The sequence below is a fragment of the Acidovorax sp. Leaf78 genome, from assembly GCF_001422735.1.
Lineage (GTDB): Bacteria > Pseudomonadota > Gammaproteobacteria > Burkholderiales > Burkholderiaceae_C > Acidovorax.
In genome coordinates, this window is record NZ_LMLZ01000006.1 from 1 (window position 1) to 115,343 (window position 115,343).

The window sequence follows — 115,343 nt, forward strand, 5'->3', positions numbered from 1 at the left end:
CCCCAGGAGATATCACTGGGGGCCGGCCAGTCTTTGCCATCGTATTGCTCCTGTGGAATCGGCACGATGGGATCATAATTTATTTCTTCTACACCCTCTCGGCGACGCGAAAGAAAGTTACTCGCACGCCGGGCGACTCCCGGCCTCCGCCCTTAACAAAGGCATGCTGCCCATCAGCGAGCCTGCGAGCGCACCCCGGATTCGACAAGCTCAACCCGAACGGCCATGGGTCGATGTGCCCAGGTTTCGACAAGCTCAACCCGAACGGGCGGGAAGTCAATTCGCGGCTCTGTAGCTTCAGCCGACGCGGCTGAGCACTGCGGCGCTCAACCATGGATCACATCCATCAAGCCCCATCCGGCACCACCGCCGTCGCCTCAATCTCCACCTTCGCCCGCTCCTCCATCAACCCCACTACCTGCACACACGCCATCGCCGGAAAATTCTTCCCCAGCACCTCGCGGTACACCGCCCCCAGTTCCTTCAACCGCGCGTTGTACTCCTGGCGGTCCACCACATACCAGGTCAGCCGCACCAGATGCTCCGGCCCCGCGCCACCGGCCTGCAGCACCTCCCGCACGTTCAGCAACGTCTGCCGCGTCTGCGCAATGAAGTCATCGCTCTCGAACTGCTGCTGCGCATTCCACCCGATCTGCCCGCCGGTAAAAACCATGGTGCCGCGCGCCGCCACGCCATTGGCATAGCCCTTGGGTGCCACCCAACCTTGCGGTTGCAAAAGTGTGTTGATCATGTTGTTTCTACTATCTTCTAAGAGGACGACGACGAGGACGACGATAAGGGAGACGGAGCAGGCGAAGGAGCGCCCGCAGCCCCCTGGCGCAGCTTGAACCGCTGCAGCTTGCCCGTCTCCGTGCGCGGCAATACCGTGACGAACTCCACCACGCGCGGGTACTTGAACGGGGCAATCGTGGCCTTCACGTGGTCCTGCAGGGTCTTGACCATCGCCGCATCGCCGGTGTGGCCAGGTTTGAGCACGCAAATGGCCTTGACCACCATCCCGCGCTCGTCGTCGGGCACGCCGATCACGCCGCACTCGGCCACCGCGGGGTGGCGCAGCAGGGCGTCTTCGACCTCGGGGCCGCCCACGTTGTAGCCGGCGGTGATGATCATGTCGTCGTCGCGCGCTTGGTAGAAGAAGTAGCCGTCGGCGTCCTGCGTGAACGCGTCGCCGGGGTAGTTCCAGCCGTCCTTCACATACTTGGCCTGGCGCGGGTCGTCGAGGTACTTGCAGCCCGTGGGGCCGACGACGGCGAGCTTGCCCACGGTGCCCAGTGGCACCTCGTTGCCGTCGTCGTCCACCACCTTGGCGGTGTAGCCGGGCACGACCTTGCCGATGGCGCCGGGGCGCGTGTGGCCGCCCGCCGACGAGACAAAGATGTGGAACATCTCGGTGGCGCCGATGCCGTCCGTCATGTCGATGCCGGTGGCGCCCTTCCACAGCTGGCGCGTAGCGTCGGGCAGGCCTTCGCCCGCGCTCACGCTGATGCGCAGCTGCGGCAGGCCGATCTGTTGGGCGAACGGCGCCATCTGCCGGTAGAAGGTGGGCGCGGTGTAGCAGATGGTGACGCCCGCGTCGCGCATGAGCGTGACCATGGTCTCGGGCGTGTAAGGCTGGTCCGGGAAGTACACGCTGGCTCCGGCCCACATCGGAAACACGAGCAAGCCGCCCAGCCCGAAGGTGAACGCCAGCGGCGGCGATCCGGCCACGATGTCGTCGGGCGTGGCCTTGAGCACATGGCGCGGCCAAGCCTCGCAGGCGGCCAGCACGTCGCGGTGGGTGTGTACCGCCGCTTTGGGCGCGCCCGTGGTGCCGGACGTGAAGGCCATCAGCGCGATGTCGTCGGCCGATGTGGGGCAGGGCGGCGTGGTGCCAGGCTTGGCCTGCGCGCGCTGGACCAGGTCGGCCGCGTCGGGCGCGGTGTGGAACGGCACGATGGCGGCCAGCACGGGTTGCTGCGCCTGCGCCGCCTGCAGTTCGGCCAGCAAGCGGCCGTCGCACAGCGCCAGCGTGGGCTGTGCGCGTTCGATGATGCTGGCCAGCTCGCCCGCGCGCAGCAGCGGCATGGTGGCCACCGCAACCAGGCCGGCGTACACCGTGCCCAGCCAGGCCAGCGCCATCTCCACCGTGTTGCCGCCGCGCAGCAGCACGCGGTTGCCGGGCACAAGGCCGTGGTCCTGCGTCAGTACCTCGGCGATGCGCGCGGCCTCGGTCCAGGCGTCGCGGTAGGTGTAGGTGCGGTGCGGGCCGCGCAGCAACGGGCGGTCGATGTGGCCGGCGCGCTCGGCCTGCTCGAACAGGGATTGCACCAGGTTGGCCTGCGCGGCGATCTGCTGCTCGGGCAGGTCGTAATGCAGCGTGGGCCAGGCCTCGGGTGGGGGCAGGCGGTCGTGCACGAAATGGTCGAGCTGGGCGGAGGGGGCGGTGCTGCTGGTAGTGCTCATGTCGTGTTACTCCTGCAGGGTGGCCTTGCCGATGATGAGTTGCTGCACTTCAGTGGCACCTTCGTAGATGCGCAGCGAGCGGATGTCGCGGTACAGCGACTCAACCTTGCTGCCCACCTCCACGCCGCGCCCGCCGTGCAGTTGCAGCGCCATGTCGATGACGCGCTGGGCGTTTTCGGTGGCGGTCATCTTCGCCATCGCGGCTTCGGCCGTGACCCGGGCCTGGCCGGTGTCGCGCAGCCAGGCCGCGCGGTAGGTGAGCAGCGCGGCGCTGTCCACCAGCGCGGCCATCTCGCCGATCTTGGCCTGCGTGAGCTGAAAGTCCGCCAGCGTCTGGCCGAACATGCGGCGCTGGCGCGCGTGGTGCACGGCCTCAGCCAGTGCGCGGCGCGCCATGCCCAGCGCGGCGGCGGCCACCGACGCGCGAAAGATGTCGAGCGTGCGCATGGCCAGCTTGAAGCCGCCGTTTTCTTCGCCCAGCAGCGCATCGCCAGGCACCTTGCAATCGGTGAACTGCAGCGTGGCCAGCGGGTGCGGTGCCATCACGTGGATGTGGTGCAAGGCATCGAGCCCCGGCGTGTCCGCATCGACGATGAAGGCGCTGATGCCGCGCGTGCCGCCCGCCGGGTCGGTCTTGGCGAAGACGCAGTAGAAGTCGGCGATGCCGCCGTTGCTGATCCAGGTCTTGGTGCCGGTCAGCGAATAGGAGCCGTTGTGGCCGCTACCGCTGGATGGATGAGAGCAAGTAGCTATCGTTTGCATAGCGCCCACGTCGGAGCCTGCCTCGGGCTCGCTCAGCGCGAACGCCGCGATCAGTTCGCCGCGCGCCACGCCCTGCAGGTAGTGGGCCTGCTGCGCCGGGCTGCCGGCCAGCGTGATGGCGCCGCTGCCCAGGCCCTGCATCGCAAAGGCAAAGTCCGCCAGCGGCGAGTGGTAGGCCAGTGTCTCGCGCAGCAGTACCAGCGCGCGCGAGTCGAGTGCGGGCAGCGCGCCGCCGTGTTCGGCAGGCACGCAGTAGCGCAGCCAGCCGCCCGCGCCCAGGCGCTGCACCCAGTCGCGGCAGGCGGCGCGGTCGTCGGTTTCATCGACCTGCTGCGCGGCGGCCCAGGGCACCAGGCCGTCGGCCAGCGCGCGGTGGGCGTCGTCGAAGAAGGGCAGGGCCAGGTGCGCCGTGGAGGGCGGGCGGGGGGCTGGGGGCGTTGCGACGTGCATCTTCTCAATCCCCTTGGAACACAGGCTTTTGCTTGGCCGCAAACGCCTCGTACGCGCGCCGGAAGTCTTCGGTCTGCATGCAGATGGCCTGCGCCTGCGCCTCGGCCTCGATGGCCTGCTCGATGGTCATGCTCCACTCCTGGCTGAGCATGGTCTTGGTCATGCCGTGGGCAAAGGTGGGGCCGTCGGCCAGCGTGCGCGCCGTGGCCTGCACGTTGGCCAGCAGGTCGGCGCTCTCGTACAGGTCGTTGAAGAAGCCCCAGGCGAGACCCTCGTGCGCCGTCATCGCACGGCCGGTGAACAGCAGCTCGCTGGCGCGGCCCTGGCCGATCATGCGGGGCAGCAGGGCGCAGGCGCCCATGTCGGCACCGGCCAGGCCCACGCGGGTGAAGAGGAAGGCGGTCTTGGTCGCCTGGGTGCCGTAGCGCATGTCGCAGGCCAGCGCCATCATCGCGCCCGCACCGGCGCAGATGCCATCGATGGCGCCCAGCACGGGCTGCGGGCAGGCGCGCATGGCCTTGACGAGGTCGCCCGTCATGCGCGTGAACTCCAGCAGCTCGGGCATGGTCATGGTGGTTAGCGGGCCGATGATCTCGTGCACGTCGCCGCCCGAGCAGAAGTTGCCGCCCGCACCGGTGACGACGATGGCCTTCACGTCGGTGGCAAACCGCAGCGCGTAGAAGAAGTCGCGCAGCTCCGAGTAGCTCTGGAAGGTGAGCGGGTTCTTGCGGTCCGGCCGGTTGAGCGTGACGGTGCCCACGCCGCCGTCGAAGCTCCACGCAAAATGCTCGGCCACGTAGCGGGCCTCAGGGTTGAACTGCTCGCGCATAGGGTTGCTGGCCCCGATGAAGTGTTTCATTCGGCTGTCTCCAAAGAGTTGTCTTGGGTGTGTTCTTTCACCTTGCCCAGCAGGCGGTGCAAGGTGGCGATGTCGCGTTCGCCCAGCGTGGCAAACGCCTCCACGATCCACTGCTCGTGCTGGCGCGCCATGTCGTTGAACTGCTGGCGGCCCTGCGGTGTCAGGCGCACCAGGTAGGCGCGGCGGTCGCCCTCCACGTCCAGGCGCTCCACCAGGCCTTCGGCCACCAGTTGGTCGGTGATGCCGGTGATGTTGCCGCTCGTCACCATCATGCGGCGCGAGAGCTCTTTCATCTTCATGCCTTCGGGCGCGCGCTCCAGCTGCGCCATCAGGTCAAAGCGCGGCAGCGTGGTATCGAACTGCGCTCGCAGGTTGCTGCGCACCTGCTTTTCGATGAGCTGCGTGCAGGTGAGCATGCGCAGCCACAGGCGCAGCGCCTCGGGGTGCTCGCTCGGAGCAGCGCCGTGCAGGCGGGCTTCGAGGTCCATGGCTAGCCTTCTTCCTCGGCCGATGCTCTGTTTTTGGTAGCTGATGGCGCCTGCGCAGCCAGAGCTGTGACCTGTTTTTGCTTGGCGATCTCGCGCAGCATCTGGTCGCGGCCGCTGGCGTACTGCAAGGGCCAGTCGGTGTGCGCGGCGGCCACGGGGCTCAGCTGCGCAGCGGCGTGCAGCGTCCATGCCGGGTCGGCCAGGTGGGGGCGGGCGATGGCGCACAGGTCGGCGCGGCCGGCGGCAACGATGCTGTTGGCGTGGTCGGCCTCGCTGATCGCGCCCACGGCCATGGTGGCAATGCCCACTTCGTTGCGGATGCGGTCTGCAAACGGTGTCTGGTACATGCGGCCGTACACCGGCTTGGCGGCGCGCGTGGTCTGGCCGGACGACACGTCGATCAGGTCGGCGCCTGCGGCCTGGAACAGGCGGGCGATCTGCACCGCGTCGTCGGGCGTGGTGCCGCCCGGCGCCCAGTCGTGGGCCGAGATGCGCACGCTCAATGGCTTGTCGGCCGGCCACACAGCGCGCACGGCGGCGAACACTTCGAGCGGGTAGCGGCAGCGGTTGTCGATGCTGCTGCCGCCGTATTCATCCGTGCGCTGGTTGGTGATGGGGCTGATGAAGCTGGCCAGCAGGTAGCCGTGCGCGCAGTGCAGCTCCAGCCAGTCGAAGCCGCAGGCCAGTGCGCGCCGTGTGCTGTCGGTGAACGCGGCGGTCATCTGGTCCATGTCGGTGCGGGTCATGGCGGCGGGCGACTGGTTCTGCTCGCCGTAGGCCAGGGCGCTGGCGGCCAGCAGGGGCCAGTTGCCATCGGGCAGCGGCTCATCCGTGCCTTCCCAGCCCACGCGCGTGGAGCCTTTGGGGCCGCTGTGGCCCAGCTGCAGGCCGATCTTGGCGGTGCTGCTGCCGTGCACAAAGTTCACGATGCGCGTGAACGCGGCCTGCTGCGCATCGTTCCACAGCCCGGTGCAGGCAGGGGTGATGCGGCCCTCGGGCGTGGGGCTGGTCATCTCCACCATCACCAGCGCCGCGCCGCCCAGCGCGCGCGCGCCCAGGTGCACCAGGTGGAAGTCCTGCGGCACGCCATCGACCGCGCTGTAGGTGGCCATGGGCGAGACGACGATGCGGTTCTTGAGGGTGACGCCCTTGAGTGTGAACGGTGTGAGCATCGGCGGCACAGCAGCCTTGCCGCCCGCCAGCCAAGCCTCATAGCCTTCGAGCCACGCCGCATCACGCAGCCGCAGGTTCTCGTGGCTGATGCGCTGGCTGCGGGTGAGCAGGGAGTACGCGAACTGCTCCACCTCCATACCGGTGTAGCGGTTCACGTTCTCGAACCACTCGGTGGAGTTGCGCGCGGCGTTCTGGATCTTGAGCACCTCGACGCTGCGACGCGCTTCGTAGTGGATGAGGACTTCATCCATGGGCATGCCGTTCGGCAGCCCGGTGGCGAATTCGTTGGCCAGGTCGATCGCGTCTTCGAGCGCGAGCTTGGTGCCGCTGCCGATCGAGAAATGTGCGGTGTGCGCCGCGTCGCCCATCAGCACGATGGGCACCTGCTTGCCGCCGATGGTCTCGCGGTGCACCCAGGTGTTGCAGATCACGCGCGGAAAGCGGATCCAGTTGGCCGAGCCGCGCAGGTGCGTGGCATTGCTGATGAGGGCGTTGCCATCGAGGTACTTGGCAAACAGCTTCTCGCAGAACGCAATCGCCTCGGGCTGCTCCATCTGGTCCAGGCCGTGGGCCTTCCACACCGCTTCGGGGGTCTCGATGATGAAGGTGGAGGTGTCGGCGTCGAACTGGTAGGCGTGCGCCTGAAACCAGCCGTGTTCGGTCTGCTCGAAAGCGAAGGTAAAAGCGTCCAGTTTCTTGTGCGTGCCCAGCCAGACAAAGCGGCACTCGCGCAGGTCGATGTCGGGCTGGTAGGTGGCGGCGTAGCGCGTGCGGATGCGGCTGTTGAGGCCGTCGCTGGCGATCACCAGGTCGGCGCCGTACTGCACGGCCAGGGCCTGGTCGTCGGCCACATCGGTCTCGAACACCAGCTCCACGCCCACGGCCAGGCACCGGTCCTGCAGGATGTTGAGCAGCCGCTTGCGCCCGATGCCGCAAAAGCCGTGGCCCGAAGAACGCACGCTGCGGCCCTTGAAGAACACCTCGATGTCGTCCCAGTGGTTGAACGCGTCGCCGATGAGCGCGGCCGTGGGCGCGTCGGCCGCCTGCAGGTTGGCCAGCGTCTGGTCGGACAGCACCACGCCCCAGCCGAAGGTGTCGAACGGCCGGTTGCGCTCGACCACCGTGACCCGGTGGGCAGGGTCTTGCTGCTTCATGAGCAGTGCGAAATAAAGGCCTGCGGGCCCGCCGCCAATGCAGAGGATGTTCATGGGAAAATAGTTTAGGCTTAAACAACATGCTGTCAATGGGGCCTTCCCGGCGACCCATGGCGCGGGCAAGGTCATGGCGCCAGATGTTGACGCAGTGCAGCAAGCTGCCAAAAATAAATTGCATGAAGCACCTTCTGAACACCCTGGAAGGGCGGCTGGCGGCGCTGCCGGTGCCGATGGCCGTGCAACTGCCCGCCGGGCAGCAACTGGGCGCGCGCGACCCCGCGGTCACGCTGCGCTTTCGCGACCGCCTGGCGCTGGTGGCGCTGGCCACGGGCGAGATCGGCAACGTGGGCGCCGCCATCGTCGAAGGCCGGGTGGCGCTGGAGGGCGGCATGCGCGACCTCATGGCCGCGGCCGCGGGCCTGCTGACGCGCGATCCGGCCCGCGACCAGCACCATGGCTGGTGGCAGCGCGTGCTGGCGCGGGCCCGCTCCATGGCCGTGCACACCCTGGGGCACGATGCACGGCATGTGCAGTTCCACTACGACCTGTCCGACGACTTCTATGCGCTGTGGCTGGACGAGCGGCGCGTGTACTCGTGCGCCTACTACCGGGACGCCGCCCTGGACCTGGCCTCCGCGCAGGAGGCCAAGCTCGACCACATCTGCCGCAAGCTGCGCCTGGCGCCCGGCGAGCGCTTTCTCGATATCGGCGCGGGCTGGGGCGGCCTGCTGCTGTGGGCGGCCGAGCATTACGGCGTGGACGCCACGGGCATCACGCTGTCGCACCACCAGCATGCGCACGTGCAGCGCCTCATCGCAGAGCGCGGCCTGCAGGGCCGGGTGCGCATGGAGCTGCGCGACTACCGCGAGCTGCCGCCCGGCCAGCCCTTCGACAAGATCGCCTCGGTCGGCATGTTCGAGCACGTGGGCCGCGCGCAGATGGGCCGCTACTTCGACACCGTGCACCGCCTGCTGCGCCCGGGCGGCCTGATGCTGAACCACGGCATCACCGCCGGCGCGGTGGACAACGCGCAACTGGGCGCGGGCATGGGGGATTTCATCGAGCAGTACATCTTTCCGGGCGGCGAGCTCATCCATGTGAGCGCGGTGCTGCACGACATGGCGCGCGCGGGCCTGGAGATGGTGGACACCGAAAACCTGCGCCCGCACTACGCGCGCACGCTGTGGGCATGGTCCGACAGGCTGGAGGCCCGCCTGCCTGCGGCGCGCGACGTGCTGGCCGCACACTGGGGCAGCGAGCAGGGCGATAAAGTCCTGCGTGCGTACCGCCTGTACCTTGCAGGCAGTGCGCTGGGGTTCGAGCGCGGCTGGATGGCCCTGCACCAGATGCTGGCCGTCCGGCCCGACGGCGACATGGCCACGGGGGCGATGCCCGGCGCACAATCGGACTATCCGTTCACCCGCGAGTACATCTACCGCAGCTAAGTCTGCTTCATCCAACCAAGAAAACGGTTCACCTCCATGCTCTACAAATTCAAATCCCGCGCTGCAGCCGACCTGATCATGCTCGAGCCGCAGGGCCGCCAGGTCGTGACCATCATGGGCAAGACGCCGGGTGCCAGCGGCATCGTGACGGTTGCCCAGATCCCTGCCGCCATCGCAGCGCTCGAGTCCGCCGTGGCCGCCGAAGAAGCCCTGCCGGCCTCTGCAGACGCGGACGGCGACGACGAAGCCACCACGCAGGAACGCGCCGAGACCGTGCGCCTGCGCCAGCGGGTGGCACCGCTGATCGACATGCTCAAGCGCAGCGCGGCCGAGGGCGCGGATGTGGTCTGGGGTGCGTGATCAGATGTGATCTGATCTGGACTCGCACTGGGGCGGACGGACGCCCTGGCCGCCTTTGAATCACTGCCGGAACATGCCCGCAGCGATCCGGCAGGCATTCAAATTTGAAAGAGGCGCGTAGTTGTGGCGACAGCGCGTGGCGCGATGGCCGCGCCGTCAGCGGCGATCAATCCACCTTCGCTCCCGACGTCTTCACCACCTGCGCCCACTTCTTGTGCTCATTGTCGATGTGCCTGGCAAAGTCGGCGGGCGTGTTGCCCCCAGGGATCGCGCCTTGCGCCACCAGCCGCTCCTTCATCGCCGGCGTGGCCAGCGACTTGGCGACTTCCTGCTGGATGCGGTTCACGATGTCGGCCGGTGTGCCAGCAGGCGCCAGCAGGCCGAACCACGAGCTGGCTTCGTAACCCTTGAGCGTGGGGCCGCCGGCCTGCTCCACCGTCGGCACATCGGGCAGGGCGCTGGAGCGCTGCGAGCTGGTCACCGCCAGCGCCGTGAGCTTGCCCGCCTTGATCTGCGCCATCGACGACGGCAGGTTGTCGAACATCACATCGGCGTTGCCCGCCACCATGTCCAGCAGCGCGGGGCCCGAGCCGCGGTAGGGCAGGTGCAGCATGAAGGTGCCCGTCATGCTCTTGAACAGCTCGCCCGCGAGGTGGATGGACGTGCCATTGCCGCTCGACGCCATGTTCATCTTGCCCGGGCTGGCCTTGGCTACGCGGATGAAGTCCTGCACGTTGGAGATGCCCTGGGCCTTGGCCTTGTCGGCATTCATCACCATCACGTTGGGCACCGCAGCGACCATGGTGATGGGCACGAAGTCCTTGATCGGGTCGTACGGCAGCTTGGCATACAGCGCGCGGTTGATGCCGTGCGTGCCCACCGTGCCCATCAGCAGCGTGTAGCCGTCGGCGGGCGACTTGGCCACGACCTCGGCCCCCACATTGCCGCCCGCGCCCGCACGGTTGTCAACGATGAACTGCTGTCCGAATGCACGGCTCAGTTCGGGCGCCATGGCGCGCGCCAGGATGTCTGTGGTGCCGCCCGGGGCGAACGGCACCACGATGCGCACGGGCTTGGTGGGCCAGCCGCCGCCGGTCGTGGGCGCTGCGGTCTGCGCATGGGCAGCGCCCGGTGCTACCAGCAGCGAGCCCGCCGCGGCGATGGCGAGGGCACCGAGCGCGCTCAGGGTGAAGGCGAGCGCGACGGCCTTGCGGCGGCTGCGCGCCTGGCTGCGGGCCTGGATCTGTGCGCTGGTGCGCGCGGGTTGGTAGGGGGCTGGTTGCGGCTGAGCCATGGGCGGGCTTTCGTAGTACGGATGGTCTTCCAGCTCGACGGCTGTGACTCTCTTTGTACGTGGGCTCGGACGCCCTGCGCAGATGGGATAACCCGTATCAAGTGCATACTTTGCTACATTGTTCTGCGGGGTTGTAGCCCGTTACACGCGAGCAAGTCTGTTACGCCGCAGGGCGGCTGAAAAGAATTTCCGACTCCTATGATTCGCGCCGCCAGCACCCGGTAGAGGTGCTGCGAATCAGGAGGGATTTGTCGATGGGTTTTCTGGCATGGCCTTTGGAGAGCAACCGCATCCGGCGTGATGTGACGAACAACACTTTCGGCACGGTGCGGACCAACGCCGATGGGACGAAGCGTGATCACCAAGGGTGGGACTTGGTGGCGACCAAGCTCACGGCTTGCTACGCAATTGCGGACGGTGTGATCAAAAGTGCGAAGGATGAAGGGCCCAAAGGTCACGGAAAGACCGTGGTGCTGGAGTTTTCATTTCAGGGACGCGCGCTGTTTGCGCTGTACTCGCACTTGAGCCTCTTCAACGTGGCGGCGGGCTGCAAGGTCGAGCAAGGGGAAATCATTGCCTATACCGGCACCTCCGGCAATGCCAGAGGTATGACCGGGGAAGATCAGCACTTGCATTTCGAAATTCGGACGGACCAGTACGCCCGTGGAGGGCTCACCGGCAGAATCAATCCCGAGGAGCTTTACGGACGCGCTCCGAAGGGGATGACCATCGTGGAGTCACATGCGCAAAAGCGGCTGTTGTCAGGCAGCACCGGTTTGAAGATTCACGCCACAGACATGAGGCGCTGGTGATGGGCCAACACATGGTTGTAACCCTGGCCCTGTGCTGCGCCTTGGCGGCATGCCAGCGCACCGAGGAGGTCCCAATCGCTGGAGTCTCCGACGCGCAAGCCTTGCTCGGGAAAACCTACCTGTCCTCCGCGGCCCAGGGGCGTTTGGTGGAGGGCTCTCCCTGCGATTTCATGGGTGCCAGTGTGGAATGGGAGAACGAGCCAGAGAAAATCGGCTGGTCCGACGCGGTGGCAGTGTGTCAGGGCGTGCCTGTTCTTCTGATCGCCAAAACGCGTAAAAGCAATGCCCCGCTCCTCAGTTTTCCCCTCTGGGAAATCGTCGCGGTCCAGGTGCTCCCCCAAGTCAGCAACTACGCCGAAGAAGGCTTGGGGGACGACCCTCTGGAGCTCATTTCCCCCACAGCCGGTCAATGCGATGTGGGCCAGTCTGGATCGCAACCTGTCTATGTGCTGCTTCGCTGGGGTGGGCGCGATACAGTGGCCGGGCCGCCGGGGGTGGAGGCTGTATGGATGATCGATGCGGCCAATGACCGGTTCGTGGCGCTGGACCCGCGCGATGTCCGCTGTGAACAGATGACTGAATGATCGCCCCCCTGCTCGTCTGCCTCATTCCTCTAGCGGGCGCGGCCAGCGGGGTCACGCAACCGCCCAATCATCACGACTGCCGCCAACAAAAAGCCGCCCTGCTTTTCGCCAGGGCGGCTGCTTTGCGGGCTCAGCGCAACCAGTTGCGCTAGACCGTCTGTGCGGTGATCAATCAGTCCGCGTAAGAACCCGCCGCCTTGATAGCCGCACCGAACTTCTCGGTTTCTGCCAGCACGAACTTCTTGTGTTCAGCCGGCTCGACGCGCTTGTCGGTCGCGACCACGGCGCCCAGGCCTTCCTGCTTCTTGATGAACTCGGGGTCCTTCAGGGCGACCTTGAGGGCGTCGTTGATCTTGGTCAGTATCGGTGCGGGCGTGCCCTTGGGGGCGTACAGGCCGTGCCAGATGGTCACGTTGAAGTCCTTCACACCCGACTCGGCCAGCGTGGGCAGGTCTTTCAGGGCGGGGGTGGTCAGGCGCTTGCTGGTGGTCACGGCATAGGCCTTGACCTTCTTGCTTTCGATCTGCGACGTGGTGTTGGTGGTCTGGTCGCACAGCAGGTCGATCTGGCCGCCGATCAGGTCGGTGATGGCAGGTGCCGTGCCCTTGTACGGTACGGCGGTCATGTCGACCTGCACGGCGCTCTGGAAGATCAGACCGCACAGGTGCGATGCCGAGCCCTGGCCTGCGTTGCCCAGGTTGATCTTGCCCTTGTTCTGCTGCAGCCAGCCAGCCAGTTCCTTGTAGTTGTTGGCGGGCATCGAGGGGCGGGCGATGAGCGTCATGGGCACGTCGTTGATCACGCCCAGGTATTCGAAGTCGTTGGCCACGTTGAAGGCCAGCTTGCGGTACATGGTGGGCATGGTGGCCATGCTCACGTGGTTGAGCAGCAGGGTGTAGCCGTCCGGTGCGGCGCGGGCCACCTTGGCGGAGCCGATGGTGCTGCCGGCGCCGGCCGAGTTGTCCACCACCACGCTGATGCCGCCCAGGGGCTTGCGGATGGCTTCGGCCAGGTCGCGCGCCACGCGGTCGGTGGGGCCGCCAGCGGCGTAGGGGACCACGATGGTGATCGTCTTGTCCTTGGACGGGAACTCCTGGGCGCTGGCGCCAAAGGCGGTGGCTGCAGCGGCAGCGATCAGTGCGAGTTTCAGCATTTTTTTCATGGTCTCTCCTGTAAATGACGGGCCATGATAGCGAGGGGGGTCTGGCGAGGTATTGCGGATATTACGTAGCACACCCCCTGCAGGGTCTTCAAGCCAAAAAGGCCTGCAGCGCTTGCCAATCAAGCGCCAAGCGCTATTGAATAGTGAGCATGCGTTAGGGTAAATACTGCAGTTCCCGGGGGGGCAGGATGGGAATGGCGGGCGGTGGCGGCCGCCTGAATGGGCGGTTTCTTGCGCTGGCGCAAACCTGCGGTGCCGTGCGGTGGACGCCTGGCACCAGGTTTGGCCGCAGCCGGCGCCCGGGCGCGCCGCGGCCAAGGTGACGGCCTACTTGTAGCTTCTGGCGTCCTCGATCACCTTGCCGTCGTTGGGCAGGGTGCCGGGGGCCACCATCTGCACGTCGCCGCGCAGCTTGGTCACTTCGCGGATGGCGTCGCCCAGTTGGCGCGCCAGGCCTTCGGCGGTCTCGGTGGTCTCGACCTGCAGCACCATCTGGTCGTTGGCCATCTCGCCGCTGACCACCAGGCGTGCGCGCAGCACCTGCGGAAACCGCCGTGCGATGGTCGCGATCTGGCCCGGGTGCACGAACATGCCGCGCACCTTGGTCGTCTGGTCCGCGCGGCCCATCCAGCCCTTGATGCGGGTGTTGGTGCGGCCGGTGGGGCAGGTGCCCGGCAGCACGGCCGAGAGGTCGCCGGTGCCGAAGCGGATCAGCGGGTAGTCGGGGTTGAGCGTGGTCACCACCAGTTCGCCCACCTCGCCCTCGGGCACCGGGTCGCCGGTGCCGGGGCGCACGATCTCGACGATGGCGCCTTCGTCCAGCACCAGGCCTTCGCGCGCCGAGGTCTCGTACGCGATCAGGCCCAGGTCGGCCGTGGCGTAGCACTGGTAGCCCGCGATGCCGCGCTCGGCAAACCAGTCGCGCAGCGACGGCGGGAACGCCTCGCCGGACACCAGCGCCTTGGTCACCGTGGGCAGCGGCACGCCCAGCTCGGCGGCTTTTTCCACGATGATTTTCAGAAAGCTCGGCGTGCCGATGTAGCCCGCGGGCCGCAACTCGGCCATGGCCTGCACCTGCTGCTCGGTCTGGCCCGTGCCGCCCGCAAACACGGTGCAGCCCAGCGCATGGGCACCGGTCTCCATCATCGAACCCGCGGGCACGAAGTGGTAGCTGAAGCTGTTGTGGATCAGCTCGCCCCGCCGGAACCCCGCCGCGTAGATCGCCCGCGCCATGCGCCAGTAGTCGGGCCGCGTGCCCTCGGGCTCGTAGATGGTGCCCGGGCTCGCGAACACCCGCGGCATGCCCGCCCCAAAGCCCAGCGCCGAAAACCCGCCGAACACATTGCTCGCGCGCTGCGCCTGCTGGCGCTCCAGCAGCTCGTACTTGCGCGTGACCGGCAGTCGCGCCAGCGCTGCACGGCTGGTCACACCCGCCGCATCCACGCCGGCCAGGATGTCCGCGAATGCCGCACTGTTCTGCTGCGCATGCCCCACCTGCCGCGGCAACGCCGCCAGCAGCGCCGCCTCGCGCTCGGCCGTGCTCCGGGTTTCCTGGGCGTCAAAAAACGTCGTCATGCCGGGATTCCTCTGCAGTGTTTTGAATGAAATAAGCCGCTACCGCACACCCATCAAGCGCCAGCAGCTATGAAATCAGGAGTAAACAAAAAAACGTTGATTGCGTCACACCGCCAAACCCCCCGCTGCCCCCACCCAGCGCACCCGTGGATCTGGCTCCGCCAGTCCACCGGGTGCGTCCCCCTGAGGGGGAAGGCGCGCAGCGCCTCAGGGGGCATGTCAAGCCAACCAGCGCTTGCGCCGCTTGTAGCTCTTGACATCCTTGAAGCTCTTGCGCTCCCCGCCGCCCACGCCCAGGTAGAACTCCTTGACGTCCTCGTTGTTGGCCAGGTCGCTCGCGGCGCCGTCCATCACCACGCGGCCGCTTTCCATGATGTAGCCGTAGTCCGAATATTTGAGGGCCATGTTGGTGTTCTGCTCGGCCAGCAGGAAGGTGACCTTCTCCTTGGTGTTCAGGTCCTTCACGATGTTGAACACCTCCTCCACGATCTGAGGCGCCAGGCCCATGGAGGGCTCGTCGAGCAGCACCATGCTGGGGTTGGCCATCAACGCGCGGCCGATGGCGCACATCTGCTGCTCGCCGCCCGACGTGTACGCCGCCTGCGAGGTGCGCCGCGTCTTCAGGCGCGGAAAGTAGTTGTAGACCTTCTCCAGGTTGGCCGCGATCTCGGCCTTGCTGGTGCGGGTGTAGCTGCCCGTCATCAGGTTCTCTTCGATGGTCAGGTGGGCAAAGCAGTGCCGCCCCTCCATCACCTGCACCACGCCGCGCTGCACCAGGTCGGCGGGCGACAAATTCTCGATGCGCTCGCCGCGCAGCTCGATGCTGCCCTTGGTGACCTCGCCGCGCTCCCCCTGCAGCAGGTTGGAGATCGCGCGCAGCGTGGTGGTCTTGCCCGCCCCATTGCCCCCCAGGATGGCCACGATGGAGCCCTGCGGCACCTGCAAGGAGACGCCCTTGAGCACCAGGATCACATGGTTGTAGATGACCTCGATGCCGTTGACGTTGAGAACGATATTGCTGTTGGAGTCCATGGTCTTCTCTTCCTTCGCTGTGCCAATCCAAAGAGCTGCGGTAGTTCGCAACGCTTTGGGTTGGCGGCTGCCCCAAAAGCAGCCGCTACGTCATCGGCCCTTGAAACAGTCGCTGCGCCATCGCCAGTGACACCGTGGAACTGGCTTTGCCAGGCCACCGGTGTCGTCCCCCTTCCCGAATCGCGCAGCGATTCGAGAGAAGGGGGAAGGCGCGTCAGCGCCTCAGGGGGATGTACTCAAGACTGGCAGTCCGCAGCATCCCGACGCGTCATCTTCTTGTCCGCCAAGTACTTCTCCGCACCGGCCTTCACCATGGGCTTCAGGATCTGCTCATCGGCCTGGTACCAGTCGGACGAGAAGTCCCACTTCTTGCCGTCCCAGGTGTGCACGCGTGCCCAGGTCGATCCCATGTGGTCGGCGCAGCTGGTGGACAGGGGGCGCATCACGCCGCCAAAGCCCATGGCGTCGAGCTTCTTCTGGTCCAGCGCCAGGTTCTCCATGCCCCAGCGCACCTGCTCGCCGGTCATGACCTTGCCCTTGCCGAAGCGCTCCTGCGCGCGGCGCACCGACTCGACCGCCAGCATCTGGATGATCACGCCGCGCGTGTACAGCACCGAGCCCACTTCGTCCTTGGGGCCCGTGCCCTGGCCCTTGTCGTGCACGTGCTTCATGATGTCCTGGATGACCTTGCTCTGCGTGCCGTAGCCGTTCAGCGCCAGGGCGTGATAGCCCTTGGCGCCTTCGCCCACATCGCGCACGTCCGGCTCGGCGCCGGCCCACCACACGCCATACAGCTTGTCGCGCGGGAAGCCGGTGGCCTGCGCTTCCTTCAGGGCGGTGGAGTTCATCACGCCCCAGCCCCACAGCAGCACGTAGTCGGGGCGGCTCTGGCGCACCTGCAGCCAGGTGGCTTTCTGCTCCACGCCCGGTGCGGTCACGGGCAACATCTGCAGCTCGAAGCCGTGCATCTTGGCGCGCTCCTGCAGCAGCGGGATGGGCTCCTTGCCGAAGGGGCTGTCGTGGTAGACCAGCGCGATCTTCTTGCCCTTGAGCTTGTCCAGCCCGCCGGCAGACTTGCCGATGTGCTGGATCAGGATGTCGGCGCCGGTCCAGTAGCTGCCCATGAAGGGGAAGTTCCACTTGAACGCCTGGCCGTCCTGCGCCACCGACAGGCCGTAGCCCAGCGTCATCAGCGGGATCTTGTCCACGGGCGCTTTTTCGGTCAGCGCAAAGGTGATGCCGGTGGCCTGCGGGTCGAACAGCGCCACGCCGGGCTTGCCCTTCAGCCGCTCATAGCATTCCACGCCGCGGTCGGTGGCGTAGCCCGTTTCACATTCTTCAAAGGTGAGCTTCACGCCGTTGATCCCGCCGTCGCGGGCGTTGATCATCTTGATGTAGTCCTGCTTGCCGTTGGCCCATGGCACGCCGTTGGGAGCGTAGGGGCCCGTGCGGTAAGACAGCAGCGGGAAGAACTGCTCCTTGGCTTGCGCGAAGGCACTCGTCGCGACGGACGAGGCGCCAGCGGCAACCACCGCAGCGGCGATCACGAGTTTCGAAAGCTTCATGGATGTCTCCTTTGAATGAATGTGTTGAAGCACGGGGAAGAAACTGACGGATTCAAGGGCTGCGAGCTTTGCACTGGCATGCACGAGGCCAGCGCCACCGTGGAACTGGCTCTGCCAGGCCACCGGTGGCGTCCCCCTCCCGAAGGAAAGGGGGAAGGCGCGAAGCGACTCAGGGGGTGCATATCAGTCAATGCGGGAAGGGCCACAGCCGGAGTTTTTGCTTGGCGGTAGACCACAGCTTGGCCAGGCCGTGGGGCTCGACGATCAGGAACCAGACGATGAGCGCGCCGAAGATCATCAGCTCGGCATGCGACACGCCCGCCGTGGAGATCGTGATGCCGAAGAGGCCCAGCAAGGCCGGCAGGAACTGGTTGAGCACGATGGGCAGCACCACGATGAAAGCCGCACCGAAGAAGCCGCCCATGATGGAGCCCAGGCCGCCGATGATCACCATGAACAGCAGGCGGAACGACACCTCCACCGAGAAGGCCGCCGGCTCCCAGGCGCCCAGGTGCACGAAGGCCCACAGCGCACCGGCCATGCCGATGATGAAGGAGCTCACGGCAAACGCGCTGAGCTTGGCGTACATCGGGCGGATGCCGATCACCGCGGCGGCCACGTCCATGTCGCGGATCGCCATCCACTCGCGACCGATGGCGCCGCGCACCAGGTTCTTGGCCAGCAGCGCCACCACCACCAGCACCGCCAGGCAGAAGATGTACTTGCTGGTCGCGCTCTCGATGGGCAGGCCGAAGACCTGCAGGCTGTTCACCGACACCGAGCCCGAATCGGAGTTGTTGGTGAACCACTTGATGCGCAGGAACATCCAGTCCGAGAAGAACTGTGCGGCCAGCGTGGCCACCGCCAGGTACAGGCCCTTGACGCGCAGGCTGGGCAGCCCGAACAGGATGCCGAAGAACGTGGCGCACAGGCCGCCCAGGATCAGCGCGGGCACCAGCGGCATGCCGGGGATGCGCACGAAGAAGTTGTATGCGCCGTAGGCCCCCACGGCCATGAAGGCGCCCGAGCCCAGCGAGATCTGCCCGCAGTAGCCCACCAGGATGTTCACCCCCAGGGCCGCCAGCGCCATGATGACGAAGGGGATCAGGATGGCGCGGAAGATGTAGTCGCTGGCCAGCATGGGCACGGCGATGAAGGCCACGGCCAGGATGAGGCCGATGGCGATGCGGTCCTGCGCGATCGGGAAGATCTGCTGGTCGGCGCGGTAGCTGGTCTTGAACTGGCCGTTTTCGCGGTAGAGCATGGTGTGTCTCCTGTTGGTCTTGTTATGTTTCAGACGCGATCGATGATCTTTTGCACGGGGGCGCACCTGCGGTGCCACGCGGCGCCTGCGGCCCCGCTGACAACGCGCGGTGCGCGTTGTGCCTCCTTCGAAAAATTATTGGTCGCGTACTTCATACGCGATCAATAATTTTTTCGCCGAACAAGCCCTGCGGTCTGAACAGCAGGAACACCAGCGCCAGCACATACGCAAACCAGATCTCGATGCCCCCGCCCACGAACGGGCCCAGGTACACCTCGGACAGCTTCTCGCCCACACCGATGATCAGCCCGCCGATGATGGCGCCGGGCACCGAGGTGAGGCCGCCCAGGATCACCACCGGCAGCGCACGCAGCGCCACCGTGGTCAGCGAGAACTGCACGCCGAGCTTGCTGCCCCAGATCATCCCGGCGACCAGCGCCACGACCCCGGCCACGCACCACACGATGACCCAGATGCGGTTCAAGGGAATGCCGATGGACTGGGCGGCCTGGTGGTCGTCGGCCACGGCGCGCAGGGCGCGGCCGGTGGAGGTCTTCTGGAAGAAGACGCTGAGCAGCACCACCAGCGCGGCCGCGATGCCGGCGGCGATCACGTCTTCCTTGTTGACGAGGATGCCGCCCTGGAACAGGGACTCGAGCATGAAGATCGGCTCCTTGGGCATGCCGATGTCGATCTTGTAGATGTCGCTGCCGAACATCGTCTGGCCCAGGCCTTCGAGGAAGTAGGTGATCCCGAGCGTGGCCATGAGCAGCGTGGCGCCTTCCTGGTTCACCAGGTGGCGCAGCACCAGCTTCTCGATCAGCCAGGCCACCACGAACATGATGGCGCCCGCGATGATGAAGGCGGCCACCGTGGCGACGATGGGGCTGGTGATGCCCGTCCACTTGGGGATCCATTCGGCAAAGCGCGCCATGGCCAGGGCCGCGAACAGCACCATCGCGCCCTGCGCGAAGTTGAAGACGCCCGAGGCCTTGTAGATCAGCACGAAGCCCAGCGCCACCAGCGAATACAGCATGCCGGCCATGAGGCCGCCGATCAGTGTTTCGAGAAAGAATGCCATTGTTTTTTCTCCCGCCCTTCAGTGGCTGGTGCCCAGGTAGGCGCTGATCACGTCTTCGTTGTTGCGCACCTCGTCGGGGGTGCCGTCGCCGATCTTCTTGCCGTAGTCGAGCACCACCACGCGGTCACTGATATCCATCACCACGCCCATGTCGTGCTCGATGAGCACGATGGTGGTGCCGAACTCGTCGTTCACGTCCAGGATGAAGCGGCACATGTCCTGCTTTTCTTCCACGTTCATGCCGGCCATGGGCTCGTCGAGCAGCAGCACCTGCGGCTCCATCGCGAGAGCCCGGCCCAGGTCCACGCGCTTTTGCAGGCCGTAGGGCAGCTGGCCCACGGGGGTCTTGCGGTACGCCTGGATCTCCAGGAAGTCGATGATGTGCTCGACCTTCTCGCGGTGCGCGATCTCCTCGCGCTCGGCAGGGCCCCAGCGCAGTGCCTGCAGGAGCAGGTTGCTTTTGATCTTGAGGTTGCGGCCGGTCATGATGTTGTCGATCACGCTCATGCCCCTGAACAGCGCCAGGTTCTGGAAGGTGCGGGCCACGCCCATCTCGGCCACCTGGCGCGAGTTCATGTGCGAAAACGTCTTGCCGCGGAAGGTGATGGAGCCGTCCTGCGGCGTGTACACGCCGTTGATGCAGTTGAGCATGGAGCTCTTGCCCGCGCCGTTGGGCCCGATGATGGCGCGGATCTCGTGCTCCTTGACGTTGAACGAGATGTCGGTGAGCGCCTTCACGCCGCCGAACCGCAGGCTGATGTTCTTGACGTCCAGGATGACGTCGCCGATCTTCTTGGTGGTCATGGCGTGGGGCTTCTCGGGCGGGTAGAGCGCGGGCTTCATGCGGCGGTCTTCACGGGGGTGAAGGTTTTGGTGTCGGACAGCTTGAGCGTGGCGCTCACGCTGCCGGTGCGGCCGTCCTCGAACTTGACCTGGGTCTCGATGAACTGCTCGGTGCGGCCTGCATACAGGGCCTCGACCAGCACGCCGTACTTGTCGGCGATGAAGCCGCGGCGGACCTTGTTGGTGCGCGTGAGCTCGCCGTCGTCGGCATCGAGCTCCTTGTGCAGCACCAGAAAGCGGCTGACCTGGCTGCCGGCCAGCATCGCGTCGGTGGCCAGGTCTGCGTTGACTTTTTCCACGCACTCGCGGATCAGCTCGTACACCTCGGGCTTTTGCGCCAGGTCGGTGTAGCCGGCGTAGGGCAGGTTGCGGCGCTCGGCCCAGTTGCCCACGGCGTCGAAGTCGATGTTGACCATCACGCACACCTTCTCGCGGCCGTCGCCCAGGGCGACCACTTCCTTGATGTGCGGGAAGAACTTGAGCTTGTTCTCCACGTACTTGGGCGCGAACATGGCGCCGTCGTTGGCGCCGCCCCTGATGCGGCCCACGTCCTTGACGCGGTCGATGATCTTCAAATGCCCGTGTGCGTCGAGGAAGCCCGCATCGCTGGTGTGGTACCAGCCGTCGGCCGTCAGCACCTCGGCCGTGGCCGTGGGGTTCTTGTAGTACTCCTTGAGCAGGCCGGCGGACTTGACGAGGATCTCGCCGTTGTCGGCCACCTTGATCTCCACGCCGCGGATCGGCACGCCCACCGTGTCGGCGCGGGCCTGGTTGTCGGGCTGCAGGCAGACGAACACGGCGGTCTCGGTGGAGCCGTACAACTGCTTCAAGTTGATGCCGATGGAGCGGTAGAAGGTAAACAGGTCCGGCCCAATGGCCTCGCCTGCGGTGTAGGCCACCCGCACGCGGGAAAAGCCCAGGTTGTTGCGCAGCGGGCCGTACACCAGCAGGTTGCCCAGCGCGTACTTGATGCGGTCCAGGGCGCCCACGGGCTCGCCGTCCATCAGGGCCGGGCCCACGCGCTTTGCCACGGCCATGCAGGCCTCGAACATCTTGCGCTTGATGGTGCCGGCGTCTTCCATGCGGATCATCACGCTAGTCAGCAGGCCTTCAAAAATACGCGGCGGCGCGAAGTAATAAGTGGGCCCCACTTCCTTCAGGTCGATGGTCACGGTGCTGGCCGACTCGGGGCAGTTGACCACGTAGCCGCAGGCCAGCCACTGCGAGTAGCTGAAGATGTTCTGTCCGATCCAGGCCGGGGGCAGGTAGGCCAGCACTTCCTCGCTGCTGGTGAGCTTGTCGAACTCTGCACCGGCGGAGGCGCGGTCGAGCAGCGTGCTGTGCGTGTGGACCACGCCCTTGGGGTTGCCCGTGGTGCCCGAGGTGAAGAACATCGCGGCCACGTCGTCGGGGCTGGCCTTGGCCACCTCGGCGCGGAACCACTGGGGGTGCTGGGCCACATAGGCCTGGCCGGTGGCGATCAGCGCGTCAAGCGCATCGAGGCCCTGCTCGGCATAGTTGCGCAGGCCGCGCGGGTCGTCGAAGTAGATGCGCTCGATCAGCGGGCACTGCTCGCGGATTTCCAGCATCTTGTCGACCTGCTCCTGGTCTTCCACCAGGCAAAAGCGCACCTCGGCGTTGTTGAGCGGGAAGATGCACTCCGCACCCACGGCGTCCTGGTACAGCGGCACGGGGATGGCGCCCAGCGACTGCGCGGCCAGCATGGTGGCGTACAGGCGCGGGCGGTTGGCGCCGATCACCACCATGTGCTCGTGGCGCGCAAGGCCCGCCTGGTGCAGGCCGGCGGCGATCTGCTCCACCAGCTGCGCCAGGTCGGCCCAGGTGTGGGTCTGCCAGATGCCGTACTCCTTTTCACGCAGGGCCGGCGCGGTGGGGCGTTCGGCGGCATGCCGGAGCAGTTGTTGCGGGAACGTGGTCTTCATTCCGGTCCTCGGTGTGACAAGGGGCGCCCAGGCTGGCCTGCGGCGGGGTCGATCCGGCGACAGCCGGGATCGCTCGCCGCCAGGAGGCAGCAGGCAGGCAGCGCGTTGGAATGAATGCTAGAACCCACTTTGACGTCATCTTGTCTTGCCGACGACAATTTACGGGAAACTCCTCGGTGGGTGAAACCCTCCCCAGGTGCGAAGCGCCCACCGCGCCGTGTACCGCGGAGTGCTGCCGCAGTTCGAAGGGGCACCACCCGTGTTGCCGGGGGGCGCGTCACGGGCCAGGGGTATCCTCAGGGGTATGTACGCCCCGTTTTTCGGTCTTCAGCATTCGCCGTTTTCCATCGCCCCTGACCCGCGCTATTTGTTCATGAGCGAGCGCCACCGCGAGGCGCTGGCCCACCTGCTGTACGGGCTGGATGCGGGCGGGGGCTTTGTGCTGCTGACCGGCGAGGTCGGCGCGGGCAAGACCACGGTGTGCCGCTGCTTTCTGGAGCAGATACCGCAGCACTGCAACGTGGCCTACATCTTCAACCCCAAGCTCACGGTGCAGGAGCTGCTGCACTCCATTTGCGACGAGTTCGGTGTGCCGCACAAGCCCACCGTGCCTGGCGGCGTGGAGACGGTCAAGGACTACATCGACCCACTGAACGCATCGCTGCTGGCCGCGCACGGCGCCGGGCGCAACACGGTGCTCATCATCGACGAGGCGCAGAACCTGTCGGCCGATGTGCTGGAGCAACTGCGCCTGCTCACCAACCTCGAGACCAGCGAGCGCAAGCTGCTGCAGATCATTCTGATCGGGCAGCCCGAGCTGCGCGCCATGGTGGCGCAACCGGCGATGGAGCAGCTCGCGCAGCGCGTGATCGCGCGCTTTCACCTGGGGGCGCTCACGCCGCAGGAGACGCACCAGTACATCGCCCACCGCCTGGCGGTGGCGGGGCTCAACGGCCCGCTGCCGTTCGACCGGCGCGCCATCCAGCGCGTGCACAAGCTCTCGCACGGCATCCCGCGGCGCATCAACCTGCTGTGCGACCGGGCGCTGCTGGGCGCCTACGCGGCGGGTGCGCGCCAGGTCACCAAGACCATCGTGAACCGGGCCGCGCGCGAGGTGTTCGATGCGCCCGCGTCAGGCCGGGCCTGGCAAGGAGCGCGCGCCCTGCCGCGCTGGGCGTCTGCAGGCATTGGCGCCGTGGCGGGCGCGGCGGCCGTGGCGGCCGCGGGCTGGGCGCTGGGCGTGTGGCCGGTGCCGCCTGCGGGCACGGCGGGCACTGGGGGGGCCGGCGCCGCCGCCGCACCCACGGCGCGCGGCCCCGCATCGACCGCATCGGCATCGCCCACCACGCGGCCTGCGGCAGCGTCTGCATCGGCAGCCACCACGGCCACCGACGCAGCGGCACCATCGCCTGCGCGTTCCGCGTCGGGCACCGGCACGGCGGCCATGCCTGCGTCGGCCCTGGAGCAGTTCGTGCAGGCCCAGCCCGCCAGCGATGCGGGCGCCTGGCAGGCGCTGGCGTCGGCGTGGGGCGTGAGCCTGCCCGCCGGCGCAGACGCCTGCGCCATCCTGCCGCGGGACGGCCTGCGCTGCTACCGCAACCGCCGCGCGGGCCTGAACCTGGTGCGCCAGATCGACCGGCCCGTGCTGCTGGCGCTGTATGCGTCCGAAGACGCGGAGGCGCCGGTCTCGGTGGTGCTGCGCGGCCTCGACAACGACACCGCCACGCTGGAGGGGGCGGGCCGCACGCTCAAGGTGCCTGTGGCCGAACTCGCCCAGGCCTGGCGCGGCGACATCGCCACGCTGTGGCGCATCCCCGAGGGGATGCCCGAGCGGGGCGACATCGCGGAGTCGGCTCCGGGCGCCGCCTGGCTCGACCAGCGGCTGGCCAGCAAGGCCGCGGGCGGCACGGGTGCCGCGCCCGCCAAGCCGATGACGCCCGCGCTGCGCCAGTCGCGCATCCACCGCTTCCAGCTGGCCCAGGGCGTGACGCCCGACGGACGCGCTGGCCCCCTGACCCTCATGCTGCTCAACCGCGCCACCGGCGTGAACGAACCGCGCCTGCGCAACGGAAACTGATATGTCGTACATCCTTGATGCGCTGCGGCGCGCGGACGCCGAACGGGGCCGGGGCGCTGTGCCCGGCCTGCACACGCATGCAGCGCCCACGGCCGGACTGTCGCCTTCGGCAGGGCGCAGCGGCGCCTCCGCCCTGTGGATCGGCGTGGCCTCTGCCGCCGCCGTGGCGGTGCTGGCCGTGGCCGGAACCTGGTGGGTGATGCAGCCGCGGCCAACGGCTCCGGCCGCTGACACCGTGGCGGTCGCCACGCCGCCCATGCCCGCAGCCACCTCCACCACCGCTCCCGCTGCGCAGGCACCGGTGGTGGCCGCAGCGCCGCCCGCAGCGCCAGCGCCCATCGCCCCCCCCACAGCCGCCCCCGCGCCACCGCCCGTGGTGGCAGCAGCACCTGCTTCGCCCGAGCCGCGTGCCGTGGACAAGCGCCCCGCTGCGCCCCCACGCGAGCGGCCCGTCGTCGCAACGCCGCCATCGCAGCCGCCCGCCGCCCGCCTGCCCGCACCCCTGCCGGAGCCCACCCGCGCGCGCGCTGAACCCGCCCCGCGCGAGCCCGCGGCCGCACAGCGCCCGGCGGCCGACCAGCCCGTCGCCGCCCCCTCCGGAGGCCCCGTGTTCGCACAGGCCGACCTGCCCGAGTCGGTGCGCACACAGCTGCCCACGCTCAAGATCAGCGGCGCCACGCACTCCAACAACCCGGCCTACCGCATGGCCATCGTCAACGGCCAGGTCCTGCACGAGGGTGACGTGGCCGCCCCCGGCCTGGTGCTCGAACGCGTCGAGCCCGGCCGCACCGTCTGGACCTTCCGCGGCTACCGCTACGGGGTCGCGTCGCAATAGGGTTTTGATTAAAAAAAGCCGCTACCGCTTGTCTGGCAAGCGCTAGCAGCTATCAAAAATATAGTGAGTAGCAAAGTAGCCCGCCAAGCGACCCCCTCTCCGCCCTGCCGCGGCGCCCCAGCCCCACTACCGCGCACACCGCTACCGTAGTGCCACCGCCGAGGCGTGGTGAGTGAGGACCGGTCCCCGGAGCAGCAGATGCGAGATAAAACCGGCCGCTACCGCGCATCAAGAAAGCGCTAGCAGCTATCAAATAAATAGCGCCGCAAAAAACGCCCACTACAGCCCACCACCCTCAAAGCCCGCACGCCGCCATCGCGAGTGCACCCGTGGAACCGGCTTCGCCGGGCCACCGGGTGCGTCCCCCTTGGGGGAAGACGCGCAGCGGCTCAGGGGGTCATTTAATAAATCTGCCATCCCTCCCCACCAGCGTCAGCTCCACAAACCGCGAGGCATTGCGGTCCGGCGTGCTGGCGCTCACCTCGAAGCCGCCCAGGTCCCACTTCTTCAGGTTCCAGCTCGCGTCGATGAACGCCGCGCGCGTGGGGTTGCGGCCGGCGCGCTGCAGGGCCTCTGCGAACACGCGGGCGTTGATGTAGCCCTCCAGCGCCAGATGCGACGGCTCGGCCGTGGCGCCCGAGGCCTTCCACGCGGCCTGAAAATCGCGCACCACCGGCATCACCACGTTGGATGGCAGGGGCACGACCTGCGAGATCGCCATGCCGGTGGCATCGGCGCCCAGGGCCTTGACGGTGGCGGGCGTGCCCATGACCGACAGCGCGTACAGCGTCACCCCGCGCTTCAAGGCCCGGAAGGCTTTGACGAACTCCAGCGTGGGCTTGCCGGCCAGGCCGATCACGATGGCCTCCAGATTGCCGGCGGCCAGCTTGGCGGCGGCGCTGCCCGCGTCGGAGGCGTTGTTCTCCACGGTCACCGCCATGGCCTCGGGCAGCTTGAGCCGGTCCATCGACTGCTTGGCGGCCGTGAATACCTCTTTGCCGAACGAGTTGTTCTGGTAGACGATGCCGATGCGCTGGATTCCGATGGTGGACAGGTGCTGCACCAGTTTCTCGGCCTCGTCGGCGTAGCTGGCGCGGATGTTGAACACATTGCGCGCGTTTTTGGTGCGGCTGAGCTGCGCGCCCGTGAATGGTGCAAAAAACGGAATCCCGCTGTCCACCACCTTGGGCAGCATGGCGTCGATCATCGGCGTGCCCATGCAGTTGAACAGCGCAAAGACGTCGCGGTCGGCCAGGAATTGTTCGACGTTGGCCAGGGCCTTGGGCACCTCGTAGGCGTCGTCCTGGGTCACCAGGTCGATGGTGCGGCCGTTCACGCCGCCGCGCGCGTTGATGCCTGCAAACGCCGCCTTCGCGCCCTGGTGCATGGCCGAGCCCAGGTCGCCCAGCGGGCCGGTGAGGGCGGTGGACTGGGCGATGCGGATCGTGGCGCCGTCTTGCGCGCGGGCGCGGCCGGGCCAACCCGCCAGCCCCAGCAATGGCAGTGCGGCGGCGCCCGCCAGCAGCTGCCGCCGGCCCAGGCCGCTGCGGCGGGCGGGCGCGGCAGGGCCAGGCCCGGTGCCCGTGGCTGTGCCGCACCCGGTGGATCGTTGGTTTTTCATGTTGTTGTCTCCTCGGTGGACCCGGGCCTGCGGCCTGGGGAGGCGCCATCATCCGGTGGAGATTGGCATTTTTTTGTCTTTCTGACGACAATTGCGCTCAGGATTTCCCGTACCTGACGGCCGCGCTTGGCCGTACCGGCCCAACGTCCCCACCGGCCCGACCCCATCCCCATGGACCCACGCACGCACCAGGACCTGTCGCTGCACCAGCGGCGCAGGCCGCCCACCGCCGAAGAGCTCGATGGCATTCCGTGGCTGGGCCAGCTGCAGGCGCCCGAGCGCGAGCGCGCCGTGGCGGCGCTGCTGGTGGGCGATGCCAAGGCGGGCGACTACGTGTGCCGCGTGGGCCGGCCGGTGACGTACTGGTTCGGCGTGGTGGAGGGCCTGCTCAAGATGAGCAGCGACAACGCGCAGGGCCAGACGATGACCTTCACCGGCGTGCCGCCGGGCGGCTGGTTTGGCGAGGGCACGGCGCTCAAGCGCGAGCCCTACCGCTACAACATCCAGGCGCTGCGCCGCAGCGTGGTGGCGGGCCTGCCGATCGACACGTTTCACTGGCTGCTGGACCACTCCATCGGCTTCAACCGCTTCGTGATGAACCAGCTCAACGAGCGGCTGGGGCAGTTCATCGCCGCGCGCGAGATCGACCGCTTCGGCAACCCCGACGTGCGCGTGGCGCGCAGCCTGGCGTCGCTGTTCAATCCGGTGCTGTACCCGGGCGTGGGCGAGGTGTTGCGCATCACGCAGCAGGAGCTGGCCTACCTGGTGGGACTGTCGCGCCAGCGCGTGAACGAGGCGCTCAAGGCGCTGGAGGCGCAGGGCGCCATTCGTGTGGAGTACGGCGGGCTGCGCGTGCTGGAACTGGCGGCGCTGCGCTCCAGCATCTTCCAGTTGCAGGAGGGGGCCTCGGCTGCTCGGGATTGATGCGTGCGGCGCGCATGGTGCGCCCGTTCGCCACTGGGTCGTTGCACAGCTTGCTGCCGTGTTGAGCGCTTGATGGACAGGACAGGACAGGACAGGGCGCGTGCCGAGCAGCTTTGGCTTTGCCGCACCGACGGTGCCCTCAGGTGCCTGACGGTGCAGGAAAAAGCAGGCTGAACGAGTGAGGAAGATAGAAGAAGGGGCCTCACGGCCCCTTCTTCATTCCGTCCAACTCCAGCCGCTCAGCGGCGCGGCAGCGACGGCACGCTGCGGCGCGGTGCCTGCAGGTGGGCTGCGGCAGGGGCCTTGCGCGCAGCAGGCGCCGGCACGGGGGCGGGTGCGCGCTGGGCGCTGATGGCAGAGGGCTCCCAGCTGTCGGCGTCGCCGCCGTTGCGCGACAGGCGGAACGCGCCCACCATCTGCGTGAGCCGCCCGGCCTGGTCCTTCAGGCTGTCGGCCGCGGCCGCGCCTTCTTCGACCAGGGCGGCGTTCTGCTGCGTCATCTCTTCGAGCTCGCCCACCGACTGGCTCACGTGGCCGATGCGCTGGCTTTGTTCCTGCGTGGCGGCGGTGATCTCGCCCATGATGTCCGAGACGCGGCGCACCGACAGCACCAGCTCTTCGATGGTCTTGCCCGCATGGTTCACCAGCGTGCTGCCTTCCTGCACCTGGTCGACGCTGGCGCCGATCAGCGCCTTGATCTCGCGGGCGGCGTTGGCCGAGCGGCCGGCCAGGTTGCGCACCTCGCCCGCCACCACCGCGAAGCCGCGGCCTTGTTCACCGGCGCGGGCGGCTTCCACCGCAGCGTTCAGCGCCAGGATGTTGGTTTGGAAGGCGATGCCGTCGATCACGCTGATGATGTCGGCGATCTTGCGCGAGCTGGCGCTGATGGTGTCCATGGTGCGCACCACCTGCGACACCACCTCGCCGCCGCGCGTGGCGGCGTCCGATGCGGTGGACGCGAGCTGGTTGGCCTGGCTGGCAGAGTCGGCGCTCTGGGATACGGTGCCGGTCAGGTCGACCAGCGACGTGGCGGCGCTTTGCAGGTTGTGCGAGGTTTGCTCGGTGCGCTGGCTCAGATCGAGGTTGCCCGAGGCGACTTCGGAGCTGGCCACCAGGATGGAGTCGGCCGTCTGGCCGATCTCGCCCACCAGCGCGCGCAGGCGCTCCTGCATCGCGGCGATGGCTTCGAGCAGGCGGCCGGTTTCGTCGTGGATGCGCACTTCCACTGTGGAGGTGAGGTCGCCGCGCGCGATGCGTTCGGCCAGCACCACGGCGCGCCCGATGGGGGCGGTGATGCTGGAGGTGATGCGCCAGGCGATCAGTGCGCCCAGGCCGATGGCCAGCAGCACCAGCAGGCCGCCGATGGCGCGGGCCTGGCTCTGGGTGGATTCGGCCGACGCGGTGGCCTCGGCGTTCAGCGTGTTCTGCAGGTCGATGAGTTCGCGCAGCTTGGCGCGCCAGGCGGTTTCTGCCGGGGCGACGCGGGTCATCAGCGCGAGCGAAGCACTCACGGTGTCGCCGTCGTCGGCGGCCTTGATCGCCGTGTCCAGTTCGGGGCGCGCCTTTCGGCCCAGCTCCTGCACTTCACCCAGCAGCTTGACCTCGGCGGGCGTGGCGCTGTCGGGCTTGAGCAGGTCGGCCAGCGCGGCCTCCTGGCGTGCGTATTCGGTCAGCGTCTTGCCCACGCTCGTGATCTGCTCGCGGGCCTGCTTGGGGTCGATGTCGTTGAGCATCGCGGCCGAGCGGCCTTGGATGCCGATGGCGCTCACGCTCTCGAGCATGCCGTTGACCAGCTTGGCCTTGCTGGCCCCCGTGCCGGTGATCTGGAGCATCTGGTCATGCACCTTGCCCAGCGACCATTGGCCCACCCCGGCCACGGCCAGCAGCAGAATCAGCAGGCAGCCAAAGCCCAGGCCCAGGCGGGTGGAGATCGACAAGGATTTGAGTGACGAAGCGGCCGGCATGGTTTTCCTTGGGTCTCAGTGGACAAGCGAATGAACGAACAGCAAACAAACAACGAGCAACGAACTACAAGAACAGACGGGTCAACCTGTCGATCCGGGTGCGGTGCTGAAGGGGCTACCGCACGGTAACAACGCTGGAAGCAATAACGGTGCCCGTATCCGCCGGGCAGTGTAGGCAGAAAGTGCTGTTTGCGGCATGACGCTTATGGATAGCCGTATGCCCAAAGCGCATGGCCCTCTTGTTACAAATAGCCGCGACACGAATGGACGGATAGTGAGACGATAGCTGGGCCTGTGCAAGCCCCGAATTATGATTCAAAATAGGCTCTTCCGCTTGTCGTTAAATCATTTGTAGCTATTGAATTAATAGCAATAAAGGGTGGCCGGCAATGCCCGGTGCCCGGCTGTGGGTGGGGTGTTGGGGTATAAGCATGTTACAGATTCCGAGGCCTTCCATGACACTGAAAACCCTCTCTTTGGCGCGCCGTCCCGTCCTGGGTGTGGTGCTGGCAGTGGCTGCGGTGATGGCCGGTTGCGCCGCACCGCCGGCTGCGGACCCGGCCCGGCGTGAACTTGTCGTGGCGGTGACGGCCTCGCACGAGCTCATCACCTTCAACGCCGGCGAGCCTGGGCGCATCCTGGAGCGCCGCCCCGTCACGGGCCTGGCCGCCGGCGACCGGCTCGTGGGCATCGACTTTCGCGTGGCGCGCGGCGTGCTGTATGCGCTGGCGCAGTCGGGCCGGCTCTACACGCTCGACATTCCCTCCGGCGCGCTGCGGCCCGTGGGTGCCGCGCCTGCGGTGGTGCCGCTCAAGGGCCAGGTGTTCGGCTTTGACTTCAACCCCGCGGCCGACCGCATCCGCGTGGTCTCCGACACCGGCCTGAACCTGCGGCTGCATCCGGACACCGGCGCCGTGGTGGACGGCGATCCGGCGGTCGACGGCGTGCAGGCCGACCCCTGGCTGCGCTACGCTGCCAGCGACGTGAACGCCGGCCGCACGCCGCACATCGCGGGCGCCGCCTATACCTACAACACCCAGGACAGCAAACTCACCACCAACTACGCCATCGACCGCTCGCTCGGCGTGCTGGTGATGCAGGGCTCGCTCGAAGGCACCACGCCCGTGGTCTCGCCCAACTCCGGCCTGCTGCGCACCGTGGGGCCGCTGGGCCTGGGGCGGCTGACCGATGTGTCGTTTGACATTGCCGACGTGGGCAACGCCGCGCTGGCGGCGGTGCGCACTGCGGCCGACAACCCAACGCGCCTGGTGCTGGTGAACCTCAAGACCGGCGCAGCCCAGCCCCTGGGCCAGGTGGGTGACGGCGCGCCGCTGGTCGGCATGGCCATAGAGCCCTGAGTCCGCCCATGCGCGTGCCTTCCATTGCCACCCAGGCCCGCGGCTGCACCGGCCACGCGGTGCGCGCGGCGCTGGCCTGCCTGGGCCTGGCCGGTGCGGTGGCCGGCGCCCACGCCGCCACCGTGCAGGTCGATGTGCTGGACGCCGCGGGCAAGCCCGTGGCCGATGCCGTGGTGCTTCTGGATTCGGCCGATGCGAAGAAGCTGGCCAAGCCCCTGGCCAACGCCGAGATGGCGCAGGAAAAGCGCCAGTTCGTGCCCGGGGTGCTGGTGGTGCCGGTGGGCTCGGAGGTGCGCTTTCCGAACAACGACTCGGTGCGGCACCACGTGTATTCGTTCTCGCAAACCAAGAAGTTCGAGCTCAAGCTTTATGCCGGCACGCCTGCCAACCCCGTGCTGTTCGACCGCCCGGGCGTGGCGGTGCTCGGCTGCAACATCCATGACCAGATGGTGGGCTGGATGCTGGTGGTGGAGACGCCGTTCTACACCCGCAGCCTGGCCGCCACCGGCCGGGCGCAGATCGACAACGTGCCGCCCGGCAGCTACACGCTGCGCACCTGGCACAGCCGCCTGCCGGTGGGCGCGCCCGCGCTGGAGCAGCCCATCACCGTGCCTGCCACGGGCACAGGCACCGCATCGGTGCGCATGACGGGGTTGCAGCCTTGAATTGGCGTTGGCCCCGGCGCAGCCTCATTCTTCGGCTGGTGGGGCTGTCGGTGTTGCTGCTGCTCATCGTGCAGGCGGCGGGCTTTGCCGTGGTGCGCCAAAGCATCGAGCGCAACGCCCGCACCCAGATCGCGCAGGCGCTGGACCTGGACGAGAACGTCTGGCTGCGCCTGCTCGACCAGAACGCCGACAAGCTGCGCCAGGGCTCGGCCCTGCTCGCGGCCGACTACGGCTTTCGGTCGGCGGTCAATTCGGGCGACGAGCAGACCATCCAGTCGGTGCTGGAGAACCACGGCAGCCGCATCGGCGCCGCCGTGACGGCGCTACTGGGCACCGACCTGGAACTGCGCGCCGCCAGCTTGTCGGACAGCATGGAAGAGTTTCCGGCCACGCTGCGCCAGATCGTGCCGCCGCTGGCTGCCAAGCCGCAGGGCAGCCAGATCGCGGTGATGGGCGGCGTGCCCTACCAGTTCGTGATGGTGCCGCTGCGCGCGCCCGTGGTCATTGGGTGGGTGCTGATGGGTTTCCCGATCGACCAGCCGCTGGCCGACGAAATGCGCCGCCTGCTGTCGGTGCATGTGGTGCTGGCGCTTCAGGACAAGGCCGGTGCGGTGACCATGCCGGTCTCCACCCTGCCGCCCGAGGCGCTAGCCCAACTGCGCAGCCAGGGCGCCGGGGCCGGCGAGCTGACCACCGCGGACGGCACGCTGCTGGCGCGCGCCATCCGCATGGACAGCGTCGGCGGCGAGGTGCAGGCGCTGCTGCTGCGCTCGGTGGACGACGTGCTGGCGCCGTACCGCCAGCTGCAGGTGCTGCTGGCCATCATCACCGTGGCGGGCGTGCTGCTGTTTGCGGTGGGCACGGGCCTGATGGCCCAGCGCCTGGCGACGCCGCTGCGCTCGCTGCTGGGGGCCACGAAGCGGCTGTCGCGCGGCGAGTACGACGTGCCGCTGGCGCACACCCAGCGCACCGACGAGATCGGCAACCTGGCGCGCTCGTTCGACCGCATGCGCGTGGACATCGGCACGCAGCAAACCGAGATTCGCCGCCTGGCCTACTGGGACCGCCTGACCGGCCTGCCCAACCGCGAGCGGTTTCGCGAAGCCGTGGTGCAGGCCATCGCGCACAGCACGGGCCAGGGCACGCCCGTGCAGCCGCTGGCCGTGCTCACGCTCGACCTGGACCGCTTCAAACACGTGAACGACGTGCTGGGCTATGCATTCGGCGACCGCCTGCTGCAGGCCGTGGCCGAGCGGCTGCGCCAGCAGGTGCGCTCCCCTGATGACATGGTGGCGCGGCTGGGGGGCAACGGGTTTGGGGTGCTGCTGCCCGATGCCGATGCCGCGGCGGCCCACGAGATGGCGCAGCGCATCACGCGCTCGTTCGAGGAGCCGCTGGCGTTTGCGGACCAGACGGTGGACCTGAGCGCGGGCATCGGCATCGCGTGCTGGCCGGGCGATGCCGACGATGCCGACACGCTGCTTAGCCGCTCCGAGATCGCGATGTACGCCGCCAAGCGCAAGCTCAGCGGGGCGCTGCAGTACGACGCCTCGTTCGACTCGGCCAGCACGCTCACCCTGTCGCTGCTGAGCGAGCTGCGCCGCGCGGTGGAGCGGGGCGAGCTGCGGCTGTACCTGCAGCCCAAGGTGGCGCTGCACGGCCAGGGCGGCCTGGCGGCCGAGGCGCTGGTGCGCTGGGCGCACCCCCAGCGAGGCCTGGTGCCACCGATGGATTTCATCCCGTTTGCCGAGCAGACGGGCTTTGTGCGGCAGCTCACGCTGTGGATGTTCGAGGCGGTGGCGCGGCTGCTGGCGGACCCGCGCACACAGGGCCTGTCGCTCAGGGTGTCGGTGAACCTGTCCACGCGCGACCTGCTGGACCCGGAGCTGAGCCAGCGCCTGGGCGCCATCCTGGTGCGCCACGACGTGCAGGCCGCGTCGTTTTGCCTGGAGATCACCGAGAGCGCGATCATGGACGACCCGCTGCGCGCCGAGGCCATGCTCAACAAGCTGTCGGAGCAGGGCTTCAAGCTGTCCATCGACGACTTCGGCACGGGCTACTCGTCGCTGGCGTACCTGAAGCGCCTGCCGGTGGACGAGCTCAAGATCGACAAGTCCTTTGTGATGGGCATGGAGGTGGGCGAGGACGACGCCACCATCGTGCGCTCCACCATCGACTTGGCCCACAACCTGGGCCTCACGGTGGTGGCCGAAGGGGTGGAGACGGCCGGCATCCTGGAGCGGCTGCGCGTGCTGGACTGCGACGAGGCGCAGGGCTACCACATCACCCGCCCGCTGCCGGTGGAGGATTTTCTGGCCTGGCAGGCGCGCCAGGGGTAAGCTTTTTGGGTTTTTCACAGGTGGTGGGTGCCGCAGCGGCACCGCTGGCCGGTCTTTCTGCACCGGGCCCGCAAGGCCCGCCCGGCCCACACCTGGCCGACACACTGGCCGACAGGCGAAAATACGCGAATGTCTTCTTCCAGTTCCCGTCCGCCCGCCGGCCCTGCGGCGGCCCCCGCCCCCGATGCCGGCGGCCCGTCCGCACCGGCGCCCGCAACGCGCCCCGTGCTTCGCCGCCCCACCGTGGCCGCCAAGGCTGCGCCCGCGCGGCCCGCGCCACCGCCCCGGCCGTCCCGTGCGCCTGCACCGTCCGGCTACCGCACTGCGTCGGGCACCGGGTTCGTCGCCCCGGTGCGCCAGGCGCCCGCGCCTGCCGTGCGCACGGTGGCACCCAACGGCCTGGTCAGCTCGCGCCTGAACAAGCGCATGGCAGAGCTGGGCATGTGCTCGCGCCGCGAGGCCGACGAATGGGTCGCGCTGGGCTGGGTCAAGGTCAATGGCCTGGTGGCAGAGATGGGCCAGCAGGTGCTGCCCACCGACCGCATCGAGGTCGACAAGGTCGCGCAGAGCTTTCAGGAGCAGCGCGTCACCATCTTGCTGCACAAGCCCATGGGCTACGTGAGCGGCCAGGCCGAAGACGGCCACACCCCCGCCGTGGCGCTGATCAACCCCCGCACCCACTGGCGCGACGACCCCAGCCGCAACCGCTTTTCGCCCCCGCAGCTGCGCGGCCTGGCGCCCTGCGGGCGGCTCGATATCGACTCGGTGGGCCTACTGGTGCTGACGCAGGACGGCCGCGTGGCGCGCCACCTGATCGGCGAAGACTCCACGGTCGACAAGGAATACCTGGTGCGCGTGCAGTACGGCGACGTCACCACCGATGTGCAGGCGGCGTTTCCGCGCGAAGAGCTGGCGCGGCTGTGCCACGGGCTGTCGCTCGACGGCCAGGCCTTGAAACCCGCCAAGGTGGACTGGCAGAACCCCGAGCAGCTGCGCTTCGTGCTCAACGAGGGCAAGAAGCGCCAGATCCGCCGCATGTGCGAGCAGGTGGGCCTGAAGGTGGTGGGGCTCAAGCGCATCCGCATCGGCCGGGTGACCCTGGGCAACCTGCCGGTGGGGCAGTGGCGCTACCTGTCGCCCCATGAACAGTTCTGATACTGCATACGCGGCATGAGCGCCCAGGCCCGCCACCCATCGTCGCAGCGGCTCGCCTGGCGTGGGCTGCAGGGCCCGTATTCGGGCTGTTTTGAGCGGGATTGACCTCACGGCCATGGCTTCCAACACTCGCCCCCGTTCGCGCCCGGCCGCGCCAGCCGCAACACCGGCACCAACGGCTGCAGCGCCGCGGCCCTTGCGGCAACTGCGGGCGTCGGACCTGCGCGGCGTGGCACGGCTGGCCACCCAGGCCACCACGGGCATCACCCGCGTGGTCGAGGGCGTACACCAGTCGGTGCTGGGCACCCTGGGCTTGCCGGGCGGCGCGCAGCCGGGCCAGGCGCGCGGGTTCACCGGGCTGGTCTACCAGAGCATCCGCGGAGTGACCCGCCTGGTGGATGCCGGACTGCAGGCGGGCCTGCAGCGGCTCGAACCCCTGGTGCCCCTGGTGCAGGGCCCTGCGGAGGCCGGCGTGCAGTGGGAGCGCCAAGCCGTGATGGCGGCGCTGAACGGCGTGATGGGCGACCGGCTGCAGGCCGACCACAACCCGCTGTGTACGCCCATGGGCTTTTACCAGCAGGGCTTACCGCTGGACCCCGCGGCGCTGGGCACTGCGGGCCGCGCCACTGGCAAGCTGCTGGTCCTGGTGCACGGCCTGTGCATGAACGACCTGCAGTGGCAGCGCGGCGGCCACGACCACGGCGCCTACCTGGCGCTGGCGCTGGGCTACACGCCGGTCTACCTGCGCTACAACACGGGGCTGCACACCTCCACCAACGGCGCCGAGCTGTCCCGCATGCTCGACGCACTGGTGGCGGCCTGGCCCGTGCCGGTCACGGACGTCGCAATCCTGGCCCACAGCATGGGCGGGCTGGTGGCCCGCAGCGCCTGCCAGCACGCGGCTGCCGGCGACCAGGCGCCGGCCGTACGCTGGCAGGGCCTGTTGCGCCACCTGGTCTGCCTGGGCACGCCGCACCACGGCGCGCCGCTGGAGCGGGCCGGCAGCTGGGTGGACGTGCTGCTGGGCAGCTCGGCCTATTCGCGCCCCTTTGCGCGGCTGGCGCAGCTGCGCAGCGCCGGCATCACCGACCTGCGCTACGGCCACGTGTGCGATGCCGACTGGGCCGGGCGCGACCGCTTTCGCCAAAGCCCCGACCAGCGCACCCCCGTGCCCCTGCCGCCCGGCGTGGCGTGTTGCACCGTGGCGGCCACACTGGCAGTGCGCCGTAGCCCGGTGGCCGAGCGCCTGCTGGGCGACGGCCTGGTGCCATTGCGCAGCGCCCTGGGGATCCACGATGATGCGCGGCGTTGCCTGCAGTTCGCGCAGGACCGGCAGGCGGTGTTCCACGGCATGGGTCATCTGGCGATGTTGGACGACGTGCGGGTGGCCCGCCAGGTCGAACAATGGCTGACAACCGCTTGAAAACGACCGGAGGGTGCCTTTTTGGTGCCGATGGGGCTGACAGACGGAGAGACGCCGCTACCATGCGGCTGTGCGATACACAACAAGGAGAAGCTAGTGAGCGACGTGAAATACCGCCTGGTAACCCGCAGCGACTTTGACGGCCTGGTCTGTGCCGTGCTGCTCAATGAGCTCAACCTCATCGACGAGATCACCTTCGTCCATCCCAAGGACATGCAGGACGGCAAGATTGCCATCACCAGCCGCGACATCACCACCAACCTGCCCTATGTGCCCGGCGCCCACCTGGTGTTCGACCACCACGAGTCCGAAACCGTGCGCAATTCGGGCCGCCGCGACGAGAACCACATCATCGAGGCGCACGCCCCGTCGGCCGCGCGCGTGGTCTACAACTACTACGGCGGCAAGGCCGCATTCCCGCGCGTCACCGAAGAAATGATGGCCGCCGTGGACCAGGCCGACTCGGCCCAGTACTCGCGCGAGGACATCCTGGACCCGCAGGGCTGGGTGCTGCTGAACTACATGATGGATTCGCGCACGGGCCTGGGGCGCTTTCGCGACTTCCGCATCAGCAACTACGCGCTGATGATGGACCTGATCCAGTACTGCCGCGACCACACCATCGAAGAGATCCTGGCCCTGCCCGACGTACAGGAGCGCGTGCAGCTGTACCGCGAGCAGGCCGCCAAGGCCAAGGAGCAGCTGCTGCGCTGCGGCATCGACATCGGCAAGCTGGTGGTGCTGGACCTGCGCGACGAAGAGACGATCTGGGCGACCAACCGCTTCATGATCTACGCGCTGTTCCCCGGCTCCAACATCTCCATCCACGTGATGTGGGGCCTGCAAAAGCAGAACACCGTGTTCGCCACCGGCAAGTCCATTCTGGACCGCAGCAGCCAGGTGCACGTGGGCAACCTGATGCTGGAGTTCGGTGGCGGCGGCCATGCAGCGGCCGGCACCTGCCAGGTGGCCAACGACCGGGCCGACAAGATCCTGCAGTCGCTGGTGCAACGCATCACCCTCGAAGGCTGAAGCGCCGCGCTCCGGTGGTCTTGCCACCAGGAGCGCGCGCCGGGCAGTGCGCGGGGAAGCCCCCGCCGGGGCTGAAAATCGCTGGCTGCCACGCCAGTACCCGCGGGGCCTGCCCCCCGTCCTCTTGAAAATGGGGCAGCTTGCCCCCAGGTCATCGCCTGCCAGGCCGGGCGGCTCCCGCGGGGCTGCGCCGGCTGACGTTTTTTTTACCCTGATCCAGAGCATTCATCCCATGAGCAAGCAAACCCTGTCCTTCCAGGCCGAAGTGGCCCAGCTGCTGCACCTGGTCACGCATTCGCTGTATTCCAACCAGGAAATCTTCCTGCGCGAGCTGATCTCCAACGCGTCGGACGCGTGCGACAAGCTGCGTTTTGAAGCGCTGAACAACAACGCCCTGTACGAAGACGCGCCCGACCTGCAAGTGCGCGTGACCTTCGATCAGGCCGCCAAGACGCTCACCATCACCGACACCGGCATCGGCATGAGCCAGCAGGAGGCCATCGACCACCTGGGCACCATCGCCAAGAGCGGCACCAAGGACTTCATGGGCAAGCTCTCGGGCGACCAGAAGCAGGATGCGCAACTTATCGGCCAGTTCGGCGTGGGCTTCTACTCGGGCTTCATCGTGGCCGACAAGATCACCGTCGAATCGCGCCGCGCGGGCCTGCCGGCCAGTGAAGGCGTGCGCTGGGTGAGCGGCGGCACGGGCGACTTCGAGGTCGAAGCCATCACCCGTGCAGAGCGCGGCACCAGCATCATCCTGCACCTGCGCGACGATGCGGAGGAATACCTCAACGCCTGGAAGCTCAAGTCCGTCATCGCCAAGTATTCGGACCACATCAGCCTGCCCATCCTGATGGAAAAGGAAGAGTGGAAAGACGGCGAGCTGATCACCCCCGGCGACGAAGCCGGTGGCCGCCAGCCCGGCGGCATGGTCAAGACCGGCGAGTGGGAAACCATCAACAAGGCCAGCGCCCTGTGGACCCGCCCCAAGAAGGACGTGACCGAAGAGCAGTACACCGAGTTCTACAAGGCCATCAGCCACGACCACGAGGCCCCGCTGACCTGGGCACACAACCGCGTCGAGGGCAACACCGAATACACGCAGCTGCTGTACATCCCTGCCAAGGCGCCGTTCGATTTGTGGAACCGCGACAAGAAGGCGGGCGTGAAGCTCTACGTCAAGCGCGTGTTCATCATGGACGACGCCGAGGCGCTGATGCCCACCTACCTGCGCTTCGTCAAGGGCGTGATCGACTCGGCCGACCTGCCGCTGAACGTGAGCCGCGAACTGCTGCAGGAAAGCCGCGATGTGCGCGCCATCCGCGAAGGCTCGACCAAGCGCGTGCTGAGCATGCTGGAAGACCTGGCCAAGCACGACAAGCATGACGTTGCGGCTGCCGGCAGCGACGGCGCAGCCGACGCCGTCACCGACGTGGTCGATGCCGACGACAAGGCGAAGGAAGGCAAGTACACCGCGTTCTACGCCGAATTCGGCTCGGTGCTCAAGGAAGGCCTGGGCGAAGACTTCGGCAACCGCGAGCGCCTAGCCAAGCTGCTGCGCTTTGCCAGCACCACGAGCGATGCCGTGACGGTGGGCTTTGCCGACTACAAGGCGCGCATGAAAGAGGGCCAGGAGGCCATCTACTACATCACCGCCGACACCCTGGCCGCCGCCAAGAACAGCCCGCAGCTCGAGGTCTTCAAGAAGAAGGGCATCGAAGTGCTGCTGATGACCGACCGCGTGGACGAGTGGGCGCTGAACTACCTGCAGGACTTTGACGGCACGCCGCTGCAAAGCGTGGCCAAGGGCGCGGTGGACCTGGGCAAGCTGCAGGACGAGGCCGAGAAGAAGGCCGCCGAAGAGGCCGCCGAGACGTTTGCGCCCGTGCTCGCCAAGCTCAAGGAGGCCCTGAAGGACAAGGCCGACGACGTGCGCGTGACCACCCGTCTGGTGGACTCACCGGCCTGCCTGGTGGTGCAGGACGACGGCATGAGCAACCAGCTCGCGCGCCTGCTCAAGCAAGCCGGCCAGCAGGCCCCGCAGTCCAAGCCCGTGCTGGAGGTGAACGCCGAACACGCGCTGGTCAAGAAGCTCGATGGCAGCGTGCACTTCCACGACCTGGCGCACATCCTGTTCGACCAGGCTTTGCTGGCCGAAGGCGGCCTGCCCGAAGACCCGGCGGCCTATGTGCGCCGTGTGAATGCGCTGCTGGTGTGATGTGGCAGTGAAATCGGCCTCTACCGCGCGATGGTAGGGCGCTAATCGCTATTTAAAACATAGCAAACCCGGGTTCCGCCAGGACCCCGGGTTTTTTTACGCCCTCACGCTGCGCAGGCAGGGTGTGGCTGGGAGGAACGGCGGGGAGGAGGGTGGGCAGACCGCTGGGCGTGCAGGAAGGGGCGCGGTCAGGACCGGCTTGCGCCATGGCGCGGCTGTGGTGCGGCTGCGGGGCTCGGCGGAGCAGCCGAGCGGGTGGGCGTTGTTGTGCACCGCGCGCCGGTGGAGCTCACTCCTCGGTCTGCGCCTTTTCCAGGATGCGGGTGTGCGCCCGGTTGCGCTCCTGCGGGTCGGCGTCCATCAGTTCCTTGAGCGCGCTCTGGGGCGCCACCAGGCCCTTGCGCCGGTCGTTCTTCACCGGCATGTTGCGCCAGCCCGAAAGCACCAGCCAGTCCCACAGGTCGGGCGGCAGCTCGTGCGTAACGGTCATCTTGATCGGCCCGCGGATGATGGTGGAGCCCACCGGCGGGAGGGAGCCGACGGGCGCGCTGCGGCGCTTTTGCCGGATCGAGAGAGCGTTGCGAATCCAGTCCTTCATGGGGTCGGTGGTCAGTCCAAAGGTTGGTGATAGACGCAGCATAGCTCAGTGGCCAAGACCACATCCAGCGGCATATTGCACGGCCGAAGTGGACGACCACGCGTAGCCGAGTGGCACAAAGCCAACGCTACCAGCCGGTAGAATGTCAACGATTGTTGCAACGCGGCGAACCGCCCGTAGTATCGATAAATTCGGTCCCAGCCTTCAGCCGCTGTGCTCAAGGCAGATTTCACGCACTCCCTTTGCACCGACTTTTTTTCCAACCCGAAAGGGGCTTGGTGAGGTTGCGGCGTGACCCAAAAGGCTTGAGCCATTCCACACCCAGGAGCATTTATGTTGTTCAGTTCATTGGCGCGTCTGTTCGCGCGAGAACATCCCCCCAGTCGGCATGTGCTGGCGGCGGGCGATACCTTGCTTCCCACCCCGGTCGCGGCAGTGAAGCCGCGTGCCGTGCGGCGCCTGCGCTGGCTGCTGCTGGCGGGTGGCCTGTGTGCGGGGGCTGCGATGGCGCAGTCGGCCGACCTGGTGGTGAACCATTCGGACTCGCCAGACCCCGGCCCGGCCGGCGGCATCTTCACGTACACGCTGCGCATCGACAACAACGGCCCCAACGGTGCGACTGGTGTCACGTTGTCCGACACGCTCCCCGTGGGCTCGACCTTCATTGATGTCAACACCACCGCCGGCACCTGCAACCAGGCGGGCGGAACCGTCAATTGCGCCCTGGGCAGCATTCCGTTCAATTCCAACCAGACCGTGACCATCCGCGTGCGCCTGCCGTCTGCAGGCGTGTGGACGAACACGGCCACGGCGGGCGCCACCACGTCCGACCCCAACACCAGCAACAACGTCAACAGCATCCAGGACACGACGGCCACGCAGGCGGCCGACCTGGCGCTCACGGCCACGCCGTCGCTGGCCAACGTGACAGCCGGCCAGAACTACAGCTACGCGCTGCAGGTTGCCAACCAGGGCCCCAACGACGCCACGGGCAGCCAGCGCATCAGCTTCACCGTGCCCGCAGGCGCGTCCGTCACGGCCGCCCCTTCGGGTGGCGGTTGGACATGTACGCCATCGGCAGGCTACCCGCTGGCCAGCGGCGCATCTGTGGCTTGCACGCGCTCGGCCACACTGGCCAACGGTGCGACCACGACCGTGCTCACCGTGCCCGCGGTGTCCCATGTCAACGGCACCGTCACCGCCGCATTCGCGGTGGCGGGCTTCAAGCCCGACACCTCGGCCATGCCCGACGGCGATTCTTCCAACAACACCGTGTCGGTCGATGTGACCTCGGCATCCGGTGCCGATGTGCAGATCACGAAGACGGTGCCCGCGGGCTCCAACGTGGGCCTGGGCAGTGACGTCAGCTACACGCTCACCCCGCGCCTGAACGGCGGCGTGTCCTTGGCAGGCCAACCCATCACGGTGACCGACACCCTGGGGGCCGGCCTCACCTTCGTCTCCGCCAATGGAGCCGGATGGACGTGTGACGCCACCATCACCTGCACACGCACGGAATACACCGGTGCCAACTTCACCAACATGCCGGTCATCACGGTGGTGGCCACGGCCACCAACACGGGTGCACTGACCAATACCGCGGGCATCAGCACGGCATTGGCGGACCCGGTGCCGGGCAACAACAGTTCGTCGATCAACGTGACGTCGAGCAACGACGCGGACATGCAGCTGACCAAGACGGCCAGCATCAACCCCGTGGTGCCCAACCAGGCGTTCAACTACACCATGACCGCGCGCAACGCGGGCCCGCTCGCCGTGCCTGCCGGCCAGGTCATCACCGTCACCGACCAGGTGCCGGCGGGCGTCACGCTCAGCACGCCGCTCAATGCCTCCGGCTGGACTTGCGATGCACTGCCGTTCACCGGCCCCGGCGCCTGGACCTGCACGCGCAGCACAGGCCTTGCGGCCAACACCAATGCACCCGTCATCACGGTGTCTGCCGTGTTGACCGGCACGGGCACGGCCACCAACAACGCCTGCGTCGCCCTGGGCGGCGGTGGGCGTGTGGACAGCAACGCCGGCAACAACTGCACGGGCGTTTCCGTGTCTTCCACCGTCACGCAGGCCGACCTGCGCGTGGTGTCCAAGACGGCAGCGCCCGACCCCGTGGTCGCCGGTGCCAACCTGACCTACGTCATCACCGTGGAAAACCTGGGCCCTGCCAGCGCCACCAACGTGGTGGTGTCCGACACGCTGGCCAGCCTGGTCAACACCGGGGGCTTCCAGTCGGCCACGCCATCGCAAGGTACCTGCACACCCAACAGCGTGACCAATGGCGCGCAGCAGAACCTGAGCTGCAACCTGGGCACCCTCACCATGGGCGCGCAGGCCACCGTCACGGTGGTGGTGCGCCCCAGCATCGGCGCGACCGGCCCGCGCACCAACACCGCGACCGTACGCTCCAACGACGTGGGTGACCCCGTGCAGGGCAACAACAGCGGCAGCGTGACCAGCCAGGTCACCGCCATCGTGGATGTGACCGCAGCCAAGACCGCCACCCCGGCCTCGGTGCCAGCGGGCGCGCCCATCACGTTCGTCGCCACCATCGGCAACACCGGCCCCTCGAACGCCCAGACGGTGCAGATGGTGGACACCCTGCCATCGAACGCCGCGTACATCGACACCGTGTCGGTGAGCGGTGGCGGCACCTGCACGCCCATCGTGGCGGGCACCGTGGGCGGCACGCTGACCTGCAACTGGACCACCATCAACTCCGGCGTGCAGCAGACGGTGACCTACCGCATGCGCCCCCTGGGCACGGCGGCGGGCGGTACCGTGGTCAACAGCCTGGCGGTGACCACGGCCACGGCCGAGTCGAACGGCGCCAACAACAGCGCCACCACCACCACGGCCGTGACGGCCGCGCAGCTGGACATCCTGGTCAACAAGGTGGACAGCGCCGACCCGGTGGACCTGGGGCAGCCCACGACGTACACCATCACCATCAACAACAGCGGTCCGTCGTTCGGTACCAATGTGGTGATGACGGACATCTTCCCGGCACCCGGCTCGGCACCCACGGCCACGTTCAGCTACCAGGGTGCGCTGACGGTCAATGCCGGCGGCGTATGTACCGAGCCTTCGGTGGGCTCCTCCAGCGGCACGCTGCGCTGTGTGTTCCCGGGGCTGAACAGCGGCCAGAGCGCCACGGTGACCTATGTGATGCGCGCCGAGACGCTCACGGTGGGCGGCGCCACCAGCGGCACCGCATTCAACCGTGCGAGCGTGACGGTGGACGAAACCGAAACCACGCTGGCCAACAACGTGGTGACGCATGACACCACTGCACGCCGCTTTACCGTGGCCACCGACCTGGCGCTGGTCAAGACAGCCCCCGCGGGCCCCGTGGCCCCGGGTGCGACCCTGGACTACACCCTGGTGGTCACCAACAACGGCCCCCTCGTGAGTTACGGTGCCCAGGTGGTGGATGCGTTGCCCGCCGGTGTGAGCTTCGTGTCGGCCGCAGGCTGCGTGGATACCGCGGGCACGGTGCGCTGCTCCATTGGCTCGCTGGCAGTCGGTGCATCGCGCACTTTCACGATCCGCACGACGCTGAGCTCGCCCTACACAGGCGCCCGGCCACTGGTGAACAACGCCAGCCTGGACGCGCCCGGCGACACCAACCCGGCCAACAACACCTCCAGCGCCACCACCACGGTGTCCACACCACCCGGCGGCGCGGCCGGCATTCCCACCCTGTCCGAGTGGGGCCTCATCATCCTGTCGGGGCTGCTGGCACTGATGGCCTTCGGCCACGCTGGCGCCATCCGCCGCAGGTAACAAGGCGCGCTGCGGCCCGCGCAAGCCGGGCCGCAGTCAACCCCCTACGCCCTCTTCACAGGCCAGCACGACGACACCGGCGTGCTGGCCTGTGGCGTTTGTCGATAATGCGCGCTTCGCCTTGCATCGCTTGCTTGTCTTGCCTGCGCCGCTCGCCTGCACCCTCTACCAGCGCAGCCGGCGCTGCCTTGTTGTCCCGGAGTTCCCATGCTGCGTTTCTTCCTTACCTTTGTGGTCCTGCAACTGACGCTGTTCGGCATCAACATGCTGGGCGTGGTGCAGCAGCACGTGGTGCTGCCGTGGACGGCGCTGCTGGCCCGCGCCTGTGTGGCGCTGGTCACGCTGTTCGACTCCACCGCAGCCGCGGCGGGCAAGGTGCTGTGGAACACGGTGACGGGCTTTGGCGTCTCCATCGAGCCGGGCTGCAACGGCATCGAGGCCTGCATCGTGTTGTTCGCTGCCGTGATGGCGTTTCCGGCGTCCTGGCGCCACAAGCTGGTCGGCCTGGCCGTGGGCTTCGTTGCGGTGCAGGGCCTGAACATCGTGCGCGTGATCAGCCTTTTCTACCTGGGCCAGTGGAGCACACCGGTGTTCAACTTCGCCCACGAATACCTGTGGCAGGCGCTCATCATGCTGGACGTGCTCATCGTCTGGCTGCTGTGGGTGCGGGCCGACGCGAGAGCCCAGGCCCGTGCCAACCCGGCCCCCAAGCCCGGTACTTCCGACACCCCGGCCGCCGCTGCCTGACCCCACGGAGACCCACTGCATGCGCCGCCTCACACCGCTCACGGTCTTCGTGCTCTCGGCCTTTGGCTGGATCGTGGTGCTCACCGCACTGTGGTCGCAGGTGTCCGCCTGGACGTCCTACCCCGTGGGTGTGCTGTCGCATATGGCGCTGGAGCAGGGGGCGCCGATGTGGATCCGCCAGGCGACGGTGACGCCAGGCAATATCGAGGTGGATACCGCTGTGTCGGTGCCCGCGCCGGAGCAGGGCGGACGCAGGGGAGAACTCACCGTGGAGGCCAACCCTGCGCGTTATGCCTATGGACTGCCGATCTTCCTGGCCCTGCTGTTTGCGGCGCGGGGCAAAGGGCTTGGCTGGCGCGCGGTGGCGGGCTGGGCCCTGCTGCTGCCGGGGCAAGCTTTCAGCCTCACGATGTCCCTGCTCATGCAGATCGTGATGGCCGCACAGACCAATATCCGGCTGCTGCGCGTCTCTCAATGGCAGATGGAGGCCATCATCTACGGTTACCAACTGGGCTCGCTGGTCCTGCCCACCCTGGTGCCCATCTTGCTGTGGCTGTGGCTGGATCGCCGGTTCGTCCAGGATGTCCTGGTGCGCGGCTGGCGCGATTCGCTGGCGCCATCGGCCCCCCCGCAGTCCTGAGGGCTTGCGGACTCGCGGGGGCGCTGGCAGAGCGTTCAAGTGGTGGTGGGGAGGGGGAGCGTTCGACCTCCCTATCGAAAGGGTGGGCGCCGTGGCGTGTAGCCGACCCTGAGTCTTGGCCGGCAGGCGCGGGCGGTGAGGCAAACACCGGCATTCCCGCACGCCGACAGCGCCGCAGGCGTTGCCACTGCGAGCTTCGAACGGGTATGGCCTGCGAGCTACAGCGGGCCCCCATGCCGAAGGCGCGGTGGCGCGGCGGACCAGTTCGTGTACGAAGCCCGGCACGCGGGCCGCAAAGGCTTCATGTCCCTGCTGACGTGGGTGCACGCCTGCGGCTGTGCTGGGCTCCGGCGAATCGGCGATAGTGCCAATGCCGCAAGCGCAATGCTCGCGGCTCAGGCGCCCTGCCGTGCGTTCTTGGGTCTGCTGAAGGATTCACTCTGGATCCGGTCCTACGCCCACTTGCGCGGTCCAGAGACGCCATTTCAATAACTTGCTTTAGATTTTGCCGAGCGGCAGTTAATCGCCATTTGTCGCTCTTGCCGACGGCTTTTTTGAATAAACATACTCTTTGCAAAAGCTACATTCAATATGTGCATTGGATATCGGTGCACGCTTTGTTGCAACGCAATACTTGGCATTTTGATACATGGAGTGTTTGATATGAATGAAGCAATTCGACTGGTGCCTGTTTTCGCCTTCTGATACCGATAGTTCAAAAAGTTTTCAACTTTGGAGAAAAAAATGAAGAAGAGCAAAATCGACAAACTGAAAATTCTGGTGTTTTTTGCTGGAACGACTGTATCGACAATGTCGTTCGCCGTGCATGAGCGACGACAGGAAATACCTGCCATGGCTGGCACTGAGATTCACTTGGAGAATGGGGAGAGCTGCACGGTAGGCGGTGTCTTCAGAAGAAGAGGCTTTTGGCAGAACATTACAGCGTACCGGAAGAATACGCGGTACGCTGTGACTGCAAGGCACTGTGTGGTGGCAAACGAAGAGGTGAGGGTTGGCCTTGGCTTTTACAGCGGGCAGTGGCTCGGGAAGGTCGTCTGGCTGGATCAGATTCTGGACGTAGCCATGGTGCGTGTCCCGCCTGATGTGAACTGGAATCACGTGTGTGTAGTCGACCCCAAATGGAACAATCCTTGCCATTTGACGTACACGACCACACCGCGTGCAGTAGGGAGGGTGATCACTGTACCCTTCGGATTACCTACATTTTCATCATTGCCTCTTGCAGGCGTCGGCTCGCCTGCACCGGGTTTGCCGTTTTGTACCAGCGGCGCTATCACCAATATCACTTGCGATTGGGTCAGTGCTCCTATTCCGCATGGTCCGGAGTCCCCACCGGAAGGCGTTGCCAAAGGGGCCACCAATACACTTCGGCCGGTACAGCCTGGTGATTCTGGAGGGGCCGTCGTGAGTACGCATAGGCTTCTCTATGGATTCATTTCTTTCAGGCAGAACCCATTGGACCCCAATCTTCCGCATTTTATGGGATACACCCCGGTTGAATATTTTCATCAGCTGCAGCCTGATTATAGTTTGGCCCCGCCTTGATGCGGGCGCACCCTTCGGCAGTTCATGCGCCTTGGATCCGTGCGAGCGTTTCACGTTTGAAAATTCGAATCCTTGGACTGATGGATTGCTGATTTCTTGATTTTAAAACACCAACGAACATGAGATGAAATCATGATGTATAAATCTCCAAAATTATTCCTGCGCGGTGGTCTGGCAATGGCTGTGCTCGCTTGTGGAACGGCGGCTGGAAATGTCTGGGCACAACAAAACTACTTCTCAGGTTTGGATCCGCGTATATTTGTACAAAATATGCCTCCTCCGAAAGGGCATCCCTCGTACGTCAGGGCCCAGCAGATGCTGGATTGCCAGGATCTGCTGGATGAAATCTCCGACCTGGAATCAGCTGGTCAAGCGCGTTCCGTGCAAGACCTTGAGTTGCCGGAGGTTCAGCAAAGGATATTTTTTTTAGAGGTGCGCAAAATCCTTTGCCAGGACGTGCCGCCGGAAGACCGCCCCCTCATTCAAAAGCTGATGACGGAAGCTGCGTTGGCAGGCGATCCTGGCGCCAGAACGTTCAAGGCCGTCGAAAAACTTGTCCATGAAGAGTCGGCCAAGAAGTGGAACGATCCTGCGAGTGAAAATGCCAAAATCGCAGCCAAGGAACTTCTCGGTTTGGCCATGACGGGCGATCCAGTCGCTATGTCCTATGCCTATGAAATTACGGTCACCGACCGGTATCATCTCTATGATCCAGTAGAGTCTGCTGCCTGGAAATTGGTTTTGTCGCCAGATCCGTCTGCTGAAATGATCGATAACTACATCACGGGCGAATTATTATCAAATAATGTCTCGCCTGGTAATGTGGATCGTGAAAAGGTATTTGCCAGAGCGCAGATCATCTTTGATGCGTGTTGCGCCGTGAGGCCATAGGACGCCCATCACAATAGGGTCGGCGAACGCGAGTTGCGTTCCATGCCAGTCAGTCAAGCCCTGGCTGGCATTTTCTTTGGCGGGTACTTCACTGCGGGTTGATCGCTGGACCTCTTGCGCAAAGCTTCGGCCGGGTCGGCGTGGCGGCAGGACAAAGCGACGGGCTTTACCGAGCACCCAGTGCAGATGCGCAGTCTTCGTGCCTGCCCGGGCCAACTGCGCGCTGTGAAGCGCCCTTCACTAAAAATTCATTTGGCGATGTTTAATCGGTATTTAAATTCTTTTTGGATACTATTTTAATGTGATGTTATTTTATCGGGGTGCTAAATTGGTGTTGTGCATTGCTCATGCACGATGTGATCGCGAACAATGTCTTAAATTCTCACAAAAGGAGTATTTACCATGAAAAAAGCAATCCATATAGTGCCCGTGCTGGCTGCTGCATTGGCTGCCCTCATGACTGCAACAAGCGCTCAGGCTTATATCTCGACCGGTGATGAAACGAGCGTGATCCACAACAATACCAATGGCTGTGTGCGTGCCTATGTGGGCGATCACATGATCGACGTACCGCCCCATTCGTCAAGCCAATTCTTTGGCGTCGGTATTGATGTCTATTATCTGGTTTCCGTCTTCCCCACCCATTTTTGTGGCAACCATGCTCAGCGAAGCATATGGTTTGGCGGGGGCTCAGTGCACTGGGTTGTGAATCCCTGAGTTTTTGATTCGGTAACACGGGCGGTGAGGTCCGAGCGTGCAACTAGCCGCCTGTCCGGTCGCCGGGCTGTGATCCAGGCAAGTCCAGCCGGAAGTCCACACCGCGCACCGATGCGGTCGTGCCGCAGTTTTCCGGCGTCAGAGCCCAGCGCAGCGCGCGCAGCCGCCTACACCGCCAGCGGCTCTTCCTGCATCGCTTCGCACTGCTCGATGAGCATGTCCACCTGCCCGCGCCAGTAGTCGCTGCTGCCGAACCACGGAAAGTTGGCCGGGAAGATCGGGTCCTGCCAGCGGCGGGCCAGCCAGGCGCTGTAGTGGATGAGGCGCAGGGTGCGCAGCGGCTCGATCAGCGCCAGCTCGCGGCGGTCGAAGCTGCGGAACTGTTCGTAGCCGTCCAGCAGGGCGCTGAGCTGGTGGGTGCGCTGGCGGCGGTCGCCGGACAGCAGCATCCACAGGTCTTGCACGGCGGGGCCCATGCGGGCGTCGTCCAGGTCGACGAAGTGCGGGCCGCCGCGGCCGTATTCGTCCAGCGGCGTCCACAGGATGTTGCCGGGGTGGCAGTCGCCGTGCAGCCGGATGGGCGTGGCGTCTTTCAAGCCAAAAGGGCTGCTACCGCCGGATCGTAAAGCGCTGGTAGCTATCAATTCAATAGCTTTGTCGCACTGGGCCTTCCACGTGGCCTGCATGTCGAGCGGGATGATTTCGTGGCCCAGGAGCCAGTCGCGCGATGCGGTGGCGAAGGTCTCCACGTCGAGCAGCGGCCGGTGCACGAACGACTGCGCCGCGCCCACGGTGTGGATGCGCGCCAGAAAGCGGCCGATCCATTCCAGCACCTCGAAGTCGTCCAGTTCTGGCTGGCGCCCGCCGCGCCAGGGGCTGACCGAAAACGCGAAGCCTTCGTGCTGGTGCAGCGTCTGGCCGTTCAGCACCATCGGGCCCACGGCGGGCACCTCGGCGGCCATCAGGTCGGCGGCGAAGGCGTGCTCTTCCAGGATCTGCGCCTCGCTCCAGCGGCCGGGGCGGTAGAACTTGGCCACGACGCGCTGGCCGTCTTCCAGCGTGACCTGGTACACGCGGTTTTCGTACGACGACAGGGCCATGAGGCGGCCGTCACCGTACAGGCCCACGCTGGCCAGCGCGTCGAGCACGTGGTCGGGCGTGAGCTGGGCGTAGGGGTGCAGCGGGTGGGGAGAAGCGGTCGTATCAGCGGCGTCGGGCGTGCTGTCGGGGGGCGGTCGGGTCATGCCCCATTGTCGCCGTGCGCCGGCGCCGTTCGGGCGCAGGGGGCACACGGCGAGGGCAGGGCGGCCACAAGCGCCTTGGCAACCGCCGGCAGCGGGCGGCAACTGTCGCCCCAGGCCCCGTTCGCGCCCCCGCAGGTCAGCCGGCCTGCAAGGTCGCGATGTGCCCGGTGCGCGCGTCGCCGCTGCCTGCCAGCATGCTGGTGAACAGCGCCTGCGCTGCCTCGGGGCCGGCGTGGTGCTGCACGGTCAGCCAGGGCGCGCCGGGTGCCTCCACGGCGCCGCTGAACTGGTTCCACGCGCCCACCAGCCGCTGGCCCAGGCCCTGCGCGCCCCAGTCGGCGTTGCGTTTCTTGACCTGTGCGGGCGCAAAGAACATCACCGGGCGCGGGCCGGGCAGCTGGCCTGCGCCGCCCAGGTCCTGCACGTGGCTCGCGCCCACGGCGCAGCTGTAGGCCAGCCCGCTGAAGTGCGCGTGGATGCGCTGGCGCAGGCCCACGCTGCCTGCAAAGTCGATGTACACGCTGGGTGTGGCACCGTCGATCTCGGCCTCCAGCGCGTCGTACGTCACCACGCGGTCGTAGCAGCCCAGGCTTTCGCAAAACGCCACGTTGCCCGGAGAGGTGAGGCCGATGACCTCGATGCCGTCCCGCTGCGCCAGCTGAAAGGCCGTGCCGTACGCCGTCTTGCTCGATGCGCTGGACAGCAGCATGCGGCGCGCGCCGAAGAACTGCTGGTCGTCCAGGAAGTCGTCGATGAGCCACGAGGTGATGAACAGCGGCCGCAGCAGCGCCTGCACGTCTTCGTTGTCGGTGCGGTAGAACGGGTCGGCCGCAGCGCGCAGGTACTGGTTGTAGACCGCGTGCAGGCTGGCGCGGTGGGGCGCGCCGTCGGCAAAGCCCGCGGGCGTGATGCGGTGCGGCGACAGCATGGCCTGGTCGGCCATGGGCCAGTAGCCGTACAGGCGCTCGCCCACCGCCACGTCCGCGCACTGCGACTGCACCACGGTGCCGAAGCCCCACACCGGCACGATGCCCCAGCCCGCCTCGCCGCTGGGGTAGAACTGCCAGTACTGCAGCATCTCGCCCATGGCGGCGTAGGTGATGTTGTTGGCGGTCAGCGCGAACTGGTCGACGCGCACGCGGATCTGGCCGTCGGCCAGCGGTGCGTCGTCATTCACGGTGTGCAGGCGGGTGGTGGCTAGCTGATCCTGGCGCACGAGGAGGGTGGTGGTGGTCGTCATCCCCACACGCTAGCGCAAACGGGTGGGCTGCTCAATCTTGGCGGGGCGCGTGGGCGACACGGTGGGGGTGTCGTTTGCGGCTGCAGTCGCCGCCGTGGATAGCCTGTGCCATGAAAAATAGCCGCCACCGCTTGTTGTGCAAGCGCTGGCAGCTATTGTTTTAATAGCGCAGCTGAAGCGCCGTAGTTACACGCTGCGGCGAGCGTCGGGGTTGTCGAGCGCCAGCACCAGGGCCAGGGCGATGATGGCTGGCAGCGCCTGGGTGAAGAAGATCTTGGGCACGGCGGTCACGCCGCCGAACACGCCGGCCACGATCACGCAGGCCAGAAAGAAGATCTTGAACAGCCGGTTGTTGGTGAACAAGCCCCAGAACAGGCCGGCGGCCAGGAAGCCGTTGTACAGCCCCTGGTTGGCCGCCAGCGTCACGGTGGCGTCGGCCAGCTCCTGGGTCAGGTTGAAGGTCTTGAGGCCCAGAGGCTTGTTCCAGAAGAACATCTCCAGCACCAGGATGTACGCATGCTCGATGGCCACGAGGGCCACCGCGATGCGGGGAATCAGCAAGCGGTTCATGGCAAGACTGGCGAGCGCACGCCAACCACCCCGCCGCGGCCGGCGTGCGGCCACCGCGGGGTCGTCGGCATGGTCTTTACACCAGCGTGATGGTCACGTCGATGTTGCCGCGCGTGGCGTTGGAGTAAGGGCAGACCTGATGGGCTGCGTCCACCAGCTTCTGGGCGGTTTCCTTGTCCAGGCCGGGCAGGCTGATGGCCAGGCGGGCGGCGATGCCGTAGGCGTTCGGGATGGGGCCCAGGTCGACTTCGGCGTCGATGGACACGTCTTGCGGCACCGGGATGCCGATCTTGCCGCCCACGGCCTTCATCGCGCCGATGAAGCAGGCTGCGTAGCCCGATGCGAACAGCTGCTCGGGGTTGGTGCCCGTGCCGGAGGTGCCGGGCGAGGACAGCTTGACGTCCAGGCGGCCGTCGTCGGTCTTGGCGGCGCCATCACGGCCACCGGTCACGTAGGCCTTGGCGGTGTACAGGACTTTTTCGAGTTGCGTCATGGTGTCTTCCTTTGAGGTTGTTGCCCACAGGCGGGCGGGGGGGGAATCGATGAGATGTGGCGCCGGTGCCGTCAGCGCTGGCCCAGCCGGTCGCGCAGTTGCTTGAGTTCAGTGGTCAGCGCCGTCAGTTCGGGGATGCTGCACTGGCTGCTTTCCAGCACGCAGGGCGGGATGGCCTCGGCGCCCTGGCGCAGCGCACGGCCAGCGGGGGTGAGGGTGATGCGCACCCGGCGCTCGTCCTGCACATCGCGCAGGCGGGCGATGAGGCCCGAGGACTCCAGCCGCTTGAGCAGCGGCGTGAGCGTGCCGGAGTCGAGGAACAGGCGCTCGCCCAGCTCGGACACGGTGACGCCGTCGCGCTCCCAGAGCACCAGCATCACCAGGTATTGGGGGTAGGTCAGGCCGATGGCTTCAAGCAGCGGCTTGTACAGCTTGGTCATCGCCAAGGACGCGGAATACAGCGCAAAGCAGACCTGGTTGTCCAGCCGCAACGACTGCGGGCTGGGTGTGTAGGGAGTGCTGGGGCTGGGCATGGGGTGAATTGTGACGGCAAATTAAATTGCGTGCAATTGAATTGTGTAAAACGTTGTTAACCGCGGGGAGATGTACGGGGAGTGCGGCGGGGTTGGGCTGCAGGTGCTATCGCGCGCGCAGGCCTGTCGCTGCTGTCGCTGGGCTATCGGGGCGCGATGGGTTTGGGCAGAGCTACATCCACGGCGCTGGGCGCACGGTGCTGCAGGGCAGGGCGCGCGTCAAGCGGTGAATGACCAGTGTGCGCCGTGCTGCTATCAAATAAGGAGCTGCTAGCGCTTTCCCAGTGCGCGGTAGAGGCTGATTTTGATCAAAAAATGGCCTCACGCCACAGCGCAGGGCATCGGCTGGCGCCAGTTACCGCCCGCTGAACCGCGCTGGCCGCCGCTCGACAAACGCCCGCACGCCTTCCGCCGCGTCCTCGCTGTTGGCCAGCTGCTTCTGCACGGGGATGAACTCGGCCACGGCCGCGGCCTGCCCCTGCTCGATGGCCTTGAGCACATTGAGCCGTGTGGCCACCACGGCGCGCGGCGCCTGGGCCTCGATGCGGCGGGCGATGGCGATGGCCTCGTCCAGCACCTGCGCGGCGGGCACCACTTTTTGCACGAAGTTCAGGCGGTACGCCTCGCTGCTGCCGAACTCGTCGGCGGTCAGCAAATACAGCAGCGCATTGCCCGTGCCCGCGCGCTCAGCCATGCGCAGCGTGGCGCCGCCCGTGGCCATGATGCCGCGCTGCACCTCCATCTGCGAGAAGCGGCAGTCGTCACCTGCGACCACGATGTCCGCGCCCAGCATCAGCTCGATGCCCACCGTGAAGCAGATGCCCTTGACGGCCACCACCATCGGCTTGGTGCGGCGCCGGTAGCCGGGCAGGCCGTAGTCGTGGGGCTCCACCAGGCCCTCGGGAATGGCCTTCTCGCCGCGCTGCATGTAGGCGCTGACGGCGGGCAGGTCCAGGCCCGCGGTGAAGTGGTCGCCGAACGCATGCAGCACGCCCACACGCAGTTCGGGGTCGTCGTCCAGGCGGGTGTAGGCCTCGGCCAGTTGGCGGAACATCGGCGGCGTCCAGCCATTGCGCTTGGCCGGGCGGTTGATGCCGATGAGCAGCACGTGGCCGATCACCTGGGTGTCGATGCAGCCCTCGGGCGGGGGCGTATTGGGTGTGATGGGGGTGACGGTGTGGGCGCTGGCGGGCATGGACATGGGCTTTGTGTCTCCTTGCCCGCCATTGAAAACGCTATGAAACCCGAGCGCCGTCCCGCGTGGGACAGCGCTCCGTGAGGCGCAGGATCATCGACTTGCGCCACTGCGTTCGTCACCGACGCGTACCAAGCCAGTGCCACCGTGGAACTGGCTTTGCCAGGCCACCGGTGGCGTCCCCTCTGGGGGATGGCGCGAAGCGCCTCAGGGGGATCAATAGGTATAAACGCCGCGCCCGGTCTTGCGCCCAAGGCGGCCGGCCGCGACCATCTCCTTGAGCAGCGGGCAGGGGCGGTACTTGCTGTCGCCGAACTCGGTCAGGTACACGTCCATCACGGCCAGGCACACGTCCAGGCCGATCATGTCGGCCAGCGCCAGCGGGCCGATGGGCTGGTTGCAGCCGAGCTTCATGCCCGCGTCGATGTCCTCGGGCGTGGCCAGGCCTTCGGCCAGCACGAAGAAGGCCTCGTTGATCATGGGCACCAGGATGCGGTTGACCACGAAGCCGGGCGCGTTCTTCACGGTGATGGGGCTCTTGCCCAGGGCCTCGGCCAGGGCCTTCACGGCGTCGTGCGTGGCGTTGCTGGTCTGCAGGCCGCGGATGATCTCCACCAGCGCCATCATCGGCACGGGGTTGAAGAAGTGCATGCCGATGAACCGGTCTGCGCGGCTGGTGGCAGCCGCCAGCTTGGTGATGGAGATCGAAGACGTGTTCGATGCGATCAGCACCTCGGGCGCCACGATGGCGTCCACCTGCTTCAGGATCTTGAGCTTGAGCTCGTAGTTCTCGGTGGCGGCCTCGATCACGAGCTGCGCGGCTTTGAGGTCGTCGTAGCTGGTGGAGGCCTTGATGCGCGCCAGCGCCGCATCCTTGTCGGCCGCGCTGATCTTTTCCTTCTTGATCAGGCGGTCCAGGCTGCCGGCCACGGTCGCCAGGCCCTTTTGCACTGCCGCATCGGAGATGTCGACCATCACCACGTTGATGCCCGACACCGCGCAGGCCTGCGCAATGCCGTTGCCCATGGTGCCCGCGCCGATGATGCCAACGGTCTGAATCGTCATATAGAGAGCTCTCTTCAAAGTGAAACGGATGGACGGGATGGTAAAGCGAATCGCACGACCGTTCGGTTATCGTGGCCTGGCGTGGATTCGCCCTGCCCGTGTGCAGGGGTGTGCGAACCGCATTTCACTCTACACAAACCGCCCGCGGCACCGCAGGGCGGAGGAGACAGACACCATGTTGTTCGACTACATCGTCATCGGCGGCGGCTCGGCGGGCTCGGTGCTGGCCGGCCGGCTGACCGAAGACCCCGCCGTGCGCGTGTGCCTGCTCGAAGCCGGCCCGGCCGACAGCAGCGTGCTCATCCACTGCCCGGCGGGCCTGGCGGTCATGGCCAAGTTCGAACTCAACGGCTGGGGCTTCAACACCACGCCGCAGCCCGCGCTCAACAACCGCCAGGGCTACCAGCCGCGCGGCAAGGTGCTGGGCGGCTCGAGCTCCATCAACGCCATGGTCTACGTTCGCGGCCAGCATGCCGACTACGACCACTGGGCACGCGAAGGCAACCCGGGCTGGGGCTGGGACGACGTGAAGCCGTACTTCCTGAAGGCCGAGCACAACGAGCGCGGCGCCGATGCCTGGCACGGCCAGGGTGGCCCGCTTAACGTGGCAGACCTGCGCAGCCCGCACCGCTTCAGCCACCTGTTCACCCAGGCGGGCGTGCAGGCCGGCCACCCGCACAACACCGACTTCAACGGCGCCACGCAAGAAGGCGTGGGCCTGTACCAGGTCACCCACAAGAACGGCGAGCGCCACAGCGCATCCAAGGGCTACCTCACGCCGCACCGGGCGCGGCCCAACCTGCAGGTCATCACCAGCGCCCACGCCACGCGCATCCTGTTCGAAGGCCAGCGCGCCGTGGGCGTGGAATACCGCCAGGGCGGCGCGCTGCACCAGGTCAAGGCCGCACGCGAAGTGCTGCTGAGCGCAGGTGCGCTGCTGTCGCCCCAGCTGCTGATGCTCTCGGGCGTGGGCCCGGGCGCGCAGCTGCAGCGGCACGGCATCCCGGTGCTGCACCACCTGCCCGGCGTGGGCGCGCATCTGCACGACCACCCGGACGTGGTGCAGGTGCTCGACGCACCCAACCACCGCGACCTGTTCGGCCTGTCGCCCACCGGCATGCTCAACGCGCTGCGCGGCATTGCCGAATGGCGCCGGCACCGCACCGGCATGCTGACCACCAACTTCGCCGAGGCGGGCGGCTTCATCAAGAGCGACCCCACCGAGCCGGTGCCCGACCTGCAGCTGCACTTCGTGGTCGGCAAGCTGGTGGATCATGGCCGCAAGACGGTGCTGGGCCACGGCTACTCGGCCCACGTGTGCCTGCTGCAGCCCAAGAGCCGCGGGTCCGTCACGCTGGCCAGCCAGGACCCGATGGCGCTGCCGCTGGTGGACCCGCGCTTCCTGTCCGACCCCGACGACATGCAGCGCATGGTGCGGGGCTTTCAGCGCCTGCGCGAGATCCTCACCCAGCCCGCCCTGGCGCAGTACGGCGCCCGGGAGCTGCCTGCGTCCGCTGGTGCACAGACCGACGCGCAGATCGAGCAGTTCATCCGCCAGTACGCCGACACCATCTACCACCCCGTGGGCACCTGCCGCATGGGGCCGGGCGTGATGGACGTGGTGGACAGCGCACTGCGCGTGCACGGCGTGGCGGGCCTGCGCGTGGTGGACGCGTCCATCATGCCGCGCATCGTGAGCGGCAACACCAATGCACCCACGGTGATGATTGCCGAGAAGGCCGTGGACCTGCTGCGCGCCGCCGCGTGAAGGGCTGACGGCACACCGCGCGGGTGCCTGCGCCCGCGTCGTGGTGGACTGCCGGGCTCTGCGTCAGGCCTTGAAGCGCTTGCGGGTGAGCGCCAGCGCCACCCAGAACGCCACCACCGTGGTCACCACCAGCACCAGCCCGTGGCGCCAGGGGTGGGCGGGCCACTGGTCCATGAACAGCGGGCGCACCAGCTCGACCGCGTTGGTCAGCGGCAGCCAGTCGGAGATGGCGCGCACCACGGGCGGCAGCTGCTCGCGCGGGAAGAACACGCCCGACAGGAACATCATCGGCGTGAGCACCAGCGTGAAGTAGTACGTGAAGAAGTCGTAGCCCTTGGCCAGCGCATTGAAGATGAGCGCGATGCTGGAGAACATCACGCCCACGAACAGCAGCACCGGCCACGCCACCAGCAGCTTGGGGCTGTGGCTTATGCCCAGCGCCAGCATCACGCACAGGATCGCCGACACGGTGAACACGGCCTTGAACGCGGCCCACAGCATCTCTGCCAGCACCACGTCGTCCAGGCTCACGGGGGCGTTCATGATGCCGTCCCAGGTCTTTTGCACATGCATGCGCGAGAAGGCCGAGTACAGCGCCTCGAAGCTCGCCGCATTCATCGCGCTCATGCAGATCGAGCCGCTGGCCAGGAACAGGATGTATGGCACCTGCGTGGTGGTGCCCCCCGCACCGGCCACGTTCAGCTGCCCCACCAGGGCGCCCATGCCGTAGCCAAACGCCACCAGCCACATCAGCGGCTCGGCGATGTTGCCCACCAGGCTGGGGATGGCCAGCTTGCGCCACACCAGCAGGTTGCGCAGGAACACGGGCCACCAGCGGGTCGACAGGTGCGGCGGGCGCCAGGGAGAGGGCTGGGGCGGCGCGTCGGCGATGCCGTGGGTGGGGGACGGAGGTGTGGTCTGCATGCGCCTATTGTGCTGTGTCGATCCCGCCGCCGCCAGCACCTGCGCAGCAGTGCCGCGGGCGGTGCAGGCATGGGCATTGCTTGTGGCTGGGGTTCCTGTTCCAGCCCTTTCACACCCCCTGAGGAGACCGCATGAACCGCACCGACGTCACCGAAAAGATCATCAGCACCAAGGTCGCCAAAGGCCTGCAGTGGCACGCCATCGCCAAGAAGGTGGGCCAGTCCAAGGAATGGACCACCGCGCTGTGCCTGGGCCAGATGACCGCCACGCCCGAGCAGGCCAAGGTGCTGGGCAAGATCTTCGGCCTCACGTCCGAGGAGCAGAAGTGGCTGCAGGTAGTGCCGTACAAGGGATCACTGCCCACGCCCGTGCCCACCGACCCGCTGATCTACCGCTGGTACGAGGTGGTGAGCGTGTACGGCACCACGATCAAGGAGCTGATCCACGAGGAGTTCGGCGACGGCATCATGAGCGCCATCGACTTCAGCATGGACATACAGCGCGAGGCCGACCCCAAGGGCGACCGCGTGAATGTGGTGTTGTCGGGCAAGTTCCTCCCGTATAAACAGTACTAACCCCCTGAGTCGCTTCGCGCCTTCCCCCTTTCTCTCGAATTGCTGCGCAATTCGGGAAGGGGGACACCGCCAGCGCGGCGGGGCGGCCCTTGCGCGGCGGTCGCTGGTTGAGAGCGTGCTTTTTTTAGGTGCGGGGGCGACTGGTTACGTCAATGACCCAAGCCGTCAAAGCACCTTGACTGCGCGGCCGATGAACTGGATCGGGCCGGTGGGTTTGCCGATGGGGGAGCCTGTGGGTGGCTCCAGGGTCAGCTCGAAGAGCTGGTTGGGCTGCAGCGGCGGGAGCTTGTCGAGCTGCAACTGCAGCGGCTGGCCGGGCTGCACCAGGCCCAGGGAGACGGGGCCGTTCCAGTCGTCGGCCTTGGTCCAGAATTCCAGCGCCTTGCCGGCGGGCACCTCGGCCACGCCCAGCGGGATGAGGCTGATGGTGCGTGGCGAACTGGCCTGCACCACCCAGCCCGGCGCCTTGTCCTGCGGTGCCACCAGCACCACCATGAACTGCGTGGGCGCGACCTGTGGGGCGGTGCGCGTGACCAGCACTGCCGCCAGCACGGCGGCCATCGCAAAGCCCGATCCGGCCAGCGCGCGCCACAGGCCCAGGTGGTTCCACCAGGCCGATGCGGACTTGGCGGGGTTGGTGCGGGCACTACGTGGGGCGGTGGCCTGGGGCGCGGCCACGGTGTCCGGGCGGGCGGCCTGCAGGGACGCATCGATGCGCCTCCACAGCGCGGGCGATGGCGTCACGGGCTCGGCCAGCTGGGTCAGGGGGTGCAGCCGGGCCTCCCAGGCGAGCACGGCGTGCTGCAGCGCGGGGTCGGTGGGCAGGCGCTGCTCCAGCGCGCGGCGCGCGGCGGCGGGCAGGGTGCCCAGCACGTACTCGCCGGCCAGGACGTCGTCGTCCTGCGGTGGCAGGGGTGCCGCGTTGTCAGTGTGGGTGTGCGTGGGCCCGGTCATGCCATGCACTCCCGCAGCGAGGTCAGGCTGCGCCGTATCCAGGCCTTGACGGTGCCCAGCGGTGCGCCCAGGCGCTCGGCGATCTCGCCGTGGGAGCAGCCGTCCACATAGGCGTGCAGCACGCAGTGGCGCCGCGCGGGGTCCAGCGCTTCCAGGCAGTGCTGCAGACGGCCCAGGCTGGCGTTCAGCTCGAAGGCCTCGGCCACCTCGCGGTGGGCGAGTGCGGCCTGCGCGTCCTGCAGCGCTTGGGTGGTGTCGTCGTCCACATCGGCATGGCGGCCCGCGTCGCGCACGGCGTTGAGCGCCAGGTTGCGCACCACGCTGTAGATCCAGCCGCGCGCGCTGCCGCGCTGGGCGTCGAAGCTGGCAGCGCGGGTCCAGATGTTCAGGCAGGCGTCGTGCACGATGTCCTCCGCCAGGGCGCGCTGCCGCACGATGCGCAGCGCCACGCCCAGGAGCCGGGCGCCTTCGTGTTCATAGAGCCTGCGCATGGCCTGGCGGTCGCCGGCCGCGCAGGCGGCCAGCGTGGCTTCGTAGTCGAGGTCAACAGGCGGCTCGTGGGGCACGGTGGGCAGGTGTGGGGGCGCGTCGGCGGGATGGGCGGGGCTGCCGGGGAAGCCCCGGCGGCACACATCGTACCGGGCAATGCGCCCCACACCCGCGCAGTCCTGGGCAGCCCAAGGGAATTAATGGGCGGCCCCGCAGGGCTGCAGTGGGGCGCAGGCTTACGCGGCCTTCCAGAAGATGTAGTCGGCCTGGTACTTCACGATCTGGCGCTCGCCCTTGTTGGTGGCGGTGCAGGCGGCGGCAGGTGCCACGCCGCCCTTGAGGGCCACGCGCTGGATGTAGGTCACGCCCGTCATCGCGCCCGAGCCCATGGCCGGGTTGGCCTTGACCAGCTGGTAGGGCAGGTTGCCGGTGCCCGATGGCGCCACGGCCAGCTGGGTGGCCGTCAGCTTGGAGCCGTCTTGCGACTCCCACGTGGCGGGCGGGCCGTAGTAGGTGCCCACTTGCTTGCCGCTGCGGTCGTTCAGCACAGCCTTGGGGCCCACGAAGAACCATTCGGTCTGGCCGGGGGCGTTGGCCTTGTCGCGGCATTCGTAGGTGATCTCGCCCACGCCCACGGTTTCCATGGCGACCTTGTTGCCCGCGGGCACCTTGATGGTGTCGGGCAGGCTGTCCTGCGAGTACATCGGGGCGCGCGAGGACGAGGAAGACGAAGACATCGATCCGCAGGCCGTCAGCAGGGCGGCGGCCGTCACGGCGCCAGCGATGGCCAGGGTGCGCGAGGACAAGGTCAGGGTGGTGTTCATGGCGTTCTCTTTCTTCAGTTGGGTGGAAAGGACAGCGGCCGATAAAGCTCGGCTGCTGCAGGTACTACCCGCGAGAACGCCATTTGGATGCAGGCTGCGCGAAATATTTTTTTATTGGCCCGCCACCGGGGTGGGCGGCGTGCACGCAGGCCGGCGCATTGCCGGCCTCAGCCCGTGCGCAGTGGCGCCTGCTTGGGCGAGTAAGCCCACACATTGCGCCCGCGGTGCTTGGCCTCGTACAGGCCCGCGTCGGCAAAGGCGATGAGCTCGTCCACGGTCTGCCCATGCTCCGGAAAGTGCGAGATGCCGATGCTGGTGCCGATGTCGGCCTGCCCCGCCGCCAGCGGAAACGGCTGGTTCAGCGCGGCCACCATCTGGCTGGCAATCGCCTGGGCCGATGCCGCATCGGCACAGCGGGGCAGCACGCACAGAAACTCGTCGCCGCCCAGCCGGGCCAGCGTGTCGCCCTCCTGCAGGCAGGTGGACAGGCGCTGGGTGACCTGCACCAGCAACTCATCCCCCGCGGCGTGGCCCAGCGTGTCGTTGACCTTCTTGAACCGGTCCAGGTCCAGGAAGAACACCGCGAACTGCACCTGCCGCGTGCGGGCGTCGGCCACGGCCTGGCGCAGCCGATCGCGCGCGATCATGCGGTTGGGCAGGTTGGTGAGCGGGTCCAGGTTGGCCTGCTCCAGCTCGCGCCGGGTCTGGTCCAGGTCCTCGATGCGGCATTCGAGCTCGAACTCGCGCGCCTCGAGCTTGACCACCATGTGGGCGAACGATTCGGCCAACTGGGCCAGGGTGCTGTGCGCAGGCAGTTGGCCGGTCATGGCCATTAGCGGTTCGACCGCATGCAGGTCGCCCTGGTGGGCGATGCGCTGCATCACGTCGTTCAGGCGCTGAAGAAAAAGCTGGTCGTGGTCGCCGGAGGTCAAGGGGGCTCCATGGGTGGGTGCGCGTGGCGGGGGCTGTCCGGCGGGCCGGGGCAGGCCGCTATCGTAGGAAAAGGGCGGCAGGGGCGCAAGCACTTGCGCGACCGGGGCGCGGTCGGCGGGGCGGGCGGGTGCATTACAGTCGCCTGCACCGACCCGCCAGCCCATCGACCGAGTCCGCGCGCGTGGGTGCAGCCCCCAACCCTTCGATTTTCTGAAAGCCTGACATGACCACCCTCGGAACCCCCCTGTCGCCCCATGCCACCAAAGTCATGCTGCTGGGATCGGGCGAGCTGGGCAAGGAAGTGCTCATCGCGCTGCAGCGCCTGGGCGTTGAGACCATCGCGGTAGACCGCTACGACAACGCACCCGGCCAGCAGGTGGCGCACCATGCGCGCACCATCACCATGAGCGACCCCGCACAGCTCAAGGCGCTGATCGAAGCCGAGCGCCCGCACCTCGTGGTGCCGGAGATCGAGGCCATCGCCACCCCCATGCTCGAAGAGCTGGAAGCCGCCGGCACCGTGCGCGTGATCCCCACCGCCCGCGCCGCACGCCTCACCATGGACCGCGAAGGCATCCGCGTGCTGGCGGCTGAAACGCTGGGCCTGCCCACCAGCCCGTACAAGTTCTGCAACTCGCTCGAAGAGCTGCAGGCCGCCATCGACGCAGGCATCGGCTACCCCTGCATCGTCAAGCCCGTGATGAGCAGCTCCGGCAAGGGACAGAGCAAGATCGACGGCCCCGCCGACGTGCAAAAGGCCTGGGATTACGCCATGGCCGGTGGCCGCGTGAGCCACGGGCGTGTGATCGTCGAGGGCTTCATCGACTTCGACTACGAGATCACCCAGCTCACGGTGCGCTCGGTCGGCGCGGACGGCCAGATCGAAACCCACTTCTGCGACCCCATCGGCCACGTGCAGGTGAGCGGCGACTATGTGGAAAGCTGGCAACCCCACCCCATGCACCCGGCCGCGCTGGAAAAGTCGCGCCAGATCGCCAAGGCCGTGACGGACAACCTCGGCGGCCAGGGCTTGTTCGGCGTGGAGCTGTTCGTGAAAGGCCAGGACGTGTGGTTCAGCGAGGTGAGCCCCCGCCCGCACGATACGGGCTTGGTCACGCTGTGCACCCAGCACCAGAGCGAGTTCGAGCTGCACGCCCGCGCCATCCTGGGCCTGCCGGTGGACACCCGCCTGCGCAACCCCGGCGCCAGCGCCGTGATCTACGGCGGCGTGGAGGCCCAGGGCATCGTGTTCGACGGTGTGGAAGAGGCCCTGCGCGTGCCCGACACCGACCTGCGCCTGTTCGGCAAGCCCGAGAGCTTTGCCAAGCGCCGCATGGGCGTGGCCCTGGCGCGTGCGGCGGATGTGGAGACGGCCCGCACCAACGCCAAGCTGGCGGCCAGCAAGGTCAAGCCACGGATGGCGTAAGCGGGCGGTTGTGGTGAAAAAGGCCGCTACCGATCGTTGGTCGGCCTTTGTTTGCTGCAAAATTAGTAGCAATCTCTGTCAACCGTCCTCGCGGATCTGGCGGCCCGTGAGTTTCAGGAACAGGTCCTCCAGGTTCGCCGGCCGGTGCAGCGTGCGCAGGTGCGGGTGCGCGCCCAGCGCCTGCAGCAGCGGCTGGGCGTTCTGGGTGTAGAAGAACACCGTCTCGCCGCTGATCTCCACGCGCGCCGCCAGGGCGCGCAGCGCGGCGTCCTCGGCCAGCGCCACCGCGCCCAGGCCGAAGACCTCCACCACATCAGGCTCCAGGTGCTGCGCGATCAGTTCGCGCGGGCGGCCTTCGGCGATCTTCTTGCCGTGGTCCAGCACCAGGAGGCGCGAGCACAGGCGCTCGGCCTCGTCCATGAAGTGGGTGGTCAGCAAAATCGACTTGCCCTGCTGCAGCAGCAACTGCAGGCGCTCCCACATCAGGTGGCGGGCCTGGGGGTCGAGGCCGGTGGTCGGCTCGTCCAGCAGCAGCAGGCGCGGGTCGTTGACGAGGGCGCGGGCCAGGCTCAGGCGCCGCTTCATGCCGCCCGACAGCTCCCCGGGCTTGGCGTTGGCCTTGTGCGTGAGTGCGGCGAATTCCAGCAGGCGCGGCACCCGCTCGTCCATCACCGCGCCCTTGAGGCCGAAGTAGCGGCCGAACACGCGCAGGTTCTCGGCGCAGGTGAAGTCCGGGTCCAGCGTGTCGAACTGCGTGACCACGCCCAGCTGCGCCTTGATGGCCAGTGCGTCGCGTGGCATGTGCAGGGCCTGCGCGCCGGGCTCGGCAAAAAAGCGCACCGCCCCGCCGTCCGGCGCCGTGAGGCCCAGGCACATGCGGATGGTGGTGGTCTTGCCCGCGCCGTTGGGGCCGATGACGCCCAGGCATTCGCCCGGGGCGATGGCAAAGGAGACATCGTTCACCACGGTCGCGTCGCCGTAGCTTTTGCGCAGTTGCTCAACTTCAAAGAGTGCGGAGGTCATGCACCGATTGTGTGCGATGCGGGCGCCCCGGGCATGGCACCCCTGCGTCGCGCCCGCGACGGCCGCCGGCGCTGGCCTGCGGCATGGTGCGTGGCATGGGCCCTTGCCAAGCCATCGCGTGCCCCATTGTGACGCATACCATGAGGCCCGCGTTGGAGAGGTCTGCGGCACCGCGCTGTCATTCCCCGCATGCAGGCAGTGGGGGCTATGCCCCGCTGGGCGCGGGCCGGCACGGTGCCAGATTGAGCCCAGTCGACGCCGCCTGTTTCAGGCCGCCATGCAAACCTGAATCGGAATCCACACTTATGCACAGCCAGCCACTCTTCCAAGTCGATGACCTGAACGAATTGCACGGCCTGATGCGCGCCCACCCGCTGGCCACCGTGGTCACGCTGTCCACGGTGCCTGCGCTATCGGATGCAACCGGTCTGCAGGCGGACCTGCTGCCGCTGGAGGTGGTGGCAGCACCGGGCGGCGCGGTGTGCCTGCGCGGCCATGTGGCGCGGTCGCACGCCATGGCGCAGTCGGTGCTGAGTGGTGCCGAGGTGCTGGCGGTGTTCCAGAGCCCCAATGCCTACATCTCGCCGCGCTGGTACGTGAACGGCCAGCGCAGCGGGCGGCTGGCGCCCAGCTGGAACTACGCCGCGGCCGAAGCGCGTGGCCGGCTGCGCTGGGTGGACGATGCCGGCTGGATGCGCTCCCACCTGGGAGCGCTGGCCGCAGCGCAGGAAAGCGGCCGCGCGCAGCCCTGGTCCCTCGGCGACGCGCAGCCGGCCTTCATCGATGAGGCGGCTGCACGGCTGGTGGGGTTCGAGGTCACGGTGGACCGGTTGGTGGGCAAGCGCTTCCTGTCGCAGCAGCGCACCGAGGCCGACCGGCGCAGCGTGATCGCGCACCTGCTGCAAGAGCCTGGCGGTGCGGCGAGCGACGTGGCCCGGTTGATCGTGCCCTGACGCGTGCCCTTCGGCCCGCCGCACGTCTCAGCGAAGCGGTCAGTCCGCCAATTGAATGGAAAAAATGCCCCTACCGCTGGATGGGAGCGCGCTAGCAGCTATCAAAAAAATAGCATTCACACCCAGGCGCTAGGACGCTGCCATCAGCCGCCCCCGGCCCGCCGTCTTGGCCTCGTACAGCGCGATGTCGGCGCGGGCCATCAGCGCTGCCAGGTTGGCCTCGCCGGGCACCAGGGCCGCCATGCCCACGCTGTAGTTCAGCACAAAGCCCAACTCGGCTGCACTCGCATCCTGCAGGCGGTGGCGCAGGCGCCGGTCAAACGCCACGCCTGCAGCGGCCGTGTTGTGCAGCATCAGCACGGCAAACTCCTCACCGCCCAGCCGGGCGATCAAATCGCCGCTGCGGCAGGTGTCGCCCAGCAGGCGCGCAAACAGCTGCAGCGCGCGGTCGCCCGCGTCGTGGCCGTGGGTGTCGTTGATCTGCTTGAAGTGGTCCAGGTCCAGCATCAGCGCGGTCAGCGGCAGCCGGTGGCGCCAGGCGTGGGCCAGCAGGTTGTCGCCCTGGTTGCTGAAGCCGCGCCGGTTGAGCAGCCCGGTCAGGCCGTCGGTCATGGCCAGCGTGCGCAGCTTCTGCTCGGCCTCGTAGCGCCACGCCACCAGCACGGCCACTGTGCCCAGCACCAGGCTCACGTTGGTGGCAAGGGCCGCCGCCAGGTTGATCGGATGCGGCGATCGAAAGCTCGGGTACTCGTCGGTAAAGGCGCCCAGCAGGCCGCGCGCCAGGGTGAACACGGCGGACGTGAGCAGGCAGCCCAGCAGCACGCTGCGCCAGCGCACGTCGGCCAATATCAGCGGGTACAGCGTGGCGCGCGCCACGATGCACAAAATGGCGGCCATGAGTCCGTTGGCCCAGCCCACGCGCCAGGCGTAGTGGTCGAAGCCGAGCGCATAGCCCAGTGGCGCGGCGACCACCAGCGCCAGCAGCAGCCGGCGCAGCGGGCGCGGGCCCAGCCATTCTTCCAGCGCCCGGTACAGCATCCACTGCGCAGCGGCGTTGCAGGCGATGGACACGGTGGACAGCGTGCGGTCCCACAGCGAGCTCGACGCGATGATCGCCGCCCAGGCCAGCGCCTGCAGCAGCAGGCTGGCCTGCACATGGCGCGCCGCCCGGCTCACGTCCCGGCCCATGATCAGCGGCAGCGCGGCCGAGATCATGAACAGGTTGGCCGCCATCGCGGTCATGAGCGTGAGGAAGTCCAGGGGCATGGACGGGCGGCAGGCCTGCGGGGGCGGGTCCGCTTATTGGAAGGCCACTTCGGCGAAGCTGCGCAGCTTGCGGCTGTGCAGGCGGTCCACCCCGCCGTTGCGCAGGATCTCGATGGCCCGCATGCCGATGCGCAAGTGCTGGTCCACCCGCTCGCGGTAGAAGTGGTTGGCCATGCCGGGCAGCTTGATCTCGCCGTGCAGGGGCTTGTCGCTCACGCACAGCAGCGTGCCGTAGGGCACCCGAAAGCGGAAGCCGTTGGCCGCGATGGTGGCGCTTTCCATGTCCAGCGCCACGGCGCGGCTCTGGCTGAAGCGGCGCTGGGGCATGTTGTCGGGCAGCAGCTCCCAGTTGCGGTTGTCGGTGCTGGCCACGGTGCCCGTGCGCATGATGCGCTTGAGCTGGTCTTCGGGCACCTGGGCCACGTCGGCCACGGCCTGCTGCAGCGCCATCTGGATCTCGGCCAGCGCCGGGATGGGCACCCACAGCGGCAGTTCCTCGTCCAGCACGTGGTCCTCGCGCACATAGGCGTGGGCCAGCACGTAGTCCCCCAGCTGCTGGCTGTTGCGCAGGCCGGCGCAGTGGCCCAGCATCATCCAGGCGTGCGGGCGCAGCACGGCGATGTGGTCGGTGATGGTCTTGGCATTGGCCGGGCCCACGCCGATGTTGACCATGCTGATGCCGCTCGCGTCCTTGCGCACCAGGTGGTAGCCGGGCATCTGCGGCAGGCGCGGCGGGGCGTTGCCCAGCTCGTCGCCGGGCTGCGCGGGCAGGCCGGTGCGGCGGGTGACCACGTTGCCGGGCTCGATGAAGGCCACGTACTCGCTGTCGGGCTTGGCCATCTCCGAGTGGCCCAGCCGCACGAACTCGTCGATGTAGAACTGGTAGTTGGTGAACAGCACGAAGTTCTGGAACCACTCGGGCGCCGTGCCGGTGTAGTGGCGCAGGCGGTGCAGCGAATAGTCCACGCGCGGCGCGGTGAACAGCGACAGCGGCTGCGCCTCGCCCGGGCGCGCCTGCCAGGTGCCGTTGGCGATGCCGTCGTCCATGGCGGCCAGGTCGGGCAGGTCGAACACGTCGCGCATCAGCATGCGGCGCTCGGCCGTGAGCGTGCCTTCGATGTGGTCGTGCTCGGCGAACGAGAAGTGGATGGGGATGGGGTGGGCGCTGGTGCCCACCTCCAGCTCGACGTTGTGGCTGGCCCGCAGCAGGCGGAACTGCTCGGCGTAGTACCGGGCGAACAGGTCGGGCCGGGTCAGCGTGGTCTCATACCGCCCCGGGCCCTCGACGAAACCGTAGGCGAGCTTGGAATCCGCCCGCGCCACGGTGGTGGTGTGCACCCGCACGAAGGGGTAGAAGGCGCGCACGGGGCTGGTGGGCGTCTCGCCCGCCACGAAGCGCTGCATGGCCTCGCGCAGGTGGCCGATCTGTTGCTGGTAAATGCGCTGCACCTGGGCCAGCGCTTCGGCCGGGTCGGTGTGGCGGGTGGGGGCGTGGAAGTCGGGGATGAGGGGCATGCTGTATTTTCGCTTGCCCGCAGTCCCGCAGAAGCGCGGGCGGTCTTTTTTAGGAGGAAGAAGCCGCGGCTGCGGCCCCCATCAGCGCGCCTGGGGCCTGCCGTCCAGCCACTGCACGGCGGCATCCAGCACTGGATCGCCGCCGGTCATGGCCCGCTGCACCAATGCGGCATCGACAGGCACCCGCAGGTCGGGCTCGACACCCTTGCCGAACACGTAGTGCTCGCCGTTGGCTCCAAGCTCAGCCACAGTGGGCGCATGCACGACGACGTCTCCCGGCAGCAGGATGCGCGTGGTCATGCCGACCGCACCGGGCGTGGGCTCGGTGGCCACGACGTGGGCCCGGCCGGCCTTTTGCAGCCATGCAGAGAACATTTCGCAAGGGCCCGTGCATTCCGGGCCGGTCAGCAGCACCAGCGGCGCGCTGTAGTAGCCCGTGCCCTGGGTGAACAGCGGCAGTTGCGGCGGCAGGCCCAGGCTGCCCCGGGTGCGCCACACCTTGGCGGTGGCATCCACCTGCCGCTGCGCGTAGCCCTGCAGCTTGAGCGGGCGGTCGTACGAGAAGAACGACGCCGCATAGTGCGGCACCAGCTGGTAGGCACCATGGTTGGCGCCGCGCAGGTCCAGCACCAAGCCGCGCAGGCGGGCCTGGTTGGCGGCGGCCAGGCTGCGTTCCCACACGTCCAGGTTGCCGCCGCCGTCGGCAAAAGAGCTGAGCACGATGTACCCGTACTGCCGGCCCGACGGACCGCGCAGCTGGAATGCCGACAGCGACTCGTTGTTGGGCGCAGCGCTGGCCGGCGCAGGCTGCTCGGCCAGGCGCTGGCGCAGGTCGACGGTCAGGTCCTTGCCGTCCTGGCGCACCTTGAGCACCATGGCATCGCGTTCGTAGGCCATGAGCTTGAGCGCGTCGTAGCGCCGCCCGGCCTCGGTGGGCCGGTTGGAATAGCGCGATGCACGGCCGATGTAGCGGGACATGCTCTCGCCGTTGACCTCGACGATCTCGGCCCCAGGCCGCAGCCCGGCCAGGTCGGCGGCCGAGCGCGGCGCCACGCTGCCGACCAGGGCCCGGCCGTCCGGCAGCCACCAGACGCCTGGCAGCGGCAGCGGCGTGATGCCGCGCGGCTGCGATTGTCCAGACAGGCCGGTGTCCAGCCCCGCGGTCAGCCCCTGCGAGCCGCCCGCGCCCCGCAGTTCGACCCGGAACAGCCCGTCCTGCAGGCGTGCGCCGATGTCGGCATAGATGCGGCCCGTGGCCTGGCGGTCTTTTTGGTCGCCAGCCTGGCGGACCCGGTCGGCCAGCTCGCCCTGCAGCCGCCCCCAGTCCATGGGCTGGGCGCTGCGAAACGGGTAGCGCTCTTGCATGACGCTGGTGAATGCCTTGAAGGCGTCGGCAGGCGCCAGGCGGGACAGGTCGATGTCGGTCGTCGATTGCACGCTGTATTGCGACAGCGCGATTTCGCGGCTGCGGTCAAAGCTGAAACCGCGGCTGTCCAGCGTCACTACCGTATAGCCGCGCGGCAGCCGCACCATGGGGTCGTCGGCCGTGAAAAGCCGGCCATCGGGGCCGAAGCCCGAAGGGAAAGGCGCGCCCGCTTCGCTCGCCCACACCAGCAGCTTGCCGCCCACCGGCTCCATGGCCAGCTCGGGCTGCAGCGGCCACTCCATCTGCACCGAGCTGGTGGTGAGCATGGCGTGCTGCTCGATCGGGTCGAGCGCGCGGCGGCCGGCGCGGCGGGGCAGATTGGCATGGACCGACAGCGCGAAGATCTTCACGCCGGGGCCCGAGGCGCGCGCACGGCCCGAGCCCAGGTCGAACAGGGTGCCCGGGGGCGACGACGGCAGGTCGATGGACACGGCCGAGCTGTCCGCGCGGGGCGTGGCCAGCAGCTGGTCTTGCGGCGGCGTCACGTGCGCGGCTTGCCGCTGGATGAAGTAGGCGCCCTGGTCCAGCAGTGCCACGAGGGTGCTGCTGGCGGCCATCGGGTCGCCCGCGCCGCGCTCCAGCGCTGCGATGAGCCGCAGGGGGCCGCCTTCGTCGCGGGCCATCACCGCAGGCCCGGTGGGGGCCTGGAACGGCGTGCCGTTGCGGTTGTTCCAGGCCTGGCGACCGGCGTCCATGACCTGGCCGCCGGTGGACATCACCTGCTGGCCCGTGGACACCGCGCTTTCACCCCGGCTCATCACCTCGCCCGCGCGGCCGATGTTGCCGAGCATCCCGCCTTGTGCCAGCGCCCACAGGGGCGTCAGCGCCAAGGCCACCAGCACCGCCGCGGCCTGCGCGCGGCGGGTTCGCGCACGGCCACCGCGCGCTGTGCGGTGCTGCGGCGCAGCGCCCGGCAGAGGTCCCGCAGCGCGGTGGGTGAACGGGTCGCAGAGCAGGCGGACGATGGACATGGTGGCGTGGGCGTTGAGTGGGGTCGGACTCAGGTGTAGCGGATGACGAAGTCGTTGTCGGCAGCGCTCACGTCGATGGAGCCGATGGTCTTGGCATCCACCGAGGCCTGCAGGAACTCCATGGCCAGGCGGGGCAGCAGGTTCTGCGTCAGGATCGCGTCGATCATGCGGGCGCCGGATTCGACCTCGCTGCAGCGCTCGCGGATCAGCTGCACCGCGCTGTCGTCGAAGTTGAACTGCGTGCCGTGGTTGGCCTCGATGCGTTTCTGGATGCGGCGCAGCTGCAGGCGGATGATCTGCTCGAGCATTGCGTCGGAGATCGGGTAGTACGGCACCACCGTCAGGCGGCCCAGCAAGGCGGCCGGGAACTTGTCGAGCAGCGGCTGGCGCACGGCCTTGGTCAGTGCCTCCGGCCCGGGGATCAGGTCCGGGTCATTGCACATGCCGGCGATCAACTCCGAGCCCACGTTGGAGGTCAGGATGATCACGGTGTTCTTGAAGTCGATGTAGCGGCCTTCGCCGTCTTCCATCCAGCCCTTGTCGAACACCTGGAAGAACATTTCGTGCACGTCGGAGTGGGCCTTCTCGATCTCGTCGAGCAGCACCACGCTGTAGGGCCTGCGGCGAACCGCCTCGGTCAGCACGCCGCCTTCGCCGTAGCCCACGTAGCCGGGCGGCGCGCCCTTGAGCGTCGACACGGTGTGTGCCTCCTGGAACTCGCTCATGTTGATGGTGATGAGGTTCTGCTCACCGCCATACAGCGCCTCGGCCAGGGACAGCGCGGTTTCCGTTTTGCCCACGCCCGAGGGGCCTGCGAGCAGGAACACGCCGATGGGCTTGCCCGGGTTGTCGAGCTGCGCGCGCGCGGTCTGGATGCGGCGGGTGATGGCCTCCAGGCCGTGGCGCTGGCCGATCACGCGCTTTTCCAAAGTTTGCGTCAGCGTGAGGACGGACTGCACTTCGTCGCGCACCATCCGGCCCACGGGGATGCCGGTCCACTCGGCCACGACGGCTGCGACCACGCCCGCGTCGACCACGGGGTGCAGCAGAGGGTCGTCGCCCTGCAGGGCCAGCAGCTCTTTGCGCAGTGCGTCCAGTTCTGCCGGGGTGACCGTGGGCTGGGCGGGGGACGCAGCGGTGGGGGCAGCGGCGGGCGTGGCCGGTGCAGCCGCGCTGCTTTCGGTGCTGGTGGAGGAGGTAGCTGTGGTGGCTGCCGCATCGGCGGACGTTGCTGCCTTGGTGCCGGGTTCGTTGGGCACGCGCGCGGGGCGTGCGGCCATCAGTGCAGCTTCTGCATCGACGATGCGCTGGGCCAGGCCGCTTTCGCGGGTCAGCCGCTCGGACAGCGCATCGTGTTCCTGCTGCAGGCGCTCGAGCGAGGCCGCCAGGTCATCCAGGCGGCCGGCATCGGCGACGCCCAGGGCGGCTTCGCGCTCCACCACGTCCAGCTCCACCCGGATCGCCTCTTGCTGGCGGATCACGGACTCCAGGCGTGCTGGGGTCGCGGTCAGTGCCATCGCCACGCGCGAGCAGGCCGTGTCCATCAGGCTCACGGCCTTGTCGGGCAGCTGGCGCGACGGGATGTAGCGGTGCGACAGGCTCACCGCCGCCACCACGGCCTCGTCCGCGATCCGCACCTTGTGGTGGGCTTCGAGCTTGGCGGCCACGCCGCGCAGCATGTTCACGGCCTTGGGTTCGTCGGGCTCGAGGATGTGCACCAGCTGGAACCGGCGTGTGAGCGCCGGGTCTTTTTCGATGTACTTCTTGTACTCGGCCCAGGTGGTGGCGCCGATGGTGCGCAGCACGCCGCGCGCCAGCGCGGGCTTGAGCAGGTTGGCCGCGTCGCCGGTGCCTGCCTGGCCGCCAGCGCCGATCAGCGTGTGGACTTCGTCGATGAACAACACGATGGGTGTCGTGCTGGCCTGCACTTCATCCAGCAGCGAGCGCAGGCGGTTCTCGAACTCGCCCTTCATGCTGGCGCCGGCCTGCAGCAGCCCGACGTCCATCACGCGCAGTTGCACGCCCCGCAGCGGCGGCGGCACGTCGTCCGCGGCGATGCGCAGTGCCAGGCCTTCGACCACCGCCGTTTTGCCCACGCCGGCTTCGCCCACGAGGATGGGGTTGTTCTGCCGCCTGCGCATGAGGATGTCGACCATCTGGCGCACTTCCTCGTCGCGCCCGGTCACCGGGTCCAGCTCTCCATTGCGGGCGCGCTCGGTCAGATCGACGGTGTAGCGCTGCAGGGCTTCCTGCTTGCCACCGCCCAGTGGTGACGTGGCGCCGCTTGCCTCGCCGGGCGTGCCTTGCAGGCCGGAGCCGTCCGCTGCCTGCAGCTTGGCCTCTGGCGACTGGGGCAAGACCTTGGGGAACGCATCGCTCAGGCCCGGTTCGCTGAGCTTTTCGAACTCTTTGGAAATGGAGCGCAGCTCATTGGCCAGGGTGCGGGTGCGCAGCATGCCGGACAGCCAGTAGGCGCTGCGGATCTGCGACTCGTTGAACATCAGCGTGGCATACACCCAGCCGCGCTCGATGGACATTTCGATCTGGTCCGAGAAGTCGGAGATCGATGTGGCACCGCGCGGCAGCCGGTCCAGGCTGCGCAGCACGTCGGCCGCCAGTTGCTCTGCGTCGATCTCGAAGTGGCGAAAGAGGCGCAGCAGGTCGGAGTCGCTTTCCTGCAGCAACTGGTGCAGCCAGTGCACCAGCTCCACATAGGGGTTGCCCCGCAGCTTGCAGAACACCGTGGCGCCCTCCAGCGACTTGAAGAGCAAGGGGTTGAGTTTTCCGAACAGGGCAAGGCGGCTGATCTCTGACATGGGCGTGAGGGCGGTGCGTTGAAGAGAAATAACGGTGGATGGTTGTGGCTGGAAACGGGGGCGTCGCTCACAGGGCTGACGGCTGCTCGGCCCGGGCCCTGACCCGGTGGCCGCGCGACTGCAGCCAGCTCTCCGGGTCGAGGCGGAAATCGTCCGCGTCGCGGGGGGCGGGGCCGTCGAGCATCCAGCTCGTCCAGCCCAGGCGGGTTCCGCCGCCCAGGCGCGTGCCGGGGACTTCCTCGCGCTGCAGCACCAGCTCGAAATCCCAGGCGTACTCGATGCCCAGGTAGTTGCGTACCCAGTCCACGAGCGCCTTGAAATCTGGCTGGCCCGGCAGGAAGCGTTCGTACTGTGCGAGCGTCATGGGGCCGATGCGCAGCCGGAACTTGCTCTGGGCGTCCGGCACGCGCGACCCGACCACGGTGTCGACGCCCAGCTGCGAATTGCACGGGTGCCGCGACAGGCGGGTCTGCTGAGATGGCTCGAGCTCCAGGAAGTGCAGGCAGTACTCCTGCAGCACCACCCGCACGCCGAAGTAGCTGCCGATGGCGCGCTGCAGCCCCTCGGGGTTGCGGGTAGTGCGCGTGAGGTGGCCGGCCATGTGCAGCTTGGCGTGGTCTTCGACCGCGTCGCGCTGCCGCGCCGACGCCTCGCCAATGCCGACGATGCTGGCCAGGTGCCGCCCGAACATGCCGTCGCCGGGGCGGTCCAGCGACACGGTGGGCTGGGCATCGGCCCACGCCCGAAAGAACAGCAGCAGCAGCCGGTGGTGAAAGATGTCGGAGAACCGCGCCAGCGTCGGGTCATCGAACTGGCGCTGCCGCTCGCGCACATATTCCGTCAGGTGGGTGGGCATGGGCCCGTTGGGGCCGTACAGGCCAAAGCTCCAGACGGTCAGCCGCTCGGGCTGGCCCGCCACGGGCGGCAGCAGCTCTGCGATGGTGGCCGGCGCAAAGGCGAGCGACGGGTCCTGCCCCAGGCGGATGGGCTCGGCCTGCGGGCGTGCGGCGCGGCCCAGGGGCGGCAGGTCAGCATTGCGGGCCTGCAGCCAGCGCAGGGTGAAGAACAGATCGAACGCGTGCGGGTTGCGGCGCAACCTCTGCCACAGCTCCGCCGTGTCGCTGGGCCGCTGCGCCGACTGCGGCTGGGAGGAAGGCTTGGAGGAAGGCGCGGGGCCGCTCATGTGTTGGGCCTTTCGCCCGGGCGGACTTCCCACTTCGCGACCGGCCCGCGTTGCCGCGAGTGCAGGGACAGCTCGGTAAAACTGTTGACGCCCACGTGCCGCGCAAAGAAGCGTTCGAGAACGCAAGCCAGCGGCCATGCACTGACGCCCGCGAACGACGACTCGTCCACCGTGAGCGCGACGCCCACACCGCGGCCGTACACGAGCTGCCGGTGCTGTGCCAGGCGCCGCGTAATGGGCCGGATGCTGACTTCCTTGAGCCCCGCGACCTGGCCTGCGAGCGCGTGGTTGCCCAGCGCGAGGTAGAGGTTCATCAGCTCGCGCAGGGTCGCTGCGCCTTCCTGGTCCGACAGATCGGTCATGGCCAGGTAGTTGAGCGACAGGTGCGAGATCAGTCGCCAGGTGATCTCGTTTTCTGCCACGCTGCCCATCGGGCGCGACGGCCCGGCGATGGTGCGGATGGCACCGATGGGGGCCGAGTCGAGGGTGATGAAGTCCCCCTCGGGCTGGTTGGTGGGCATCAGCAGGGGCAGGTCGCGGTTGGTGCACAGCGTGCGCACGGACAGCTGCTTGAGGTCGTCCGAGAAGGGCGCGGCGCGCTGGTCCACCAGCGACAGGAACACTTCGCTGCCCAGGTACTGGGTGCGCGGGCCGAAGCGCACGGCGTGTTCCGAAAACAGCCGGGGCTCGCGCCGTACGGCAAAGTACGCCTGGTCGTCCGAGCGGATGCCGTGCACCGATGCGTACAGCGGCACGAAATCCCGGTCGTTCACCTGGCCTTCCTGGTGGCCGGTCACGCTGAGAACGCTGTACACCTCGAAGTCGCGCGGGCGGGTGCGCTCCATCACCACGTGGTATTCGTTCATGTCGGCCGACACGTGGATGCGGTCTGCCATGCGCTCGAACAGGTTGATGGCGGGCGTGCAATGGAGCAGGAAGTTCTGCTTGTCCACCACGGGCTCCAGGTCGGGGCTGGCCTTGCGCAGCAGCAGCGTCATGGCCAGTCGCCGCGCCGGAATCTGCCGCAGCGACGCCGACAAGCCCTGGATCGAAAAGAACCGGAAGCGCGGCGGAAACGCGAAGTACTCGTGCAGCAGCCGGTGACCTTGGAACGCCCTGTGCGAGTAGGGCAGCAATGCCTGCCGCTGCTCGTAGCCTTCGGCCTGCAGCGCCTGTGCAGGCAGGTAGCCGTACACCCGGGTGGGGTCCTGCACGTCGTGCACCACGATGCCCAGAAGCGACTCGTGGAGCACCTCCTGCAGGTGCGATGCGACGGCATCCGTCGCATGGATGTAGAAGTCCAGCCGGTCCATCGGCAGGTGCGCGAAGTCGGTGGCCCCCTGGGTCTCGAGTTCGAGGCGCAAATGCCCTGCGGGCTCGTGCGGCAGACCGAAGCGTGCCAGCGGAAGGTCCAGCGGCGGCCCGCCGAGCGCCGCGCGCGACAGCGCCACAGGCCACAGCGTGACGTCGTGCCCGGTGCGAAAGTCGCAGGGCGTCTGGTCGTCGGTGGTCTTGCGCGACCGCAGCATGCTGCCCGCTGGCAGGCAGTAGCCATCGGCCACGTTGCCTTCGGTGTCGCTGGGCGACATCTGGACGACCACCATCGCAGGCGTAGGCGCCAGGTAGTGCGGGCACACCATCTCGAGGATGCGTTGCGACAGCCGCGGAAATTCCGCGTCCATCTTCATTTGCACCCGCGCCGTCAAAAAGCTGAAGCCCTCCAGCAGCCGCTCGACATACGGGTCGGCCACGTCCAGGTCGCGCAGCGCGAGGCGGCTGGCCACTTTGGGAAACGCAGCGGCGAACTCGGCCCCCAGCTCGCGCAGGTAGGCCAGTTCGCGGTTGTAGTACTCGACCAGGCGCGGGTTCATCGGTGCTCTCTCACGGTCAGCTTCTCAGGTCCGAAACCATGACCTGGCCTGTTTCCAGGTCCAGGCTGGTCTTGAGCAACAGCTCCAGCGGGTAGGGCATCGACCAGAACTGGCAGCGGATCTCGAACTGCAATGTGTTGTGATGGTTCAGCGAGTCGAACGACGGCAGCAGGGTCACGGTCAGCGATTGCGGCAGGACACGCGGCTCGAAGGCCAGGATCGCGCGGCTCACGTTGGCCTCGACATTCTTCCAGTCCAGATCGGACAGGAGCTTGCCTGCCAGCGGGGTCATGCCGTAGTTGAGCGTGGACCGCTCTGCGTGGGGCAGGCCATCGAAATCGATGTGGCCCGACGCATTGCTGGCATTCAGCAGCCACCCCAGGTCGCGCAGCAGTGCGGCGCGCAGGCGCGATTCGGTGACATACACCGCATCCGCTTGCTCGGTTCTTCGGGAGGGGTCGTGGTCGGTCAGCCGGTCCAGCAGGGCCGGCTGCAGGCGGTCCTTTTCGGTCCCTGACCCGCTCAGTCGCCTGGACACCATGGCAGGCCGCGTCAGGCGTTGAAGGCGATGGCGCGCACATCCAGCAGCGCGTGGTCGCCCTGGTCGGAGATCAGCACGCGCTGACCCCGGCCCGCCACATGCTCGCCACCGATGTCCGTCCATTCGGTACGCCGCGCCAGGCGCAGGGTGTCGTCGTCGCCCGCCTGCGTGGGGTAGCGCGCGGGCACCAGGCCCTGCACGGTGCTTTCGTTGACGAGGGTCAGCTCGGCAGGCTGCCACACCAGGTCGCGCAGGTCCTGGGGCTTTTCGAACGCGATGCTGCGGATGGACGAGTACGGAACCCAGTAGTAGCAGCCGTTGGTGTGGAGTTCCAGGATCGGCCCGAGCCGCGAGTCGGAGTCGCACAGCCATTCGAACGGATCGCCGTTGATGGTGCCTGCACAGGCCGGTGCCAGGTCCAGGGCCTGGGTGCGCAGGTTCAGCGCGGCATCGTGCGACCCCTCGGACTGAGCCTTCAACGCGTCCACCATGTAACTCAGCCACTGCGGTGGTTCGCCCAGGATGTACGGGGTGCGGCGCCCCTCGAACACTTCGGTGCGCAGCAGCTCGCACCGCATGGCTTCGCGGTAGGCCTGTGCCATGGGCACCGCTTTGGGATCGAGCTGCGCGCATACCTGCAGTTGCGCCAGCGCCTTGGTCCAGTCGCCCAGCACGGCCAGCAGCTGGAAGTAGAAGGTGCGCAGAGACGCCTTGGAGGGCTCTTCGCGGATGGCGTCCTTGACGCGGCTCAGCTGCACGTCCAGGGGGCTTTGGGAATCAAAAAGAACAGCAGTCACGGTGAAAACTCATGGAAGGCTGTGGCGCGAATGCGTCCACGGCGGTTGTAGCGGACTGTCACGTAAAACCGGATCAAGCAAAACCGGCTCAGGCAGGGCAGAAGGGTTGGCGAACCTGTCCATGCCCGTTCCCATGCCTGCCCGGTTGCATTCGCCGTCTCATCTGAACTGAACTGAACTGGCGACGCGGTGCCTTGTCATGCAGCCGCGTTCAGGAAGATGGCCGGGGTGGGCGACGGTGTCTTGCCTGCAATGCGTGGATGGGCTGACCCCGGTGCACATCATCAGGACATCCGCACGCCTGCTCGCCAACTAGCCAGTCGGGCATCGTGCGCCTATCCCGGCGCAACGACGCCACCGCTGCCATCGCCGCCACTGCCCGGGCGGACAGGTGCGACGCTGGCCGACACGGTATCTTTCAGCGGCTGAGCAACGGCAAGCCCAGGGGACTCAGTTGCCTGCTTCCTTGACGGAGGGCAGCTTGGACACCAGGCGCAAGGACACCGTCAGGCCTTCCAGCTGATAGTGCGGACGCAGAAAGAACTTGGAGGTGTAGTACCCCGGGTTGCCTTCCACTTCGTTCACTTCGACTTCGGCAGCGGCCAGGGGCTTGCGGGCCTTGGTTTCTTGCGACGAGTTCGATGGGTCTCCATCGACGTAGTTCATGATCCAGTCGTTCAGCCAGCGCTCCATGTCGCTGCGCTCCTTGAACGAGCCGATCTTGTCGCGCACGATGCACTTGAGATAGTGTGCGAAGCGGCAGCAGGCGAACATGTACGGCAGGCGTGCCGACAGGTTGGCATTGGCCGTGGCGTCTGCGTCGTAGTACTCGGCAGGCTTGTTGAGCGACTGGGCGCCGATGAAAGCGGCCACATCCGAGTTCTTGCGGTGCACCAGCGGCATGAAGCCGTTCTTGGCCAGCTCTGCCTCGCGGCGGTCGCTGATGGCGATTTCGGTGGGGCACTTCATGTCCACGCCGCCGTCGTCGGTGGGGAACGTGTGCGCGGGCAGGTTTTCCACCGCGCCGCCGGATTCGACACCGCGGATGGACGTGCACCAGCCGTAGTACTTGAAGGACCGGTTGATGTTGACCGCCATGGCGTAGGCCGAGTTGGCCCAGCAATACTTGCTGTGGTTGCCGCTTGCGGTTTCTTCTTCGAAGTCGAACTCGTCCACGGGGTTGGTCTTGGCACCGTACGGCAGACGCGCCAGGAAACGTGGCATGGCCAGGCCGATGTACTTGGAGTCGTCCGACTCGCGCAGGCTGCGCCATGCAGCGTACTCGGTGTTGGTGAAGATCTTGGTCAGGTCGCGGGGGTTGGCCAGCTCTTGCCACGAATCCATCTGCATCAGCGCGGGGGAAGCGCCGGAAATGAACGGGCAGTGGGCAGCGGCAGACACCTTGGCCATTTCACCCAGCAGTTCCACGTCAGGGGGGCTGTGGTCGAAGTGGTAGTCGCCCACCAGGCAGCCGAAGGGCTCGCCACCGAACTGGCCGTACTCTTCTTCGTAGACCTTCTTGAAGATGGGGCTCTGGTCCCAGCCGACGCCCTTGTAGCGGCGCATGTTGCGGTGCAGCTCCTTCTTGGAGATGTTCATGACGCGAATCTTGAGCATCTCGTCCACCTCGGTGTTGGTCACCAAGTGCTGCAGGCCGCGCCAGGCGCCCTCGAGCTTCTGGAACTCCGTGTGGTGGATGACCAGATTGACCTGCTCGGACAGCTTGCGGTCGATCTCGGCAATGATGGCCTGAACGGTCTGGTATGCATCGTTCGAGATGGTGGTGACCGAGGCCAGTGCCTGCTGCGCCAGGGTCTGGACCGCGGCTTCCACCGCGTCGCGTGCCTGGTCGGTCTTGGGCTTGAACTCCTTGTTCAGCAATGCCGCGAAGTCGTGGCCTTCCAACGACTGGGCGGTGGATGATTCATTGATGGCTACTGCGCTCATGGGTAATCTCCGTTCGCTGGGGCGGCTCAGGCGGCGTCGTTTTGAACTGGGCCTTCGGCAGGCGCAGGGGCGGGTTTGGAACTGGCAGCCAGTGACTTGAGCAGTGCGGGGTCCTGCAGCACCTTGCGGATCAGCTCTTCGGCGCCTTGCTTGCCGTCCATGTAGGACAGCAGGTTGTGCAACTGGGTGCGGGCTTCGAGCAGCGTGTTCAACGGCCCGATGTTGCGCGCCACCGCTGCGGGCGAGAAGTCATCCATGCTTTCAAAGGTCAGGTCCACGCTGAGGTAACCCTCGCCGGTCAGCGTGTTGGGCACCAGGAAAGAGGCCCGGGGCTTGATGGACTTCATGCGGGCATCGAAGTTGTCGATGTCGATGTCCAGGAACTTGCGGTCAGCGATTTCCGGCAGGTTTTCCAGCGGCTTGCCAGAGAGGTCGGCCATCACGCCCATCACGAACGGGATGTGCACTTTCTTTTCCGAGCCATAGATTTCCACGTCGTACTCGATCTGCACACGCGGAGCGCGGTTTCGGGCAATGAACTTCTGTCCGCTTTTTCCCACTTTGGTGATTGACATGGTTACCTCTCTCAAGTTGGCTGGCCGATAAACCCGTGGCCCGCGCTAGGGTGGCCATTTGGTTCAAATGCTTACAAAGTTGTGTGAATTCGCTACGGTTTGTGGTCGCCGAAACGAATCGTTCCTGGGTGTCATTCCCGGGCAAAGCTGCTCAGGACATGACCGCGTGACACCTGATACACAGAATCTCTCTTCGGCGCCCGAGCAATGCAAGATTTCATGCCTGTTCTTCGCCTCCAAAAGCTATGCCACTTCGGTGCTTCAGTATCCAATCTGCCTATGAAGTGACTGTTACAGTTCGTAGTTCAGGACGACTGGTCCGGCTGGATTCCAGTGATCACCTCAATTTGCTGCAGGCTTTGCGGAGCGAGTTCACGCAGGATGTCGATGAAACTCATGCCCATGAGCTTGGCGGACCGGCGAATGAGCAGGGACGCAGGGTTGGTGGGCTCGGTGGATTCGAGAAATTCGGCGATCTTGACCAGTTGCTTGATGGCATCGTCCCGGGTCCTGATTTCCCCATTGGAGTCCGGTGGCCGGATCGTCACGGTGCTGCCCGAGGTGTCTGCAGCGTCCGCCGCGTCGGCAGGCGCCTGCATGTCTTGCTTGCCTTTGGGCAGCATGGCGTTGAGCAGCGATACCAGGGACTGGATGTTGCCCAGGTCGGGCTGCTGGTGGTGGGGCAGCTTGTCCGTGCAGATGCGGACGAGCTTTTCGAGCCCTTCTTTCGCCGTGGGGACGGCCAGCAGCAGCGGGTAGCCCTGTTCGAGCGCGCTGCCCATGCCCAGCCGCAATTGCTCCACGGTGAGTTGCGCATTGGACTCGGCACGTTGGCCGCGTGCCAGCGCTTCCGCATCGCGGACGGTGAAACTGCCGAAGTTGGACGCGAGAAACTCCGTTTGCCGCAGCTCCCGCAGCAGTCCGGTCACATCGTTCAGCATGGCGACCGCGTTCATCCGCATGAAATAGTCGTCGTCTTCCGGCAGCGGATGAATGGCGTCCCAGTAGTTCTCCAGCAGGGCGCTCATCAGCGTCAGCCCGCGTGCCAGCCCGACGAAACCTTCCGTGTTGGTCCACGACCGGCACAGCAAGCCGGCGATGCGCATGTCCTTGCTTTGCCGCAGCAGCTGCAACGCACTGCTTTCGACCGACTGCCAGTCAGGATCTTCTGCCGGGATGATGGTGTCGCCGTACTGCTGCTCGATCTTTCCGCGCGCCAGTTGCTCCAATGCCAGAAACTCCGCCGCGTAGGTCATCTCGGGACCGCAGGGCGGGTTGGACGGAGCTTCGCTCAGGAGGTCGTCGATATCGGTCATGGTGGATTTCTGTGGGAGTGCGAGCAGCGGGGTGGCAGACCTGATCAGATTCTGGAGAAAAGTTGCGTGAAGAGCCAGCGGTCGCAAAGGCCTTCGTGCAGCAGTTCTTGATAGCCCACGCGGACGGTGGGAGACACCCACCAAAGACTTTGCTCGCGCAGACCGGCGGCGCGCAGCCTCCAGTCGCCGGGGGGCAGCACGATGTTTTCAGCAGGCTGTTCGCCCACCGCGGATTGATGGGCGCGCGAGGCTTCGGTCAGGTCCGTCAGGATGTCGTGAATGAGCGAGGGTTCGCGTTCGATCGGGGGGGCGGACTCGAAGGGGCTGGTCAGCTGGGTGACCCGCCTGTCCAGTTCGTCGACCGACAGCGTGCGGCGCCGCGCCTCCACGATGGCCGCGCGGGCGCCTGCCAGGAAGGACTTGACCTCCGCGTCATCGGCGAAAGGACAACCCGTCCGGGGTGCGGTCGCCATCACCGTCAGCGGGTAGTAGCGGCCGACGCGGTCCATGCTGGGCGCCAAGGCACCCATCACCGGTGAGCCCGACGAAGCGACATGGGCGATGAAAAACCACAGGGGGGCACTTACAAAAGTGTCTGGCCAGCCTGCGTCGTCCGCCCTGCGCAGCTCGTCCATGCCGGCGCGCAGCCAGCCATCCCACTCTGTCGTCAGCGCGTGCGACATGCGTCGGCCCGCGAAGTCGCCGAGGCTGGGCAGCTTTCCGTACCAGGCGATGGACGCCTGCGCGTAGGCTTGCGTTTGGGTGCCGCGGGTTTCCATGCCTAGAGGTTGCTCGGACATTCGAACTCTTCCATCGCCTTGAGCCGGAATGGGTTGAAGACACTGCTGGTGGTGACTTCAAACCGGACCCTGCGACCGTCCACATTGAACACCGCCGAGAACTTCTCAGGCGCGTTGCCCGGCAGGATCTGAGCGCGGTCGAAAAGCCTGTGCAGCGCCCAGGGCCCTTCGGTGACCAGGCCCGAGTTTTCGCCGGTGGCGGTGGTGATCTGAAGCCGGACCTGGCCTGTACCACGGGTGCCGGGCCAGTTCATCGACTTCGGAATTTGCGGGCCGTGCTGGTAGCGCAGCACATCGCCATCGACATCCAGCACCATCTGTGAAATGGTCGCATCCATTTCGATAGGCTTGATGTCCAGGCGAATGCCGGGCGCCTTGCCGCCCGCGCGGAAGTACACGTCGCGGATGGTGGCGGCTTTCTGGAACGATGCCAGCGACGCCGACCCACCGACCGGTGTCCCGTCCACGCCTTGCTTGAAGGACCAGGTGGCCGCCGAGATGTCGACCATGGGTTGCAGGGTGCTGCGGAAGAACTCGTCCATCACGCCGCCCACCGCGAACAGCTTGGCAAAGTCGTCTGCAGTGACGTCGCGCCCGGCGCTGCGTGTGAAGGGATAGCGGCCCAGGATGGCACGGCGGCAGAAATCGCCGATGGTGGCGTTCAGGTTGCCGCCGATGGTGCTGCGCACATCACGCCCCACCATGGTGGATGTCGCTTCGGCCAAGTCGGTGTACATCAGATTCAGCGGAGGAGGCAGGCGTTTGGCCTCGGCACGCACCCGTTCCAGCGTCGACGACAGGGTGGGCGGCACCGTGCCGCCGGACTTGACCTGCTGCCGGGCCGATGCAATCACGGCCGAGGCTTCGTTGAGCACCTGCAGGCTCTGCGTCAAAGGCGAAGGGCCCGAACCGTTGCTGGTGGCCAGGCGCCGGTACTCCCGGAAGCGGAAGTCCACGATGTCCGCTTCGAGCGTGCCGCTGGCCGCCAGGCCGCCCACGTTGACCTGCTTGCCGGTCAGCCTGCTGAGTTGCCGCTGTTCTTCGCGGATGCGGTTGAGCTTTTCGCCCAGCCAGCTGCTGGTGCTGGCACCGCTGTCGGTATCCGCATCGGGGCGGCGCGCCAGCGTGGTTTCCTTGGACACGGCGCGAATGAACTGCTCCAGGCTGGAGTTGGCCGAGGAGTACAGGCGCGCCTGCTCGCCCGCCTGGTCCAGCGATCCGATGCGGGTGGGGCGCACGTCGGCCAGGTAGTCCTCCCACAGCTTGGCGTACTCCATGAGGTACAGGCGCTTCACTTCGTTGGCGACCTGCCCGGTCAGGACTTCCTGGGCCGTGCTGCGCTTGCCGTCCGCCTGGCCCAGCACCCAGCCTTCTTCCTTGGACAGCAAGGTGGTGACCTTGGGAAGCTCGTGCAGGAACACGCCGTGGTATCCGTCGTACGTGAAGAGGCCGGAGATGCCTTGCGTGAGGGGCCGTCCGCTGCGGCGGCTGAATACCTGCGGTGCTTCGGGGCCGCTGGCGCGCACCACGCTGAAGTCAGCGGGCAGGTTGTTGCCTGTGGTCAGCAACTGCTTGAGCCGGCTGTAGGCGCGCTGGGCCGGCGACATTTGCGCCAGCCGCTGCCGCACCTCGTTCACCAGCGCGGTGTCGACCGGGGTGGGCGACAGCACGATGCGGTCGTCCATCAAACGATCCAGGTGGTGTGACAGCCTGTCACCGACACCTGCCTGCACCAGTTGGGGCGTCAGGCTCGCATCCCACTCGTGGCGAATCCATGCCTTCACGGTGCGGGCGTCGAAACGGTCGGCGTCGTGAATCATGAGGTAAGCCTTCAGCGCTTCGTAGCTGGCCTCTGGATTGTTGGTCGAGGTTTGCTGCAGCGAGCGCCGCAGCTGCCGCACGATGCCGGGCAGCCAGGCGTCTTCCAGCAAGCGCAGGTAGGTCGTGTCCGCGGCGGTCTCCACCTTCGGCACCTGCAGCAGGCCCCAACGCCAGCTGACCGGGGGCGATCCTGTGTAGCGCTCGCTGGCCGCCAGGGATTCGGCATGGTCCAGCAAGGGCAGCAGTGCCACCAGGTTCTCCGGGTCGCCGGTCTTGGCTTCTTCCACGGCCTGGCGCAGGGTGGCAGCGCTGGCTTTCACCTCTTCCAGGTACGCCAGATTGTTCTGGTTGCTGACGCTCCAGGCCAGGGCTGCGCCGCTCAGGGCAAGTGCCAGCGCGATCAAGCCGCCGGCCTGCATCAACCGGAGTTGCCGCTCTTTCTTGGCGTTGCGGCCGGTGAGCCCCGCTTCGTTGAACATCACGCCCTTGAAGAGCGTCTCGATGAAGAAGCTCTTGCCCTGCTGGCCAGCGCCTGCCTTGACATGGCTGGCAATCGAGAAGCGCCGTTTGAGCGCCGACAGCACGCGGTCGAACGGCATGCCTTCTTGCGTGCCGCTGGTGAAGTACACCCCGCGGAAGAGCGGCTTTTCCTTGAAGCGCGATGACGAGAAGGCTTCCTGCAATGTCTGGTTCACGACCTCGCGGAGGCCCACGAACTGCTGGGGCAGGGCATAGATCAGCCCGCGGCGCGCCAGGTCCTGCTCTGCCAGCAGGCGCTGGGGCAGCAAGCGATTGATCTGCGCCACCAGCGCGTCGAACTCTGCGGTGAACTGCGCCGTCGGATCGACCGATGGAGCGTTCTCCTTGTACTTCTGCGTGAATCCCCAGACCTGCGAGCGTTCGTCGCGGGTCATCTGGCCGAAGAACTCGTTGAAACCTGCCAGCAGGTCGGCCTTGGTGATCAGGACGTAGACGGGGAACTTGATGGCGAGCTCGTCGCACAGCTCGCCGAGCCGTGTGCCGATGGTCTTGGCCAGCCGTGCGCGTTCTGTTTCGGTGCTGCTCAAAAGCTCCTGCACGCTGAGCGTGACGATGACGCCATTGATGGGCTGTCGACCCCGAAAGCGTTTGAGCAGTTGCAGAAACCCCGACCAGGCGGCCTTGTCCTGGACAGCATCGCTTTCCTGCGTGGTGTAGCGGCCCGCAGTGTCCAGTAGCACGGCTTGGTCGGTAAACCACCAATCGCAGTTGCGCGTACCGCCGACGCCCCGGATGGAGCCCTTGCCAAATTGCTCGGCCAGCGGGAAATCCAGGCCGGAGTTGACCAGCGCGGTGGTCTTGCCCGAGCCGGGCGAGCCGATGATCAGGTACCAGGGGAGCTGGTACACGTAGCGCTTGGTGAACCGGCCGAAGAGGCCGCTTTCCGTGGCGCCGAACCGTGTCTTGGACAGGACGTCCACGGCCTCCTTGAATCGCCCCTCCAGCTCAGCCACTTCTTCCTGGCCTGGCGCGAGTTCATCGGGCGTGTCGCGGCCGGCGGTGAGCCGCGACAGCTGACCCATCAGCTTGTCGTTCATCCGCTTGGCGCGCCACCAGTGGAAGAGCAGCTTGATCACCCAGATGGCGAACAGGGCGGCAATCAGCGCCCAGCGGACGCTTTCGCTCTCCAGCGGTTGATAGGGCTTGATGTAAACCAGGGGTCCGATGAACCAGATCACCAGGCTCAGCAGGACCAGGCCGATGAAAGCCAGTGTGTAGCGGTTGAACAGCAGCGCTGCCATGTTTCTCAGCATGCTCATTTCCTGATGCCTTCCGTGCGTGGGGCATTGCCGCTGAGCTGCAATTCGTTGTCGCGCACTTGGGGCGCTACCAGCAGAACGATTTCCACACGCCGATTTTTGGCCTTGCCTTCGCTGGTGGTGTTGGGTGCCACGGGGTCGGCCTCGCCACGGCCCTCTGCGTGAACGCGCTGTCCCTCGCGCACGGTGCGCAGCAGCATGTCGGACACCGACTTGGCGCGGTCTTGGGACAGGTGCCAGTTGGACGGGTAGCGTGCGGTGCGAATGGGGGAGTTGTCGGTGTAGCCGTTGACCACGACCTTGCCGGGCACTTCGTTCAGCGCCGTTGCGATGCGCTCGATCACCTGCACGTAACGGGGCTTGACCACATTGGAGCCCAGGTCGAACAGGCCATCGCCCCGCAGGATGATGGTGCTGCGGTCGGCCTGGTCGATGACTTCGACCAGCCCTTCGCGGATCTCAGGTTCGAGGAACTGGCGCAGCCGGGGTTTGTCCACGCTGGCGACCGCCGCAATGGCCTTGGGGAACCGGATCGCGTTGATGGAGGCAAACAAGGCATCCGACTGGGCCGCGAGGCGGTAGCTGAACCACAGGAACAGCGCGAAGGCCAGCAGCAGCGCCAGGGCCGCAGCGACCCACAGCGGCACCATCGTCCAGGGAGGCGCGGCTTTGCGCTCTTCGCCTTTCCAGTGGATCGACAGCGCGCCGCTGCGGTCGCCGCGCGTGCTCTCGATCAGCGCGAGCAGCCGCGCCTTGAGGGTCTCCAGCTGGCTGCGGCCGTTCTCGATCACCCGGTAGCGGCCTTCGAAACCGAGCATCAGGCAAAAGTACATGAGCTCGATGAGGTCGATGTGCTGGTGCGGGGTCTGCACCAGCTTGGCGAGCAGCTGAAAGAACTTTTCGCCGCCCCACGTTTCGTTGTGCAGCGCCACGAGCAGGCTGAACTTGGGCCAGACGCCCGAGCCGCCCCAGGGCGTTTGCGCAGCGGCCTCGTCCACCACGGTGCAAAGGCAGTAGCGTGCGCCGATCACGGTTTCTATCGGAACGCCGGCCACCCCCGCGCTGCGCTCGAATTCGCGGATGTTCGTGAGCAGCAGGCGTTGAAAGCCTTCGGGGTCGGCGTTGGATGCCATCGCCCGGATCTGGGGGATCAGGTTGAGCAGCACGTTGGCAGAAGCGACCAGCGGGTTGCCGCCGCTCACTACGTCGGGCAGGCTCGTGCGGGGCAGGGCGTTGGCGGGCTGCGCGGGCATGGAGGTGTCCAGCAGACCTGGATCGCCCGGCCCGGTGTGGTCGCTGGCACTGAAGGCGAAGACGTTGTCCGTCATTGGCATCGTTATAGGTGTTGTTATCTACGGATCGCCCAGAACTCCAGCTGGAGTTCCGGGAACTCGCCAGAGACGTGCATGGCCAGGCCGCCAGAGTTGTTCAACTGGCGCCACAGGTCGTGCGTGGTGTCGACCTCGAAGTAGGAATACCCGGCGTGGTAAGGGATCTCGCGCGGCGCGACAGACAGCGAGCGCAGGACGACCCCCGGGAGGTGGAGGTTGACCAGATCGCGGATCTTCTCGACCGGGCCCAGTTTGGTCTGGGTCGGAAAGTGGGTGCGCAGAAACTCCACCGTGGTCTGTGCATGCACCGCGAGCACGAAGTCGCAGGTGGTGAGCAGTTCGGTGGACGGGATGAGCGCCACGCGCACGCCATATTGCCGCTCTTGCAGCTCGATCTGGATCGCGTTTTGCTCCAGCACCGAAGACAAGCCGCGGCGCAATTCCAGCATCAGCGGCGGAAAGCAGCTGCGCAGGTCATCATGGTCGTAGGCTGGCAAAGGCGCAGGGCGCCGCTGTTCGCGGGTGAAGGTGGCCAGTTCTCCGGCCATCTTCAGAAGGTCATCGAAGAGCCGCTCGGGATGGATGGTGCGAACCCGCACCCAGTGCTCCACCGCAGGCTCCCAGCGGTTGATGAACTGCAGCATCAAAAAGTCACCCACCTCGCCCACGCCACCACGCCCCGGCTGGATCAGCCGCTCTTCGAGCGCTGCGCCCCGTTGGCGCAGCAGGCCATGCAGCTCGCGGCAAAAAGCGAAAAGCGCGGAGGTCTCGGAGTTGTTGACCACCGTGGGGATGAAGGTCTTGTCCAGCAGCACCGATCCGTCGGACTTGCGTTCCACCACATGGGCCACGGGCAGGGAGACCCAGCCATCGGACAGATCCTGCGATGCACGCAGGCTGAAGCGGGCAATGCCCAGTTGCACTTCGGCAGGTTGCGCGCCCACGTCGTTGACATCGGCCACTTCGAGCACCTGCGCCTGGTAGCGCGTCATGCCCAGGTCACCCTCACCGAGCGTGACTTCAGCCCCGCTGCGCCGGCGCAGCGGGAGTGACAGGTGCACCAGGGTGTCCTTGGTCTCCTTGCCCACGTCCAGCGGGGCAGGGGCATCATCGACCTGCGGGATGCGAAACGGTGTTCCGTCAGGCAGCACACCGTGGGCGGATACCACGGCGATCTTGCCCAGCGCCAGCATCTGGGTGTCCAGGGTGAGCTCCGAGAACCCCCAATAGAACGGCTGTGCGGGCAATGCGCGGCCCTGCACCAGAAAATCGACGTACCGCTCTTGCTGCTGAAAGTGCTGCGGGCGCAGGAACATGCCCTCGGCCCACACCACCTTGCGTTGCCAAACCATGGTTCTACCTTGAAGTTATTTGATGCTGCACCCGGACGGCTTCACGCGAAACCGTGACGAGATAGTGAACGGGCTTGAGCCGCTCTGTTTCGCCCAGGCCCCACCAGCGGCGGCGCATTTCCACGGAGTTCGGTGCATCGATGGACGCCCGCCAGGTGCTGCGCTCCAGGTCTCTGTAGCTGGCAAAAAAGCCGAAGGCCCGCACGTCGGGGTTGCCCTTGCGTTCGATGATGCGGCGCTCGCCGGGAGCGATCAGTATCTCTTCCCGTCGCACGAAGTCGCCGCCGAGCTGGCTTTCATCTTTGTCCAGCAGATCAAAGAAGCTCGAGCGTTCGAAGGTCACCGGAGTGCGCAATTCGTAGATGCGCAGCAAGACCGGTTTGGGCATGCCGTCCACATCGGGGTTCAGGCTGCGCTCGGCCATGATTTCGATGATGGCGGACGGCACCGCGGTGGGCGCTTCGGTGGGGCGGTTGAGCGTGTTCACCACACCGCAACCTGCCAGCGATGCCCCTGCTATGGACAGAAGAGGCGCTGTCTTCAGGATCGTGCGCCTTGAAATGGCGTTCTGGGTCGTGCTCATGGCAGCATCCTTCAGGTTCAGTTGACGGTGTGATTGGCGGACACCCACACCGCAAATGCGCTGAGGTTGTCCTGGTGGGGGCGGCCCTTCGACATGACGGTGTCTGCCATGTCCTGCAGCCAGACGTCGGGCCGCTCGGACGCCTGGAGCGCTTGCTCCATCGCGGATTCGTGAAGGTTCTCCCACAGTCCGTCGGAGCACAAAAGGAAGGCGTCGCCCTCCATCAGCTCCATGGATTCATGGAGCACCGTGGGGGGCACCTGCGACTCGGCGCCCACCGCGCCCGCGAGCACGCTGCGGTTGGGCAGCGAGCGCGGGTCGCCGTTGGCGTACATGCCCGCGTGCAACAGTTGCTGCACCACGCTGTGGTCTTCGGTCATGCGGTGGACCTTGCCGCCGCGAAACCAGTAAAGCCGCGAATCGCCCCAGTGGGCCCAGAGCGCCCGGCCTGTGACGGGTTCGATGCACAGCAGCACGACGGTCGCACTCATGTGCATGCGCGAGGTGGACGTGGGCTGCTCTTCGGAGACGGTGTGCTCTGCGCGAAAAATCAGCGATGCGAGGCTCGCTGGCGCAAACATGGGGTTCTCGCGGTAGCCGCCCAGCACTGCGTCGACGGTCAGGCGCGCTGCCAGCGCGCCATTGCCGTGGCCCCCCGCGCCATCTGCCAGCGTGCAGCAAAATCCCTTGGGCCCCAGGTCGATCATGCCCAAATAGTCTTCGTTGGAGGCGCGGCCTCCCTTTTGCGTGATGGCAGATACCGACAGCTGCAACCGGTGCGCCTCGCCTGCAATGTGAGCGATCAAAGGTTCTCCCCCGCAGCCTGCGCCGCAGCTTCATAGGCATCCACAAAAGTCTGGCCCGAAAAAGCCATCAGGTCATCTTCTGCGTTGCGGCGAATGGCGTCGTAGCGCTTTTGGAAGTCGTCCCACAGGGCGGCTTTGCGGTGTACGGACGAAATTTTGGACAGCAGGCCGGAGCCCGCGGCCGCGTCCTTCTCCAGTTCGGCAGGGCTCAGGCGCGCCACGGCCTCGGCATAGGCGGCGCGGATTCCGGCCATCAAGGCGATCTGGTGCACTGCCAGATCCTTGTAGGCCTCTTGCATGGCCGGCACGGGCTTCATGAAGCCTGGGAACGTCTGGCCCGCCAGCTGCAGCATCACGCCGTCGGCGGTGGGCAAGAACTTGAGGGGGTTGTTGGCGCCGGAGGCAATGATGGTGACGTCCGCACGAAATTCCCGCTTGATCTCCGAGCGGGCGGACAGCAGGTCGATGGAGCCCTGCACCGCCACGCGCAAGGCCTCACCGAACCCGCGCATGAAGTCGGGAGACAGGGTGATGTTCACTTTTCCGGGCTCTATCGCTGCACCTTCAATGAAGGCAGCGGCCAGCGCATCCAGCGTGGCGGTGGAAGCAGCGGTGGCTGTTGCTGTCGAGGGTGCGGGTGAAGATGGTGCAGGTGCAACAGGCATCTGAGGCGGCTGGGCGGCAATCGGCGCAGCCAAGGCCTTTGGAGGGATCGCAGCAATCGGCGCGGTTGGCGGGGTTGGCGCGATCGGGGTGATCGGTGCAGCAATGTCCACTTCCCGCAGCGCCTGAGGCGGCGGTGTGGGGTGTGCTGCCGACAGCGACGCGGTAGGGTTGCCGAGAACGTTCTCGGCATGCAGTGCACGTGCACGCTCGGGCTGCGGTCGTTGCACGGCGCTGTCCAGCGCAGCGAAATCGCCCATCGCGCTGCTGGGCTCGGCGGCTTGTGCAGGCCATGGCTTGGGCGCACCCGGTGTTGTGCCTGGCGTCTGGAAGGAATCCATGCCCAGAAGTTCTGCGGAAGAGCCAGCCGTCAGGGCGTCCAGCGAGCCACCGTCAAACAGCCCCAGGTCCAGGCCTTGCATGGCGTGCAGCCCGGCGCTGACCACGGGCTCCGCAGGCGCAGGCGTCGTCGGCGCTGCTGGCGGCACAGCGTTGGTTTGGCGGTGCTGCACATCGCGCGGCATGCTGAAAACCTGCGTGAGGTCCGAGCCGCGGGACATGCCGTGGTCCTCGGACTCCACATACATCGACTCCCCCGGCTCGCGAAACAGCTTCAACGGGTTGAGTTCGACGGTGGGGTCCAGCCGCTCCGGGAGACCGGTGTGCGCGGCATTGTCCATCTCTCCCGCAAACTGAGCCGACTTCGGCAGGGCTTGCAGGAGATCGTCGTTCTTGAGCTGCGCGACTTCGGCCAGGCTTTGGGCCACAAGGTCCCCGCTCCACGGGTCCTGGCGATTGGCAACCTCCTTCGGGTCGGCCGCAAACGGATCGAAGTCGTCCGGTATCACCATGGCGCGGTGAGCGATCGGCGCGGTGGGCTTAGGCCTGGCGGCGACTGCGGGTTGCCTGTCGAACGGATTCGGCAGCGCTGGCTCCGCAGGGGTCGGCAGGGGAGGCACGTCTGCCATGGGCGCTGCAACAGCTACAGGCGCAGCCTGCGGTGCATGAACGGCCTGCGCTGCATGCACCACTGGCACGTTTGGCATGGCAGAAGACGCCTGCGGAGTCTCCACACGGCCCAGCATCGCAAATGGATTGGTGTCCGAAGCAGCGCTTGCTGCCGACGATGGCAGCGGTGCGTCGGGCAGGCACGCAAGCACGAGGTCCGGCATGTAAGGGTCGCCCCCCACGATAGGCTGGATGTCTGCCCACGGATTGGGCAGCGAGGCAAGGTCCAATGACGGGCTGGACGCCACCGCGGCAGCCACAGGCAGCGGCGCGTTTTGCGGCACCGGTACCGGTGGCGCGACGGGCGAAGGCGAAGTCGAGACATCGGGACTTGCTGGAGCCTTGGTCGGCGCCGGGGTACTGGGCTTTTGGCCGGGCAGCACTGCCCGCAGCTGGTAGGGCCCGATTCCGATTTCCGCGCCGGGCACCAGGGGCACCTCCTGGCCGGAGAGAACTTCCAGTCCGTCGACCTGCACGGAGCGGCGCTCGCACAGATTGGCAATGTAGGCCTGGTCGGAATCCAGCCGAACCATGGCGTGCACGCGCGCCACCATGGCGTCGTCATCCGGCAACACCAGCTTGTTCTGGCCTGCACGCCCGACAGTTCCGCCGGCCATGCCAAAGATGGCAGACCAATGACGGCCCACCGGGCCGCCTGATTGGTGCGTCACCACCAGTTCAATCTTGTCCATTGCGTTCGCGCTCGCGTTGTCTCGGTTCTGCTCAGGATGTCTTGCGTGTGCGCTTGTTGCGCGCTGCATTGCGGGCGTTGATGAACTCACGTCCCCACACCGGGTGGCCCTTCTCGGCTTCGGTCAGCTGGAAGGTGGGGTCCTGCTCCAGCGCCAGTTCAAACTGCTGGCGGCAGGGACGCGGGCGTCCTGCAGCGCAATGGCTGAACGCCATGAACTTGCGGGCCTTGATTTGCGACGTCAGGGGCAGATCCGGGGCGTCGGCCAACGGAGTCAGCTTGGCAATCGCCTCATCAAATTGGCCCTCTGCATAGACGTTCAGCGCTTCTGTCAGCAGAGCCTCTTTCTGCGCGCGAGGGTCCACCGGTGCGACCGGTTCAGGGATGGGGGGCGCGGGCGGTGGCGCTTCCACCTTGGGCTCGGGGGCCTTGGGGGCTGTCTCGCAAGCAGTCAGAGCCAGGGCTGCGCATCCGATGATCAGAGCGCTCCAGAAACGGTTTCGCATGGGTTTATCTCGCGTCAAAGTCATGGGTGATCGTGATCGATTGTTCCGGCTCGACCTTCAGCGTCTTGCGCACGGTCTCAAAGCCGGGATTGCTGAAATCAATGGTGTGCGACCCGGGTGGAAGCTTGATTTCCGTCAGCGGTGGGGTCACCCCCAGCCGCTTGCCATTGAGGGTCACGTTCGCCCACGGCGATACGCGAAGCTGCACATTGTTTTCGGTGCGCATCGGCCTGCGTGCGCCAAACGCGCCGGGCGAGCCGCCATCCAGGGCCATCGAGTGGCCGCCTGCTGCGGGTAGCAGCGGTGTGATGGCGGTAATGATGGTGCTGTTGAGCGAAAAGACGAGGGGATTGGCGCTGTCCTGGCCTGGGCGGTTGTTGCTGCCCTGGCCTGCGAGTGGCCGGCTGCACTGCCAACCGCGCTTGCCTTGTGCCTTCACGTAGGCGTCGCGCCACGGTGTGTTCTGCAGCTCGTACTCTTCCAGCGCGAAAGAGGGCCGGGCGTCGAATGCGGCGTCGAAGGCCGCGTCGCACCGGGCCCACTCCTTGTTGGTGCAGTACACAAACGCCAGGTACTTGTGCGCGGTGGATCGCTCGCGGCGGTCGGGCAGGCCGGAAAACAGCGACGCCTGCAACGCCTTTTCTGCCAGATCCAGCTTGCGCGAGTCGTAGAGCGAAATGCCTTGCCCCAGATATTGACGACCGGCTGCAGCATCCGGGCCGCGCGTGTCCGGCGCCGGGGGCTCATTGCAGTCAGAGGATGCAATGGCTGAGCCCGCACCCAGGCAGAGACAAAACGCGACCCGTCGCAGTAAAGCGTTCATTGGCATGTCAGCAGGTGTCGGCGATGGCTTTACTACTCGAACTGATGGCTGATCACCACCGGTTCACCTTTTTTGACCTGCACTGTCTTGACGACAGGCGCGGCTGCGGGATTGCTCACCTCGATGCGGTGCGACCCTTCCGGAAGCTCGATATGGGTCAACGGAGGTGTCGTCCCCAGCGAACTGCCGTTCACGGAAATCCGGCCCCAGGGGCTGATGCGCAGCACCACGCGCCCCACATCGCCAATCGGCTTGGGCGGTTTGGGAGCCACCACCGGCTCCGTGGCAGCGGGAGTCTCTGGCTTGGGCGGGACCGTGGCCGTGGCCGACGTGCTGCCTGTTGCGGCTGGCGTCGTGGTGGCGGAAGGCGTCGCCGGGCGCTCGGGTGTGCCAGGCGCGGTGGCAACTGTCTCGGCAGGTGGCAGCGCAGCCGGCGGCGTGGTGGTGGTCACGGGCTCCTGCACTTCCATGCGGTTGAGCAAAGCCATGGCTTCGCTGCGGTGCTTGCCAGTGGGGTAACTGCTCAGGTAGCCGTCCAGTGCCGCCACGGTACCGGCGGCCTGCGCTTCGCGCCAATGCTGGTCGTCCAGATTCACTGCCAGCTCCGCAGCTGGCGGGCTCGACGGGCTCCCTTGCGTGCCCCACCACACGGCCAGCGCCGCCACGGCGACAAATGCCACGCCGACAGCGGCCCACCGCAGGGCCGGCGCGCGGGACGCTGGTTGATGCATCTTCCCGCTCGCTGCGGCGCCGCTTTGTGGTCGTGCGGCTTTAGCAGATGTAGAGGGAGTCGATGGGATGGCGGCTTGGGGGGTGGCCGCGGCTGCAGACGCGCGTGCGTCGACTGGCAAGGCCGCGTCGCTCGCATTGCCGACCACCGCGGCGTCGGACGGGGGCGCTTGACTCACCATCGGCCCGTCCTGGTGATGATGGGGCTGTGCTGGCGGCAACATCGCAAAAACTGCATCCGCAGGACTTGCCGATGGGAGCGGCATCGGTTGCCCGCCGAGTGCTGGAGCTTGCGCCAACGGATCCCAGGCAGGATTCGCCTGGGGCGCCTCAGTCGGAGCGTGTGCGGGCGCTACGGTGCGCACTGGCTCGCCCAGTGGTGCTGGGCCGGTCTGCGCCGCGTCTGCCTGCACGGCCAGGGGCACGGCGGGTGCCGAGGCGGCCGGGTCCTTCCACGGGGCAGACATGGGCATCGTGAAGGTGGTGATGCCCAGCAGCTCCTTGAGTGCGGCGATCGTCTGGGGGCGGTCCTGCGGCTTGACGGCCAACGCGCGGTCCACGCCGTGCAGAAACTGGGCCGAGTACCCCGGGTAGGTCGTGGTCGAGAGCGCAGCCACCGGGTCGTTGATCATTCTGGCCACGGAGGTGGCTGGCGGCTTGCCGGTGATCGCCAGATACAGCATCGCACCGATCTGGTAGATGTCCGTCCAGGCGCCCTGCGGCATGGCGCCGTCATCCACATACTGCTCGATCGGGGCGAAGCCAGGCTTGAGCACCATCGTCAGGGCCTGCGTCATGTCACCGATGATGCGGCGTGCAGCCCCGAAATCGAGCAGCACGGGCATCCCCGAGTTCTGCAGGAAGACGTTGTCCGGTGCGATATCGCGGTGGTAGCAGTCTGCCGCGTGCAGCATCTCCACCACGTCAAGCACAGGCCCGACGATGGCGGCCAGCATGCGCTGGTTCATCCGGTCCTGTTGTGCGGTCAGAAACTCCCGGAACGTCTGCCCTTCGTAATGGCGCATAACCATATAGGCCGTGCCATTGAACTCGAAGAACCGGTATACGTGCACCAGGGCAGGGTGCGAGAACTTGGCCAGCAGGCGGGCTTCGTTGATGAAGCTGCGCAGGCCGGCATCGAACGCCCCGCGGTGCTGGGAGCGAACATGAATCTCGTTGGAAGACTTGCGCCCAGCCAGGGTGGCTGGCATGTATTCCTTGATGGCCACCACGCGGTCCAGGCTGATATCGCGCGCCCGGTACACGATGCCAAAACCGCCTTCACCAATGACGTCGAGCAGCCGATATTCACCGACTTGCACGCCAGGCGCCAGGCAATTGGCTGATCCTCCAACGGTGTCAATCATGACGTGACGCCTCTGCTTTCATTCTCGGTTACGGCTGTACTTGATTCGCTGGCAAAGACATTTCTGCGGTACGGCCCACGAACAGGTCGGCATGTCGAAAGCCGTTGTTCAGTGAAAAGATCAGTGCACCAACGCCGCCCTGGGCTGTGGATGATTGATGTCATGGCGCAACACCGCAAAACGGGACAACTCGCTGTCGGACAAGGGTTTTGGGCACATTTCGCAACACATTGGAGGCCTTCAAGCGCAGGCCATAGAGGTGCGAAAGCGCGGGCGAGTCTAACGTGAAGACATTACAAAATGCGTCACGAAATGCGGCTTTTTGAACGCGGAAACACACTGTTTCCAATGTTGCCCAGGTACGTTCATTTGCTGTCACTTGAAACCCTTTTTTTGACGCCTTCCCCGTAACATCCGCCCGCAAACGAGCTTGCGAGGGAGGGAAACCAATGCAGGCACGCCAGCGATGCGCCGTCTACGGCGCCGTGTGTGCAGGAGCGTAGTGTGGAACAAAGACGCACTCTCGCTTTTGTAGAACACGTTTATCGCAGGCTGGTCCCTCTCAGGCAGCTTGTCTGTGAAAGGCTTCGCATCCCCTTGTGGGGCCTTGATCGTGGGCGCGTTTGCCCGCAGCAGGGTTTGTTCTCGCATTTTTTGAACCAAAAAGAGGTACGTGATGACTGTCGCAATATTTATGAAAGTGGAAGGTGCCAGCGGTGAGTCGAAAGACGCTGCGCACAAGGATTGGACCGATGTCGAGTCCTTCACCTGGGGCGTGACCCAGCCTCATTCGATGTCCAGCGGCGGTGGTGCCGGTGCGGGCAAGGCCGATTTTCAGAACCTGAACATCGTTGCCAACATCGACAAGTGCTACCCCGCCGTGCTCAAGCATTGCGCGACGGGTAAGCATTTGGGCCAAGTGGAAATCTCGATGTGCAAGGCCGGCGGCACGCAGATCGAGTTTGGCAAGATCACGCTGACCGACGTGATGGTGACCAACGTCACCGTCAGCGGCACCAGCTCTGGCGACACCGTGGTGGTGAACTACGCGTTCCAGGCTGCCAAGATCAAGACCGAGTACTCCGAGCAAACCTCGCAGGGCGGCAAGGGTGCTACGAGCCAGATGGGCTTCAGCATCAAGGAAAACAAGGAAGCCTGATAGCTGGGGCTTCGCCCCCTGGCTGCTTTCTTCGATGCGCACGCTGGCTGCGCATCCCAAGAGCCGCGTCTACGGATGCGGCTCTTTTTTGCCCGCTTGACGGCGGCCCCATCGATTTCACCCCCGCTGAACCGGCGCCACGCGTTGCACTGCCCCTGTGCGACTGTTGACTGGTGAGCGCCAAGATACACACCCATTTGCCATGACCCGCCGCGTCACGATCCAAACCCCTTTGGGCGAACAACTGCAGTTTCGAAAACTCGACGGCACCGAGTCCTTGAGCGAGCTGTACTCGCTGGACATCGACCTGGTGAGCCAGAGCAAAAGCATCGACCCCAAGGCACTGCTGGGCAAGGGCAGGGGCAGGACCACCGCTGGGGGTCCTACCGGATGCGCCTTCGCCCCTGGCTGTGGGTGGCCACGCGCAAGACCGACTTCAAGATCTTCCAGCACAAAACCGTGCCGGACATCATCATGGAAGTGCTCGGCAAGTACGGCTTTCCCATCGAGAAAAAGCTCACCCGCAGCTACCGCACCTGGGACTACTGCACCCAGTACGGCGAGAGCGACTACCAATTCGTGGCGCGCCTTCTGGAACACGAAGGCGCCTACTACTACTTCACGCACAGCGCGGGCAGCCACACCCTGGTGCTGGCCGACGACATCGTGGGCTCGCACAGCCCGCTGCCCGGTGGCCACGTCATCCCGTTCTACCCACCCGGCAAAGCCGCCGTGGCCGAGCGCGAGCACCCGTCAGCCGGCCTATCGCCTCCAGCTTCTGGCNACCCACAGCGCGGGCAGCCACACCCTGGTGCTGGCCGACGACATCGTGGGCTCGCACAGCCCGCTGCCCGGTGGCCACGTCATCCCGTTCTACCCACCCGGCAAAGCCGCCGTGGCCGAGCGCGAGCACTTCCACGCCTGGGAGCTGACCCAGGAAGTGCAGCCCGGGCGCCACTACAACGACGACTACGACTTCAAGAAACCCCGGGCCGACCTGTCCAACATGCGCCAAAACCCCCCGGGGCACGAGCATGACAAATACGAGATCTACGAATGGCCCGGTGGCTACACCGAATTCCCGGACGGCGAGACCTACGCCCGGCTGCGCCTGCAGGAACACCTGGCCAAGCAAAACCGTGTGCTGGGCCGCGCCAACAAACGCAACCTGGCGCCCGGCTACACCATCAACCTGGAAAACTACCCGCGCGAAGACCAAAACCGCCAGTACCTGGTGCTNGTGCTGGGCCGCGCCAACAAACGCAACCTGGCGCCCGGCTACACCATCAACCTGGAAAACTACCCGCGCGAAGACCAAAACCGCCAGTACCTGGTGCTCAGCGTGCACTACCACTTCGAAGAAAACCCCGAAGTGAGCAGCGCCAAGGCAGGCGGCGCCACGGCGACCAAGAACACGCAAGAGGCGGGCTCCATCCAGCAATTCGTGATGCGGGCGCAGCCCACGAGCAGCGACTACCGCCCCCCGCGCACCACAGAAAAGCCGCGCACCCGCGGCCCGCAGACCGCGGTGGTGGTGGGCCCGCCCGGAGAAGAAATCTGGACCGACAAGTACGGCCGCGTCAAAGTGCAATTCCACTGGGACCGCATCGGCGCGATGGACGAGAACTCCAGCTGCTGGGTGCGCGTGTCCACCAGCTGGGCGGGCCCGCAGTTCGGCGCCGTGTTCATCCCGCGCATCGGCATGGAAGTGATCATCGACCACCTGAACGGCGACCCGGACTACCCCATCCTCACCGGCTGCGTCTACAACGCCGTCAACATGCCCCCGTGGAGCCTGCCGGGCAACGCCACGCAAAGCGGGATCCTCACGCGATCGAGCAAAGGCGGCGCAGCGGGCGCGGGTATGAAAAACGGCCCGGGTGACGCCAACGCCCTGCGGTTTGAAGACAAGGCGGGGCAGGAACAACTGTGGCTGCACGCGCAGAAAGACCAGCTGACCGAAGTCGAGAACGACGAAGAAAAGTGGGTGGGCCGCGACCGCGAGAAGACCATCGACCGGGACGAGACCAACACGATCCACCGGGACCGCATCGAGACGGTGGACCGCAACGAGAAGATCACCGTGCACGGCTGGCGCACGGAAGAGGTCGATGGCGACGAGACCATCACCATCCACAGCAACCGCAAAGAGCGGGTGGACCACAACGAAACCGTGGACATCGGCGACAACCAGACCTTCAAGATCGGCATCAACCGCACCAAGACGGTGGGCAAGAACGAGAAGGACAAGATCGGCAGCAACTGGTCCATCAAGGTGGGCAAGTTCAAGACCGAAACCATCGGCATCGCCTACCTGCAAAACGTGGGCGTAGGCCGGATGGAGAACGTGGGCGTTGTCTACAACCTGAACGTGGGCGCCATGATGGCCACGCTGGTGGGCAAGACCCAGACCACCAAGGTAGGCAGCGACAAAAGCACCACGGTAGGAACCAAATACACGCTGACCGTGGGCGGTGGTAGCGCGGGTGCTGGCGGAGGGGCGGCCGGAGCAGCAGGGGTGAAGAACATCGTGGCGCCATCCGGAGGCGAAGGAGATGGCGCTGGCGGAGGAAATAAATCCAACATCACCATGGAGGCAGACAGCATCACCCTCCAGGTGGGGCAAAGCGTCATGGTGATGAAGGCCGATGGCACCATCACCATCAACGGCCAGGAAATCGACATCGTGGGCTCCAAACACGTTGGTGTGGAGTCCAAGCGCATCGACTTGAACTGAGCAGGCACCATGAACGGACCGGACCTGCTGATGCCCGCGCCGGTGCAGGCAGCACCCTTGGCGGAAATGCGCAACCACACCAGCTTTGAAAGTCAGTACTTTCAGATGATGGACACAGGCGACGAGGTGTTCCACGTCATTGCCTGCCGCGTCACCTATGACCTCGCGCGCCTTGACGCCGATGGAACGCCCCAGTTGGCGCAACATCAGGTGCCCTTGGTCGATGCGGACCAGTTCTACGCACAGCCCACCACCAGCAGCTGCATTCAAGAAAGCGACTTCGCGCCCTACAAGCCGCAGTGCGACATCCTGCTGGCCAACGCCACCGCTTACTCGCCAGAGGGCCAGCCAGAACGCCGCTGGCCCGTGGGCGCGCGCATCGGCAATTGGCAAAAAGTGCTGGCAGTCACCGGCCCGCGCCGAATGCACGAAGGAGTGCTTGGATGGAAGGTTACAGAGCCAGAAAAAGCCACCGAAGTCCCATTGCGCTGGGAGCTGGCCTACGGAGGCACCTGCCAATGGCCCCTGCATCCCGCTGCCGACCAAGAGCCTGAGATATGGGCACCCTACGAGGCGAACCCCATAGGCTGCGGTTGGGTCGACAAAGCGTGGCACAAGAAAAGCCGAGTGGACGAATTCTCTGCGCCACAGATCGAGGCCTTCAACCAACCTTTCGATGCCAACGCAGCCAATGCCATGCGGTACACACCTGTGGGTGTGGGCCCGGTCGGCAAATGGTGGACCCCCAGGCGCGCAAAGGGCGGCACTTACGACCAGGCCTGGAAGGAAAGCCGATGGCCCAGGCTGCCCAAGGACTTCGACTTCGGCTACTGGAACTGCGCCCCCGAAGATCAACAAATACCTTACCCGGAAGGCGGTGAAGAAATCCTTCTGATGGGCCTGACTCCCGGTCAACGCGTGTTTAAGTGCCAATTGCCTCCACCGGCCGTGCACGCCGTGGCCCGCCTGAAGGTCGGCCCGGTGCTGCCTCTGCCCATGCGTCTGGACACCATCACCGTCGATTTCAAGGCCAGGACGCTCAGTTGCGTCTGGCGTATCCAAGTAGCGGCACAGTTTGGCGTGCGCGTGCTGGAGCTGCGACGCGGGCAGGTGCCTGCATGAGCCCGACGCCAGCGTCCATCCCCGCAAGCAACGCTGGGACAGCCACGATATGGGTAACTGCGTCGGTTGTGTTCTGCCCAAGACCAGCCCGCTGCTCAGCCCGCCCAATAATCGCCCCGAGACCGAGGAAGAAGGCTGGTTCGACAAGTTCAAGCAAGGAGCCAAGGACGCAGCGCAGTACTACAAGGACAACATCTCGGAGTCGATGCACGAGTTTGGCGCCAACGCCATGGACACAGGGGGTAAGGTGGCCATGGCCGGGGGGGCCACTGCGGCTGCTGGTGGCATGGTGGCGGCCACGGGTATCGGAGCGCCAGTGGGTGCGGGCATGGCCACGGCGGGTGGCGCAGCGGCAGCAGCTGGAGGCGTGGTGGGTGCAGTGGGGGTGGGCACTGACTCAGCGGCGACCGTGTTGGACACAGCAGCCACTTGGATCACTGAGGGCAAGCCGCCAGACATAGTGAAGCCAGTTGTAGCCTTGGGAGAGCGGGTTCTGACCAGCATAGTGCTGAGGAAGGTGCCAGGATTGGGTGGGGGTAAGCCCCCGACCAAAAAATCTAATAGCAATTCCGGCGGGTACACCAAGGGGTGCAAGCATTTAGAGAAAGGCCCGCCCGGAGCCAAATACCAAGGTGGTAGCCACCGGAGAGTTCAGGAAGATAGTCAGAAATATGTGCGTGAATCACACCATATACCGCCAAAAAGTGTCAGCCCTCATGGGGCGCTTGATGGTCCAGCAATATCAATGGACTATGAAGATCACCGGGCGCTTAATAGTACTGGCAGGCGTCTGAATAGTGCGGCTTCAAAAGCACAAGAACGCTTAGCGCATTCTGGACCTAAGGGTTTTGCGGCCGCAATTCTTGAGGAAATCAATGATATTCAGAAGGTCAATAAAGATGGAAAATACAACGCAGCAATAGAATGGATGTTGTTGTACGCTGCATGCATGGGTTATATAGGTATCGGTAAGAAATAATATTGAGGTTTTTATGAGTAACCTGGATTCATTGCTCTCTTCTTTGTTGAAAGATGCTAGCAGCGAGGAGTTGAATACGCCATTGGTGTCCTCGGGTGATGTTCATTCTCACAAGGGGGGAAATAACGGACATATTTATGTGGGATGCCTGGCGCTGTGGCTTCTGGAAAGAAAGGCATTAGTGTTTGGTATGCATATAAAACAGCAGCACAAAAAAATGGTTGATGACGTCATGAAGATAAACCCTGGCGCCATGTCTGAGAAATATCTCGATGGCGAGATATGGATGGACGATGTTGGCGAGAATTTGAAGACGTTTGTGGCAGACTACGTTAGAAATGATGCGCTATATCCTGCGGATTTTGAAGAGATAACTATTGTTAAAGCGGGTAAAAATATAGGGGATTTCATACCTGATGATAAGGAAACTTACAAGATTGTCGCAAATATTATTAATCAAAGATATGCTTTGTATGCTTCCGGAGATGCTCGGTGGAAGTTCGTAGAAAGTAAATATGTAGAGTTAGAATTGGAGGAGTGGGAGAGGTCGGAGGCTGGCTGGCTCAATGCAATGAGCCAATTGAATATAATTAACCCCGTATCAGAGCAGGGTAGGCGACAAGATTTAAATAAGTTTTGGGCGCTGGTTGATCATTCTGCAGAAATCGCATCCGAAAAAGTGGCCTCGGTATTAGTCGCACAGACGGGTAAGGATCTGGGCGACGGCGTATGGGAGTCTGTCAGAAATTCCTTGGCAAATTTTCCATTTGAAGTGGCAATTAATGCCATTTTCAAAGATGCGATGCGGCTCAATAAGATTGGATCTCTGAGTGAAATCTTGAGTCCTTGGGATAATCTCGATAAAGATCAAGTAATTGAATTATCGGTGATTTTCGATTCTTTGGATAATGATCGAAAGCTTGCAATACTATCAGCGATTAGGGAAGGTGTGAGAAATCGCGAAGACTGGGCAAGAGAGTGGGATGAGGTTCTCTCGCACTAATATGACACGAATTACATATTGATTTATGGCCAATGAAGCAGCAACTGCCAAAGATGCTCAGTTCGTTCTTGTCAATTTGGTGCCCGATGTGTGTTTGACGCCGTCCAAAAAGGGTTATCCAGTACCTTACGTGATCACTCACCAGATGGACCAGAGTGAGCAAACGTCACCCAATGTCTTCTTTCGAGGTAAAGAAGCGTATTTGCATAACGAAAGCTATGTGGATAACGTGCGCGGCGATGAGCCAGGTGCGGGCAAGGGGGTGGTCAGCGACACCCACGTGCAGATCAGCCACAACATCGATAAAAGCGCCACGGTATTTGTAAACGGGCGACAGATCGTGCGCACGGGCGACAAGATGTGGATGAACTGGCGCAAGCCGTGACGAATACGTGGTCCGTTTACTACTAAATTGATAGCTATTTGCGCTTGTAAATAAAGCGGTAGATGTCAATTCAACTTCAGTAAATAAGCACGCCAAGCTGTGGTGGCTGCACAGTTTGGCGTGCGCGTGCTGGAGCTGCGACGCGGGCAGGTGCCTGCATGAGCCCGACGCCAGCGTCCATCCCCGCAAGCAACGCTGGGACAGCCAAAGCGCAGGTCAAGCCCAACCTCGCCCAGCGCGCTGGCAAACGTGTATTCCNGCACAGTTTGGCGTGCGCGTGCTGGAGCTGCGACGCGGGCAGGTGCCTGCATGAGCCCGACGCCAGCGTCCATCCCCGCAAGCAACGCTGGGACAGCCAAAGCGCAGGTCAAGCCCAACAGCTACCCGCGCCCAGGCGATATGGGTAACTGCGTCGGTTGTGTTCTGCCCAAGACCAGCCCGCTGCTCAGCCCGCCCAATAATCGCCCCGAGACCGACGAAGAAGGCTGGTTCGACAAGTTCAAGCAAGGTGCCAAGGACGCAGCGCAGTACTACAAGGACAACATCTCGGAGTCGATGCACGAGTTCGGAGCCAATGCCATGGACACGGGGGGCAAAGTGGCGATGGCCGGAGGCGCTACGGCGGCGGCTGGTGGCATGGTGGCGGCCACGGGGATAGGAGCTCCGGTGGGCGTCGCTATGGGCGCGGCGGGCGGTGCAGCGGCAACCGCTGGAGGCGTGGTGGGTGCAGTGGGCGCAGGCACCGACACAGCAGCGACAGCGCTGGATGCAGCAGCGACGTGGATCACCGAGGGGAAGGCGCCAGACTTGGTGCAACCTGCATTGGCGTTGGGAGAGAGGTTGCTGACGAACATGGTACTCAAGAAAGTGCCGGGTTTGGGGGCAGGCGGTAACGGCAACAAAGATAAAGGAGGCGGTTCGGGCTCCGGAGGTGGGTACATCCCTGGAGTTCTCGGCCCGTGCTTAGTAGGGAGTTACCACGCGATCAAAGATGCATGTGTTGCGCAGGGCGGGCAAACCCATCATATTGTTGCGGATAAAACCTTTGGGACGACAGCACGCAAGTCGAGAGAGCAGGATATAGGCCGCATTCCAGGCAAGGGAGGCGTATCCGCTCAAAACTTCGATGCTCCGTCCATCTGTCTGCAGGGAAATGCAAAAACAGCGGGAACCCAACATAACACTGCACATCAAGCTGACGCAAAGGTCAAAGTATTAGGTGATCAGAAAGATAATGGGCCTCAAGGAACTGCGCCCATGGGTGAAATCATCAAGATTTATGAGAAAGCGGCAATTGCTGCGCGCCCTGACTGCAAAGAGCAGATCGAAAATGCAGTGAAAAAGGGTTTTAGGAATGTTGACAAGAACCAGTCAGGTCGGACCACAGACTCTTTGCCAAAGGGTGAGTCCAAAGAACATTTAGAGCAAGGTCAAAAGGCTCCTCGTCGAAACGGTACCAAGAGATAAAAAATGAAACCTATAGGAACATATCGTACTGGCGTTTCAATTGCTAGCGACTGCTTTTGCGCATCAGTAGCGATGGATGCATACGAGGATTTTGAGCGCTACTCGCGCGTCGTAACTTACGATGAGCAAGACCATGAAAAATGGATTTTTCATGAGGAAGATAGATTAATTTGCAGCGTATGTATATTTCGCGAGCCGCAAGATGGCTCTCGGTACTTTGCCAATCTATCAGAGGATGGAGAGGTACAGATCATGACTGAGAATTTTTTGGAGGAAAAAATTCTTGGCGCTGGTGTGAATGTAGAAGACTCAGTGGGTTGGGGATATTTATCGGACATTCAGCAAATCGGCGACCATCTTTATGCTTGTGGATATTCCGGGCAAGTCTACAAACGATGCGGTCCTAACGACTGGGTGCATATGGATTCAGGCTTGTTGCAGGATCCGAAAACTCCGATGGAGGATACGATAGCCCTTTCCGTCATCAATGGACCACATGAAAATGCCATCTATGCAGCGGGCTATCAACACGCCGAATGGTTGCCGCCGAAAGCATATTTTTTCAATGGCAGTCAATGGCGCGAGCTAGAGTTGCCTACCGTGGCAGAACGAATCGTTAACATGCACGTGGAGTCCGAATCTCGCATTTGGATGTGCGGCTCCAACGGCACTTTGTTGCTGGGAAATGCGCAGGATGGCTTCAAGAGTCTGTCCACAGTAGACGACAACCAATTGTTCACTTCGGTGTGCAAGTTTCAAGACAAGATATGTCTGGCATCCAATATGGGGTTATTCGCCTATGACCCCGCCAATTCAGATGCAGGCATTCGCAGGGTCATTACTGGCCTGCAACCCGAACTGCAGGACGCCAACATCGTGGACTGCTACGACAAGGTTCTCTGGTCGATTGGTCCCAAGGATATAGCGCGGTTTGACGGTAATAAGTGGGAACGTATCCAAGATCCTGATAACCTTCCAATCCGTTAAACCAAAAAAATAGAAAATCAAACTATGGCCGACGAAGCCGCCACCGCTAAAGATGCTCAATTCGTACTGGTCAATCTGGTACCGGACGTGTGCCTTACTCCATCTAAAAAGGGCTACCCAGTGCCCTACGTCATCACACACCAGATGGACCAAAGCGAGCAATGTTCGCCCAACGTTTTCTTTCGCGACAAGGCTGCGTACCTCCATAACGAAAGCTATGTGGACAACGTGCGCGGCGATGAGCCAGGTGCGGGCAAGGGAGTGGTCAGCGACACCCACGTGCAGATCAGCCACAACATCGATAAAAGCGCTACGGTATTTGTAAACGGGCGACAGATCGTGCGCACGGGCGACAAGATGTGGATGAACTGGCGCAAGCCGTGAGAACGCGATCCGTTCACTGCTAAATTGATAGCTGCTTGCGCTTGTAAATAAAGCGGTAGAGGTCAATTCGACTCAGTAAATAGGCTCGCCAAGCTGTTGTGATTGGCGCTGTTTGGCGTGCGCGTGCTACAGCTGCGACAAGGGCAGGTGCCTGCATGAGCCCGACGCCAGCGTCTATCCCCGCAAGCAACGCTGGGACAGCCAAAGCGCAGGTCAAGCCCAACAGCTACCCGCGCCCAGGTGACATGGGTAACTGCGTCGGTTGTGTTCTGCCCAAGACCAGCCCGCTGCTCAGCCCGCCCAATAATCGCCCCGAGACCGAGGAAGAAGGCTGGTTCGACAAGTTCAAGCAAGGNGATATGGGTAACTGCGTCGGTTGTGTTCTGCCCAAGACCAGCCCGCTGCTCAGCCCGCCCAATAATCGCCCCGAGACCGAGGAAGAAGGCTGGTTCGACAAGTTCAAGCAAGGTGCCAAGGACGCAGCGCAGTACTACAAGGACAACATCTCCGAGTCGATGCACGAGTTCGGAGCCAATGCCATGGACACGGGGGGCAAGGTGGCGATGGCCGGAGGCGCTACGGCGGAGGCTGGTGGCATGGTGGCGGCCACCGGTATAGGAGCGCCGGTGGGTGCGGGCATGGCCACGGCGGGTGGCGCAGCGGCAGCAGCTGGAGGCGTGGTGGGTGCGGTTGGAGCAGGCACTGACTCCGCGGCGACCGTGTTGGACAGCGCAGCGACGTGGATCACCGAGGGCAAGGCGCCGGATTTGGTGCAACCTGCATTGGCGTTGGGAGAGAGGTTGCTGACCGGCATGGTGCTGAAGAAGGTGCCGGGTTTGGGGGGCAGTGGGAAAAAATCAAATAATTCAAATGCGAATGGTAGTTCTGGTGGCTATTTGACGGGCGGGGGGCGCTGCAGATTGCGGCGATACAGTGAAGGTTGTAAGGACGGGCGAACTCCGCACCACGTCGTGCCCGATCACGTTTTTAAGCAACCTGGTAGTGGCGCGTATTATCCCGCGGGGAAGCAGCATCCCACCGGATTCAAGCATGCGGATGGTTGGACGGTGTGCGCGAGTGGCAAGACAAAGAGTTCGAAACCAGATGGCACTCGTGCCAAAAAAGGGCTGTTCGCGCAAGCCAGAGATTGGTTCAACGCGCTGGATGAGCATGGAAAAATCCATGCCATTCTCGATGCAGAAGAAACCATTCTGGGTGCGAAGGGCACTCCCAAAGGCACTACATCACTCGGTGAGATGGAGATTGCGGGAGTGGCGGCTGCAGCCAAGGTGCTCGGCTGCGATGCCAAGGAGATGCTGACGGACCTTCGTGCTAAACATAAAGCAGATGGCTTGCCGGCGGACATGAAAGTGCGAGCTGATCCTTACGGCAGTGTGCGTACTTTAGATCCATCACAGATGGGAACAGGTACCTCTACTGGCGGTCACGGGACAAACTAACGGAGAAGAAATGGCTGAAGTTCACTTTTTGGATGCGTGTGCAATCTCGCAGGATTTTTTGTACGTTGCCTCACAACTGGATGATGTGGATCCACGGGAAGTTGCACATACACGCATGTGTACGTATTTTTCGAAGGATGGAACATGGTTTTCTCACGATGTTGAGATGAATGCTATTTCGGTGGCCGTAAAGATTAATCATGCAAATGATTCTGAGGATCGTCGTCTCATATCACTTTCGACCGAAGGTGAAATTGATATTTTTGCAAAAGGAGATTATGTCTGGCGCACCGAGAAAATTCCTGAAGCCGGTGTGCGCCTAGGAACACGCGGCCGGATGACCCATATCAGGCAAATTGGACCACATTTGTTTGCATGTGGTCACAATGGGCAGATTTATCAGCGCAACGGTAGCGCTGACTGGTGCGCTATTGATGAAGGCGTATACAAAGCAGCGGAGTATTCCGACAGCGACGATGCTGAAGTGCGTGCTCAAGTAATGTTGGATGCGATTACGAATAAACGCATCCTTAACTGCATTGATGGCAACAGCGAGCAGGATATTTACGTAGTGGGTGACTCTGGATATATGGCCCATTATGACGGAAAAGCCTGGAGCCAAATAGATTTGCAAACCGATGAGCATTTACAATGGATTCGTTGTTACGGTGAAAATGAAGTTTGGGCTTGCGGCTATAACGGCACCTTGCTCAAGGGTAGTGTGACTTCAGGCTTTAAAGATGTTAGCAGTATTGACGACAATGACACATGGTGGTGTTTAATAAAGCATGAAGAAGAAGTTTATCTATCTGCGACATCAGGATTATTTCGATTTGATTCGAAGAGTACAAAAATTGCACGCGTCAGCACTGGCCTTAAACCAGAGGTTGAAGATACTTACCGTTTAGATGCTAAAGATGGGGCTTTATGGTCGATGGGTGAGAAGGATATTGTCCGCTTCTATAAAGGCAATTGGGAGCGCATTCATCATATTGACAATCCTCCAGTTGAGGAGTAGGTTTTATTTGACAGTCTTTCCAATGACAACTCCCAGTTCAGGCTCGAAAATAAATTCTTCAAAACTGCTGCAAGGGCTGGTCGTGTTGGTTGGCAAACACGGCTGCGGTTCCTCCTAGCAGTTTCTCGCTAGTAGCAATGCAAAAAAATATTCATTTCTGTCACAAGAGCCGAGCGAGCGAGAAGGTGCTGTTAAGAGAAATGACAGACTGATTCGTTTGCAATCGCTGCATGAAGATGGATTGGCTTTAGAGTGGATGGATGCTGATGCTGATGCTGATGCTGATGCTGATGCTGATGCTGTGGATAGTCGTGGTTACGTGCTGATTGGTAATAATCGCTGGGTATTGCGTAATATTTCCATCTTCGGAGGTGGCCATTTTCGATGTTGTGGCGATTTGCCGTTCGGACTGATTTGGAGCAGCAGTTTTGAGCACGCACAGTTGCTGTTGGGGAACGATCACACTGGCCCACCAAAATCAAAAGATGCACGCGTTACTTTTTTTCTTGCAGATGGGCGCAGTGTAGAAATTGTTTATGAAGCAAATCTACGAACAATAGCGCAAATAAATGTTGGCTTCGTAGGGTCATCCGTGCCTTGCATATGAAATGATTCAAACATTCGGAGCTATGTATGTCCAACGAAGCCGCCACCGCCAAAGATGCTCAGTTCGTACTGGTCAACCTGGTACCGGACGTGTGCCTTACTCCATCTAAAAAGGGCTACCCAGTGCCCTACGTCATCACACACAAGATGGACCAAAGCGAGCAATGTTCGCCCAACGTTTTCTTTCGCGGTAAGGCTGCGTACCTCCATAACAAAAGCTATGTAGACAACGTGCGTGGCGATGAGCCAGGTGCGGGCGAGGGGGTGGTCAGCGACACCCACGTACAGATCAGCCACAACATCGATAAAAGCGCGACGGTATTTGTGAACGGGCGACAGATAGTGCGCACCGGCGACAAGATGTGGATGAACTGGCGCAAGCCGTGACGAATACGTGGTCCGTTTACTACTAAATTGATAGCTATTTGCGCTTGTAAACAAAGCGGTAGATGTCAATTCAACTTCAGTAAATAAGCACGCCAAGCTGTGGTGGCTGCGCAGTTTGGCGTGCGCGTGCTGGAGCTGCGACGCGGGCAGGTGCCTGCATGAGCCCGACGCCAGCGTCCATCCCCGCAAGCAACGCTGGGACAGCCAAAGCGCAGGTCAAGCCCAACNCAGTTTGGCGTGCGCGTGCTGGAGCTGCGACGCGGGCAGGTGCCTGCATGAGCCCGACGCCAGCGTCCATCCCCGCAAGCAACGCTGGGACAGCCAAAGCGCAGGTCAAGCCCAACAGCTACCCGCGCCCATGCGACATGGGTAACTGTGTGGGTTGCGTGTTGCCCAAAACCAGCCCGCTACTCAGCCCGCCCAATAATCGCCCCGAGACTGAGGAAGAAGGCTGGTTCGATAAGTTCAAGCAAGGTGCCATGGACGCAGCGCAGTACTACAAGGACAACATCTCGGAGTCGATGCACGAGTTTGGCGCCAACGCCATGGACACAGGGGTAAGGTGGCCATGGCCGGGGGGGGGCCACTGCGGCGGCTGGCGGTATGGTTGCGGCGACAGGTATCGGAGCGCCAGTGGGCGCTGGCATGGCCACGGCGGGTGGCGCTACGGCAGCAGCCGGAGGTGTCGTGGGCGCAGTGGGGGCGGGCACTGACTCCGCGGCTACAGCACTGGACGTGGCGGCAGATTGGGCGCTCACAGGGAAGACTCCAGACTTGGTGAAGCCACTTGTGGCTTTGGGGGAGAGGGTTCTGACCAACATGGTCCTTAAGAAAGTGCCGGGGTTAGGCGCTGGGGGAAAAGGTAAGAATGACAAAGGCGGCGGCTCGGGATTATCGGGTGCGTATATTCCTGGTACGGGCGGACCTTGTATTGTTGGGATATATTCGTAAATCAAAAATAAATGCGGAGTTGGACAACAAGCCCACCATATCATTCCTGACACATTAGCTAGAACTAGTAACCGTGCTCAAGGTAGCAAGGGCATTGGGCGTATTCCCGGAATGGCTAGCTTTGGGGGCGGGCCTTCGATTTGTTTGCAAGGCAATGCAGGGACACAGGGATCGGAGCACAACACAGCGCACCAGTGCGATGACGAGCTTTGCGAAGCAGCCAAGCGAACGGACAATGGGCCGGTGGGGACGATACCTGTCAGCGAAGCGGTGCCTGTCGCAATGAAGGCTGCAATTGCAGCGAGGCCGGATTGCAAAGCGCAAATTGAAGCCGAGGTACGCAAGACATACCCTGATTTTGAGAAAGACAACCGGTCGATGAATGGTGCTGGTAAGCCTGCAGAGGGCGATGCCAAAGCACATCTGGATAGTGGGGGTACCGCAAACGGAAATAATCGTAAGAACCCAACCGGAGGTCGAAAATCACGATGAGCGCTGAATTAACTTTTACTGCAGCAATGGCTTACACAGATAAAAGTGCTTATATGGCCGGCGCTGGAGACGCGTTAGAGACCTTTGCTCGATTTACTCGGGTAGTTTGTTATGATACGGAGCACCATCAAAAATGGGTTCGGCACGATCAAGACTGGCGCGCCGTTTCATTAGCTTATTTTGGACCGCAAGAAGAGAATTTCGATGATATTGTTGTGCTGTCTGAGGAGGGCGATGTGCGATACATCGGCGATCATGATCCCTTGCTGGAAAAAATACCGGGTGCTGGCATATTTGGCAATGATGCCAAAGGATGGGGATATCTTGCAGATATCCAACAGATCGGAAATTCGCTTTATGCCTGCGGGTACAAAGGGCAGGTCTATAAGAGATGCGGTCCCAATGATTGGGTGCATATTGACACGGGTTTGCTACAGGATCCAAAAACCCCTCAGGAACAACAAATTGCCCTGTCGGTCATCAATGGTCCTAACGAAAACGCCATTTACGCAGCTGGCTATCAGCACGCCGATTGGCTTCCACCCAAAGCGTTCTTTTTTAACGGCAGTCACTGGAGGGAAATCGAATTACCGGAAGTAGCGGAGCGCGTTGTAAACATGTATGTGGAGTCCGAGACCCGTATCTGGATGTGCGGCTCCAACGGGACGTTGTTGTTGGGTAATGCGGAAGATGGCTTTCAAAGCCTGTCCACCTTGGATGACAACCAACTGTTCACTTCAGTGTGCAAGTTCCAGAACAAGATATGTCTGGCATCAAATATGGGCTTGTTCGCCTATGACCCTGCCGATCCAAGTGCAGGCATTCGCAGGGTCATCACTGGCCTGCAACCCGAGCTGCAGGACGCCAACATCGTGGACTGCTACGACAACGTTCTGTGGTCGATTGGCGCCAAGGACATAGCGCGGTTTGACGGCGCGAAGTGGGAACGCATCGACCATCCTGACAACCCTGCCATTCGATAGAAACCGGGAACTAAACGCCATGGCCGACGAAGCAGCCACCGCAAAAGATGCTCAGTTCGTACTGGTCAATCTGGTACCGGACGTGTGCGAAGCGCAATTTGGGTACTAAGGTGAGTTCAAATGAATATTGAAGCAGTTGCCTTGATGAAATTCTTAGGTCATAGCAGTATTCATCAACGTTTTGACGAATATTTGCATGCACATGAAATAAAGAGAAGACCTAAAATCGGCGGCAGTACCTATAATCCATACATTGAAGTCAAGAAACAAGGGCTTAATATTATATTTTTGGGTGATAATGAATCGAATGAAAAGGGTATTCTGCCAAGAAGCCGCGGAGGCTACATATTCAGCTCATTAGACATTTATGTAAAAAAAGGGGACGGTTTCTCCCCCTGCTTAGGTTCACTTCCGTTTGGTTTGAGCCGCGAACTTACACAAGTAAAAGTTCGAGATGTGCTGGGAAAGCCTAGACATGTGACCTCCGATGAGGAGTGGAGTGCTAATGTTGATTTTTATTTACTCCAAGATTTGGTTGTGGCCATAAAATACACTGACATGCAAGGTGGCGCTATTAGTATGGTGGATATCCGCCTTCCGGATAGCTGGGCACGCGATCATGGTATCGCTCCTAAAGCATAGGGTATTTGCGTGGCTACGCCCTCTAATCTCACGATCACTTTGCTGAGCCTTCTAGGGCAGTCAACCAAAAGTCGTTCATTTTAGAAACTCTTGAATTGCTCAAAATTCTACAATTGCCTCACAACTTCGAAGAGCCTGAGCGAGAGGTTGGCGGAGATGATTTTGAAAAAGAAGTGATGTTGAATGTGAATTGACACTGCGTGCGTATACGCCTTCAAGGTCTTCTCGATCGCTGTTGGAAGGATTATTTGAGTTTCCCTTCAACAGCCAGAGCTACGATGCTTAAAACCAGTTGCTGGGCCATTTTGTTCCTAGCGCTAACGTGCAGGCGATTTTTGACAAGCTGAATGTCAATGTTCGGCAACGCAGGTCTTCCCACTGTCCTGAGTAAATTATAGTAGCGGAGCGCACGCGTGGTATTACGCTTCATGTGCGGGGTTCCAAGCAAGCCGGCATAAAAACACAATTAGGCGACGAAATTGCATTTCTCTTGGCCGGCATAATATTGAGACGTATGGAGGATTTGGCATCTGAACGTTACTTCGGCTACCTGCCTTATGATCTGGCTTTTGGATGACACCTGAGCAAGTACTGCAGAAAGTACCAATGCTGCCCATCTGGTGACATGGCAGTGAACAACTTGGCTCTTGTATGTGGCGGTTGCCCGATGGAAATTTTGAGCAAGCGATATTCATTTTGATTTCTTGGGAAATCTATAGAATTTCAATTTGGGCACCATTTATGGCTGAGGAATTCAAGCTGCAGAGTTTTTAGCTTTTACTTAGACTTTGTGGCGCACACGATTGCCCAAATGTGAGATTGGACGCGCGATCAGCATCAAAGGCAAAAGTCGCCAGCGCTACATGTAAGATCAGTCCGAAGTCCGTGAAGCACTGGTGTACTAACGCGATAAAGATATCTTTATCGCTGCTACGAAAGAGAAGTTCGGCTGCTGAATGCGATTCCCTCGCAGCCGCTTCTAAACGATGTCCAAGCCTACACGGCGGATACCCACCCGCTGACCACCCACCCGCTGACCACCCAGCACTGTGCGCACGAGGTAATGATGATGAACATTGAAAAGAAAATTCACCAAAACGTCGTTGGAAGCTTCTATGCCCACCTCTTGTTGTGCATGGTTTTGATTTATCTAAATTTTTGGTTTGAGTTTGCAAATTTTATTGCAGTCGCCTCAATATTTGCATTCGCGGAATTATTTTTGATTATTAATCGAAAAATTTCGCCAGATAACTTGGGAACTATCGCTGTAGTTCAAATGACGGCAATTGTGGGAATGATTGGTTGCTATGACTATTTTTCTACAGGCCATGATCGATTGAATTTCTTCCTGAGCCTTGCTCTCGGCTCATCTTCTGCATTTTCTTGCTACGGTTTTTATTTTCGAGTGCGAGAGAAAAGATGATTTTTTCTGGCGAATTTGAGCGCTGGGAGCCATGCGCGCATTGATGTTGGTGCTGCCCTGTTTTGTGAGCAGGATGCGGGGCGTGGCAAAGGCCATAGCCAAACAACGGCGAGGGCCTTGTCTAGTAACTTGCAGAGTGGAGTGGAGCGAGCCGCACGACTAAATCTGAATGCATTATTGCGTGAGTTATATTCGATCTTATAAACCATCTTAAATTATGTCGGACCTTGATGATGTTCTCAGTCAACTTCAATAAAATTGGAGGGAAGAGGTGGCTGAAAAGCCACTGTTAAATCCTTATGATTTCGGGGACGATTTTAAATCTGCTGCTGAAGTCTTGCTGGGTTGTGCAATTAAATGGCTGTTGTTGAATAGGGCTCTTACTGCTGAAAAAATCACAAACATCTCCATTGAATACGATGAATTGATGGGAAAAAGTTGTGCGTCTTGTAGTAAGGGTTTTTTTCCAATGGGTATTTTTTCGGACGACGTGGCCGTCGATGTTCGTGCCTTCGCCATTGCATATTTTGGAAGCGGCGGTAGCTACTACGATGACTTTTTTCGTAGAAACGTAATCGACGCAAATCGATTGGACATGTATTCCATTCCGGACGATTTGATGACATATCGGTGCACTGATGAGTTTATCAGTAGCAGATTTGAAGAATTTCAGCGGGGAATTTTTTGTAAAAGCCCTGGTCATTATAGAAAAATAGAGCTCAATCCCGCGGAAAAGACAGAAGCTGGATGGTTGGGTGCAATGGCGGGAATTGAGATAATTAATCCCAAAACAGAGCGCAACAGGCTCGATGATCTCAACAAGTTTTGGGCATTGGTAGATTGCGCATCGGAGATTGCGACCGAAAATGTGGCGTCAACGTTGGTGGCGCAAGCGGGAGCAGAATTGGGCGATGGCGTGTGGGAGTCAGTTAGAAATTCCCTGGCGGCTTTTCCTTTTTTGGTCGCGATACGTTCAATCTTCGCTGATGCAGTACGTCTTGACGAAATTGGAGCATTGGGCGATATTCTGGGTCCGTGGCGTAATCTCAGCGATCATCAAGTCGCTGAGCTCTGCGAAATTTTCGACACGTTGGATAATGCTCGTAAAACGGCCGTGCTCTCCGCGGTCAAAAATGGGGTTTTTCATTGTGAGGGTTGGGCAGAAGAGTGGGATGACATCCTGTTAAATCGATAGCATCGACAACTGTGCATTTGGTAAATATAAGGTGAATAAAATTGCCAAAAATAATTTATGCGTTATTGTGTTTTGCTGTGCAGTCTTCTTTGATTTATTGGAATGTCTTCGGGGAATATACAATTTCCGCAGTTGTTCTTGTTGGCGTCGTAGTTATTTTTTTGTTGATTCCCAATTTTTCCGACCTGAAGAAAGGGGGCCGGCGCGATGTCTTGCTCATCGAGGATGAAAAAGAAAAAAGACCGTGATGCTTTTGCGTGGCACTAATTGAAAATGAAATTTTGCGAACACGCGCCAGCGGCATGAACAGCAAAGCGTAGGCAGGCAAGCATTGACACAAAAATCCCCTATTTGATTCGGGTGCCACT

General features: G+C 64.6%; 90 protein-coding genes and 3 pseudogenes. 41 read left to right on the forward strand and 52 right to left on the reverse strand.

What is annotated here, in order from left to right; genetic code table 11:
• Positions 1 to 346: 346 nt before the first annotated feature.
• From ASF16_RS05835 to ASF16_RS05860, 6 genes are read right to left on the reverse strand one after another with little or no spacing between them, the layout of a single operon-like run.
• Complete coding sequence (locus tag ASF16_RS05835) at positions 347 to 751, reverse strand: RidA family protein (protein ID WP_056164173.1); 405 nt, start codon at positions 749 to 751, stop codon at positions 347 to 349.
• A gap of 17 nt (positions 752 to 768) precedes the next feature.
• Positions 769 to 2,463: an AMP-binding protein gene (locus tag ASF16_RS05840; RefSeq protein ID WP_056164176.1), complete on the reverse strand. Its 1,695-nt coding sequence runs from the start codon at positions 2,461 to 2,463 to the stop codon at positions 769 to 771.
• A 6-nt stretch (positions 2,464 to 2,469) separates the two neighbouring features.
• A complete protein-coding gene (locus tag ASF16_RS05845) occupies positions 2,470 to 3,675 on the reverse strand; it encodes an acyl-CoA dehydrogenase family protein (RefSeq protein WP_056164178.1) in 1,206 nt (401 codons plus the stop codon).
• A gap of 4 nt (positions 3,676 to 3,679) precedes the next feature.
• On the reverse strand, positions 3,680 to 4,534 hold the full coding sequence (locus tag ASF16_RS05850; protein WP_056164182.1) for an enoyl-CoA hydratase family protein: 855 nt from the start codon (positions 4,532 to 4,534) through the stop codon (positions 3,680 to 3,682).
• Positions 4,531 to 5,022: a MarR family winged helix-turn-helix transcriptional regulator gene (locus ASF16_RS05855; RefSeq protein ID WP_056164186.1), complete on the reverse strand. Its 492-nt coding sequence runs from the start codon at positions 5,020 to 5,022 to the stop codon at positions 4,531 to 4,533. The genes ASF16_RS05850 and ASF16_RS05855 overlap by 4 nt, the downstream gene beginning before the upstream one ends.
• A gap of 2 nt (positions 5,023 to 5,024) precedes the next feature.
• Positions 5,025 to 7,403: a bifunctional salicylyl-CoA 5-hydroxylase/oxidoreductase gene (locus ASF16_RS05860; protein WP_056164189.1), complete on the reverse strand. Its 2,379-nt coding sequence runs from the start codon at positions 7,401 to 7,403 to the stop codon at positions 5,025 to 5,027.
• 122 nt (positions 7,404 to 7,525) lie between these two features.
• Between ASF16_RS05860 and ASF16_RS05865 the strand changes: the two genes are divergently transcribed.
• Together ASF16_RS05865 and ASF16_RS05870 are read left to right on the forward strand one after the other, a co-directional pair.
• Positions 7,526 to 8,794, forward strand: coding sequence for a class I SAM-dependent methyltransferase (locus tag ASF16_RS05865; protein WP_056164192.1), 1,269 nt, complete (start codon positions 7,526 to 7,528; stop codon positions 8,792 to 8,794).
• 36 nt (positions 8,795 to 8,830) lie between these two features.
• The gene (locus ASF16_RS05870) at positions 8,831 to 9,154 is read left to right on the forward strand and encodes a DUF1840 domain-containing protein (RefSeq protein ID WP_056164194.1); all 324 of its coding nucleotides are present in this window, start codon (positions 8,831 to 8,833) and stop codon (positions 9,152 to 9,154) included.
• 166 nt (positions 9,155 to 9,320) lie between these two features.
• Here the strand turns inward: ASF16_RS05870 and ASF16_RS05875 are convergent, their stop codons facing one another.
• Entirely contained in the window at positions 9,321 to 10,448 is a 1,128-nt protein-coding gene (locus tag ASF16_RS05875) for a tripartite tricarboxylate transporter substrate binding protein (protein ID WP_235507274.1), read from the reverse strand.
• 254 nt (positions 10,449 to 10,702) lie between these two features.
• On the opposite strand from ASF16_RS05875, the gene ASF16_RS05880 reads away from it, so the two are divergent.
• Both ASF16_RS05880 and ASF16_RS05885 read left to right on the forward strand, forming a co-directional pair.
• A complete protein-coding gene (locus ASF16_RS05880) occupies positions 10,703 to 11,260 on the forward strand; it encodes a M23 family metallopeptidase (RefSeq protein WP_056164197.1) in 558 nt (185 codons plus the stop codon).
• The gene (locus tag ASF16_RS05885) at positions 11,260 to 11,844 is read left to right on the forward strand and encodes a hypothetical protein (protein ID WP_056164199.1); all 585 of its coding nucleotides are present in this window, start codon (positions 11,260 to 11,262) and stop codon (positions 11,842 to 11,844) included. The genes ASF16_RS05880 and ASF16_RS05885 overlap by 1 nt, the downstream gene beginning before the upstream one ends.
• A 172-nt stretch (positions 11,845 to 12,016) precedes the next feature.
• Here the strand turns inward: ASF16_RS05885 and ASF16_RS05890 are convergent, their stop codons facing one another.
• The 8 genes from ASF16_RS05890 to ASF16_RS05925 all read right to left on the reverse strand — a co-directional run bounded on the left by ASF16_RS05890 (position 12,017) and on the right by ASF16_RS05925 (position 22,309).
• Complete coding sequence (locus tag ASF16_RS05890; RefSeq protein ID WP_056164202.1) at positions 12,017 to 13,006, reverse strand: tripartite tricarboxylate transporter substrate-binding protein; 990 nt, start codon at positions 13,004 to 13,006, stop codon at positions 12,017 to 12,019.
• Between the two features lie 327 nt (positions 13,007 to 13,333).
• Complete coding sequence (locus ASF16_RS05895) at positions 13,334 to 14,581, reverse strand: phenylacetate--CoA ligase family protein (protein WP_056164204.1); 1,248 nt, start codon at positions 14,579 to 14,581, stop codon at positions 13,334 to 13,336.
• A gap of 219 nt (positions 14,582 to 14,800) precedes the next feature.
• Entirely contained in the window at positions 14,801 to 15,613 is an 813-nt protein-coding gene (locus ASF16_RS05900) for an ABC transporter ATP-binding protein (RefSeq protein ID WP_055400025.1), read from the reverse strand.
• A gap of 236 nt (positions 15,614 to 15,849) precedes the next feature.
• The gene (locus tag ASF16_RS05905; protein ID WP_056164207.1) at positions 15,850 to 17,178 is read right to left on the reverse strand and encodes an ABC transporter substrate-binding protein; all 1,329 of its coding nucleotides are present in this window, start codon (positions 17,176 to 17,178) and stop codon (positions 15,850 to 15,852) included.
• 187 nt (positions 17,179 to 17,365) lie between these two features.
• On the reverse strand, positions 17,366 to 18,442 hold the full coding sequence (locus ASF16_RS05910) for a branched-chain amino acid ABC transporter permease (RefSeq protein ID WP_056164211.1): 1,077 nt from the start codon (positions 18,440 to 18,442) through the stop codon (positions 17,366 to 17,368).
• A 151-nt stretch (positions 18,443 to 18,593) separates the two neighbouring features.
• Positions 18,594 to 19,523, reverse strand: a complete 930-nt coding sequence (locus ASF16_RS05915; RefSeq protein ID WP_056164213.1) for a branched-chain amino acid ABC transporter permease — start codon at positions 19,521 to 19,523, stop codon at positions 18,594 to 18,596.
• Positions 19,524 to 19,541: 18 nt separating this feature from the next.
• Complete coding sequence (locus ASF16_RS05920) at positions 19,542 to 20,327, reverse strand: ABC transporter ATP-binding protein (RefSeq protein ID WP_056164565.1); 786 nt, start codon at positions 20,325 to 20,327, stop codon at positions 19,542 to 19,544.
• Between the two features lie 35 nt (positions 20,328 to 20,362).
• The gene (locus tag ASF16_RS05925; RefSeq protein WP_056164216.1) at positions 20,363 to 22,309 is read right to left on the reverse strand and encodes a long-chain fatty acid--CoA ligase; all 1,947 of its coding nucleotides are present in this window, start codon (positions 22,307 to 22,309) and stop codon (positions 20,363 to 20,365) included.
• A 304-nt stretch (positions 22,310 to 22,613) separates the two neighbouring features.
• Here ASF16_RS05925 and ASF16_RS05930 point away from each other — a divergent pair, with 304 nt between their 5' ends.
• Both ASF16_RS05930 and ASF16_RS05935 read left to right on the forward strand, forming a co-directional pair.
• The gene (locus ASF16_RS05930) at positions 22,614 to 24,386 is read left to right on the forward strand and encodes an ExeA family protein (RefSeq protein ID WP_056164219.1); all 1,773 of its coding nucleotides are present in this window, start codon (positions 22,614 to 22,616) and stop codon (positions 24,384 to 24,386) included.
• A 1-nt stretch (position 24,387) separates the two neighbouring features.
• The gene (locus tag ASF16_RS05935; RefSeq protein ID WP_056164221.1) at positions 24,388 to 25,221 is read left to right on the forward strand and encodes a general secretion pathway protein GspB; all 834 of its coding nucleotides are present in this window, start codon (positions 24,388 to 24,390) and stop codon (positions 25,219 to 25,221) included.
• A gap of 397 nt (positions 25,222 to 25,618) precedes the next feature.
• On the opposite strand, the gene ASF16_RS05940 is transcribed toward ASF16_RS05935, so the two are convergent.
• On the reverse strand, positions 25,619 to 26,842 hold the full coding sequence (locus tag ASF16_RS05940) for an ABC transporter substrate-binding protein (RefSeq protein ID WP_235507275.1): 1,224 nt from the start codon (positions 26,840 to 26,842) through the stop codon (positions 25,619 to 25,621).
• A 171-nt stretch (positions 26,843 to 27,013) separates the two neighbouring features.
• Here ASF16_RS05940 and ASF16_RS05945 point away from each other — a divergent pair, with 171 nt between their 5' ends.
• Entirely contained in the window at positions 27,014 to 27,766 is a 753-nt protein-coding gene (locus tag ASF16_RS05945; RefSeq protein ID WP_056164224.1) for a Crp/Fnr family transcriptional regulator, read from the forward strand.
• Between the two features lie 239 nt (positions 27,767 to 28,005).
• On the opposite strand, the gene ASF16_RS05950 is transcribed toward ASF16_RS05945, so the two are convergent.
• Complete coding sequence (locus ASF16_RS05950) at positions 28,006 to 29,730, reverse strand: methyl-accepting chemotaxis protein (RefSeq protein ID WP_056164227.1); 1,725 nt, start codon at positions 29,728 to 29,730, stop codon at positions 28,006 to 28,008.
• Between the two features lie 455 nt (positions 29,731 to 30,185).
• Between ASF16_RS05950 and ASF16_RS05955 the strand changes: the two genes are divergently transcribed.
• From ASF16_RS05955 to htpG, 7 genes are all read left to right on the forward strand, one after another.
• Entirely contained in the window at positions 30,186 to 31,088 is a 903-nt protein-coding gene (locus ASF16_RS05955) for a DUF4394 domain-containing protein (RefSeq protein ID WP_056164230.1), read from the forward strand.
• Positions 31,089 to 31,096: 8 nt separating this feature from the next.
• Complete coding sequence (locus ASF16_RS05960; RefSeq protein ID WP_056164233.1) at positions 31,097 to 31,753, forward strand: methylamine utilization protein; 657 nt, start codon at positions 31,097 to 31,099, stop codon at positions 31,751 to 31,753.
• Positions 31,750 to 34,092 carry a bifunctional diguanylate cyclase/phosphodiesterase gene (locus ASF16_RS05965; protein WP_056164236.1) on the forward strand — a complete coding sequence of 781 codons (2,343 nt, stop codon included), beginning with the start codon at positions 31,750 to 31,752 and terminating at the stop codon, positions 34,090 to 34,092. The genes ASF16_RS05960 and ASF16_RS05965 overlap by 4 nt, the downstream gene beginning before the upstream one ends.
• A gap of 129 nt (positions 34,093 to 34,221) precedes the next feature.
• Positions 34,222 to 35,247, forward strand: a complete 1,026-nt coding sequence (locus tag ASF16_RS05970; RefSeq protein WP_082516768.1) for a pseudouridine synthase — start codon at positions 34,222 to 34,224, stop codon at positions 35,245 to 35,247.
• Between the two features lie 115 nt (positions 35,248 to 35,362).
• Positions 35,363 to 36,670: a triacylglycerol lipase gene (locus tag ASF16_RS05975; protein WP_082516769.1), complete on the forward strand. Its 1,308-nt coding sequence runs from the start codon at positions 35,363 to 35,365 to the stop codon at positions 36,668 to 36,670.
• A gap of 96 nt (positions 36,671 to 36,766) precedes the next feature.
• On the forward strand, positions 36,767 to 37,702 hold the full coding sequence (locus tag ASF16_RS05980; protein ID WP_056164242.1) for a hypothetical protein: 936 nt from the start codon (positions 36,767 to 36,769) through the stop codon (positions 37,700 to 37,702).
• Between the two features lie 232 nt (positions 37,703 to 37,934).
• Positions 37,935 to 39,923 (forward strand): molecular chaperone HtpG, encoded by a 1,989-nt coding sequence (htpG, locus tag ASF16_RS05985; protein ID WP_056164245.1) that lies wholly within the window; start codon positions 37,935 to 37,937, stop codon positions 39,921 to 39,923.
• A gap of 289 nt (positions 39,924 to 40,212) precedes the next feature.
• On the opposite strand, the gene ASF16_RS05990 is transcribed toward htpG, so the two are convergent.
• Positions 40,213 to 40,521: a hypothetical protein gene (locus ASF16_RS05990; RefSeq protein WP_056164249.1), complete on the reverse strand. Its 309-nt coding sequence runs from the start codon at positions 40,519 to 40,521 to the stop codon at positions 40,213 to 40,215.
• Between the two features lie 435 nt (positions 40,522 to 40,956).
• Here ASF16_RS05990 and ASF16_RS05995 point away from each other — a divergent pair, with 435 nt between their 5' ends.
• The 6 genes from ASF16_RS05995 to ASF16_RS25935 all read left to right on the forward strand — a co-directional run bounded on the left by ASF16_RS05995 (position 40,957) and on the right by ASF16_RS25935 (position 48,883).
• The gene (locus ASF16_RS05995; protein ID WP_235507276.1) at positions 40,957 to 44,322 is read left to right on the forward strand and encodes an IPTL-CTERM sorting domain-containing protein; all 3,366 of its coding nucleotides are present in this window, start codon (positions 40,957 to 40,959) and stop codon (positions 44,320 to 44,322) included.
• A gap of 207 nt (positions 44,323 to 44,529) precedes the next feature.
• Positions 44,530 to 45,069 carry an exosortase H gene (gene xrtH / locus ASF16_RS06000; protein ID WP_056164252.1) on the forward strand — a complete coding sequence of 180 codons (540 nt, stop codon included), beginning with the start codon at positions 44,530 to 44,532 and terminating at the stop codon, positions 45,067 to 45,069.
• Positions 45,070 to 45,088: 19 nt separating this feature from the next.
• Positions 45,089 to 45,709, forward strand: a complete 621-nt coding sequence (locus tag ASF16_RS06005; RefSeq protein WP_056164255.1) for an exosortase H-associated membrane protein — start codon at positions 45,089 to 45,091, stop codon at positions 45,707 to 45,709.
• Positions 45,710 to 46,453: 744 nt separating this feature from the next.
• Complete coding sequence (locus tag ASF16_RS25930) at positions 46,454 to 47,275, forward strand: hypothetical protein (RefSeq protein ID WP_156371950.1); 822 nt, start codon at positions 46,454 to 46,456, stop codon at positions 47,273 to 47,275.
• A gap of 132 nt (positions 47,276 to 47,407) precedes the next feature.
• Positions 47,408 to 48,166 carry a hypothetical protein gene (locus tag ASF16_RS06010; RefSeq protein WP_156371951.1) on the forward strand — a complete coding sequence of 253 codons (759 nt, stop codon included), beginning with the start codon at positions 47,408 to 47,410 and terminating at the stop codon, positions 48,164 to 48,166.
• 402 nt (positions 48,167 to 48,568) lie between these two features.
• Positions 48,569 to 48,883 carry a hypothetical protein gene (locus ASF16_RS25935; RefSeq protein ID WP_156371952.1) on the forward strand — a complete coding sequence of 105 codons (315 nt, stop codon included), beginning with the start codon at positions 48,569 to 48,571 and terminating at the stop codon, positions 48,881 to 48,883.
• Between the two features lie 167 nt (positions 48,884 to 49,050).
• Here ASF16_RS25935 and ASF16_RS06015 read toward each other — a convergent pair whose 3' ends face one another.
• The 7 genes from ASF16_RS06015 to ASF16_RS06045 form a co-directional block, all read right to left on the reverse strand.
• A complete protein-coding gene (locus ASF16_RS06015) occupies positions 49,051 to 50,127 on the reverse strand; it encodes a serine/threonine protein kinase (protein ID WP_056164261.1) in 1,077 nt (358 codons plus the stop codon).
• 136 nt (positions 50,128 to 50,263) lie between these two features.
• Complete coding sequence (locus ASF16_RS06020; protein ID WP_056164264.1) at positions 50,264 to 51,367, reverse strand: DUF2855 family protein; 1,104 nt, start codon at positions 51,365 to 51,367, stop codon at positions 50,264 to 50,266.
• Between the two features lie 186 nt (positions 51,368 to 51,553).
• Positions 51,554 to 51,937: a DUF1304 domain-containing protein gene (locus ASF16_RS06025; RefSeq protein ID WP_056164267.1), complete on the reverse strand. Its 384-nt coding sequence runs from the start codon at positions 51,935 to 51,937 to the stop codon at positions 51,554 to 51,556.
• 76 nt (positions 51,938 to 52,013) lie between these two features.
• Positions 52,014 to 52,430, reverse strand: a complete 417-nt coding sequence (locus ASF16_RS06030) for an organic hydroperoxide resistance protein (protein ID WP_056164271.1) — start codon at positions 52,428 to 52,430, stop codon at positions 52,014 to 52,016.
• A 71-nt stretch (positions 52,431 to 52,501) separates the two neighbouring features.
• Positions 52,502 to 52,963 (reverse strand): MarR family winged helix-turn-helix transcriptional regulator, encoded by a 462-nt coding sequence (locus tag ASF16_RS06035; protein ID WP_056164272.1) that lies wholly within the window; start codon positions 52,961 to 52,963, stop codon positions 52,502 to 52,504.
• A 355-nt stretch (positions 52,964 to 53,318) separates the two neighbouring features.
• Positions 53,319 to 54,158, reverse strand: a complete 840-nt coding sequence (locus ASF16_RS06040) for a crotonase/enoyl-CoA hydratase family protein (RefSeq protein ID WP_056164573.1) — start codon at positions 54,156 to 54,158, stop codon at positions 53,319 to 53,321.
• Positions 54,159 to 54,374: 216 nt separating this feature from the next.
• Entirely contained in the window at positions 54,375 to 55,223 is an 849-nt protein-coding gene (locus ASF16_RS06045) for a 3-hydroxybutyryl-CoA dehydrogenase (protein ID WP_056164275.1), read from the reverse strand.
• Positions 55,224 to 55,401: 178 nt separating this feature from the next.
• Between ASF16_RS06045 and ASF16_RS06050 the strand changes: the two genes are divergently transcribed.
• Positions 55,402 to 56,991: a GMC family oxidoreductase gene (locus ASF16_RS06050; protein ID WP_056164575.1), complete on the forward strand. Its 1,590-nt coding sequence runs from the start codon at positions 55,402 to 55,404 to the stop codon at positions 56,989 to 56,991.
• A gap of 63 nt (positions 56,992 to 57,054) precedes the next feature.
• Here the strand turns inward: ASF16_RS06050 and ASF16_RS06055 are convergent, their stop codons facing one another.
• Entirely contained in the window at positions 57,055 to 57,915 is an 861-nt protein-coding gene (locus ASF16_RS06055) for an ABC transporter permease (protein ID WP_056164278.1), read from the reverse strand.
• Positions 57,916 to 58,046: 131 nt separating this feature from the next.
• On the opposite strand from ASF16_RS06055, the gene cynS reads away from it, so the two are divergent.
• Positions 58,047 to 58,490 (forward strand): cyanase, encoded by a 444-nt coding sequence (gene cynS, locus ASF16_RS06060; protein ID WP_056164281.1) that lies wholly within the window; start codon positions 58,047 to 58,049, stop codon positions 58,488 to 58,490.
• A 165-nt stretch (positions 58,491 to 58,655) separates the two neighbouring features.
• Here cynS and ASF16_RS06065 read toward each other — a convergent pair whose 3' ends face one another.
• From ASF16_RS06065 to ASF16_RS06080, 4 genes are all read right to left on the reverse strand, one after another.
• Positions 58,656 to 59,444, reverse strand: a complete 789-nt coding sequence (locus tag ASF16_RS06065) for an anti-sigma factor domain-containing protein (protein WP_056164285.1) — start codon at positions 59,442 to 59,444, stop codon at positions 58,656 to 58,658.
• Complete coding sequence (locus ASF16_RS06070) at positions 59,441 to 60,010, reverse strand: sigma-70 family RNA polymerase sigma factor (protein WP_056164578.1); 570 nt, start codon at positions 60,008 to 60,010, stop codon at positions 59,441 to 59,443. Before ASF16_RS06070 ends, ASF16_RS06065 begins: the two co-directional genes overlap by 4 nt.
• 159 nt (positions 60,011 to 60,169) lie before the next feature.
• Positions 60,170 to 60,757, reverse strand: a complete 588-nt coding sequence (locus ASF16_RS06075) for a DUF3455 domain-containing protein (RefSeq protein WP_056164288.1) — start codon at positions 60,755 to 60,757, stop codon at positions 60,170 to 60,172.
• Positions 60,758 to 60,924: 167 nt separating this feature from the next.
• Complete coding sequence (locus ASF16_RS06080; protein ID WP_056164291.1) at positions 60,925 to 61,689, reverse strand: GGDEF domain-containing protein; 765 nt, start codon at positions 61,687 to 61,689, stop codon at positions 60,925 to 60,927.
• A 224-nt stretch (positions 61,690 to 61,913) separates the two neighbouring features.
• Here ASF16_RS06080 and purT point away from each other — a divergent pair, with 224 nt between their 5' ends.
• A complete protein-coding gene (gene purT / locus ASF16_RS06085; RefSeq protein ID WP_056164294.1) occupies positions 61,914 to 63,116 on the forward strand; it encodes a formate-dependent phosphoribosylglycinamide formyltransferase in 1,203 nt (400 codons plus the stop codon).
• A gap of 78 nt (positions 63,117 to 63,194) precedes the next feature.
• Here purT and ASF16_RS06090 read toward each other — a convergent pair whose 3' ends face one another.
• Complete coding sequence (locus ASF16_RS06090; protein WP_056164297.1) at positions 63,195 to 64,139, reverse strand: ATP-binding cassette domain-containing protein; 945 nt, start codon at positions 64,137 to 64,139, stop codon at positions 63,195 to 63,197.
• A gap of 305 nt (positions 64,140 to 64,444) precedes the next feature.
• Between ASF16_RS06090 and ASF16_RS06095 the strand changes: the two genes are divergently transcribed.
• Positions 64,445 to 65,092 (forward strand): FMN-binding negative transcriptional regulator, encoded by a 648-nt coding sequence (locus ASF16_RS06095; RefSeq protein ID WP_056164300.1) that lies wholly within the window; start codon positions 64,445 to 64,447, stop codon positions 65,090 to 65,092.
• Positions 65,093 to 65,221: 129 nt separating this feature from the next.
• On the opposite strand, the gene ASF16_RS06100 is transcribed toward ASF16_RS06095, so the two are convergent.
• The 21 genes from ASF16_RS06100 to ASF16_RS06200 all read right to left on the reverse strand — a co-directional run bounded on the left by ASF16_RS06100 (position 65,222) and on the right by ASF16_RS06200 (position 95,595).
• Positions 65,222 to 66,358, reverse strand: a complete 1,137-nt coding sequence (locus tag ASF16_RS06100) for a GGDEF domain-containing protein (RefSeq protein WP_056164303.1) — start codon at positions 66,356 to 66,358, stop codon at positions 65,222 to 65,224.
• A 33-nt stretch (positions 66,359 to 66,391) separates the two neighbouring features.
• The gene (locus ASF16_RS06105) at positions 66,392 to 67,873 is read right to left on the reverse strand and encodes an AMP nucleosidase (RefSeq protein ID WP_056164306.1); all 1,482 of its coding nucleotides are present in this window, start codon (positions 67,871 to 67,873) and stop codon (positions 66,392 to 66,394) included.
• An 81-nt stretch (positions 67,874 to 67,954) separates the two neighbouring features.
• Positions 67,955 to 70,270, reverse strand: coding sequence for a S41 family peptidase (locus ASF16_RS06110; RefSeq protein WP_056164309.1), 2,316 nt, complete (start codon positions 70,268 to 70,270; stop codon positions 67,955 to 67,957).
• A 29-nt stretch (positions 70,271 to 70,299) separates the two neighbouring features.
• Positions 70,300 to 73,086: a type VI secretion system ATPase TssH gene (gene tssH / locus ASF16_RS06115; RefSeq protein WP_056164313.1), complete on the reverse strand. Its 2,787-nt coding sequence runs from the start codon at positions 73,084 to 73,086 to the stop codon at positions 70,300 to 70,302.
• Positions 73,087 to 73,153: 67 nt separating this feature from the next.
• Positions 73,154 to 74,269 (reverse strand): type VI secretion system baseplate subunit TssG, encoded by a 1,116-nt coding sequence (tssG, locus tag ASF16_RS06120; RefSeq protein ID WP_082516771.1) that lies wholly within the window; start codon positions 74,267 to 74,269, stop codon positions 73,154 to 73,156.
• The gene (gene tssF / locus ASF16_RS06125) at positions 74,266 to 76,140 is read right to left on the reverse strand and encodes a type VI secretion system baseplate subunit TssF (protein WP_056164315.1); all 1,875 of its coding nucleotides are present in this window, start codon (positions 76,138 to 76,140) and stop codon (positions 74,266 to 74,268) included. Before tssF ends, tssG begins: the two co-directional genes overlap by 4 nt.
• Before the next feature lie 16 nt (positions 76,141 to 76,156).
• Complete coding sequence (tssE, locus tag ASF16_RS06130; RefSeq protein WP_056164318.1) at positions 76,157 to 76,681, reverse strand: type VI secretion system baseplate subunit TssE; 525 nt, start codon at positions 76,679 to 76,681, stop codon at positions 76,157 to 76,159.
• Between the two features lie 11 nt (positions 76,682 to 76,692).
• Positions 76,693 to 77,478 (reverse strand): type VI secretion system accessory protein TagJ, encoded by a 786-nt coding sequence (locus tag ASF16_RS06135; RefSeq protein ID WP_056164320.1) that lies wholly within the window; start codon positions 77,476 to 77,478, stop codon positions 76,693 to 76,695.
• A 450-nt stretch (positions 77,479 to 77,928) separates the two neighbouring features.
• Entirely contained in the window at positions 77,929 to 79,425 is a 1,497-nt protein-coding gene (tssC, locus tag ASF16_RS06140) for a type VI secretion system contractile sheath large subunit (RefSeq protein WP_056164323.1), read from the reverse strand.
• Positions 79,426 to 79,451: 26 nt separating this feature from the next.
• Positions 79,452 to 80,000 (reverse strand): type VI secretion system contractile sheath small subunit, encoded by a 549-nt coding sequence (tssB, locus tag ASF16_RS06145; RefSeq protein WP_056164327.1) that lies wholly within the window; start codon positions 79,998 to 80,000, stop codon positions 79,452 to 79,454.
• A 305-nt stretch (positions 80,001 to 80,305) separates the two neighbouring features.
• Positions 80,306 to 81,316 carry a type VI secretion system protein TssA gene (gene tssA, locus ASF16_RS06150; RefSeq protein ID WP_056164330.1) on the reverse strand — a complete coding sequence of 337 codons (1,011 nt, stop codon included), beginning with the start codon at positions 81,314 to 81,316 and terminating at the stop codon, positions 80,306 to 80,308.
• A gap of 44 nt (positions 81,317 to 81,360) precedes the next feature.
• Positions 81,361 to 82,116, reverse strand: a complete 756-nt coding sequence (gene tagF / locus ASF16_RS06155; protein ID WP_082516772.1) for a type VI secretion system-associated protein TagF — start codon at positions 82,114 to 82,116, stop codon at positions 81,361 to 81,363.
• Positions 82,098 to 85,730, reverse strand: a complete 3,633-nt coding sequence (gene tssM / locus ASF16_RS06160) for a type VI secretion system membrane subunit TssM (protein WP_056164584.1) — start codon at positions 85,728 to 85,730, stop codon at positions 82,098 to 82,100. Before tssM ends, tagF begins: the two co-directional genes overlap by 19 nt.
• Positions 85,731 to 85,732: 2 nt before the next feature.
• Positions 85,733 to 87,070, reverse strand: a complete 1,338-nt coding sequence (locus ASF16_RS06165) for a DotU family type VI secretion system protein (RefSeq protein WP_056164335.1) — start codon at positions 87,068 to 87,070, stop codon at positions 85,733 to 85,735.
• Positions 87,071 to 87,084: 14 nt separating this feature from the next.
• On the reverse strand, positions 87,085 to 88,419 hold the full coding sequence (gene tssK, locus ASF16_RS06170; RefSeq protein ID WP_056164340.1) for a type VI secretion system baseplate subunit TssK: 1,335 nt from the start codon (positions 88,417 to 88,419) through the stop codon (positions 87,085 to 87,087).
• A gap of 4 nt (positions 88,420 to 88,423) precedes the next feature.
• A complete protein-coding gene (gene tssJ, locus ASF16_RS06175) occupies positions 88,424 to 89,002 on the reverse strand; it encodes a type VI secretion system lipoprotein TssJ (protein ID WP_056164342.1) in 579 nt (192 codons plus the stop codon).
• A 17-nt stretch (positions 89,003 to 89,019) separates the two neighbouring features.
• Entirely contained in the window at positions 89,020 to 89,808 is a 789-nt protein-coding gene (locus ASF16_RS06180) for a PP2C family serine/threonine-protein phosphatase (protein ID WP_056164345.1), read from the reverse strand.
• Complete coding sequence (gene tagH / locus ASF16_RS06185) at positions 89,805 to 92,171, reverse strand: type VI secretion system-associated FHA domain protein TagH (RefSeq protein WP_056164348.1); 2,367 nt, start codon at positions 92,169 to 92,171, stop codon at positions 89,805 to 89,807. Before tagH ends, ASF16_RS06180 begins: the two co-directional genes overlap by 4 nt.
• A 31-nt stretch (positions 92,172 to 92,202) precedes the next feature.
• Positions 92,203 to 92,676, reverse strand: coding sequence for a TssQ family T6SS-associated lipoprotein (locus ASF16_RS06190; protein ID WP_156371954.1), 474 nt, complete (start codon positions 92,674 to 92,676; stop codon positions 92,203 to 92,205).
• A 4-nt stretch (positions 92,677 to 92,680) separates the two neighbouring features.
• The gene (locus ASF16_RS06195) at positions 92,681 to 93,499 is read right to left on the reverse strand and encodes a PEGA domain-containing protein (RefSeq protein ID WP_162241056.1); all 819 of its coding nucleotides are present in this window, start codon (positions 93,497 to 93,499) and stop codon (positions 92,681 to 92,683) included.
• Positions 93,500 to 93,531: 32 nt separating this feature from the next.
• Entirely contained in the window at positions 93,532 to 95,595 is a 2,064-nt protein-coding gene (locus tag ASF16_RS06200) for a protein kinase (protein ID WP_056164356.1), read from the reverse strand.
• Positions 95,596 to 96,271: 676 nt separating this feature from the next.
• Here ASF16_RS06200 and ASF16_RS06205 point away from each other — a divergent pair.
• The 17 genes and pseudogenes from ASF16_RS06205 to ASF16_RS25985 all read left to right on the forward strand — a co-directional run bounded on the left by ASF16_RS06205 (position 96,272) and on the right by ASF16_RS25985 (position 114,975).
• Entirely contained in the window at positions 96,272 to 96,754 is a 483-nt protein-coding gene (locus ASF16_RS06205) for a type VI secretion system tube protein Hcp (RefSeq protein WP_056164359.1), read from the forward strand.
• 202 nt (positions 96,755 to 96,956) lie between these two features.
• Positions 96,957 to 97,537, forward strand: a pseudogene (locus tag ASF16_RS25940) (type VI secretion system Vgr family protein); the annotation flags it as partial.
• 1 nt (position 97,538) lies between these two features.
• Positions 97,539 to 97,993, forward strand: a pseudogene (locus ASF16_RS26660) (phage late control D family protein); the annotation flags it as partial.
• Between the two features lies 1 nt (position 97,994).
• Positions 97,995 to 99,491: pseudogene (locus ASF16_RS06210) on the forward strand (type VI secretion system Vgr family protein); the annotation flags it as partial.
• 9 nt (positions 99,492 to 99,500) lie between these two features.
• On the forward strand, positions 99,501 to 100,613 hold the full coding sequence (locus ASF16_RS06215; protein WP_056164361.1) for a DUF2169 domain-containing protein: 1,113 nt from the start codon (positions 99,501 to 99,503) through the stop codon (positions 100,611 to 100,613).
• 49 nt (positions 100,614 to 100,662) lie between these two features.
• Positions 100,663 to 101,592 carry a hypothetical protein gene (locus tag ASF16_RS25945; RefSeq protein ID WP_156371955.1) on the forward strand — a complete coding sequence of 310 codons (930 nt, stop codon included), beginning with the start codon at positions 100,663 to 100,665 and terminating at the stop codon, positions 101,590 to 101,592.
• A gap of 13 nt (positions 101,593 to 101,605) precedes the next feature.
• Positions 101,606 to 102,595, forward strand: a complete 990-nt coding sequence (locus ASF16_RS25950) for a hypothetical protein (RefSeq protein WP_156371956.1) — start codon at positions 101,606 to 101,608, stop codon at positions 102,593 to 102,595.
• A gap of 25 nt (positions 102,596 to 102,620) precedes the next feature.
• On the forward strand, positions 102,621 to 102,980 hold the full coding sequence (locus ASF16_RS06220) for a DUF4150 domain-containing protein (RefSeq protein ID WP_056164364.1): 360 nt from the start codon (positions 102,621 to 102,623) through the stop codon (positions 102,978 to 102,980).
• 1,470 nt (positions 102,981 to 104,450) lie between these two features.
• Positions 104,451 to 105,434 (forward strand): hypothetical protein, encoded by a 984-nt coding sequence (locus ASF16_RS06225; RefSeq protein WP_156371958.1) that lies wholly within the window; start codon positions 104,451 to 104,453, stop codon positions 105,432 to 105,434.
• Positions 105,435 to 105,458: 24 nt separating this feature from the next.
• Complete coding sequence (locus ASF16_RS06230) at positions 105,459 to 105,818, forward strand: DUF4150 domain-containing protein (RefSeq protein WP_056164370.1); 360 nt, start codon at positions 105,459 to 105,461, stop codon at positions 105,816 to 105,818.
• Between the two features lie 1,470 nt (positions 105,819 to 107,288).
• Positions 107,289 to 108,296 carry a hypothetical protein gene (locus tag ASF16_RS25960; protein ID WP_156371960.1) on the forward strand — a complete coding sequence of 336 codons (1,008 nt, stop codon included), beginning with the start codon at positions 107,289 to 107,291 and terminating at the stop codon, positions 108,294 to 108,296.
• A gap of 217 nt (positions 108,297 to 108,513) precedes the next feature.
• Positions 108,514 to 108,903: a hypothetical protein gene (locus ASF16_RS25965; protein WP_156371961.1), complete on the forward strand. Its 390-nt coding sequence runs from the start codon at positions 108,514 to 108,516 to the stop codon at positions 108,901 to 108,903.
• Positions 108,904 to 108,929: 26 nt separating this feature from the next.
• Positions 108,930 to 109,289 carry a DUF4150 domain-containing protein gene (locus ASF16_RS06245; protein ID WP_056164379.1) on the forward strand — a complete coding sequence of 120 codons (360 nt, stop codon included), beginning with the start codon at positions 108,930 to 108,932 and terminating at the stop codon, positions 109,287 to 109,289.
• Between the two features lie 1,439 nt (positions 109,290 to 110,728).
• Positions 110,729 to 111,715 carry a hypothetical protein gene (locus ASF16_RS25970; RefSeq protein ID WP_156371962.1) on the forward strand — a complete coding sequence of 329 codons (987 nt, stop codon included), beginning with the start codon at positions 110,729 to 110,731 and terminating at the stop codon, positions 111,713 to 111,715.
• Between the two features lie 120 nt (positions 111,716 to 111,835).
• Positions 111,836 to 112,357, forward strand: a complete 522-nt coding sequence (locus ASF16_RS25975; RefSeq protein ID WP_156371963.1) for a hypothetical protein — start codon at positions 111,836 to 111,838, stop codon at positions 112,355 to 112,357.
• 1,069 nt (positions 112,358 to 113,426) lie between these two features.
• Positions 113,427 to 113,780: a hypothetical protein gene (locus ASF16_RS25980; protein WP_156371964.1), complete on the forward strand. Its 354-nt coding sequence runs from the start codon at positions 113,427 to 113,429 to the stop codon at positions 113,778 to 113,780.
• 271 nt (positions 113,781 to 114,051) lie between these two features.
• Positions 114,052 to 114,975, forward strand: coding sequence for a hypothetical protein (locus ASF16_RS25985; protein ID WP_156371965.1), 924 nt, complete (start codon positions 114,052 to 114,054; stop codon positions 114,973 to 114,975).
• Positions 114,976 to 115,343 lie beyond the last annotated feature (368 nt).

Coding starts and splice junctions, on each gene's coding strand:
- xrtH (WP_056164252.1), top strand. CDS start 44,530: ATGCTGCGTTTCTTCCTTACCTTTGTGGTCCTGCAACTGACGCTGTTC.
- ASF16_RS25945 (WP_156371955.1), top strand. CDS start 100,663: ATGGGTAACTGCGTCGGTTGTGTTCTGCCCAAGACCAGCCCGCTGCTC.
- ASF16_RS25935 (WP_156371952.1), top strand. CDS start 48,569: ATGAAAAAAGCAATCCATATAGTGCCCGTGCTGGCTGCTGCATTGGCT.
- ASF16_RS05945 (WP_056164224.1), top strand. CDS start 27,014: ATGGACCCACGCACGCACCAGGACCTGTCGCTGCACCAGCGGCGCAGG.
- ASF16_RS06230 (WP_056164370.1), top strand. CDS start 105,459: ATGGCCGACGAAGCCGCCACCGCTAAAGATGCTCAATTCGTACTGGTC.
- ASF16_RS05920 (WP_056164565.1), bottom strand. CDS start 20,327: ATGACCACCAAGAAGATCGGCGACGTCATCCTGGACGTCAAGAACATC.
- ASF16_RS06005 (WP_056164255.1), top strand. CDS start 45,089: ATGCGCCGCCTCACACCGCTCACGGTCTTCGTGCTCTCGGCCTTTGGC.
- ASF16_RS25930 (WP_156371950.1), top strand. CDS start 46,454: ATGAAGAAGAGCAAAATCGACAAACTGAAAATTCTGGTGTTTTTTGCT.
- ASF16_RS05900 (WP_055400025.1), bottom strand. CDS start 15,613: ATGGACTCCAACAGCAATATCGTTCTCAACGTCAACGGCATCGAGGTC.
- ASF16_RS05935 (WP_056164221.1), top strand. CDS start 24,388: ATGTCGTACATCCTTGATGCGCTGCGGCGCGCGGACGCCGAACGGGGC.
- ASF16_RS06075 (WP_056164288.1), bottom strand. CDS start 60,757: ATGAACACCACCCTGACCTTGTCCTCGCGCACCCTGGCCATCGCTGGC.
- ASF16_RS06215 (WP_056164361.1), top strand. CDS start 99,501: ATGAACGGACCGGACCTGCTGATGCCCGCGCCGGTGCAGGCAGCACCC.
- ASF16_RS05950 (WP_056164227.1), bottom strand. CDS start 29,730: ATGCCGGCCGCTTCGTCACTCAAATCCTTGTCGATCTCCACCCGCCTG.
- ASF16_RS05840 (WP_056164176.1), bottom strand. CDS start 2,463: ATGAGCACTACCAGCAGCACCGCCCCCTCCGCCCAGCTCGACCATTTC.
- ASF16_RS05865 (WP_056164192.1), top strand. CDS start 7,526: ATGAAGCACCTTCTGAACACCCTGGAAGGGCGGCTGGCGGCGCTGCCG.
- ASF16_RS25960 (WP_156371960.1), top strand. CDS start 107,289: ATGGCTGAAGTTCACTTTTTGGATGCGTGTGCAATCTCGCAGGATTTT.
- ASF16_RS05975 (WP_082516769.1), top strand. CDS start 35,363: ATGGCTTCCAACACTCGCCCCCGTTCGCGCCCGGCCGCGCCAGCCGCA.
- ASF16_RS05940 (WP_235507275.1), bottom strand. CDS start 26,842: ATGAAAAACCAACGATCCACCGGGTGCGGCACAGCCACGGGCACCGGG.
- ASF16_RS06110 (WP_056164309.1), bottom strand. CDS start 70,270: ATGTCCATCGTCCGCCTGCTCTGCGACCCGTTCACCCACCGCGCTGCG.
- ASF16_RS06200 (WP_056164356.1), bottom strand. CDS start 95,595: ATGATTGACACCGTTGGAGGATCAGCCAATTGCCTGGCGCCTGGCGTG.
- ASF16_RS06225 (WP_156371958.1), top strand. CDS start 104,451: ATGAAACCTATAGGAACATATCGTACTGGCGTTTCAATTGCTAGCGAC.
- ASF16_RS05915 (WP_056164213.1), bottom strand. CDS start 19,523: ATGGCATTCTTTCTCGAAACACTGATCGGCGGCCTCATGGCCGGCATG.
- ASF16_RS25970 (WP_156371962.1), top strand. CDS start 110,729: ATGAGCGCTGAATTAACTTTTACTGCAGCAATGGCTTACACAGATAAA.
- htpG (WP_056164245.1), top strand. CDS start 37,935: ATGAGCAAGCAAACCCTGTCCTTCCAGGCCGAAGTGGCCCAGCTGCTG.
- ASF16_RS06010 (WP_156371951.1), top strand. CDS start 47,408: ATGATGTATAAATCTCCAAAATTATTCCTGCGCGGTGGTCTGGCAATG.
- ASF16_RS06020 (WP_056164264.1), bottom strand. CDS start 51,367: ATGACGACCACCACCACCCTCCTCGTGCGCCAGGATCAGCTAGCCACC.
- ASF16_RS05835 (WP_056164173.1), bottom strand. CDS start 751: ATGATCAACACACTTTTGCAACCGCAAGGTTGGGTGGCACCCAAGGGC.
- ASF16_RS05870 (WP_056164194.1), top strand. CDS start 8,831: ATGCTCTACAAATTCAAATCCCGCGCTGCAGCCGACCTGATCATGCTC.
- ASF16_RS06045 (WP_056164275.1), bottom strand. CDS start 55,223: ATGACGATTCAGACCGTTGGCATCATCGGCGCGGGCACCATGGGCAAC.
- ASF16_RS05860 (WP_056164189.1), bottom strand. CDS start 7,403: ATGAACATCCTCTGCATTGGCGGCGGGCCCGCAGGCCTTTATTTCGCA.
- ASF16_RS06055 (WP_056164278.1), bottom strand. CDS start 57,915: ATGCAGACCACACCTCCGTCCCCCACCCACGGCATCGCCGACGCGCCG.
- tagH (WP_056164348.1), bottom strand. CDS start 92,171: ATGGACAAGATTGAACTGGTGGTGACGCACCAATCAGGCGGCCCGGTG.
- ASF16_RS05910 (WP_056164211.1), bottom strand. CDS start 18,442: ATGCTCTACCGCGAAAACGGCCAGTTCAAGACCAGCTACCGCGCCGAC.
- ASF16_RS06220 (WP_056164364.1), top strand. CDS start 102,621: ATGGCCAATGAAGCAGCAACTGCCAAAGATGCTCAGTTCGTTCTTGTC.
- ASF16_RS05845 (WP_056164178.1), bottom strand. CDS start 3,675: ATGCACGTCGCAACGCCCCCAGCCCCCCGCCCGCCCTCCACGGCGCAC.
- ASF16_RS06035 (WP_056164272.1), bottom strand. CDS start 52,963: ATGCCCAGCCCCAGCACTCCCTACACACCCAGCCCGCAGTCGTTGCGG.
- tssE (WP_056164318.1), bottom strand. CDS start 76,681: ATGGTGTCCAGGCGACTGAGCGGGTCAGGGACCGAAAAGGACCGCCTG.
- ASF16_RS25980 (WP_156371964.1), top strand. CDS start 113,427: ATGAACATTGAAAAGAAAATTCACCAAAACGTCGTTGGAAGCTTCTAT.
- ASF16_RS05990 (WP_056164249.1), bottom strand. CDS start 40,521: ATGAAGGACTGGATTCGCAACGCTCTCTCGATCCGGCAAAAGCGCCGC.
- ASF16_RS06090 (WP_056164297.1), bottom strand. CDS start 64,139: ATGACCTCCGCACTCTTTGAAGTTGAGCAACTGCGCAAAAGCTACGGC.
- ASF16_RS05960 (WP_056164233.1), top strand. CDS start 31,097: ATGCGCGTGCCTTCCATTGCCACCCAGGCCCGCGGCTGCACCGGCCAC.
- ASF16_RS06100 (WP_056164303.1), bottom strand. CDS start 66,358: ATGCCCCTGGACTTCCTCACGCTCATGACCGCGATGGCGGCCAACCTG.
- ASF16_RS06040 (WP_056164573.1), bottom strand. CDS start 54,158: ATGCCCGCCAGCGCCCACACCGTCACCCCCATCACACCCAATACGCCC.
- ASF16_RS06095 (WP_056164300.1), top strand. CDS start 64,445: ATGCACAGCCAGCCACTCTTCCAAGTCGATGACCTGAACGAATTGCAC.
- ASF16_RS25950 (WP_156371956.1), top strand. CDS start 101,606: ATGAGTAACCTGGATTCATTGCTCTCTTCTTTGTTGAAAGATGCTAGC.
- ASF16_RS05880 (WP_056164197.1), top strand. CDS start 10,703: ATGGGTTTTCTGGCATGGCCTTTGGAGAGCAACCGCATCCGGCGTGAT.
- ASF16_RS06205 (WP_056164359.1), top strand. CDS start 96,272: ATGACTGTCGCAATATTTATGAAAGTGGAAGGTGCCAGCGGTGAGTCG.
- ASF16_RS06245 (WP_056164379.1), top strand. CDS start 108,930: ATGTCCAACGAAGCCGCCACCGCCAAAGATGCTCAGTTCGTACTGGTC.
- ASF16_RS06015 (WP_056164261.1), bottom strand. CDS start 50,127: ATGACCCGACCGCCCCCCGACAGCACGCCCGACGCCGCTGATACGACC.
- ASF16_RS05855 (WP_056164186.1), bottom strand. CDS start 5,022: ATGGACCTCGAAGCCCGCCTGCACGGCGCTGCTCCGAGCGAGCACCCC.
- ASF16_RS05925 (WP_056164216.1), bottom strand. CDS start 22,309: ATGAAGACCACGTTCCCGCAACAACTGCTCCGGCATGCCGCCGAACGC.
- tssA (WP_056164330.1), bottom strand. CDS start 81,316: ATGACCGATATCGACGACCTCCTGAGCGAAGCTCCGTCCAACCCGCCC.
- tssH (WP_056164313.1), bottom strand. CDS start 73,086: ATGTCAGAGATCAGCCGCCTTGCCCTGTTCGGAAAACTCAACCCCTTG.
- ASF16_RS25975 (WP_156371963.1), top strand. CDS start 111,836: ATGAATATTGAAGCAGTTGCCTTGATGAAATTCTTAGGTCATAGCAGT.
- purT (WP_056164294.1), top strand. CDS start 61,914: ATGACCACCCTCGGAACCCCCCTGTCGCCCCATGCCACCAAAGTCATG.
- ASF16_RS06195 (WP_162241056.1), bottom strand. CDS start 93,499: ATGAACGCTTTACTGCGACGGGTCGCGTTTTGTCTCTGCCTGGGTGCG.
- tssG (WP_082516771.1), bottom strand. CDS start 74,269: ATGAGCGGCCCCGCGCCTTCCTCCAAGCCTTCCTCCCAGCCGCAGTCG.
- ASF16_RS05955 (WP_056164230.1), top strand. CDS start 30,186: ATGACACTGAAAACCCTCTCTTTGGCGCGCCGTCCCGTCCTGGGTGTG.
- tssJ (WP_056164342.1), bottom strand. CDS start 89,002: ATGAGCACGACCCAGAACGCCATTTCAAGGCGCACGATCCTGAAGACA.
- cynS (WP_056164281.1), top strand. CDS start 58,047: ATGAACCGCACCGACGTCACCGAAAAGATCATCAGCACCAAGGTCGCC.
- tssC (WP_056164323.1), bottom strand. CDS start 79,425: ATGAGCGCAGTAGCCATCAATGAATCATCCACCGCCCAGTCGTTGGAA.
- ASF16_RS05905 (WP_056164207.1), bottom strand. CDS start 17,178: ATGAAGCTTTCGAAACTCGTGATCGCCGCTGCGGTGGTTGCCGCTGGC.
- ASF16_RS05930 (WP_056164219.1), top strand. CDS start 22,614: ATGTACGCCCCGTTTTTCGGTCTTCAGCATTCGCCGTTTTCCATCGCC.
- ASF16_RS05875 (WP_235507274.1), bottom strand. CDS start 10,448: ATGGCTCAGCCGCAACCAGCCCCCTACCAACCCGCGCGCACCAGCGCA.
- ASF16_RS05885 (WP_056164199.1), top strand. CDS start 11,260: ATGGGCCAACACATGGTTGTAACCCTGGCCCTGTGCTGCGCCTTGGCG.
- tssK (WP_056164340.1), bottom strand. CDS start 88,419: ATGGTTTGGCAACGCAAGGTGGTGTGGGCCGAGGGCATGTTCCTGCGC.
- ASF16_RS06065 (WP_056164285.1), bottom strand. CDS start 59,444: ATGACCGGGCCCACGCACACCCACACTGACAACGCGGCACCCCTGCCA.
- tssF (WP_056164315.1), bottom strand. CDS start 76,140: ATGAACCCGCGCCTGGTCGAGTACTACAACCGCGAACTGGCCTACCTG.
- tssM (WP_056164584.1), bottom strand. CDS start 85,730: ATGCTGAGAAACATGGCAGCGCTGCTGTTCAACCGCTACACACTGGCT.
- ASF16_RS06190 (WP_156371954.1), bottom strand. CDS start 92,676: ATGCGAAACCGTTTCTGGAGCGCTCTGATCATCGGATGCGCAGCCCTG.
- ASF16_RS06025 (WP_056164267.1), bottom strand. CDS start 51,937: ATGAACCGCTTGCTGATTCCCCGCATCGCGGTGGCCCTCGTGGCCATC.
- ASF16_RS06105 (WP_056164306.1), bottom strand. CDS start 67,873: ATGCCCCTCATCCCCGACTTCCACGCCCCCACCCGCCACACCGACCCG.
- ASF16_RS06030 (WP_056164271.1), bottom strand. CDS start 52,430: ATGACGCAACTCGAAAAAGTCCTGTACACCGCCAAGGCCTACGTGACC.
- ASF16_RS06165 (WP_056164335.1), bottom strand. CDS start 87,070: ATGCCAATGACGGACAACGTCTTCGCCTTCAGTGCCAGCGACCACACC.
- ASF16_RS05890 (WP_056164202.1), bottom strand. CDS start 13,006: ATGAAAAAAATGCTGAAACTCGCACTGATCGCTGCCGCTGCAGCCACC.
- ASF16_RS05895 (WP_056164204.1), bottom strand. CDS start 14,581: ATGACGACGTTTTTTGACGCCCAGGAAACCCGGAGCACGGCCGAGCGC.
- ASF16_RS05850 (WP_056164182.1), bottom strand. CDS start 4,534: ATGAAACACTTCATCGGGGCCAGCAACCCTATGCGCGAGCAGTTCAAC.
- tagF (WP_082516772.1), bottom strand. CDS start 82,116: ATGTCCGAGCAACCTCTAGGCATGGAAACCCGCGGCACCCAAACGCAA.
- ASF16_RS05970 (WP_082516768.1), top strand. CDS start 34,222: ATGTCTTCTTCCAGTTCCCGTCCGCCCGCCGGCCCTGCGGCGGCCCCC.
- tssB (WP_056164327.1), bottom strand. CDS start 80,000: ATGTCAATCACCAAAGTGGGAAAAAGCGGACAGAAGTTCATTGCCCGA.